The following is an 81069-nucleotide window of genomic DNA, read 5'->3' as shown; positions in this document are numbered from 1 at the left end:
TTCATTTCAAATTTCTCTCCAAAATGATGCATAGACACCTGCTATTCGTCATTTCGTTTCAAATCTTTCTTCAAAATGATACATAGAGATCCGCTATGCATCTTTTCATTTCAAATTTCTCTCCAAAATGATGCATAGACACCTGCTATTCGTCATTTCGTTTCAAATCTTTCTTCAAAATGATACATAGAGATCCGCTACGCATCTTTTCGTTTTAAGTTCCTCCCCATAATGATGCATAGAGAATCGATATTCGTTATTTCGTTTCAAATTTCTCTTCAAGATAATGCATAGAAACCTCCATTCCATTATTGGGCCACTATCTCAATAAACTTTAACCATCAGCAGCTATTCATAGATAGTCATAAAAACATCTGCAAGTCCTCTTTGGAAGTCGCCCCTATCCTACTAACAAAAAAACAGGACAAGAGATTTTTCTCTTATCCTGCTACCCAAATTATTTACGTAACTTCTCCATTTCATCAGCAACAAATTGAACATTAGTTCCAACAACAACTTGGATATTATGTTTATCTATAACATTAATTCCGGGTACACCGGTTGCTTTGATTTTCGCTTGGTCAACCTTATCCATATCTTTTACTTCTAATCGTAGGCGAGTTGTACAGTTATCTAAGGAAGTAACGTTCTCATCCCCACCTAAACCTGCGTAAATTTGCGCTGCCATTGTAGCAAAACGATCTTTTTTACTATCGCCTATAGATGTAGCTACTTCGTCCTCTTCAGATTCAATCATTTCATCGTCTTCACGACCAGGAGTCTTTAAATTGAATTTCGTAATTAAGAAACGGAATAACACATAATACACTACCGCAAATCCAAGACCTTGAAGTAATAGCATAAAAGGCTGGTTTGCTAATGGTAAGGCTGAGCTTAATGAAAAGTCGATTAATCCTGCACTAAAGGTAAATCCAGCAGTCCAATGGAATGCAGCTGCAATAAATAGTGAAAGACCTGTAAGTACAGCATGTACAACATAAAGTGCTGGAGCAAGGAACATAAAGGAGAACTCAAGTGGTTCTGTTACCCCAGTTAAGAAAGAAGCAAATCCAGCTGCCATTAATAAGGAAGCTGCTTGCTTTTTACGCTTTGATTTAGCAGTATGATACATCGCAAGTGCTGCTGCAGGTAAACCAAACATCATAATTGGGAAGAATCCAGCCTGATACATACCGGTAATACCTTTCGTACCATTTCCAGACCAGAAGTTATTAATATCCGCGATTCCAGCAACATCAAACCAGAATACTGAGTTTAAGGCATGGTGTAATCCTGTTGGAATTAATAAACGGTTAAATAATCCGTATAAACCTGCACCACCAGCACCTAAACCAACAATTGCTTCTGCAAACGCAACAAGCCATCCATATACAATTGGCCAAACAAAGAATAAAATACCAGAAACTACTAGCATTACTGCTGATGTCATAATAGGAACTAGTCGTTTTCCACTAAAGAATGCCAAGGCATCTGGTAATTGCACCTCACTAAATCGGTTGAACATATTTGCTGCAACTAATCCCGAAAGAATACCTATAAATGCGTTTTTAATATTTTCAAATGCAAGGTTAACCGCTTCGACATCAATTCCTTTTAACATAGCGACCGAATCAGGTGATAGTAATGTTGTTACAACTAGAAAACCAACCAAACCACTTAATGCAGCAGAACCATCACGGGTTTTGGCCATTCCAAGTGCTACACCTACTGCAAAAAGAATTGGAATATTATCAATGATAGAGCTACCGGCTTTTATTAAAAAGGCAGCAAAAGCACTACCAGTACCCCAATCTGGGTCAATCCAGTACCCAATCCCCATTAAAACCGCTGCTGCAGGTAATACTGCAACCGGTAACATTAATGAGCGACCAAGTCTTTGTAAATATTTCATCATGGTCTTTTTCCTCCTAATTATTAATATTTTTAATCCTTTCAATATGAAGGGCAATATAACCTAACTCCTCCTCTGGTAAATGTATACCGTGAACAGAGGATAATTCTTCACCAACCCTTTTAGCACAACGAAACGAGTCCTTGAACTTCTTTTTAATCATGATAAGCAGTTCTTCATCCATCGTATTTCTTTCTCGGCGTTCTGATCGCACTAAAGCAAAGCGAAGATGAGTAATGAGTCTTTCATAGGATAAATGGTGTTCGTTAATAGCAATACCTAAATAGTCCTGAATCGTGTCCACCATATCCTTTAAAATAGACGTTTGCCGAACCGTTGTACGTAAATCACCTCCTTGAATTTTCATGGTGTGGATGTGAAGTGCAATAAATGCCGCTTCATCAATAGCAAGCTCGACCCTAATTTTGTCCTTTATATAGTCTATCGCCCACAAACCTATGGAAAATTCCTTTGGATACAAGACTTTAATTTCATCAAACAGCTTATTCTTCACTTCAATTCCCTGTTGGTGACGGTCTATGGCATAGGAAATATGGTCACTTAATGCTAGATAAATATGGTCATTCAGCTTTCCTTTCAGCTCCTCTTCTGCATGGGAAATAATTTCCTCTGCAAGGATAAAATGCTCCTCAGGAATTCTTTCTAATAATCGCTGTAGCTTTTCATTTTCTTTCAAAATAAAAAGCTTCTCTATTTTAGTGATATTCACTAAGTCATTTTTTCCCTTGCCATAAGCAAGACCTGCACCAATAGCAATCTTTTCTTGTCCCTCATCCACGATAATAACAGCATTATTATTTAGGACTTTCTTTATCTTCACATTCCTCACCTCCTTATTAAAAAGGCATAGAAAGTCAATATCCTATTTCTTTACTTGAAAAATTACTGTTTCCCCTGCTTGACATTCGGATACATGTACCGGCTCATAAGTCTTACCAGTATCACCACTATTAGTAAATACAATTGGTGATATACTATCCTTTGCCTTCTCTTTAACCGATACTAAATCAAAATCCAATAAGGGCTGTCCAACTTGCACTTTATCACCCTGGTTGACGTGAACAGTAAATCCTTCCCCACTCATTGCAACCGTCTCTAGGCCGATATGTAATAATAATTCCGAGCCATCCTCAGCTAAAATACCAATTGCATGCTTTGTCGGCGCCACTTGAATAATTTCACCGCTAACAGGTGCAACAACTTGTCCATTAGAAGGTATAATAGCACCGCCTTCTCCCATCATTTTTTGACTGAACACAGGATCAGGCACCTCTTCAATTGAAACAAATTTACCCGTAATTGGAGCAAAAACCTCTATCCCATTTGTTGTATGTTTCTCCTTAGATTTAAAAAGGTTCTTAAACATAAATATTTCCTCCCTATTTCTGTATAATTTAGATGTTCATTAGTATTCTCATAAGCAACTCATTTAACCAAAAGAATGAGATTGTCACGGTTGATGGTATATTAATCACACAACAAAAAAAGGCATGGGGTAACAAAGATAGGAAAAACCTATCCCGACAGTTACCACCATGCCTGATCGTATCAGTAACATGTGATCCTATTTAACTTCTAAATGTAGAATAACATTTTTCTAAAAAAATATCAAAGGTCTATTGCAAGTGATGCCATTGAGCAAATAAGTTTTATAGAGTGAATGATATATACATATTTGTCTATTTTTGCTATGTTGTAGATTCAACAAATGCATTTTTAATTTATATCATTTTTGAAAAAACTTTCACTTTACATATAGATAAGATATCTTTATTACCTTCCCCTATATCGTTATAATAGTGGTAACGGGTTGGTATTCCAATCCACTTTCTACCTTATGGAGGGATTTATGTTGGTACTAAATTTTGCCCATCGAGGATCATTAACAGAGGCACCAGAAAATACTTTACCTGCTATAAAAAAGGCAATTGAACATGGAGCAAGGGCGATTGAATTAGATGTTCAACTCTCAAGGGACAACCAGTTAGTGGTTATTCATGATCATAATTTTCGGCGCTTTAATTCAACTGCTAAAGGACTGGTAAAGGATTATACTCTCAAGGAAATTAAAACTATAGATGTAGGCTTCACTTTTTCAGAAGAATTTACAGGTGTTTCTCTTGCTACACTTGATGAAATTTTAGAGATTTGTCCACTTGATACGATTCTAAATATCGAAATTAAAAATATTCCTGTGATATATGATGGAATCGAGGTATTATTATATAACTGCTTGAAGAACCATAACCGATTAAACAACCTAATCATTTCCTCGTTTGATCACGAAGCTCTACAAAAATTTCAAACACTTGCACCAGATATTCCTATTGGACTTCTGTTATATTACCGTATTTTAAAACCATGGACTTACGCAAAAAATTGTGGGCTAAATCTATATAGTATCCACCCGCTTCAAAGCTGGACTGATAAAGAGCTTATTACAGAAAGCAAAAAATTAGGGCTTAAAATTTATCCTTATACTGTAAATGATAAGGAACGGTATAAGGAGTTAATAGACCTAGGCGTTGACGGGGTATTTTCCAATAACCCAGAGATATTCACTCTACCGTAGTAGGTCCTCGTAACAAATCCAAAGAAAATTAGGCTGAGACTTAAAACAATTCATTAGCATCGAAGTAAAAGAAAAGTAGTGAGTCTCTAACAGGAAATAGCAGAAACTTTGAAGTCATCTCGAGCAGAAGTCTCCCCTTTTACAACAAGTTAAATTCATTACACCTTTCCCTTGCTGATTATTTAGCATCGAGCTAATGGTTGGGGAATGTGATTGTTAATCAACATACCTCTGTCTTTAGCCTATCACTTTATCCAAATTCAAGCTTATATTTCCTTAATTTCTTCCCAATACTAATAAAACTAAAATATTATCTAGTATTGTCGGAGGAAGTCATGTCAATAAGAAAATTCATTCGTAAAGTTATTCCCTATGATATTCGCTTCTTATTAAATCCACTTTTCAAACACTTATTTCATCGGAGCTTTCGCCTAAGGGCTATTTATACCAAAGCATGGGAAACTCTCCCCGTAAACAACAATTTGATTTTTTACGAAGCTTACCACGGAAGAAGCATAACTGGGAATCCTTATGCTATTTTTAATTACGTGATTAACGAATCTGCTTTTAATAATTACCACCATATTTGGGCAATAAGAGAAGATACCGTTATCCCCCAAAAAATGAAAAACCTGACAAATGTAACATTTGTCTTATTTCAAAGTGCAGAATATGTAAAGTATCTTGCCACTGCTAAATATCTTATCAACGATACGTCGTTTCCTACATTTTTTCATAAACGAAAAGAACAAGTTTATGCCAATACTTGGCATGGTACACCACTTAAAACACTTGGAATGGATATTAAAAATAGGGGGCTAACTGATCATAAAAATATTCAGCGTAACTTGTTGTTTGCTGACTATCTCGTTAGCCCTAATCAGTATACAACAGAAAAATTGTTACTATCACACGATATCGAAAGCATATATGGAGGAAAAGTATTAGAGGCTGGATATCCCCGTGTTGATTTGATGTTTAATGCAAACAAAGAAAGAATTCGAAACGAGGTAGGTGTTTCATTAAATAAAAAAATAATTCTCTATGCACCTACTTGGAGAGGGAAGGTTGGAAATGAGGAAAACCAAAGTCTAGAATTACTAAAAGCTGTCGAACAATTAAACCGACTAATCAGTGATGACTATGTAGTATTACTAAAATCCCACTATTTTGTTAGTAAATATTTTGCTGAAAAAGATATGGAGCATCTATGTGTTCCCAATTGGGTGGATAGTAATGAACTGTTAAGTATAGTAGATATACTGATCACTGATTACTCTAGTATCTTTTTTGAATATTTACCGACAGGAAAACCTGTTATATTTTATGCTGATGATGTTAATGAATACAAGGAAGAGCGTGGATTATATATACAAATGCATGAACTGCCTGGCCCTATATGTCAAACCCTGGAGGAAGTAATTCAACAGATTCATCATATAGATGATGTACAGAACACTTATAGAAGTATCTACGACGATTTCGTGAAAAAGTTCTGTTCTCACGATAATGGTCAGGCAACAAAACGATTTGTAGATACTGTTTTATTACAGAAGAGTATGGAAAACCTTTACAGTACCTCAACAAATAAAATGAAGATTTTAATGTATGGCGGAGGTTTTTTAAACAATGGTATTACCTCTGCTGTTGTCAGCTTATTAAATTCAATGGATTACGAGAAATATGATGTAACATTAATCGATCATGGCACGAATAAGAGTAGGGCAAAATTGACAAACATGGAGAAGGTAAACAATAACGTTCACCATATTTTTCGTGTTGGAACATGGAATTCATCTTTAAAAGACATATACCGTCATACACTCTTTCTGTTTACCGGAATCAAAAAAATAGCTCCAATACGGATGTACGAGCGTGAGTATGACCGTTTGGTTGGACTCTCTAATTTTGACATTGGGATTGATTTCGGCGGTTATAGTCCTTTTTGGGCATCTGTTTTTGCCTTTGGAAATTTCAAAAAGAGATGCATCTATCTACATTCGGATATGAAACAAGAAATGTATAAAGTTGTAAATAATAAATATCCACATAAACGAAATTTGAGGGCTATTTTTTCTTTATATAATCAATTTGACAAAGTACTGTCTGTTTCTGAGCTTACTCATAAGCAAAACTGTAAGAGTTTGAAACCATATTTGAACCAAGAATCGAAAATGGATTACGTAATAAACGCCATTGATTATAAACAGATTTTCCAATTAAAAAATAAAAATAATTATCAATTTGAATTAGGGGAAGAATTAATACCCACTAGTAATAACCAATTAACAAGAAGTGAAGATAGTTTTCCATTCCCACATCATGACAACGTCAATTTTATAACGATTGGTCGCCTAAGTCCCGAGAAGGATCACAGAAAGCTAATTGATGCTTTTTCTCTAGTGGCAACTCATAATCAGCAAGTGAGGTTGTATATCGTTGGGGATGGAGTACTTAAAGAAGAACTAACACAACAAGTTCATTCAATGAGCCTAGCAGATAAAGTCATTTTCACTGGTTTTTTAGAAAATCCTTATCCTTTATTGAACCAATGCGACTGTTTTGTACTATCCTCCAATTACGAGGGACAGGCTATCGTCCTTTTAGAGGCACTTATATTAGGTAAGCCTGTTATTGCAACCGATACACCTGGTCCAAGAAGTGTAATAGGAACTGACTATGGATTAATAGTAGAAAACTCAGTTTTTGGTCTTGCCAATGGAATGCAGGAATATCTCAGTGGAAAAAGAATGAGCAGTAGTCAGTTCGACTATCAGAACTATCACGCTACGGCAATGAACATGTTTTACGAAAAAGTTTGTAAAATGGATTAGGAATAGATTTTTGCTTCTTCATTGTCAGGGAAAATAAAACGTAACATCTTTCATAACACCGTCGTAAAAACTAGTTCTTATGAGGTAGGATATTTGCCTTTTAAAGCTAGTAAGGAGTTATTGCCCATGTTCAAAAAACTAGTACGTTCATTAAAATGGTTGTTTATATTCGGAGTACCTATACTCCTTATATTTCTCATAAGCTACGGTGCATATCTATACCATACTGTAGAAAATATTCTCACCCAATCTCACCAGGATATTGAAAGGGAAAATAAGAAGTCACGTCTTCGCAGTTATTCTGTGGATCCAATAAAAGATAATATCTCCATTTTATTTATTGGAATAGATACTGGAGAAGAAAGAGATTATCATGAGGCTAGTCGTTCAGATGCTTTACTGCTTGCTACCTTTAATAAAGAGGATAAATCCATCAAGTTACTAAGTATACCTCGAGATACCATCGTCTATGTACCAGAAATCGATCGTACAACGAAGATAAATCATGCCCACTTCTATGGTGGTCCTAGGTCTACCATAGAAACTATTGAGAATTTCTTGCATATACCAATCGATTATTATGTTCGAGTAAACTTTGAAGCATTTATAAACGTTGTAGAAGCTCTAGACGGAATCCCTTACAATGTTCCTTATGAAATCCGTGAGTTAGATTCACATGATAATAAGAATGCTGTTCATTTATTTCCTGGGTACCAAACATTATCCGGTGAAGAGGCACTAGCACTTGTCCGATCAAGAAAATATGATAATGATATTGAGCGCGGCAAAAGACAACAAGATATCATGAAACAAATCGCAAAAAAATCGACATCTCTTCCCAATCTTTTCAAAATAGATGATATTATTCGAGCAGTTGGCACCAACCTAAAAACAAATTTAACCTTCCAGGAGATAAGAACATTATTTCATTACGGTATTGAGTATCCATATACTATTGATACCATTAATTTTGAAGGAGATAGTGGGTATGGTGAGGACGGACTTTGGTATTATAATGTTAGAGAAGACAGCAAGTGGAAAATTGCTAATGAGCTTCGCCATCACTTAAATTTACCAGAAGATGGAAGGAATCCTTCCAAGTTTGCAGGAGAAGATGATTAACTCTAATTCACATTTCTATTATTAAATACTTATATTTATCAATGCACTGTAGCATGTAAGTAAATGTATTTACAAAATAAAAAAGAAGTTAGTAGAATCAAAACAAAACTAACTTCTTTTAAACCATATTCGAAACATAAATTTAAATATCTTTAATACTCTAACAAAGCGAAATGGCTGTTTTATTAATCGATAGAGCCATTCTAAATTTAACTTTATCCATGTCTCAGGTGCCCTCTTGACTTCACCAGAAAGTACATCAAAGCTTCCACCTACTCCTATAAATATCCCTTTTTCAAACGTATCAAGGTTTTGTGAAATCCATTTTTCCTGACGGGGAAAACCAGTTGCCACAAATACTAGATCTGGATTCGCCTTCCTAACCCCTTCTACAATTGTTGTATCATCAAATGGGAAGAAACCATGATGAGAACCAGCAATTTTAACAAAAGGGAACTGCTTTCTTACTTCTAATACAACTTTTTCATTCACAGCCTCAGAGGCCCCTAAAAAAAAACAACTCAATCCCTTTTCATTTGCATAGCTTAACAAATCCATCATAATATCTGTTCCAGCTATTCTTTCCTGTAAGGGCTGCTTCTTATGTCTCGCCGCCATCAAAATTCCCGCTCCGTCCGGAACAACGAAATCGGCCGATTGAATAATCCTTTTAAACTCATGGTCTTCATTTGCCTTCATAACAATTTCAGGATTTGCTGTAACGACAAAGCATTTTTCATTCCTATTTAAAATGGGAATAAGACCCTTTTCTAAAAACTCTTCTTTCGTTGTGTTAATGAAATCAATTCCCATAACCGATACTGTTTTAAAGGCACCCATACCTAATACCCTTTCTTATGTTAATTTTTTCAAGTCCTTATGTAAGATCCTATCTACAAACATATTGAAATAATAATTTTCACTAAAAACGAATCCTATCACCAATTATTTTCGTCTAATTATAAGACATCAACATATATTTTACAAAAATAAATTATGTACTATTACTTTTTCCCTATAATATGTATAAATTGTATGTAAAATATTTCAAATGTAATAGACTTATTATTAGAAGATATCAAGCACATTGCAGATTGTTTTTATCATTTACGAATAACCAGATTCATAGTACAATATACTAGTTAGTTTTTATTTATAAAAATTCAAAAATTAAAGTTGCTATTTTAATAGAGGTTTACTTTATTCAACGAAGGAGTAAATATTATGTCTAGTAAGACATCACCAAACACAAGAATAATGAAAAAAAAGCGAAAAAGAAAGCTTAGACGTAGAGTATATGTTTTGTTAATACCAATTATACTATTTATTTCGGTTATAGGTTATATGATACATTTATATGCCACTGCAGAGACCGTTTTTTCCGATTCACATGAAGAAGATGGTAGGGAGAAATCAGCACTTCGTGATGCTAGGGTCGATCCGAAGAAAGATAATGTTTCTGTTTTAATTATGGGAGTTGATGCTAGCGATATTCGTGCAAATGCAGATAACTCAAGAACAGATACATTAATGGTTGCTACATTAAATAAGAAAGATAAATCAGTTAAACTACTAAGCATTCCACGTGATTCGAAGGTTTACATTCCGGAAGTCGGCTATGAGGATCGAATAAATCATGCACATTCATTTGGTGGAACTGAAGCAACAATTGACACGATTGAAAAACTTCTCGGTATTCCAATTGACTATTGGGTGAAGGTAAATTTCGAGGCCTTTATCGATGTGGTGGATGCTGTTGATGGTATTACAGTTGACGTCCCATATGAATTTTATGAACAAAACTCTAAGGATGTTGCTAATGCCATTCATTTGTATGCAGGTGAACAGGAATTAGATGGCGAAGAAGCATTAGCACTTGCCAGAACAAGGAAGCTAGATAACGATATCGAACGCGGAAAACGACAACAAACAATTATTAAAGCAATAGTTAAAAAGACAATCTCTCTTAATTCCATTTTAAAATATGATGATATCATAAAAGCTGTTGGTAAGAACATGACAACCAATATGAAATTCGATGAAATGAAGAGCTTTATTTCTTATGGAACTTCAGGTGGATTAAATATCGACACCTATTCATTAGAGGGTTCTGATTACTGGGAATATGTACCGAAAAAGAAATACTACTGGGTACTTGATCAAGAAAAGCTAGAAGAAACAAAGAGAGTCTTACAGGAGCATCTTGAAATATCGTCTAAAGTTTCCACAAGTAGTGGAGTTGAAACACCGACAAATAACAATATTAATTAACCAAAAAACATTGACAATACAACAAAAACAAGAGCAGTCTGACCACCATAAAGTGGCCAATGGGCTACTCTTGTTTTTCTTTAGCAGTATAACTGATAAATTTGAAGGTACTACTTTTTGTTTATCAGCTGCATCAGGGCTAGAAACTATCATGATATAGTTCTTTACTCAACAGCAAAGAATTTTGATTTTTATTAATTTTATTTCACCAATTATATTTGAAAGTATTGTATATTTATAAAAAGGAGGAGTACTATGCGATTACTTAAATATTTATTGATAGTAATTATTGCTTTAGTTGGGCTTGGCTACGGCGTTTACTTCTTTGGAACGAAATTGGCATCAGAAAAACTCATGGAAGTTTTATCTTCTGAGTTACTAAATAGTGGAGAAATAGAAATAATAAAGCAAACAATTGAAAATGATCCTGAGCTTGAAGCTTTTTTAAAGGATGCTAAATCAGTAGATGAATCTGACTTGCCATTTACTAGTAAAGAAGAAGCTACTAGATTAATTATTAAAAAACTAGGGATAAAAGAACTACAAAATATTCAATCTCAATTTCAGCAAGGGGAAATTACCAAAGAGGAATTGTTACAAGAAATAGAGAGGAATTTTACGGAAGAGGAATTAACAGCTTTAAAAGTAATTGTTTACAAAGAATTAAATAATAATTAATTAGTGTTATTGATTAAATCATACAGAGGCTAGGACTAATAAAAAATAATACAATGGTAATCTTACTTTTGAAAACATAAATAAACTTCTATTTATTCCTGCCTCTTTCTTCACGATTGGTAATAAGATAAATAATAAACTAAAGCTCAACCTCCTTCTATTTTTTACATAAAAGGAATAAAGTACATACAGTTATAGTTTTTTATTTCTTCTAGCATTGAGCAAGTTCATAGCGTTCACAAAAATGAAGAAGAGTAGGTAAAATCCTCCGTTATATCTTTACCCACTCTCAAGTCTGCCTTTTTCTAATTCTACCTCCCTATCGAAGTAGCACCTTATTCACCAACTAAAATGTAGTGGAGTTATCTCGTTCGAGCGGGGATATATAACTTGTATTACACCTTGGTATGAGCTTAGTTGGATTAGCTGTGGTTCGGTTGGTTCGGGAAGTTGGATTATCCGTTCAAAGCTACCATAAAACCGTTCTTTTCTAACAGCAGTTTCTGGTGAAATGAATGGCTGCTGAACATTTCCTTTTATAATTAATTGATGCTTGGATTGTAGGGAAATTTGCAATGCCTTTGGGTCGATTCCAGGAACTTCAATCAGCATGTAAACATAAGTGTCGTCTCGATATACATCGACTTTAGGGAAGTCTGTTTCTTTCTGTAAAACTACAGGACGGTCCTTTTTTTCATTTCCTTTGAAAAACTTTTCGGGTGAATATTGCTCATTCTTATTTGGCCATAAGCTGCTTTTTTGAAAATCTTGAGTAAAGTCTACCCACTTTTTAACTTTCTCAATATCCATGACATCACCCCATTAAAACTCGACTAGACCTGCCCAACCATTGGTAGAGAAGGGTTTGCAATTTGATCTTGATCACTAACATCAGGATCAATAATAAATGTATTTAGCTGTGAGCCATTTGCAGACAAATCTCCCAAAGAAAAATTAGCCCCAAACATTTTCGTATTGGAGGTATGACTATTATGAACAGTTGGACCAATATCAAGATTTCCATTTTGTGTCATGCCGTTAACCTTAATACCTATAATGTTTATCTGATATGGCATTCGAATTCTCCTTTTATCATAATTCTTTAATGAATCTCGCATTCATTATGTCTTTTGAAGCTACTACATGCTTCTGGATCATGAGATACTGACTGAAATTACTTCTTATAACTTTGCGAGATTACATCCTCTCCGCATATTTACAGGTACGACCAAACAACTCTATACCTTTCTATTGACCTAATTCCAGTGTTGGTAACCCAATATTTGCTGAATCGGCATTTCCGATATCTGTCATATCATTTACATCTGGATCAATATAAATATTTTCCATCATTGCTTCATTGTTTGATGCATCACCATAGGATGAGTTTGCCCCCTGGGATTTAATTTTGGACGTATGACTATTATGGATTGCTTCACCAATAGTGATAGAGCCATTACCAGAAATATTATTAACCTTGAAATTGTATAAGTTGATTGTAATATGCATCATATTCATCCTCAAGAAGTCTTTGAAGTACTATATGCAAGAATCTAGGTATAAGTTCTTGTGGGATGTCGGGACTGAGTACTTCCGTCCATTTGGTAATAAATAGACCTTGACCACATGTAGCAAGGTCTTAATTATTATTTTTTCAACCGAAATCAAGTTATTTCGAGGAGTACCTCGCCGCCCTTGCTAAGCTGAAACCCATTTACCAGTTTCTGTAGTTCTTCTGCGATGACGGCAGTGTTAATGCCAATTTTGCTATTTCCACCACAGAGGATTAGCCAATCATGAAAAACGAAAAATTGATTTTTCCTTATACGAATTACCCTCCTTCACCAAATAAGTTACCTTGTGCAGTTAGCATCAAAAAAGACATTGTGAAGTGGTACCACTTCACAACGCCTCCTAGCATTTCTTCTGATTCAGACCTATTATTCCCAACTACTGTCCGTTTCTATTATCCATCCATTTTCAACCCCTACATGGAAGTTGCCGTCCGCGTGCTGGAATAAGATGCTTCCTGTTGACAAATCTTCTGATTCAGCACGATAGATTAATAAATGTTCATTTTCTGGATTGTATAAATATAAAGTAGTATCATCTTCAGTCTTGTAAAACTTTCCAGTAAATTCACCAGGTATGCCATTAGTGAATTCATCAAGACTAATATTTCCGACTATAATACTATTCATTAGACCCTCAAATATTGAGATGGTTGCAGTTGGTTTATCATACTCTAGCACCCATGGGTAAAATCCATCTTCACTTGGTCCTTCAAATGTTGGATTACCAAGCATATGCTTCACAAAAGACGGCGAATCACCTAGTGTTACTCCGTAAACGAAAAACTCACCATTTTCCTCGGTAATTAATGGTTCTTGTTCAATGGAATCTGCCTTTATATATTCCCCATCCAAATAGATCTGGGGAGTATTACAGGCTTCACTGTCTGTTGTTAGTGTGATCATATTATCATTTTTTTCCAAGGTTCCTGTACATGTACCATCTATAGTCCTTTTAAAAGCCATTTTATTATCTTCAATCGTTCCACTTCCCTCTATAGCATTACCATAAGAGCTATTATTAACAGTACTTATACTTGATCCTTTTATATATACAGAGACCTGGTTATCTGTTTCTTTTTGAATTTGAATACTACCATTTATATCATCACTTAAAAATACCCAATCACCAAACCATGATTCATCAAGAGTAGGTTCTAGTTCCTTCGCACTTTCCTCTTCTTTATTAACGGTCTTAGATATAGTTTTCTCTTCCTTTTCTATGTCTGCTTGTTTCTCACTATCATCACTTGAACAAGCAGTAAGTAAAAGAACAATGCCTACTAGAATAATAGGTAATTTAATTTTCATTTAGTTTCCTCCATTTATATTCTCTCAACCTTTTTAACATCTCTATTATTATCGGTATCTTATTCTGTCTCGTTTACTTAAATTCATTATTTCGAGTAAAATAAATCTCAGCAATCCTTCTATAAGTTAATAACTCGAAAAACATCTATATTTATAATAAAATACTCCATAAGCAAAAATTATCTCGAAAAAGGAATGTATTCGTATGCAACTAGAAGAAATCATCAATAAAATTAACCAATCAACAGAGGAACTTGACTTCGGAACTGCTAGGCGTTATGTAGAGAACAATTACGAGTTATTAAAGAATCAAAAACACCGACTCAACACAAATGCTAGAGAAATACTGTCTTTTGTTTCGGAACGGTTTGAATCGGGACTTCAGCCTTTATCTAGAATAGAGATGGCAGCAATTAATGCCATTAATATATCAGCAAAAAAGTTTAATCTTAGTGGTGTCAAATTGGCAATTAAAAATAACCCGAAGTTACTTTTACGTCACGATGTATTAGATTATTTAAATAGCGATGCAAAGATTCTATTAGAAAGCATGGGTGTTATAGAGAAAATGTAAATACTGGTTTTTGGAGGGTTTGCCAACTTCTGGAAAGTCTCGGCTTAATCGAGATCTTCAGAAGCTACAAGCCCCCTACCCAAATCTCAAAAATTTCAGTATAATGTTCCTATAGTACTAAAGCCCTATTGAAAATGAGTGGATACAGCACTGGTTATACATAGGAGTCTAGATCAAGGGGGGATCGTTGATTTTTTATAGGTTGCTTTTCTACTAAATTACTAATTTGGATTAAAAGGAGAATAGATTTGGCAACAAAGAAAAATCAAAAAAGGAAATTTAGATTAAATACAATTAATACAAAATTAAAGGTCGCAATATTATCTATTACTATCATCTCATTGTTGATAAGTGGAGTTATTGTAGCATTTAAAGTAAACTCACAAACAAAACTCGACTTCAACCGTTCCATGGAACAACAAATAAATCAGGTTGATTTGAGTCTGTCCAACTTCTTTTCAGATATTGAATCGAATGTAAATATGTTGAGTACGTTCTCGAATTTGCGTGAAGCAGATGAGCGTATTACAACTTTTATAGATAAAACCGGTGTCAATGGAAAAATTCCTATGAAGCCGCTTGAAGGAGATCCGTATGAGGCAGATATTTTTCGAACCTTCGAGTCATTTGTAACTAGTCATGAATCAGTTATTGCTGCAAGCCTTGGTGTTGAAGCCAATGGTGGTTTCACTCAATATCCAGGCAGTGACCGGGATGAAGGGTACGATTCAAGAGAACGCTCCTGGTATACGCTAGCACTGGAAAATCAGGACAAAGTTAATTTTTCCGATGCATATACAACATCTAGTGGTGACCTTGTCATCTTTGCCGCTAAAGCAGTAAAAGATACAAGTAATAACGTTCGTGGAGTACTAAGTGTGGACGTGGATTTAACCAACTTAACAGAAATGATTAAAAAGCTAAAAATCGGTGACTCAGGCTATATTATTTTAGCTGATAAAAACGGTAATATTATTGCTAATCCTAAAGATGAAAACCTGGAAAAATCCGCTAGTATATCTGAATTAGGGATTAAACAATTAGAAGACCCCACTAAATTACCAGATAAGCCATTTGACGCCAAATTAAATGGAAAGGCTTACAATATAAAGATTGTAGACTCTACTAATTCACAGGTTGGATTACGTTACATCGTTTTAGTCGATAAAAATGAACTGGCAAATAGTTCAAATGAAATTCTTGCTATGGTTATTGTCTCCATTATCATCATTACAATAATTTCTTTCCTTGTATCGTATGTTGTCTCCAACAAAATTTCGAAGCCTATTAAATTTGCTTCGGAACATATCCAATTATTGGGACAAGGTGACTTTACAAAGGAAATCCCAGAGCGTTACCTACGTTTAGGTGATGAGATAGGCGATATTATTAAAGATATGAATAATATGCAAACGAATTTAGTACATCTTATTAAAAATGTATCGAATTCTTCTAAAGAAGTTGCAGCCTTCTCACATGAATTAATGGAGACGAGTGAGCAATCAGTTGCAGCTGCACAGGAAGTAAGTCATACAATTGAAGAAATCTCCAATAGTACAGGTGTACAGGCACGTGACACAGAGCAAGGTGCGATTAATATTAATGAGTTCGGTGATTTGATAACGAAGGATCTTGAATATATCCAGGAATTGAATGTATCTGCAGGGGATGTAGATAGAATTAAGAATGACGCACTAGACATATTACAAGACCTGAATGAAAAGACAAATTCGGCTTATCAATCTACTGGAGAAATTAAAGATGTTATTGATAATACGAACCAAAGTGCTGAAAAAATTGCCACAGCAAGCCAAATGATTAAGAGTATTGCAGAGCAGACAAATTTACTTGCACTAAATGCTAGTATTGAGGCAGCGCGTGCAGGAGAAGCTGGTAAAGGCTTTGCTGTTGTTGCCGATGAAATTAGAAAACTAGCCGAGGAATCAAACAAATTTACCCAAGAGATTGAAACCATTATTCAGAGATTAACACAAGAAACAGAGCTTGCTGTTGATACGATTGAACAGGTTGGAGATATCGTTCAATCACAGGCTAATAGTGTTAAGACTACAAATGATAAGTTTGAGGAAATATCGACTTCACTAGATAGCATGAAAGCCGTTATTCAAAATATTACGAAGCTTGGTGAAGAAATGGGAGAAAAGAAAACCGAAATTATCGGGGTTATCGAGAATCTCTCAGCTAGCTCTGAGGAAAACGCTGCTGCAACAGAGGAAGCCTCTGCTTCCATGGAACAGCAATCCGCTTCCATGGAAGAAATATCAAGAGCAAGTGAACACCTAGCAACACTATCCAAAGAAATGGAAAACAGCATACAGAAATTTAAATACTAGCAAAATAAGAACAGGTCCCTTCCTTCACTGCATTGTCTGCAGGTGAAAAAGGGACCTGTTCCTGATTTACCCTTACTGAGGAATATCCATAATTCCTAATAATACAAGGATATTGGCTATGATTCCTACTGCGATTGCTCCGACAGGGCCGACTGCCATACGAACAATTGGACGTCCTGCAATTTCATTTAGTAGGTAGAAACCTGCGATGAAGAAGAAGCCGAATCCAGGTGCAATTGTATTTGCTGCATTTGCACCACCAATTAATAAGGCAACTTCTAGTAGCTTAGTCATTGCACTACGGATATTCTCACCAGAGTTACGAACGCCTGGGTACTTATCCAGGAATCTAGCAATATAGTTTAATAGCATTACTTCTAAGAAAATAACTAATGCACCAATAATTACGGCAAACCAAACATTTGGGACAAATAATCCTACAACAAAAATTAGTGTGAACCCAACAGGACTATAAACACCTGTTGCAATTGCAGTACTCGCTACTAATGGAATGAAGCCGATAGCTCTTGCTGCTGCAGCAATACCTGCATCTGTCTGCTTGCCTTCAGCAAGTAGATTTAGTGAAATCGGATCACCAGCCATTAATAGTAGATTAGTAGCACCAGCAATTAATCCACCAATAACCATAAAGAACACAACATTTTTCTTAATTCGACTTACCTTTTCACTGAATAAAGAAGCTAAGTCGATAGAAGCACCTTCTGGTTTTTCTTTCATTGCATACGCGAATAAGAAAATCATACCAACGATTAGAGCCATTCCTTCTTGGTTTAAAGAAACGGTATTTTCTCCTATTTTAAGGAAGCCCTCGGTATTTACCCATACAGCAAGCTGTCTAACAATTGCAGCTACAACAAATGTTAAAATACCTTTTTTAATACTAAATTGCAATGCAACTGCTAATGCAGGGAATGCCATAAAAGTTACAACAACTGGGGTTCCAACCTCACCAAGTGGTTCTAAGAAATTAACTGGTAAATAATCAAATAATTTCACAAATCCTTCTAGACCAGCGATTAGTCCCCAACCATAAACACCACCCACAACAGCAGCTACTGGTGTACCCCATTTATTTTTCGGTACAAGTAGACCAATAATATCAGTACCAAGTAAAATACTATGAATGAGAATGATACTTGCTGATAATGTGAATGGAATACCGAAGCCGATTACAAGGCCAAAACTCATGGCGAATGCTGTTAAAGCTAGTTCTCTACGTTTCAAACTACCTTCAATATGCTCTGAAACGACTGGACGCAGGCCATCATTAAATACAGCAATATTTCTATTTGCTAAAACAGCTGCTACTGCACCAATTAGTACGACAAATAATGTTTCCATTACCTATTCCTCCCTTACCTATGAATTGTTTTTAATTGCATTTAAAATCATTGGAACTGCAGCTTCAACATGATCACCAGTAAAACCAAAAGCTTTTTTCCCAGCCTTCACTGCCTCCAAAACATTCTCTTCATTTGGCTTTCTTCCTGGCATTGATACAGTTTCACATTGGCCTCTACCTAGCATCGCAAGTGCCATTGCAAGCGCACCTCCACCACCAGTATGGCAAGCACCTAAATAATAATCCGCTTGACCAGTTTTCATTGCCATTGCCGCTTCTAAATCAGACTTTACAGCTGTCTCGATTGAAGGATCAAACTCCTTAATCAATCGCTCAATTTCCTTTTTCTCTACCTGTCCACCAATTACAATCTTCATCGTATTTCCTCCTTCTTTTTTTAACAATTTGCATTTAAAACGGTTACATAATGCATATATAAGTACTCTTTTTCACCTTGTGGTAGTGGTTTATTCCATAAGGATTCAATAAAAGCTACTTGTTCTTTAACACAGGAAATATGACTTGATTCTTCAATCTCCTTCATGATTAATGCTGACGGCTTCTCAACTTCTTCTCCATTTTGAATACGAGTAAGGGCCATTGGTAAGTGGGTAAAAAGCATCTCAGCGTGATCTACTTCCTCTTTTCCTACCACAGCTATAAAATTCATAAAGACCTTCTCCGCGACAGTATGAGCCTCATTTGTAATGATGTTTTCCTCAAGTAGTAATTGTAAACGCTGATTATACTCTTCTAAGTTCACCTGTATATTCCCCCTATAAAATACTTTGTTTTCTCATGAATACGCTTTACTATATTTCACTAAAAAGATAACTTTGTAAATTTTTCATCATTTTCAAGAAAATATCTACTCCATACCTTTGGTAGTTTGATAGACTCCTCTAACTTCTCTGCGAAATCAAGTGCTACTTGACAATGCTTGATACCCTCTTTTGCAATAACGACAATCCCACTGGCAAGCGTTTCGGTTGGAACGGTAATAGCTGTTGTCTTTGCAATATTGGCTGCCCTAATAAGATATTTCCCATGGTTGTCAGTAATTTCCTTTCCAACTTCACCAAAATGCATTGGAATTGTTTCCCCATAACCATATACGTCAACCGGGCCTTCACAGGTTAGAATCATATCAATATCATGCTTTTTGAAACAAGTTTGAATGAGTTCTATCCCGACGTGACGATTTTGGATTCCATTCATATTTATTTCGATCAATTCATACCATGAGCAATCAATACTTGATAGATAATGTTGTATTTTGTCAAACATATCTTTACCATCTGGTGTACGAAGGGACCCCTTCTTGGGGATAGCGATGCGTGCCTTTTCTCTATTCGAGGAAAGCGTCGTCCCCAGCATTGTCTCCATCACATTCCTCAAAATGGAGATTTTCTTGGCAATAACACCAACACTACCCGTGAATTCCACGTTGTCTGTTGATACCTTTTTATTTTTTACAAATAAACCAGTCCCTGCGCCGATAATGGAAGGTAATTGACAGCTCATCGCTGGTGCTAGAACTGACCCTCCCCCATCCGTTCCAATAGCAAAATCATTTATACCTTTTAGAATATTTATTGGTCCACCACTAGATGAGCCGGTCATCACCCGATATGTAAGTGGATTGATTAAATCCGTATCCAATGCTCTTCCCTTATCTGCTGCCTTATCAATGGTTAACCAAGCATAATTTGGATTCGCACGTAAAACCTGGATCAGTTTATCAGGTATTTGGATCGTATCTTTCATTCCAAAATACAAGCGTTCACTATTTTTGCCTCTAACTTCTTCGGCTAGGTGAGGATTCACTTGAATGACAGACCTACCTAATTCACGTTGTGCAAGATTAAGCTTATTCGAGATAGACATCCCGTATCATCTCCAATCATGTTCATACAAGCGTTGGAATCCCTTTATACAGAATATTGTATATTGTAATTATAACGCTTTCATTATGATAATTCAATATCCTATTTAAAATAGAATGCCGATTCCTGTCCCCACACTGTAAATTTTAACGAACCTTATTTCCAGTAGAATCATATATTCCTAGTAGCTCTGGACTTGACTCGAGGCTACCTACAACAGCAAGATGGGCATTCGTAACGAAAATTTGCGTGCGAAATGCATAAATAACCGTATCACCAATGGATACATCTGTTGTATCTAATGTGCCATAATAGTCAATATTCGCGGGATCATTTTCAATTACATCAACACTTTTGATAGTATTTTTATCCGGGGCAACCAGTGCCCTCTCCATACGTGACCTTGGATAAAATCCACCACCAAATACATACGCCTTTTTTTCATATAGATGGGAAACCTCTGACACATACACCATTGCAGGTTTTTCTGGAAACTCACCTGACACATGTAGAGGAGTAGTTCCAGTCAATGCATGCCCAGGCTCACCTTGTGTTGCACCACTTTCCCTTAGTAGCTTCATAGTGGCAGTTGAAGTCGCACTTGGCATATTCATTTCAAGGTCCTTAAACCCTTTTTCCTCTAAAAATGCTTTGGCCTTTTGCATTGATAATACATTTGGAGTTGTCTTAGCTTGACTGTCCTCAATTAGTAAGCAAGGAAAACTTGTTAATCCTGCAATTTCGACCCCTGATAGCTTGGTCAGCTTATCGATGTCTTCATATAGCTGCTTTAGTGTAAAGCCACCTTTTTGACCATCATATAGAAAGTCACCTGACTCCGCTATACGTAGAAAAATTTTTTGCTTCTTGCCAATTTCTAATGCAATTTCACTTATGTTTTTTGCATTTTCATAGCTGAATACTGTAACATAATCAGGATTAACTTCTAGTATTGTACGGATCATATACTTCGGAATCTGCACGAGATGACCTACATGGCCAATTTTTATTCCTTGTCGATGTAATGTCAACGCTTCCCATGGGTCGACTGCTACTGCTTTCTCAATACCTGCTTCCACAATCGCTTTCGAAATGAGTTCATTACGACCGATTTGTTTGGTCATAAATAACAGTTCAATATTCTGTTTTTTGGCTTCTCTAGCTAAAGCTTCGGCATTTTTTCGAACGGTATCCACATCTAGCACATAGGTGTTTGGTGAGATTAGTCCTTCTTGGTGTAGTTCAATTGCTGCATCTATCAATTTTCTATTGTGTTTCATGGTTGCCTGTAAAAACATAGTCTCTCTCCTTTCTATTTCTTCTCAAGTAAAGGAAGAAATGACGTGCCATTTTCCGTTCTATCTAGTCCTAAATAATCCGCGCCAGTCGCAGCAATATCAGAGAGTGTATCTCTTTCTCCGATGGCTACTGACCTAGCCGTATTTTGATAAGCAAGTAAATACGTTTTTTCTCTTGTATGCTGATTATGTCCGATTGTTGGATCATTACCATGATCTGCGCTCATAATTAGTAAATCTTCATCGGTCATCTTTTCAAGCAGTGCAGGTATATACTGATCCACTAGCTCAATTCGGTTTGCATAACGTTCAGGATTTTGTGCATGGCCTGCTAGGTCTGTTTCCTGAACCGTAGCTGCTATTACACCGTGTTCCACATGGTCCATCTCACTAATGATATCTTTCATTACTTGTTCCGTATCGACACCAGGGAACTTTCGAGCTCCTTCACAAAAAATGACATCCTGCATCTTCCCGATAAGTGACACTTCCAATCCTGCTTTCTTAGCTAAGGTTGGTAATTGATAATCTGGTGTTATACCAAATCCTAAATGTCGCACTTGATATCCCCGTTTATATACATTTGACTTCGGTGAGTTTACACCAACTAGACCATCCTCGCGCCTCTCAACCGATTCCTGTAAATGCTCTGGTGTAACATTTTCTCCACCAAGGGCAATGACCCGATTGACCTTAACTGTTTCACGGACAGCCTGACCAATTTTAAGAACCTCATCAAATGGAATATAATCTAAAGGAGCGCTAACATTATAAATTTGTCCATAATCTGTTTCAATATTATCTGCGACAATGACTAGGTCATTCACTAGTAAATATGGTAAATCTTCATTTGGAATTTTAACGTTATAGCCTCTGTTCTCTAATGAATCCTTTACCTCATCAATATTGTCACTAAATGGAGCCATATAGGTTTTCTTCGGCTTGGTACCCATGATTTCATTATGTCCCTCAAAGCTATCCGCACCGTTATGCATTAAATTTAAACATCCATAGCTAGCACTCGGATTGTCGATAGTTTGTAATGTTGGATGATTAATAATCTTATTGATTCCCAGCTTTTCGAAGGTAGGAATCTTTATGGTTGGAACTTTATCTATTATATGATAGAAAGTATTGGCGCCAATGTCCTGTGGATGATAGTCCTTTGCGTCCTCCATATATCCGACACCCAAGCTATCTAATATTAATATGATTACTCTTCTACTCATCATGTCCCTCTCCTCTATGCTTCGACTATTTCTTTGCTTGATGTATGCTGTCTGCTAGAATTCGGATAATGGTATCGGGACCACTTCGTAATGGATTAATTCGGATCATTTTCTTTGCAAGGGACGGATCTGCTGCTAAAAATGTTCCCGAGACTCGGTAGAACATCGGAACAAATTCATACTTCGATTCTGCTCCAATCGGGTTTGGCGCTGCACCAAGCTCCATCGCATGCTCCAGTACACACTCGGCTATTGGCTCTTCAAGCTCGACCAATAATACCTTTGATTGTGCATTGGCTAAAAATGCTTTCTTCACCCCAGGCACTTCACCTTGATTTAGTCTGTTTACTAATTGATCATTTACCTGTGCTTGCGTTGCCAGCATGACTGGTGCATAAATCAAGCCTCGTAATGCTTCCATTGCCTCATGGCCTTGGACCTGGCTTCCTCCCGAGTAGTTAAATTTCTCGATTTTATCTACTAGAGCTGCTTTCCCTATGATTAATCCAATACCCTCAGGACCTAATAACTTAAACAATGAAAATGTAGATAAATCTGCTCCATGCTGTACTCCAACTTTTTCGACCTTCATTGCTGCATAATTGTCATCCGTAATGATTGGTAAGGAAGGGTTTAACGATTTAATGTATTCGATGGTCTTTCCCATATCATAATGATCATCTATCTTTTGACGGGTATATTGAATTAACACGCCTTTTAGTTCGGGATTTTCAAGGATTACCTTTTCAATCGCATCTTTCTTATGGAAATCAGCATAAACCGCACCAATTCCCATCGATTCTATTGTCGTTTTACTAGTTGGATAAATTGGTGCTTCATGCACTAGTATTTTTTCACCCGGTTTTAAAATGCTCATAAATCCGAATCGTAGTGCACCAGTTCCTGCACCACGAACTAATTTTGCTTTTTCCGCACCAAAAAATTCAGCAAGAACCTCCTCTACTTTCTTCGTATAGGTTGGTTTATTTAATCCTTTGACGACACCTAGGTCACCAAGTGACAAAATTTCATTGCCTTGAAAATGTCTCGTAATGACATCGACTAGTGCAAATTGTTTCGCCTGTGCCTGCTCCAAAGAAATACTTTCTAATGGTGTTGTTTCCATCCTGCCACCTACCTTTCATAAAGTGAAACCTCATTCAATAGGGTTTCCCTTCCTCCCCACTGAATGTTAGTAAACGAATCTAGCGTTTACTTGCTGCCAAAGTCCCACTTGCGATTTCTCGATTTCTTTTAAATTCTTCTCGTTAAGGGTCTTTCAGCCAGTTAACCTGCAAAAAATGTGATTGGGTTCCTCATTAATAGCTTTTCAATTGATTCATCGGTAATACCAGTTCTTTCGAGGATTGGAATAAAGGTGTCTAATAAATAGGAATAACCTAGACCACCTTTGTACTCTAGGTGTGACTTTCTCGTAATATCCATAGATAGTACTACTTTATCGATGTAGCCAAGCTCCTGAATTTGTTTCAAAATATCGGCACGAACTTGATCTGGCATGTAATTTTCTTTTCCAATCGTATCAAATTCTACATAGGCTCCTTCTCGAAGCATATGAATGATATAATCAGCATCCCCTGTTAAATCAACATGCCCAATTATTACTCGATTTAAATCAACCCCATTTTCCTTGAAAAAGGCAACTTGCTCATGTCCTAATGTACCTAAGGAAGTATGCGTTGTTATTGGCTTATTGGTTTCCTTGTGAGCAATTACTACTGCTTCGAAAACCTTACGTTCTGCCTCAGTCCATGCATTGTGGCTGGTACCAATTTCACCAATAATTTGTGCTTTTACATCTGTCCCCTTAATTCCTTCCTGTATTTCACGAATCATGCGCTCTGCTAGTTCTTCCTTCGTTTCTCTGAAAACCTGAATTGGATAAAATTTTTCCTGATAAAATCCAGTAGCATGAATAATATTAATGCCACTCTCCTCAGCAACCCTTTGAACAAATGGGATGTTTCTACCCATACCAAAATTCGTTACATCCACAATATTACGTACGCCCTTCGAATACAATTTCTTATATTCTTTGACGGTCTCTTCATAAACATCAAGCTGACAATCCTCATTGCGCTTTACTTCAGAAAGATCTATTGTCGTATGCTCATGCATATACGTTATTCCCTCTAGTAACATATCTCTCACTCTTTTCCTTTTCAGTTGAAACGTTAAGTAGCAATCTAATAGATTACTAGATTACTTGGCAAAGAATTTTTTTAATATCTAGGTATTTTCGTACCTTCTTCTACTTGATTTTGAATGGAGAGGATATCCTCATTTGCAACAGTTCCCCATTTATCTACTATTTCTTCTTTTCTAGCGCCATCAATAACAATAACTGCTTCAGATGTGTCCTTTGAGGTTTTTCTTGCTTCCTCTGATTTAAAGTCAACAAACGTAAACATTTGCTTCAACCGCTTATCATCCATACTCCATACAGCTGCATCTATTTGCTTAGTCTGTAGCATGTCAAAAAGCTGCATATAATTGATATAGACATATTCGACATCCATCCCCTTAAACTCACTGAAGGTCAATTCCTTCTGGTCAGGTGAATCCATATCGACACCAATTCTCATGCCATTGCGTATACTGTCTTCCTCCGAATCAGCTAGGAAAACTTTATGTGCTGAAACATAACTATTCGCCCCTAATCGCTTCATCACCTGTAAACCGGGATATTTCTCTAGGCTATTATTTGCTGTTAATTTCGATACAATTGCAAAGTCACTGCGCTTTGTTCTAACTGCTTCAATCCGGTTTAATCCACCACGCATATACGATAAATTTATCTTTTTACCAGCATTTTCAAAAGCCTCAACCATACCAGTTGCTAACCCTTCATATTTTCTTGAGTATGGAAGTGGCATCGTTCCAATTAATGGCGATATACCAGCAATTTCTTGTAATAGCTCAATATCCTTATCAATTAAAAACGTACCTAGATGCCCCCGCGCTTCTAATCTAATCGCCTTTAACTCTTCTAATAATCCAAGGGCTATTTGAACTGTTCCTCTACCAATCGATAATTTTTCACTATAATCGGCTACTCTTGGAATCTTTTCCCCAATCTCAACATCTAACAATTCCTTTGCAATATTTTTAGCTGTTAGCCCGTTTTTAGAATATAACTTTTCCCACATTGTCATCGATACCTCAACTCAAAATACTATTTTTTGTACACTTATTATAAGCGTTTACATAAGGGAAATCAATGGCCACCACAGGAATCCTAACCTTCTCACTAAGAACAAAATACAATATACTGTACATTTGTATTATAAACTCCTTCACATCATTTTTCAAGTAGGAACGCTGACTCTCGACAGATTTCACCCTTTACCAAATAGAGAAGAACTTGTTTCATTTTCATCTTGTTAAATTTTGTAAAACTCTGTATAATTATCTTGGTTTATAGTAATATAGACCTAGTTGGTCAGATATACGATGCCTTAGATAGAGTCCTTTCCAACTATATACATAAAAAAATTGACAAGTAGGTGCAAAATGAAGAACTTGAAAATCAATTTTAATTCTATTAAATCGAAATTGATTCTTGTTTCAGTAATGCTATTATTAACACCATTAGCAGTATTAGGTATATTTAGTTATCAAAAAAGTGAAAACAGTTTAAATGATCTTGGCGCAACAAACTTAAAAAACAGTGTTGAAATGACTATTGGAATGATAGAAGCCTTGAATGCAGAGGTGGAAATGGGTAAATTGTCATTAGATGAAGCCCAGGAACGTGTGAAGATATTAGTATTGGGAGAAAAACAGGCAGATGGGACTCGGCCAATCAATACGAATATTGATTTAGGAGAAAATGGCTATATTTTTATTCTGGATGATGAAGGCAACCAGATTGCTCATCCTAAATTAGAGGGTCAAAATAGCTGGGATTCAGAGGATCCGAATGGTATCAAGTCCACCCAGGAAATTATAAAACAAGCACAAAACGGTGGGGGATTGACCTATTTTGACTGGCCTCTACCTGGAAATGAAAATCAAATTAAACCAAAAGTCTCCTATTCCCAAAAGGATTCAAATTGGGGCTGGACTGTTGTAGCGGGAACCTACATGATGGATTTCAATAAACCTGCAAATGATTTATTAAAAGTAATTTTGATTGTGGAAGGAATTGCATTACTTGTTGGTATAATTGTTGTTTGGTTATTTGCCAATAATATTTCCAAACCTATCAAAAAGGTCTCCGAGCACATGATGGTCCTTTCAAGTGGTGACCTGACTCAAGAAGAGTTACAGATTAAAACTAAAGATGAGATCGGTCAATTAGGGAATGCTACAAATCAATTGCAATCTAGCTTGAAGAAGGTAATGGAAAATGTTTCTAAGTCTTCAGAGACCTTAACAAGTCATAGTGAAGAGTTAACCCAATCAGCTAATGAGGTAAAGGCTGGATCTGAGCAAGTAGCGGTGACAATGCAAGAGCTAGCATCGGGAACAGAAACTCAGGCAAATAGTGCAAGTGATTTAGCATCATCTATGAGTACATTTGCAATCAAAGTACAAGAAGCAAATGAGAATGGTAGTCGAGTTGAAGACAGTTCTAAAGAAGTCTTAACGATGACTAATGAAGGCTCACAACTAATGAAAGAGTCCACTTTACAAATGAATAAAATTGACCAAATTGTACAAGATGCTGTTCATAAGGTACAAGGGCTGGACAAACAGTCCCAACAAATCTCTAATCTTGTAACAGTAATTAAAGATGTTGCGGAACAAACAAATCTGCTTGCATTGAATGCTGCGATTGAAGCTGCACGGGCTGGAGAACATGGTAAAGGATTTGCCGTAGTAGCAGATGAAGTTAGGAAACTTGCAGAACAGGTATCCGTTTCAGTGACTGATATAACGGATATAGTAACGAATATACAAAATGAATCTAGTGTTGTTGCCGAGTCATTGCAGAATGGCTATCAAGAAGTTAAACAAGGAACAAGCAAAATTGACTCTACTGGTAGAACTTTTAATATGATTAGTGAATCTGTAACAGAAATGGCAAATAACATAACAAAGATAACAGAGAATTTGTCTGATATTGAAGCTAGTACGCAAGAAATGCATAGCTCCATCGAAGAAATTGCATCCATTTCCGAAGAGTCTGCTGCTGGCGTGGAACAAACTTCTGCATCATCCCAACAGACAAGCAGTATTATGATAGAGGTAGCAGAAAGTTCTGAGCAACTTTCAAAATTAGCAGAGGAATTGAATGAATTAGTGCGACACTTTAAATTGTAGGGAACCTATTCCTCTGTTCACAACCACTTTAGAGTTTAATAGATATTAATACAAATAGGCTCCACAGAGCGAACCCTCTGTAGAGCCTATTTTATTCAAAACTGCTTATCCCCTACCTATACCGTTAATATCTTCTAATGCTCTTCAAGGCATCCTTATTATACTGACGCTGCTTTTCCACGATTTCACGAAATATGACATAAAAAATAACAGACAGAATTTGTAATTTACCACAACCAACTTGAAACTAAATAAACACCAAATAATCTTGAAGAGGATTTATTAAATACTTACTATTCCATTACTGATAGAAGTGATTCAAAACCATAACTAAATAGATATTATAATACTTCGGATAAACAACTCTGCAATTCAGTTTATTTTCTAGATTATTTTGTCGTTCAAGAAATTCTCCAATATGAAATGCAATAGAAAAAAACTCATACACATGTGTAGTAATTTATTCTTTTTTCTCGGTTCTCCCCTAGGTTTATTGGAATAATTTCCCTCTCTACAGAGTAGACTCTAAATTTTTAACCTAAATCGAAGAGGTACAAACACCCCCTCCGAATATTCGGCAAGTATCTAGTTCATACTAGAGATAAATTCCAATCCAAACAAGGAGTTTTATAAAATAATGATAAGAATGATTAAGAAATATAATTTGTTGGATAATATGTTATTTATGAATTTCCGTCATCCTAAAAAAAGACCATCTTATGAAATCCATAAACGGGTACCTGACCCAAAGATGGAGTACTTGGTTACAGTAATTACCCCTGTCTATAATGGTGAAAAATTTTTAATTAAGTCGATAGAGTCTGTTATTAACCAATCAATCGGATTTCACCACATAGAGTACATACTGATAGATGACTGTTCCTCCGATCAATCGAAAGAGATTTTACTAGACTATCAAAGGAAATATCAAAATATAACTGTAGTGACATTGGACTGTAATTCTGGATCACCTGGACTCCCTCGTAATATTGGTATCGAATTAGCAAGTTCCCCTTATATCACCTTTTTAGATGCCGATGATTGGCTGGACCCAAGAGGCTTACAGGTATTATATGAAATTTTGGAGGAAACAGGAGACTCCTATGCTGTAGGCAGAACCATTAAGGTGGAAAACACTGGTACCAGAATTATCGGTGAGCACCAATGTTGTAAGGAAAGAAGAAGTGTATCTCCTATTTCCATCCCACATATTTTTAACCATCTTGGTCCCACGGCTAGAATGATCCGAACAAGTTTCATAAAAGAGAAACAAATTCAGTTTCCGGAAATGAAATTTGCAGAAGATAAACAGTTTTTCATGGATGTATTGGCAAAATGTGAAACAATCTCTACAACAACGAAACCAATTTATTACGTTAATCGCTTAAATGAAACAAAGGAGACTCGCTTAACGAATCAAACGAATATATTACAGAAGACTAATTATAACCTTCAAGTCGCTCGTTATATTTTAAATCAAAAATATCATTTAGAACTAGAAAAAATGATTATAAATCGAATTTATGAATTTGACTTATTAAGGGGACTTTTTACTACACCACATTTTCAACAAACGAAATTAAAGCTATTCTACTATATGAAGTTCAAGCAAATATTGAGGACTACTAAGACCTTCAACTATAATTTGTCTGAGAATTTTATACAGCCCATTCATAAGATTATTTTTAATCTTATTCGAGAAGGAAGGTATAGTACGGTTACGAGACTTCTGAACTGGGATCAAGCAGAAAAGGTAAAACAAGTTATCCTTAAGAATAATAAGCCATATCATGTCGTACCTTTTCTAGAAGAAAAATATAAATATATTCCCTTACCATTATATGTCACTTTTTCAGATTATTTCTGCAAAGGCAGTCATTGCCTTCTATATGTAGAGTTATATGGTGATCACATTCATAACATAAATGACGTAATAATTCGGGATTTAAAAAATGCTTATAATGAATTTGTATTACCTGTATCAATCCAAGAAAATGGTAAAGGTATAATAACGTTTCCCTTAGATCAGTTAAATGATCTAGTACCTGCAAATTATTCCATTTTCATTCGGTACAACGATTATATGAAGGTGAATGTTAGACAACTGATGAATAGAGAATTTGTTCACAAGTATGAATCTAGGAAGCTTATATTTTATTGTACGAGTTATTCTAATATTGCGGTTAAGGTGGGCTCATATTAAATTTCAATTTTAAAATCTAATTAAAATATTCCTTTACCTTTCTTTTATTTATCATGGACACCACTCATGACCGAAATAATGATCCTAGTTAAGAATATATTTGGGTTTGCCAACTGAATTTTCGTGATATAATAAAGTTGTAACAGTGTTAGATGTCATATAACAGATTGCAGATATCCTGTTTCTTCTGTTAGCAACTAATTATACCCCACCAAATGGGGTATTCTCTAGTAAGGAATAGACCTCACTCGTACCTAACCTAAGAGGTCTATTTTTTATGTTAATACTTACAATTAAAATTATAATTGATTCTTGGAGGAAACTATGACAATAAGAAAAATTATACAAAAAATTATTCCATACAATATTCGTTTTTTACTAAATCCCCTTTTAAATCATTTAAAACAAAGGAATATCCGATTAAGATCTATATACACAAAGACCTGGGAAGAGTTTCCTATTAACGACCATATTATTTTTTATGAAGCTTATCACGGAAGAAATATTACTGGTAATCCCTATGCTATATTTTCTTATTTAATAGATGATTCAAGATTTAAAAACTTTCAACATATTTGGGCAGTACGAAAAGACACAGTTATCCCAAGTCACGTTAGAAATCTACCAAATGTAACCTTTGTATTATATCAAAGTGTAGAATACGTGAAGTACCTTGCCATTGGAAAATACCTTATTAATGACACATCATTCCCTAGTTATTTTCAAAAAAGAGATGGACAAATTTATGTAAACACTTGGCATGGAACGCCACTGAAAACATTAGGGTTGGATATAAAGCAAAGAGGAGTTGTAGATCACCAAAATATTCAGCGAAACTTTTTATATTCAGATTTCCTCGTAACTCCCAACAGTTTCACTGCTGAAAAACTGCTTAATGCTTTTGATATAAATAATATTTATGGTGGTACGGTGCTTGACACTGGCTATCCCCGAGTCGATTTATTATATAAGGCAGATAAGAATAAGATTAAAAGGGAACTAAATATCCCCTCGCATAAAAAGGTTATTCTTTATGCCCCAACATGGAGAGGTAAAGTCGGAGATGAAGAAGACCAAAGTTTAACATTGAAAAAAAATATTGAAAAAGTTCACCAACATATTAGTAATGATTATATATTATTGTTGAAGTCTCATTACTTTGAAAGTAATCATTTATATGAACAGGGAAATACATTCACTTCAGTCCCTAATTCGATGGATAGTAACGAACTATTAAGTATTGTTGATATTCTCATTACAGATTACTCCAGTATATTTTTTGAATTTCTACCTACGGAGAGACCAGTAATTTTTTATACAGATGATTTGAAAGAATACGAAAGAGATCGTGGCTTATACATTCCTATGCAAAATCTTCCTGGGCCTTTGTGTCAAGACATTGAGGAAGTTATTAATTGTATTAATGATATAGAACAAGTAAAAAGTATTTACAGAAGTGAATATGATACCTTTTTAAAAAGGTATTGTTATCATGACGATGGTCAAGCCACTACTCGATTTGTGGATACTGTTTTTTTTCAAAGACCAACTGAAAATACTTATAAAGCTGAAACAAACAAGAAAAAGTTATTAATTTATGGAGGAGGATTCCTAAATAATGGAATTACTTCCTCTATTATAAGCTTATTAAATTCAATTGATTATGATAAATATGATATAACCCTAATCGACCACGGTACTAATAAAAATAAAATTAAATGGGCAAATATGGAGAAAGTGAATAAAAATGTACACCATATTTTTCGTGGAGGGACTTGGAATGCATCCTTACTTGATATATTCCGACACACATTATTTCTTTACACTGGAAATAAAAAGTATGCTCCTGTTCATATCTATGAAAGAGAATATAGTCGAATAGTAGGACTCTCAAAATTCGATATAGGGATTGACTTTGGAGGGTATAATCCATTCTGGTCTTCTTTTTTCGCATATGGAAAATTTAAAAAGAAATGTATCTACCTCCATTCCGATATGGAAAGGGAAGTGAATAAAAAAATAAATAATAAATATCCTCATAAACGAAATCTGGGAGTTATTTTCTCCTTATATAATCAATTCGATAAAGTATTGTCCGTATCTGAATTAACTCATAATAAAAATTTAAAGAATCTAGAAAAATATGTTAATCACAAATCAAAGATGGATTATGTCATTAATCCAATTGATTATAAGAGGATCTTCTCACTTCGAAATAATAATGTTCAATTTGAAAATAAGGAAAAAACGGAATCTACAAGTTATCGAGGAGATATTCAAGAAGGCTTTCCATTTCCTGATAACAAACATGTTAATTTCATTACTATTGGTAGGCTCAGTCCTGAAAAGGATCATCAAAAACTAATTAAAGCTTTTACTCAGGTATCAGCTGTCCATAATCACGTAAGATTATATATAGTAGGAGATGGATCCTTGAAAAAAGATTTAATACAGTTAGTTCAGGAATTAAACATTGAAGATAAAATCATCTTTACCGGACATTTAGAAAACCCGTATCCATTATTAGACCATTGTGACTGCTTTATACTATCGTCTAATTATGAAGGACAGGGAATTGTGCTGCTAGAAGCGTTAATTTTAGGTTTGCCAGTTATTTCAACCGACATTCCAGGACCTAGAAGTATCATTGAGGATAGTGGTTTCGGTATGACCGTAGAAAACTCAGTTTTCGGGTTAGTTGAAGGGATGAACGCGTATTTGAAAAACAATAATCAAATGAACAATCAATTTGACTATAAAGCATATCAAAACAAAGCGATGAACATGTTTTATGAGAAAGTTTGTCAATTAAATTAAATTTTCAAAGGTTTAGAAACATAATTAGTTATATAATAAACTTGAAATACTCTAAGTCTAATTTTATCTTTTTCAAAACTATTTATTTAAGAATTACAAAATATCCCTGAAAATTCTTCTTAATAATTACTTTCTATGATAAAATTACTACTTAAGATTATCATTTAATATCAGTTGGTGGAGTTGACCGTAAATTATGCTAATATCAATCTTAATACCTTGCTATAATGAAGAAGAAACATTGATTGACACGTACTCACATTTAACAAAAGTTCTTTCAAACGATTCTAAAAATAAAAATTATGAATATGAGCTAATATTTATTAATGATGGAAGTCGTGACGATACCTTAACTCTTATCGAAACAGTAGCAAATAAAGATGGTAAGGTTAAATATATATCGTTTAGTAGAAACTTCGGAAAAGAGGCAGCAATGCTAGCTGGGTTAAAATACAGCTGTGGAGATGCCGTTATTTTTATTGATGCTGATTTACAGCATCCTCCTGAATTAATTCCCGAAATGATAAATTATTACATGCAGGGATATGATCAAGTTATCGCCAAAAGAAATCGAACTGGAGAAAAGTTAATACGTAAAAATATATCAAAACTATATTATCGTTTAATTAATAAAATTGTAGATGTAGAACTAATTGATGGTATTGGTGATTTTCGCTTATTAAGTTCTAGGGCAGTAGAAGCACTATTATCTCTTCCAGAATATAATCGATTTTCAAAAGGTCTATTCTCCTGGATTGGATTTAAAGAAAAAGTTATAAGTTATGAAAATATCGAGAGATCTGCAGGAGAAAGTAAATGGAACTTTAAAAGCTTAATTAATTATGGAATAGATGGGATATTATCATTTAATAATAGGCCATTGAGAACCATTATATATTTCGGATCAATAATAACACTCTTTGGTTTACTATATATTATTTATTCTTTTACTAGTATAATGTTGTTTGGGATTGATCAGCCAGGATACTTCACCACTATTTCTGCAATATTATTAATTGGAGGAATTCAGTTAGTTTGTACCGGAGTAATTGGTGAATATATTGGAAGGATTTATTACGAAGTTAAAAACCGCCCTAAATTTATAGTACAAGAAACAAACATTAAAAAGACACATAGTAAAAATAACTCTAGAACCGAGATGAAGAGAGATGTTGAAAAAGATATATCTACTACTGAATAAATATAAAACTTTTATTCGTTTTGTCATAGTGGGCTTTATTAATACTTTTAATTATTATATTATTTATTTATTTTTTTTAGTGATTATAAATAGTCCATATATTATAAGTCACTCTTTAGGTTATTTAATTAGTATGGTAGGATCATTTTACCTTAATTGCTATTTTACTTATAAAACGAAACCTACACTTAAAAAGTTTCTACAGTTCCCTTTAACTTATATCGTGAATTATTCAGTTACTACTTTTTCTTTGTTTATATTTGTTGATCTACTTAATTGGGGTGAATTTTTTGCACCTTTATTAGCATCAATCATACCTATTCCATTTACATTTATTTTATCTAAGTGGATATTAACGAATAAAAATATTCGAAGCTCGACTAAATTGGAAAATAGTAATTGACATTCTATTTGGAACATACAGAGAGGCATGTTATAAAATATGATGAAAAATTTGATAAAACAAAATAAATATTCAATGGCTTTCATTTTCGTTGTTTTTACCTATTTTGCTTTAATAGCATACTTGACCCCTTTATCAGGAGATGATTGGACTTGGGGTAGTTCTACTGCCATTTCATGGTTAAATAATTGGTTTGATGGCTACAACGGGAGATATGCTGGTAATTTATTTGTAATGTTATTAACTAGAATCGGTTGGCTAAGAGTCTTGCTCAAAGCTCTACTGATTACACTTCTTATTCTCTTGATGGTAAAGCAGGGAGAAAATAGAACAAAAAATAGTTACTTACTAGCTTTTATTCTAATCTTATTAATACCCGTTAACATTTTTCAGCAAACTATTTCCTGGACTGCAGGATTTGCTAATTATGTACCAGCTACCATAGCTGTTATAGTTTTTTTCATATTAATTAAAGATATCTTTAAAGAAAAAAATTGTATTCCTAATTATCGAAATTGGTCAATATATTTATTTGCAATACCTTTTTTAATTATTTCCCAGCTTTTTATAGAAAATATAACTTTATATTTTGTTGCCAGTTCTATACTTGTAATGATATATACATTCATTAAGTATAAAAAAATATTTATGTTTCACTTCATAATGCTAATTTCAACTATAGCTGGCGCACTTATAATGTTTTCAAATAGTGCCTATTCTTCGATTGCAAATGGAAATGATGAGTATAGTGCCAGAACAATAACTGTTGCAAGTGAATCTACAAACATGTTTAAGTATGCTTTTGATGTTTACTCAGAGCAGATGTATAGATTACTTTTTATGAACAATACTTTCTTAAACATTTTACTATCAATAGTTTGTCTTATTATAATCAACAAAAGCAGTAAGAAAACCTTTAAAACATCTTTGCTAATTTTGTTCGTTTCTTATTCTCTGTATAAACCTATTGTAATTGACATGCTGCAAGTTAATATCTTTGGAAATTATACAAATGAATTTGAAGCCATTTACTCTATTTTATTCTTTATAGGCTTAGTATTAACAGTGTTTATTTATATTGATGTTCCTGTACTAAAAAATAAGATTCTATGGTATTTATTATCCATATTAATATTAAGTGGTCCACTATTATATGCTCAGCCTTTTGGACCCAGAAACTTTTTCACTCAATATATCTTATTCTCAATAATAGTAATAGAATTGATTTACTATATACGCTCATATTTAAAGATAAAATTAGAGCCACAAGTTATTCGTAAGACGTTAATAGTTTCTTCTATTATCGTTATGAGTGTTTATATTTTTGCTTTTGTCCAAATACGTGTTTCGGCTAATGAACGATTAGAAATCATAAAACAGAATTTAGAAAATAATGAAACACAGATTCAAATTTCAAAACTTCCATACTCTCAGTTTATTTGGAGGGGGGACCCTTCTCAACAACAAATAAGATTTAAAAACCTATATAAGATACCTCGTGATGTTGAATTGATTGAAATAAACTATAATGACTGGATAAAGAAATAAGTTGCTTCTCTTTAATGAAGAAAAATAAAACTGCAATACTACAGTTCAACCGGTAGTATTGCAGTTTTTAATTTCTTATTTTTTACATATATAGTTCTATAAGCTACTTAAATTTAGGAATTTCTAGGGTTAAGCTATATCCATTTAGTAAACTCAATAATTCATACATTCTTGAAGTTTGCTTATATGCCCATCCTATATCTGTTGCATATTGATGAGAAGCATAACCATTAGTATTAGCAAAGTCAGGATTCCAACGCATTTTATATAATGTATCCTGTCCTTTTTTAATATACAAATTTCCAATAAACTCAGCTCCTCCAATTATAGCAGCCTCTGGTGTAAACCAACCAGCTTCATAAGCATACTTAGCGCCACAATCCAAAGGACAGGAATCCTTAGCATTTATACCATACATATTATAAACAGTTTTTCCATTATAATTAACTCCTGTTGCCAACTTAGAAGTACCATTTCCTGTTTCTAAAAGGGCATGAGATATTAAATAAATTTCATTAACACCATATAATTCCGCAGCCCTCACAAACGTCTGAGCTTGTCCAGATAGTATCCCTTTATTCTTAAGGATCTTCTCATTTACTTCAGCAACATCAACATATGAACTCTGTGATAGTTTCATAAATTGCAATGAACTCTGAGTATTATTAGTGAAATTTGAACTATTTATATAATATTCAAGATCAGCTCTATCTGGTAATACCCATCCCGAAGTATAACTAACATGGTACCAAGTATAACCATCTAATCCTTTTTCACTTGAATATAAGTTTAGAACCGTACCGGGCTGTACTTTTCCACCCTCGGCATAATCAGTTCCAGGACCTCTTCTGAGTTTCCATACATACTCATTGACAGTTCCTTTACCACTACCAACGCTTTTAAAAGCATCCTCACGGATCCAAAGTTTATACCTCTTGTCAGTTTGTGGTATGGCCTTCATTTGAATATCCGCAAATTGTGAAAGCGTTAAATCATAATTCGTATAAACCATATTAATTTCTTGCTTAACTAGATAACTTTCATGTATAAAAACTGCTTTACCACTTAGTATACCTCGGTACCAAGTATTATTTCCGACTTTTTCTGTTAAAGTAACCTTAAAGGGTTGTGCTTTATACAAGGAAAGATCTTCATAGACTAAATCTTTTGAACCACCCCATGCTTTACTATAGGCGCTTCCAGTTCCCTTTATAAAAAATACCTTTTCTTCTCTACTAATTGTTGTATGGTCATACGTAGATAAATCACTTGATTTCACCCAACCAACAACACCAGAAACACTACTTGGTTCAGTACTTATCAAATAAAATAGATCATCACCAATTTTAGCCTGTCTCTTTATATAGTAAACAGCATTAGTATAAGTTGCTCCAGCACTAAATGAAGTAGAAGGAACACCAAGCTCCTTGAAGATTACTACACCTGAATTTCTTATATGCCCTAATTTACTTATTGTACTCTCTTCATTAGTAGTTAGATAGCTCTCATGTATAAACACGGCTTTACCGTTTAAAGTTCCTCGGTACCAAGTGTTGTTGCCCACTTTTTCTGTAAGATTTATTATGAATTGCTGGGACTTATAAATTGATAAATCTGAATATACTGCGTCCTTTGAACCACCCCATGCTTTACTATAGGCGCTTCCTGTCCCTTTTATATACAGTATTTTTTTTGACTTATCGATAGTTGTGTGGTCATAAGATTTCAGGTCACTTTCTTGTACCCATCCAACTAATCCAGTTATACTACTAGGTTCCTTACTAATTAAATAATAAGTAATTCCATTTATCTTAGCCTGCTTTTTAACATAGAAAACCGTGTCAGTAAATTCCGTTCCCGCCGTGAATGATGGTGAATCTGGATCTAAACTAGTATATATCTTAGCATCTGAACTACGTATTTGACTTAACTTACTAGTAGAAAACTCTACACTATTTACTAGATTACTAGATTCAATAAACACTGGGTTACCATTTAAGATACCTCTGTACCATGTCTCCATGCCAACACGTTCTGTAAGAAGCACTCTAAACTCTTGATACTGATATATTGATAAATCTGAATATACCGCGTCCTTTGATCCACCCCATGCTTTACTATAGGCTGTACCTGTACCCGTGATATATAATATTTTCTCTGATTTATCAATTGTTGTATGGTCTCGACTTTCTAAATCGGTTGATTTTACCCAGCCAATAACTCCACTCACACTACTTGGTTCTTTACTAATTAAATAATAGAGTTCATCACTTATTGTTGCTTGCTTTTTAATATAGAATACTTCATTTAAATAAGCTTCGCCTGCATTGAATGATGTTGTGGGGTCTACTAGCTCTTTATAAATTTTAACCTCAGAACTTTTTAATTGTCCTAGTTTACTAGTTGCACTTTCTTCTTTTGTTGTTAAATAGTCTTCATGAATAAATACATATTCTCCATCTAATAAGCCTCGATACCACGTCTCATTTCCAATACGTTCTGTAAGGTGAATCTTAAATTCTCGAGATTTATAGGAAGATAAGTTTCCATATACTATATTCTTTGATCCACCCCATGCTTTATCATATGCAACGCCTGTACCCTTTATATACAATATCTTGTCCGACTTATCTATCGTTACATGATCCCGACTGTCTATATCCGTAGACTTTACCCAGCCTATTACTCCGTTCACACTACTTGGCTCTCTACTAATTAAGTAGTAGCCTTCATCATTTATGGTTGCTTGCTTTTTAATATAGAACACTTCACTTAGTAAGGTTTCATCTGCTTTAAATGCTGTTGTGGGATCTACTAACTCTTTATAAATTTTAACCTCAGAACTTTTTAATTTTCCTAGTTTACTAGTTGCACTTTCTTCTTTAGTTGTTAAATAGTCTTCATGAATAAATATAGCTTCTCCATTTAAGAATCCTCGATACCATATCTCATTTCCAACGAGTTCCGTAAGGTGAATTTTAAATTGCTGCGACCTATATGGGGACAAATCTTCATATACTGTGTTCTCGGATCCACCCCATGCCTTATTATAAGCAGAACCTGTTCCTGTAAAATGTAATGTTTTATCCAACTTATCAATTGTTACATGGTCCTGGCTGTTTATATCCGTAGATTTTACCCAGCCTATTACTCCGTTCACACTACTCGGTTCCCTACTAATTAAGTAATAGAGTTCATCATATATTGCTGCTTGTTTTTTTATGTAGAAAACCTCGTTTAAATAGGTGCTACCTGCATTAAATGCAGTTGATGTATCTACTAGCTCTTTATAAATCTTCACTTCAGAACCTTTCAAATGTCCTAATTTACTAGTTGCACTTTCTTCTTTTGTTGTTAAGTAACTTTCGTGGATAAACACAGTATTTCCATCTAATATACCGCGATACCATGTATTATTTCCTACTTTTTCGGTAAGAATAACCTTAAACTCTTGTGATTTATAAATGGAAAGATTAGGATATACTGCATCCTTACTTCCTCCCCATGCTTTACTATAGGCACTACCCGTACCTTTTACATAAAAAGACTTAGATTCTTTACTAATAGTAACATGATCATAAGTTGTTAGATCCTTTGAGTTTACCCAACCCACTACTCCGTTTGTACTACTAGGTTCCTTACTAATCAAATAAAATATTTGACCGTTTACTTCAGATTGTTTTTTAATATAGTAAACTGCATTTGTATATGTTTCACCAGCCTCAATATATTCTTGTTCAGGGCCCAGACTTTGAAAAATTTTAACCATTGAATTTCGAATATGGCCAAGTTTACTAATAGTTGTTTCTTTACCAAAAGATAGAAAATCTGATTTAATAAAAACTGCCTTTCCGTCTAAGTAGCCTCGATACCATATCTCATTTCCAACGCGTTCCGTAAGATGAACCTTAAATTCTCGTAACTTATATGTAGATAAATTGCTAAATACTGTGTTCTTGGATCCACCCCATGCTTTATTGTAAGCCAATCCTGTACCAGTAATGTATAATACTTTGTCTAATCTATCTATCGTAGAATGGTCTCGACTTTCTACATCACTCGACTTTACCCAGCCTATTACTCCGTTCACACTACTGGGTTCTTTACTAATTAAATAGTAGAGTTCATCATTTATCGTTGCTTGCTTTTTAATATAAAATACTTCATTTAAATAAGTTTCTCCTGCGTTAAATGAAGTTGATGGTTCAACCAATTGCTTATAGATTTTTACTCCTGAACTCTTTAAATGCCCTAGTTTACTAGTAGCATTTTCTTCCTTCATTGATAAATTGCTTTCGGAAATAAACACTGTCTTTCCATCTAAGATACCACGATACCATGTTTCATTTCCCACACGTTCTGTAAGGTGAATCTTAAATTCACGAGATTTATATGGAAATAAGCTTCCATATACTGAGTTCTTTGATCCACCCCATGCTTTATTATAGGCTGTTCCTGTACCAGTGATATATAAAATCTTCTCAGATTTATCAATTGTTACATGGTCTCGACTTTCAATATCAGTAGATTTTACCCAGCCTATTACTCCATTCTGACTACTCGGCTCTTTACTAATTAAATAGTAGAGTTCATTATTTATTTTAGCTTGCTTTTTAATATAGAACACTTCATTTAAATAGGTTTCTCCTGTATTAAATGATGTTGAGGAGTCCGCTAGCTCTCTATAGATTTTCACCTCAGAACTTTTCATATGTCCTAGTTTACTAGTATTAGCATATTCAATAGAATCTGCATTCACTATTGAACTAGAAGCATTAAAAGCTACTAAGGTAATTAATGTTACTACAAACATCAATATTGATTCCTTTTTCATTTGAAACCTCCAATGTCTAGATTAATTAGATTTAATAAGGATTCACAAAATATATAACTTTTATCTCCACAATTTAATAGTTACTCTGACCGAGTAATAGACAATTAGTATCTACATTATTATATAATACATTAACAAAATCATAATTTGAAGGTAAAAAGAAGAAATCTGTCTATTTTAGATGGTTCCATATAATGTAAAGCAGATTTTGTCTTTTAAATATATTGATAGAGGCAGTCTGGAAACTCTCTAAATATAGATAAATAACTACTTACCTATACATCTAAAGCATAATCTCGAAAAAGAAATAAATAAAAAAATCAGCTGATAATATACTGATATCTCAACTGATAATTGTAAATAAAGTTATTTTTTACTATTTCTAAGTTTGATCACTTTATCTCTATATTCCTCTTTTTCTTTATTTGACATCTTTTTAAAATCCCTTAAAAATCCTTCATATTTCGGAATGACCTCTTCTACTGTTCCAAATTCTCTTACCGTTCCATATTCAAGCCATAATATTTTCTCGCAAAATTCTTTCATTTGTCCTAGGGAGTGGCTTACAAAAATCATAGTTTTACCTTGTTCTTTAAATTCCTTCATCTTGTTCAAGCTTTTTTCAGCAAAAGATTTATCCCCGACAGACAACGCCTCATCTATAATTAGTATGTCCGGATTAATACTCACTGAGATGGCAAAACCCAATCTTGACTTCATTCCACTTGAATAAGACTTGACAGGCTGATCAATAAACTTACCCAACTCAGAGAATTCGATTATCTTAGGTTCTAATTCACTTATTTCCTTCTTATTAAATCCAAGCATTAGACATTTTAATTCTATATTATCTCGACCAGTCAGCTCTCCCTTAAGGCCAGAAGATACTGCAATTAACGATGCTTGGCCATTAACCTTTACTTGGCCACTCGTTTCTGGAACAATTCCTGCAATAATATTGGATAAAGTGGATTTCCCAGAGCCATTTATTCCTAAAAAGCCGATTATATCCCCTTTTTCCGCTTCAAAACTTACATTGGACAGTGCGTAAAAGTCCTCACCAATGCTTTTAGGAGAAATCAAGTCTAGAATTCTCTCCTTATTATTTTTATATAATTTGTACTTTTTAGTAATGTTCCTTACAATTATAGCTTTTTCCATTCAATCACAACCATTACAAGTAGTCTATAAAATGTCTTCTAAATTTCATGTGTAGTATTGAACCAAACAAAAACAAAATAAGTGTTAGACCCCAGAAATACAAAGTATATTGCCATTCATCTACTATATACCATCCAGTACCAAACAATGCTGCTCTATATCCCTCTATTAAATAATACAATGGATTAAGTTTCAATACTATTTGAACCCAATTGTTACTAATTATTTCTGATATTGGCCACAATATTGGCGTCAAATATAACAGCATTCTTAATGTTGCATTTAAAAGCATATGGACGTCTCTTATAATAGTGGATAGTGTAGAAGTAATTAAAGATATCGAAAACACTAAAAAAAATGCTGCAAAAATAAAATAAATTAACTGTAAGTAATAAATATTGATATAAAAACCCATAAAATGCAATATTATTATTGTTGCTAAAAGCATAAATAAATGAATATATAACTGAGAAAATATTACTATATTAGGAATGACGCTCATCGGGAAATTCATCTTTGAAAGTAATCTTAAACGTGAATAAATTGATTTTGAACCTTGGATAGTAGATTGATAAAAGAATATCCATAATATAAAGCCTCCTAATAACCAGGCTATAAACGGCACACCTATTTCACCATTAACATTTATTTCCGCTCTTTGACGAATACTTCCAAAAACAAACCAATAGATAAGTATCTGTATTAATGGATTAATTATTTCCCATGACGTCCCAAGATAGTTGCTCTTATTGTTACTTTTCAATTCGTATAAAGATAGTCGCCTTGTTAAATAAAAATTATCTATCTGTTCTTTAATAACTTTCAAAGCATATTTCATAATAATTCCTTTCAATTACTTAGTAAAATGTGATCCATTTAAATTATACAAACAAACTATATAAAATACAATTAACATAAAGTTACTACAAATTGAGTGCTTTTACCACTCTCTCGGTAGCTTTACCATCTTCTAAGCTGGTAAACTGTTCATAAAATTCAACTATCTCTTTGGAAGGACTATATCCTTTTTCCTCTATTGATTTTATGGCATTAAGAAGTTGGTCAGTTGTTTGAACTAATGGTCCTGGTGCTTTTTCCTCAAAATTAAAATAAAATCCTCTCAAGTCATTTTTGTATTCTTCTATGTCATAAATATAAAACAGCATTGGTCGCTTTAAGATAGAGTAATCAAAGAATACTGAAGAGTAATCGGTTATAAGTAAGTCTGAGATTAAGTATAATTCTCTAATATCTTCATATTTAGAGAAGTCATATACAAATCCTTCGAGTTCCCTTATATCTATATTATTTGATACTAAATAATGAAATCTAAGAACTATGATATAATCCTCAACCAATACATCATACATTCTCTTTAAATCAAGATTTATTTTAAAATTATATTTCCCTTCTGAATCGTATTGATTATCCCTCCAAGTTGGGGCGTAGAGAATTACCTTTTTATCTAACGGAAGCTTCATCTTATACTTAAGTCTCTTTATTTCTTCTTCGTAATTAAAGTTTACTAAAAAGTCATTTCTTGGGTATCCACTTTCAATGATCCTCTTATTAAAGTTAAATGCTTTTTTAAAAATCCTTGTTGAGTATTGGTTTGGTGAAATGAGATAGTCCCATCTACTCGTTTCACTCAAAAAGCTCTCTTTATACTCCTTTGTATTTGTTTTGACCATATGGACTTCATCAATATCAATCCCAATTTTTTTTAGCGGTGTACCATGCCACGTCTGAACATAGATAGTTTTTCTGGGTTTTGGCAGCCAAAGTGGCAACCTACTATTACTTATCCAATATTTCGAAGTAGCCATAAAGTATATCCATTTTAAAGAAAATCTTTTTATCAAATTTAGGTGATTAGAATCTTCAATTAAATCTTTTTGTTCCACACTCCAATATAATTTGTAATCTGGAAAATTCAAAGAGATATACTCAAAAATTGCCTTAGGATTATCGCTTATTTGTTTCCCCATAAAACTCTCAAACACAATCCTTCTTTTGTTTTGAGGTAAAGCCCAGCCCAAAAGCTTAAAGATATATTTAAAAGTACCTATAATTATTTTTGACAAAAGCAAATTGTCTTTAATCTTTTTTTTAATATTAATCATTTTTCTCCTTCCTAGCCTTTGACCCATCTAAATATTAAGTAGTAGTAACGTATCTAAAATATATAATTTTTCAAATGATTAATTGCTTTACTAAAAATATCTTCAACGTCATATTTGATGTCACAAGCAATGTAATTTTTTCGATTTATATTCAATATAGACTCTTTATTATTTTATAATTATAGTATACTAATTTCGTTTTCCTTAATCACCCTTTTCCTACAAAAACATTTTGATCTATTTTAGCATCTAATACTAAATCTGATATAATATACTCTAGGTAACTTTTTATTAATAGTTCCCCGTGAAAAATGAATTTCTACCTTTTAATTCCGTTCTATATTTGGTATAACTATTTAAGACAAAAACTTTAAGACAAAATATTTAAAAATGAGGTTGAATTATGCTACGTTCTTTACTTTCTTTTATACGTTTTATTTTATCTCCACTTATTTCTATTTTTGAAAATAAAAATTATAAATTAAGGACATTTTACGCCTATTTTTTAAGTTTAGTTTCTGTTGATAAGAATTTAATCTTATACGAATCTTATCAGGGGAAAAATATTTCTGGGAACCCATATGCGTTTTATAAGGAACTGATAAAAGATCCTGATTTTAAAAAAGTCAAGCATGTTTGGGCAGTAAATGACAAAAAACAATTTGCAAAATTTCTCCCAAAAACTGCTGGTGTCAAAGTAAAAGTAATAGAACGGAATACAATATCTTATGTAAAGTACATGGCAAAAGCCAAATACTTAATTAACAATACATCTTTCCCTCAGCTATTCCAAAAGAGGAGAAATCAAGTGTACATTAACACGTGGCACGGAACTCCTTTAAAAACATTAGGAAGAGATATTAAGTCTAGTAAAATAAATTCTCATAGTAATTTGCAACATAATTTTCTTCACGTTGACTACATGGTGATGCCAAATAGATTTACATTTGAGAAACTTGCATCAAGCTTCGATATTGAAGACTTATATACAGGAAAAGTAATTGATGCCGGTTATCCAAGGGTTGATTTAACATTTCATACTAATCCAAATGAAATGAAAAAAAGATTAGATATACCTCAGGACAAGAATGTTATTTTATACGCTCCTACTTGGCGTAATGAATCAGGTACTGAAAAAGCTACTGAAGAAATATATCAAAATTTTGTTGAATTAAAAGAACATCTTCCGGAAAGTTTCGAGATAATTTTAAAGGTGCATTATCTTGTTTTTCAAAAGTTTCAAGAAAAAGGCTTAAGTAAATATTGTGTACCAGATTTTATTGATACCAATGAGCTCTTATCATGTGTTGATATTCTAATAACAGACTATTCGAGTATATTTTTTGATTTTCTTCATACTAAAAAACCAATCATATTTTTAGCATATGATATGAATGAATATGAAACTGAAAGAGGATTTTATATACCTTCTGAAGAGTTACCAGGGCCTATATGCCCGTCAGTAAAGTCTGTTATATCAGAAATACTCTCACTTCAGGAAACAAAGGAAAAATATAGAAATCAATATGATAAAATGCTTTCTCATTTATCCTATAATGACGATGGTAATGCTACCAGACGCGCCATTGACATTATTTTTCGTAATCAAAAAAATGAATACGTATATAGGCCATACACTTCTAACAAATTAAAAATTTTACTCTATGGTGGTGGATTTACCACTAATGGTATCACCACATCCTTAATTAACTTGTTAAATAATCTAGATTATTCTAAACATGTAATTGCACTAACTTTTTCAAGTAAATTAACACCTTCAATTGAAGAGAACCTGCGTCGAATCAATCCTAATGTTAAGGTAATCTATCGTGGAGGAACATTAAATTATTCTATTTTCGATGCATATAAACATAAATTAATCAATAAATTTGGGTTGGATAATAAATGGCTGAGAAAGATAATTCCCGTTAAATTATACAAAAGGGAGCTCAACCGAATAATTGGTAATACAGATTTTGATACTTGTATAGATTTTTGTGGATATGTTCCATTTTGGACTTTAGTTTTTGCATTTGGAGATTTTAATAATAAAATTATTTATCTACATTCCGATATGATTTCGGATTCTAAACGAAATAAAACATTCCAAAAAAACTTTTCTATTATTTTTAATATGTACCGATATTTTGATAAACTATTCTCAGTTTCTAGAGATGTTGGCGAAATCAACAAAAAGTCATTATCAACTTATTCTGTATCGGATAAGATATTTAATGTTACAAATGCAATTAATTATAAAGAAATATTTGATAGCATCAAGTCAGAGAATATTAATACGTTTGATGGTCAAGATTACCTTTTGACTCACTTTATTAATCAAAATGGTATTATCGAATTTAAAGGTATAATAAAGCCATCGATAGAAAATATAAATTTTATAAATGTAGGAAGACTGTCACCTGAAAAAGACCATGAAAAGTTAATAATTTCTTTTCATCAAGTTCATCAACAATTCCCAAACACAAAGCTTTACATTGTGGGTGATGGACCACTAAAAAAGCAAATCCTAAACTTAATTAAGCAGTTACATTTAGAGAATGATGTTTTCTTAGTAGGGCTTCTTAATAATCCATTTAACTTAATTAACTTATGCGATTGTTTTGTCCTATCCTCCAATTACGAAGGGCAATCATTAGTTGTTTTAGAAGCATTAATTCTAAAAAAAGCTGTCATTTCAACTGATATTCCTGGACCTAGAAGAATTTTGGAAGGTGGATACGGTGAACTGGTAGAAAATAGCTCTCACGGGCTTTCTAATGGTATGATTAAGTTTATAAAAGAAAAGCCAATCTATAATAAATTTGACTATGTAGAGTATAATAGAAAAGCTTTAGATGAATTTTATAGTGAGATTGGGCTCAAACAAAAGCCATAGGAATTTACCTATGGCTTTTTACTTTCTCAACAGGTTATTTATTCGATATCTTAATGAACTATAAAAAATAGATTAAATCCGTGTAAATTTCTTTTATAGCATTGTCTCATAGCCTCATTATAATAGTAACTTAATATAGAACAATCAGTTTAACTACCACAGTTTTTATAGTATAATACATTCAATAAGATTAAGAGAGTATTTATAAAGTAAAAATAAGAACAAAAGAGGTTATAAGATGAAAAAAATAATCACATATGGAACATTCGATCTATTGCATACCGGGCACATCAATATACTGCGTCGCGCGAAGGAGCTCGGTGATTATTTAATTGTCGCTATATCTACTGATGAATTTAATGCCATTAAAGGAAAAAAAGCATACTATTCCTATGAACAGCGTAAGGCGATTTTAGAAGCTATTCGCTATGTGGATTTGGTTATTCCAGAAAACAACTGGGAACAAAAAGTAGATGACATTAAGGAGTATAATGTAGATGTTTTTGTAATGGGAGACGATTGGAAAGGTAAATTCGACTTCCTAAAGGACTACTGTGAGGTTATTTATTTGCCAAGAACAGTAGGGATATCCACAACAAAAATTAAAGCAGATTTAAACAAAGCAAAAAATGTTTAGGGAACTTTTAATTTTTCTCTATCTAACTACTTTTCGAATACCATTTACCTTTTTTAAACTCTTCCCTCAAAAGAAGAAAACTGTTTTTGTTGCATCCTTTGGAGATAATTCGTTATTTATAGCTAAGGAAGTTGCTAAACAAACTGATGATCAGATTGTTATTCTAAAAGACTCCCAATGTAAGTTGGACTTTCGTCAAGATGATCCTAACTGGACGGTTATAGAATTTAAAGTAAGTCATTTGCTTGGATGGTTTCGTTCCATCTACCACCTCGCAACTTCTCAAAAAGTTTTTGTAGATAACTATTTTGGCTTTTTGTCTGTTGCACGGTTTAAGAAAAACGTACAGTGTATCCAATTATGGCATGCTGCGGGAGCTATTAAAAAGTTTGGCTTAGAGGATCCTTCTATTAAGGAACGCACACCAGGTACCATAAAACGATTTATAAAAGTCTATGATCGTTTTAATTATGTTGCCGTTGGTTCAGAGCGTATGGCAACAATATTCCAGCGGAGCTTTGGTCTATCCGATGACCGTATGCTCCGTGTCGGAATTCCAAGAACAGATTTCTTTTTTAATAGCCTGGAAAAACAAAAAGCAGATAAATTACTGAAGGAAGAAATTCCAGTTATCGGTAAAAAGCGAGTAATTCTATATGCTCCAACTTTTCGAAATGATCATTTAGTAAACCCAGAAATTGTGCTGGATATCCAAGCGCTTTATAAGAAATTAAGTAATCAATACATTCTATTATTGCGTCTACATCCTGCTGTCCATGCTGCTTTTGAAAATGATTTTCCTGGATTTGTATTCAATGTTTCAAAAGGATATGACATCAATCATCTACTCGTCATAACCGATATCCTTATAACAGACTACTCATCCATTCCGTTTGAATTTTCTCTATTGGAAAGACCTATGATTTTTTATGCATATGACTTGCAGGATTACCGTAAAGAAAGAGGTTTCTGGGAGGACTATGAGAAGCTAGTACCAGGACCAATAGTAGAAAATACAGATGAGATTATCGAACTTATCGAACATAGCCAGTTTGATCTGAAACGTATCCAAACATTTGCAGCAGAATGGAATCAGTATTCCACTGGGAGCTCCAGTAAAAATATGGTCAAATCACTTTACAAAACGGACAAGTCCCCAGCTAGGTGGCATTAAGAGGATTTGCCTCTTTCATTGTCTGGTAGACATGTAGAATTGAATTCGTGTAACAAAGTGATACGGACCTTGACCTTGCAGGGGATTTTCTTAGTAAATCATTTGATGACACTCACTGTTACTGAATATAACATCAGATACTATTTACTGGTTTGGCTACCGAATTTCTACGTAGGGAGCATTTTCGGGATGCAATACCATTTTTCCTACTGGGCTTCCATTAAGAAGAGAGATGCTCTAGAAGCTAATACCGTAACATCCCCGAAAGTAATTTCTGGAGAAAGTCTTGATTACCTCAAATCGGCTTATATAAATGTCAAGCTTTACAAATAATAGTACTTCTAAGACTTTAATTAGCTTTAACCTTATCACAAAAAAACCTGCGGAAACAGATGAGTTCCGCGGGTTTTCTTTACTTGTCCAGTAAAACTATATTAGAAATACTGTTCACTCTGCTATTTAAGCTTAAATCGATTGACTAGTTCATTAAGATCTTCAGCCAATTTTGCTAAACTGTCTGAGTTCTTTGCAACCTCTTCCATAATACTGCTTGTTTGTTGTGCGGATGCTGATGTTTGTTCAACACCGGCAGCAGATTCTTCTGATACAGAGGCAATCTCTTCTACCGATGTATTCATGGTTTGACTGTTTGTAGCTAATTCCGCTAGATTCTCTGTGATGGTGGTAACATTCTGCACCATTTCTGTTACAGCTTGACTAATTCTATGGAATGTTTGTCCTGTTGTTTCAATTTGGCTAGTGCCTTTTTCTACTTCTCTATAGCCTTCCTCAAGTGATTCTGCAACTATACCTGCTTCCTGTTGGATACCCTTAACAATCTGTGTAATATCCGAAACGGATGTAGAAACTTGTTCAGCTAGCTTTCTTACTTCGTCAGCCACTACTGCAAATCCCTTTCCATGTTCTCCCGCCCTTGCTGCTTCGATTGCTGCGTTTAAAGCAAGTAGATTGGTTTGATCTGCAACTTCCTTAATTACAGTAACTAGTTCTGAGATTTGTTGTGACTGTTTATTTAATCCTTGTACCTTTTCAACGGCGGTTTGGACAATCTGATCAATTTTTTTCATTTGTTTTGTTGAGCTCTCCATCAGTTTTGTGCCATCATTTGTCATGACAAGAACCTCATTGGAATTATCACTTATTTGATTACCATTATTACTTGCTATTTTTACTTTAGAAGTAAATTTATTCATGATTGAGGCAAGATCACTTGCACTGTTTGCCTGTGTCTCCGTTCCTGTTGCCAATTCCTGCATTGTGGCAGCTACTTGCTCCGATCCAGTTCTAACCTCATTGGCAGACTGGCTAAGTTCTTCACTTTGACCTGTTAATAATTCGGATGTCTCCAATACATGCTTGATGACTTCCTGCAGGTTACTTTGCATACGATTCAGCGCATCTGCAAGCTTGCCTGTCTCATCCTGAGATTGTACCCGAACTAGATTATTGGATAAATCCCCCTGTGCTAAAAGCTCCATATGTTGTGTTACCTTCTCAATAGGTGTTGATATCTTCTTAGCAAAGAGCCATATCAAGGTGATACCTATTAGCAATGCAAGCCCCGTAATTACTACGATGATGGTCAAAATATTTTTAGCAGGCTTATTGAAATCCATCATATACGTACTAGCACTTACGACCCAGCCCCAGTCTGGATCCGTCTCCGCATATACAACCTTTTGTTCCAGTTGGTCAGCGTTATCTACAAGCGGGTACTCGTAATATACAAATCCTCCACCATCCTTCGCTTTATTGATGATGGCTTGTGTATATTTATAGCCATTAGAATCCTCGTTATCCCAAATATTTTCTCCTTCAATAGAAGGATGGGCAACCTCAATCCCTTCCTTATCTAGGATGAACATATAACCGTTTTCACCTAGGTCAAGCTCTTTATTAATTGGTCGTTTTCCCTTCTCATCCTTCTCTCCTAAAATAGCCACTTTTACTTTTTCTTGTGCCTGTTGTAAAGAGATTGTTCCACTTTTCACTTCATCTTGATAGGAATGAATCATTGCAAGTGTATGTTCTACACTATTTTTCAAATTTGTTTTACCCAAATCATCTAAACTTCTAGAGCTCTTCTCATAGCTAACGTAGCCTATAATGACCATTGGAATGATTAATAACATAACAGAAATAGTAATCAGTTTCTTTTTAATGGAATTAAACCTAAACATTCTGTTGATTTTCATGTTGGCACCTTCTTAAATTTTCTTTATGGGTAAACCTTCCTTACATTATTTGGGTCGATGTAAAAGCATGGCATGACTATCTCTTTATCTTTTGCCCCTATCTGTTATTTATTAATATTGCAAAAATTCATGGTGTTTATCCGCATAGAGCAGTCTAAATCTTGAGTTAGAAGATTGGAATAGCTGAACTTACTCCATGAAAATTTGTATATTCACCAAAAAAGTAATATTAACTTTTTTCAATTATTAATATTACGCTTCTAACTAAATTGGAGCAATAGGAAATAATTGGTATTTATTTATTGTTAATTTTTAGTATAGAAACCACAAAATTTTCCATTTATAAGAGAATCCTTTTCTACTATTTCCCACAAAAAAAACGATCCCCTACCAAGATGATGACCCACAAAAGTCAGATCCTTTACTCTGATTTTTGTAGACAGTACCAACCCGATAAGGGATTATTTTCTCACTAATTAATTTGCTTTCAATAGATTCTTATACTTCCCATTCGCTTTGCCTTGAGGTCCCATTACATTTTTTGCAGAATAGTTGCCCGCAAAGTCTTCTACATATACGGTTACTACTTGACTTGGGTGGATGTTAGTAAGCTCGTACTCACTTACATCGGTTAGTATACCTGTTACATCCTTTCCATCAACTAGTACTTGCCATGCTGCAACTCCGCTTCCTTTACCATCATCAACTGATACAGTTAGCTTACGTTTTCCGCGATTTATGTCGGCATCAATTTTCGGAGCAGTTGTATCTAATAATAACGGGATTTCAATAGACTGTGCTTCGGCACCTTCATAGTCAATTATACCAACAGCTTGTAAGTAATATTGGCCATCTGCTGCCTTCTTACCATTAATCTTTCCATCCCACATCCAGTCAGAGGAAAGCTTATAGTAGCTACCATTACCGCCATCATAATAATCTTTCCGAATATAGGATTCTGTATAAATAGTATCTACTAGTCTACCATGTGCATCTAACACATTAAATGATACTTCCTTTGCATTCCTCATGAAGGATAGGATAAGCCCCGCGTCATCAAGGACTCCATCACCATTTGGCGAGAATACAAGTTCAGAAGGATTTTCTCCAATAAAACCATAATCGCCATCACCTAGTGACGTGACAACACCAGTCATACCATAGTAAGACATCGCGTCCCACATTGGTAAGTCAAAGATTGGTGCAGCATCCCACTCTCCCTTAAAGCCTGCATACGGAACGGTTAAGGTTGGGTGATTGTCTGTTGGATCTTTTAGTGTTACGAATCCATCTAACCAATAGCCATTTTCATAATAATTCTTTAAGGCTGAATCCCATCCGCTTACATCTAAGGTAACATTAAATGATACAGTGCCATTTGCTGGAACGTTGATCATGCTAACAGCTTCACCATTAACCGTAGCAACCCCCTCAAGATCTAGGGAACCATAATCATTTGGTAGATTTACATAAAAACCACCAGCATTTACTGGGATATCGGACATTGCATTTGCACTTACTTCATATGCCACTGCCTCATCAGATAGGTTTGTCGCTGTTAATGTAAAGGTAACAACATTTTCAGAAACCTCTTTTAAGGCAACCTTTGGTTCATTTGTAGTTGATTCCGTCACGATAACAGGAGTAGATAATGCGGCATGAAGCTGCATTAAGCCTGCACCTTGACGACGTGGTGACACAGGCACTCCCTCAAGCTCAACTGGAACTGATGTATTCATTAATAGTTTTTTAGCTAATGCGATACGGTCACGTCCAACTAGATTAAATGCCTCATCCACACGCTGTAGGATTAGTGCACTACCACCAGATACATGTGGTGCTGCCATAGATGTACCGCTTTTCACACCATATTCACCATTATTTAAGGTCGAATAAATTTGTCCACCAGGAGCTGTAATTTCTGGTTTGAAATCAAGATTCGGTGTTAATCCCCATGATGAGAAGGAACTCATTTTTCCAGCCTCTGCGTTTGGAACTGCTGTTTTATCGCCAGAGAATGTGATGGTAGCTGTTTGACTATTACGTAATGCAGCCACTAAAGCATCTCCATCCGCTTTTGCTAAAAATAGCTGCGGGATTACAATTGCAGGATCTGATGCCATGTTTACCATACCATCTGTATTGTTATAAACAATTGCACCTGCTGCACCAGCGCTTTGTGCGTTTAGTGCTTTCGTTACGAAGTCTATCTCTCCACGCTGGATTAACGCGAACTTTCCTTCTACATCTTTTCCTTCAAAATCTTCTGGTTTACCAAGGCCAGCATCTACTAATTCAACAGTTGCCCCTACTGTTGGCGCAACACTGCCTGCTGACATATAGCCGGCTGCAACATTCTCGCCACCATTAATTGAATACTCAAGTTTATCAATGGACATAAATGTATTCTCAAAGGATGCTACTTGAAGGGAATCGTATGCAACTCCCGGTGAACCATTTACACCATAGTCAGGGTTCGATGCATATGGATAGAAGAATCCATCCCCGAACATATTAGCGTTACCGGAAGAAATAGACATCATAATACCATTCTCAACTGCACGAGTAACTGCTTGTTGTTCTGGATCATCCTGTGATACGAATCCAGCTGATGCACCAAGACTCATATTTAATACGTCAGCACCTAGCTTCACCGCATCATCAATTGCAGCAATATAAATATCACCATACGTATATTGCATTTCTGGATCATTACCAAATACTTTTAAGTTTAAGATTTGTGCTTCTGGAGCGATACCAACAATCCCTCCATTTGCTTCATCACCATTTGCACCTACTGTTCCTGCTACGTGCATACCATGTGAGCTTGCACCTGGGTAATTGTCTGTGTACTCATGGTTTTTATCCATATAGTTGTAGCCGTAAGGAACCTTTTCTGTATAGTATAGCCCTGGTAATCCTCCATCCGTGATAAGTTGATTTACTTTATCCACAGTAAGGGCTACTTCAGTATCATCAGTAAGCACCATGTCTTGATGAGTATGGTCAACTCCAGAATCGATAACTCCTATCACCATTCCTTCGCCCTTGTATCCATAATCATTCCATGCCTGCTGTGCTTCAACTAATTCCTTACTGTATACCATGTCTGGTTGATCTATAGGTCTTTCATATTGATTGGAGATCATTACTTTTTTAACATTAGGGAGTTTTTTAATTTCCTCAATGTCTCCGTATTTCACTTCTGCACTAAAGCCGTTTACAACAATATCAAACTCATGAAGATACTTTGCATTTATCTTCTTGTCCTTCATCGCTGTCTTTGCTTTCTTTTTCTTTTCCTTGGCTTCTTTTATCAGCTTTTTCTTTTCAGCTACACTTAAATCGCCAAACTTAACGTTTTTCTTTGTAGCAATCGCTATAGGTGCGTCTCCTTCCATCTCAACCGTTACACGCACTACTTCGTTTGCATCGACTTTTTCGCCAATATCTTTTGAAAGATTACCTTTCTGAAGATCTCTATTAACAGCGATGTCTCCTGTCATTGCATGGGATACAGTACTAAATGCTAATAGAAAGATGATAGATAATATCGATATTCTTTTTAACATCTCTTTCCTCCTCTAATTAAGTTTGACTTTCCCTCTTAAGTTTCTAGCCCTACTAATCTACCAATCTAAAAACCTAGTATTTATATAATAGATAATTTTCCGAAAACGAACAAGGTTCAAAAGTCCTGGTTAAATGGAATTTGCCCTACTTTTATCTCTATAACAAGAGATTAATTAGGTAAAGAGAAGTAGAATCCGAATGTTCAGTTCACCATAAAGAACAAAATAGTGTTGACTCGTTCTTGATATAGTTCTATAATAAGTTGAATGTTCTTTAAAAAGAACAATAATAAGGAGGGGTTTACTTGAAAAAGAAAGTTCTGTTAATTACATTTGTGACTATTTTAATCGTTTTAGCAACTGGAGGAACGATTGCCTACTTTTCAAAGGAGTTTTCTAGTGACAACAATAAAATTACTGCCGCAACCTTTGATGTCGATGTGGTAAATTCGAATGGTACTACAATTGGCGACGAGGAGATATCACTTAATCAGAAGCTTTTCCCAGGGATGGAGACAATTGAGCTGTACAATTTCCGTATTAATAAAAACAACACGGAGGTTCCAGTTAAATATTTTGTGAAGGTTACTCCTAGTGGGGAACTCTTTCCTGCAGATAATAGTTCTCCTGTTGTGATAACATTGCAGCAAGAAGTTAATGGCAAATGGGAGAGTGTTGGATTACATACCGAATTTAAGCCTAAAAAAAATATAGAAAAGTTTCGCATTTTAGTAGACTGGCCGCATAGCGACAACGATATTGATTTTCAATCTTTACTAGGAAATATCAAATTAGTGGTTAATGCAACCCAGGTAGATGATGAAGATGGTGGGCAGAATCCTGATCCAGAAGGACCTCCATATTTTACTGGTGAGGTCAAATTTAAGGCAACACCGAACGGATCAACAAGAACTACGTCCAATAAAGAAGTTAATTTTTATTTAGATAAAAATGGGAATAAGATAATTGAAATCAACATGGGAGATGGCAAAGGCGAATTTGAAGATAAGGTTGGAAATCTTCGGATTGTAGAATCTGTGGAAGGCAACGTACATTGGTACCGTGTTTACTCTGATAACGAATATTATGCAAGTGATAGTCAGCTGTGGAGATCCAACACGGTCGATACTTCGGTCAATGGAGTAATCAAGTTTAACAAAACTCTTGGTCCATTCTTATCAATAGAGTCCAAGCAACTATATAATTGGTTTAATTCAAATTAATTAAAAAGCGGGGCTGATATTTTATGTCAGCCCCATTTTTATTTTCATATACTTCTTTAATGCTGCTCCTGTTTTTGTCCGATTCGCTTAAATAACTTTTTGAAAAAGTCCATTACTGGGCGTTTTCCTCCTAATACAATTCCAGCCATTTCCGCTAGGATATGCAATAGAATGAGTAATACAAAGATGACAAATAAATTAGCTGTGATCGATGCTTCTGAAAATATAATTGCAAGCGTTCCAAAAATAGCACTAATACAATATAAAATCAGAACAGACTTCCGATGACTATAACCAGCCGATAAAAGCTGATAATGGATATGCTTATTATCTGCTGTCATAATATTTTGTTTATTAATCGATCGTCTTAATATCGCAAATAAGGTATCAAATATAGGAACTGCTAGAACAATTATGGGAATGATGAAGCTAAACAAGGCGATATTTTTAAATAAGCCGAGTATGGATATAACTGCAATCATATAACCTAGAAAGTTAGATCCAGTATCTCCCATATAAATCTTAGCAGGATAAAAGTTGTGATATAAGAATCCTAAATTTGCACCGATTAGGACAATACAAAAATATGCAGCTAGTATTCGAGTGTCGATGATCGCCATAATAAATAGGCTAATCAATGCGATAGTAGAAACTCCCGTTGCTAGTCCATCCAAACCATCAATTAAATTAATTGCATTGGTAATTCCAACCACCCAAAGTACAGTTACTAACACACTAAAAAATCCTAATTCAACTTGACCAATAAATGGTAAAGTTACTCTTTCAATGATTAATCCACCAGATATTAAAAATGACGTTGCAATTAATTGACCTGTCAATTTTGGAATTGGACGAAGTGTAAAGCGGTCGTCCAAAGCACCAGTAATAACTATTACGATTGCCCCACAAATAATCTCTAGTAAATGTTCATCATGTGGCTGTAGATACAATACACCAAGCAGGGACCCTAAAAAAATAGCCAGTCCACCTAATCTTGGTGTAACCTTCTTATGTAATTTACGGTCATTCGGAAAGTCTACTGCACCAATCATATTCGCTAATTTTTTTATAGGGTACGTTAACACCAAAGAAGAAAGTAAAGCTATGGTAAATGCAATTCCTAAGTCTAAAAAATTAAGCATAGCATTTCTCCTTATAAAATTTCCATCATTTGAATTATATCGAAGTATAGAATGTCTGGCAAATATCTTTTTGCAGTTGAGCTACTTTAATAATATATGCTATGATACTCTTGGTTTGATTTAAAATTTTCTGAAACTAGGGGGAGATACGATGAACACCGCATTTCTATTTGCAGCTGCTGCTATTTTGGCAGTACTTCCAATTCTTTTTTTATTTAAGCTAAACATGGAAAAAATCAAAGAAAATCCAAGTGAAATCGGTTCTATTCAAACGAAATTTTTTATCGGCGTTGCTATCTCAGAAGTGATTCCTATCATACTAATTGTCTTCGGCATGATGAATCTTACACCAGTTGAATCATTGAATGAGTTGTTAGTTCCTGGGATAATCGTCATTTTTGCATTGATATTTGCACCATTCTTCATTTTCTTGCAGCGGTTCGTTGGCGCTCCAGAAGAATCCAAGCAAGCTATTACAACATTTTCTATGATAGGTTTGGCACTAGCAAATGCGATTCCACTGATATCATTTATTTCTCTTATTATGTTAATGCCCTGATGAACAATCTACTAGCCTAGTCATCCATGGTGCTAAGTATCTATTCTTTTCAGGAAAGAGGTGGTACTTTGCACCTTTTATTGTTCTTTATATCACCTAGTCCAAGTAGTGTAAACCTTGCCATGTGTAATGTCAATCCCCTTTTATCCATGAGAATACGACATTTTCCCTACTTATTTATCCATTGTTATCCTTATGTTTTTGTTTATTTGTCGATTTTTCTATAGATAGTCTATTTTCTGTAGCAAATTTTATCGAAAATTTCGCATTAGAAATGTACAAGTATTTTCCTAAATCTTATCCACTTTTGATTTCTAGTACAATCGTATTGTTTAGGAGTAATAGGTCTCCAAGATAATGTTAACCATTTTTCCTTTCATCTATATCCAAAGCCTATTATAATAATGAATGATGTCTTTGTTCGGAAGGTTGGATACAATTGGAGAATCATAATTTAGTTACAAAGGTTTGTATGCAGGCAGGTAAGATTATGCTTGAGTCTAGTGCAGAGACTTATCGTGTAGAGGACACGATGAATCGGATAGCACGTGCATATGGTGTCAATAACCCGCAGAGCTATGCAACACCAACGGCGATTAATTTTTCCGTTGATATAGCTGAGGCATCCAATATGATGCGGATAGAAAAACGTACAACTGACTTGAATAAAATAGCAGAAGTTAACGCTCTCTCACGGCGAATAGCTGCCGGGGAAATTGCAATTGAAGATGCTTTAACAATACTAAAAAAGCTTGATAGAGAAAAAATTCTTTATTCGAGTACAATGCTAGTTTTGGTAGCTGCGATTTCTAGTGGCTGTTTCACCATTATGTTTGGTGGTCCTTGGATTGATTTTCTCCCAGCGCTATTAGCTGGTGGTATTGGTTTCTTGGGCTTTATCCTATTCGATAAGCTAGTGGAGATTCGTTTTATCTCTGAATTTGTTGCCTCATTTATCATCGGTATTTTGGCGGTTCTTTTTGTGGTAATTGGCTTTGGAAATGAGCTTGATAAAATTATTATTGGTGCTGTTATGCCACTGGTCCCTGGATTACATATTACCAATGCTGTTCGAGATTTGCTCGCTGGACATTTAGTAGCTGGTCTATCCAAGGGTGTGGAAGCATTGTTAACTGCCTTTGCTATAGGAGCTGGTATTGCAGTTGTATTGGCTTTTACCTAATAAGATACGTTTTACACATGGAGAGACTTTAAGTCCTTTATATTAAAATAAATAAGCATGGTTCCTTTAATTAGAACCATGCTTATTTTTTAATTTTCTTTCCATTAGCTTCGCCATCTGTACAGAATTGACATCATTTTCTTCATAAAGCTTATTTACGATATTACGATAGTCCTTTTCATTACGATTTTGACTTAGTTTATCAGCCGCTTGAATTTCTCGAATCCTAATCTTAAACCCTACGACTCCCTTTGTTTGTCTTAAGACCTCAGAAGAGAGATTCTCCCATAAAACTGGGTTATCGCGATGCTCTTCATACTTTTGAAGTAGCTTTGTAAGGTCCTGCTTTAACTCCTCGTCTTTTAAAATACTAGCTTTGCCATAAATATGCACAGCTTGATAATTCCATGTTGGCACATTTTCTTCTGCATACCAGGAGGACGATATATAAGCATGTGGTCCTTGGAAAATAACCAATACATCCTCCACCGTTTCAATTGTTCTCCATTGTGGATTTGCATAAGCTATATGCCCCGTTATATAGTAACTATCCCCTTCATTCATCAGCTGTAACGGTATATGGGTGGCAATTGGTTTTCCTTTTTCAGTCGTGACAACGGTACCAAATGAGTTATTTTCAATAAAATCCCAAACTTCATCAACCTGTTTGACCTTAAAGTAACTTGGAATATACATTCCTCTCCCCCATCCTTCGCGTTTTTCAAATTGATAAAGTCATAATAAAATCTGTTTGTTCCTCATCCCCCATAAAAAATGAGTGTGAACCAGTTTGGACAAACCCCAGTTTTTTATAAAAAGCAATAGCATTTTCATTCTTTTCCCATACACCTAGCCAGACTTTCTTTTTATTCTCTTTTATTGCTATATCTATCGCCTTATTAAGCAAATACTTACCTAGGCCCCTTTTTTGATAATTACGCTTCATATAAATCCTTTCGATTTCAAGGACATCATTTCCCATTTCTTCGGACTGAGATTCGTTCATATTAACCTTTAAATAGCCAGCAACTTCTTCACCAACAAAGACAAAGTAAAATTGAGATGACGTATTGGATAGCTCCTTTTCTAATTGCCCTAAATTAAATGCTCTTTCCAAATAGGCTTCTATACTTTCCGGTGTGTTCTGATCCCTAAATGTTTCAGTAAAGGTTTGAATACTGATTTCCTGAAGCTTAGATAAATCTCTATGAGTACATTGCTTAATGATTGTTGTCATGTTACAACTGCTCCTTTTAACGTTTTCTCCCTCTATCAAAAATAGCAGAAGTAATTTCAAATTTGAATCCTTCTGCCCTAAATAAGTGATAATTTCTATGTGTTTGCACTTCAGACAACGGCTGTTCTTTCTTAATGAAGTAACCTTCTTTGTCTATCTTTTTCAACTTTTTCTGGATCTGGTTCTAAGGTACCTTTTGCTAGTAATGCCTCAAATTGCAGTACTGGTAAAGGTCTTGAGAATAAGTAGCCCTGAATAATATCACAATCACGGTTTCTAAGGAAACGATACTGCCCATATTCCTCTACCCCCTCGGCAATGATACGCATTTTCAAGCCTTTTGCCATCTGTAGGACAGAACCCACAATAATATTATCTTTTTCCACCTGCCCATCTCGACTCTGGATAAATACTTGATCAATCTTTAAGGTATCTGCATGATACTCACGCAAATAATTTAAAGAAGCAAACCCCGTTCCAAAGTCATCTATAGCAATTCGAACGCCAAGACTTTTCAACTCATATAACGTATCAATAACTACTTTTTCACTCTTTAACAAGGAGCCTTCAGTAATTTCAACACCGAGATAACCAGCTGGCACATTATTGGCTTCAAGCTGTGTTCGTACATACTCGGTTAAGCCCTTTTTCATTAAACGAATTGGAGAAATGTTGACGGATATTGGAATAGGAGTAAGCCCTTTATCACGCCAATCCTTAATTTGAGAGCATGCCTTTTTAATTACCCAATCACTAATCTCATTTATCAGTTGATTCTCCTCGGCAATTGGAATAAATTCCCCTGGTGATATTAGTCCCCAGCTTTGATGATTCCAGCGAATAAGTGCCTCAGCACCAAGTATCTGACCAGTATGTGTTTCCACTAATGGCTGATAATAAAGCTCGAATTCCTCTCTTTCAAGTGCTTCAATTATACTATTTTCAATCGCAAGCTTGCGCTGAAAAGCAACATCTTCAGAGGATGAATATATTAAATATGTATTTGGACCTCTTTTCTTCGCATGATTAAGCGCAGAGTGTGCCTTATCCATTAAGCTTTGCTTGGTTGTCCCGTCCTGTGGGTACAAGCTAATACCTAAGCTTGAGGTAATATTAATTTCATAGCCATTTATCGAAAGAGGTTGTTTAATATCATTTAAAAGGTTTTCCGTAATGCATTTGATATTTTCAAGTGATTGACAATTCTCAATTAGAATCACAAAATCATTACTTTTCAGACGAGCAATAAAGCTACTTTCTGGAAGAATTAATCGTAAACGATTTGCAATTGTTTTCAGTACTTCGTCTCCTACTTGGTAACCAAGTGCACCATTTATCACCGAAAAACGATCAAGATTGAAAAACAGCAAAGCAAATGGTGTTTTTGACTCCATAATATGTTCTACCTTTTCTTCTAAACTTCGGTGGTTAGGTAGCTCTGTAAGTAAATCATGATTAGCAATAAATGTAAGCTGCTCCTCTAATTTCACTTCATCTGTAATATCGGTTTGCAAACCAAATATGTGGGTGATTTTTCCATTTTTATCGTAATACGGTGTAGTCTTACACGTGACCCATTTCACTGTTCTATCCGGGCATTTTATTCGGTAGCGAATATTAATCGGATCACCATTGGTAAGAATATTAAGAGCATTTTTTCGGACATATCGCTTATCCTCTGGATGTACAACAGACCGAATGACCATACGTATATCAAGCTTGTCTCGGTAAAAGTCCTCTTGTGGATACTGATATAAATCAGATAATCCTTGCGAGGCATAAACAAGCTTCCCTGTTTTATATTCACTGACCCAAATCGCAATATTTAAATGGTCAAATATTAATCGATAGCTCTCGTTTTCATTTTTTAAATTGATTTCATGTATTCTATGCTCAGTGACATCTTTTGCAATTAATACAATACCAACTATCCTATTCTCTTTTCCACTGAGTGGGTAAACAGTAGTTTCGAAATATAGATTTTTCCATTTTATTTGAACGATGCATTGTTTACATTTTCCAATTAGAGCTTGCTGAAAAGCCGTTTCAATTTCTGCATAAGACTTCTTCAAGAGAATCCTTTGGAAGTCCGCAACTTTATGAATTTCAGTAAAAATTCCCTTTGGAATTTGATTCGTAGTACGCAAATCCCCATTAGGAGAGAAGACCATGATTAAATCAGGATGATTATGTCCTAATGACGTATAATAACTAAGTACCATTGATGCTAATTGAGCGTCCTGACTAATATTGCTATGTACACTGTTACTAAATAATAATCCTAATGTATCGGATTGTGTCGAATTAGTCTTAGCCATGATAGCTCCCCTTTTATAATATTTAAAAAATTCGATACTACTTAGTTAAAATTATAGTATAAAGGTCCCTTATTTTAAATAGTTTTCTGTCAAATCACGATGTATAGTGTTTAACAAAGTGTCATATTCAATAACATAATGCCACGTTTTGTAAAAAAATGTAGAGAGAATAGGCGGTAAAAATAATATGATCTTGAGGCAAAATCAAAACATTATACCTACAGACAAAGAGTGTTAAAATTTGAAAATGGATGTCTACATTACGTATATTTGCGAATCCATGGTAATTTGATTAAAATAAGAATTGCAAACGATGAACGGAACAGATTGGGGAACTGGTAACCATGGCTATTTTGGCTCAAATTATCACTAGCTTTATTGCATCAAGCGGCTTCGGCATCTTATTTAATGCACCGAAAAGAGTACTCATTCAATGTGGTATTGTCGGCACATTGGGCTGGATGGTCTATTATTTATTCGTACTATATGGAATGGATGCTGTACCTGCAACCATCATCGGGGCTATGCTCGTTGCCGTCCTTAGTCGTATTTTTTCAAAAATATATAGAACACCCATCATCATTTTTAACGTTTCTGGTATCATCCCCCTCGTCCCTGGAGGAATGGCCTACCAAGCGATGCGTAGCTTTGTACAAAATGACTACTACAATGCAGTGCAATACTCTGCAAAAGTAATGCTTCTCGCTGGTGGAATTGCTATTGGATTAATGTTCTCTGAGGTACTGAACCAAGTTATTAAGAAAAGTGCCGGAGTGAAACAGAGAGGACAATTGTAGGGGACGTTTGTTGGAATTTGGTTTCTAGATTTTAGCTGAGTTTTTACCAACTTCGGTTGATACTAATCGATATTCCATTGACGTTCAGGAATTTAGCCAATTATTACGTAAAAAATCCTAAGCATACAAAAGGAAGGGCGATTTATACTCGTCCTTCCTTTACATAAATTACTATAGTGCTGCAATGATGCTCTCTGGGTCAAAACCGATAACCCATTTATCATTAATTTCTGTTTGGGGAACACCCATTTGTCCTGTTTGCTTTACAATCTTGTACATCATTTCTGGATTCTCTTCCACATTCACTTCTTTAAATGGAATATTTTTTTGTGATAAGAACCCTTTAAGCATGGTACAGTAGGGACAATGTGTTGTTGTGTAAACAGTAATATTCTTCTCCATAGTAAACCTCCAAAATTAGTAAAATATGAATCCATATACCATTATGGGTATATTTTAAGCCAAAAATAAAGTCTGAACCGGTAGCTCATTAGCCTTCTCCATTCAGCAACTCTAACATGCAGACTGGATCAAAGCCGAAGACCCATTCACCATTTATATTCGTTTGGGGAACGGATAACTTTCTCGTAATACCAATTAATTTAATCATTGCTATTGGATTTATATCTATGTTCACTTCTTTATATGTGAGGTTCATAATGATTAAAAAATCTCTTACTATGCCACATACTGGGCACATCGTAGTTGTGTAGAGTGTTATATTTTGATTCATCCTGATTATCTCCTATTCCTCACATTATGCAGACCCATGATGCTTTCCTCAAGTGATTGTATAGCTTCCTGTATTGTAATTGTATAGAAACAAGCTTACTCTCCCTTAAGAAGTCTATTTATTCCGTTTCACCCTGCCAGTTATTCATCCCGCCAATCATGTCCTCAACCTTATAGCCTAATGCCTCCAAAATTCCAGAAGCTGCTTTACTGCGATTGCCGGTCTGGCAAGTAATTATATACCTTTTTTCCTTCTCTAGTTCATCCTGACGTAATACGAGCTGTCCAAGAGGAATATGCTTTGCACCAGGAATTTTGCCAGATGCTACTTCACTGCTTTCACGAATATCAATTACGTTTACCTCTTCACCATTCGTAAGACGTTCGACTACTTCTTCTTGTGTTACTTGTTTTGCCATTATCGTTTTCCTTTCTTATACCCATGCACTCATTCCACCCCGAACATTGTAAACCTTTTGAAAGCCTTGCTTTTTAAGGACTTTGGCAGCTTTTGCACTTCTTATTCCACTTTGGCATATGACAACTACTTCTTTTTCCTTATTTAGTGTATCTATTTTACTCAGTAGATTTGCTAGAGGGATATTTTTAAACGGTTTACGATGATCTGCTTTATATTCACTAGGTGTACGGACATCTATGAATTGAACATTGTTATCTTTAAATTTATCCTTTGCTTCTTGAACACTAATATTCGTGATCCCTTTTACTGGCATAATGCGACTAATGAAAAATGCAATGATAAATAGTAATATAATCCACTCGATAATACCCATGTTATAACTCCTCTATAATGATTTTAGAGAAAAGAAGTAATTACTCCATTTCTCCTTCCCAGGCAAGCATTCCTCCTACCATATTTGTTACATTGTATCCATTTTGGATTAAGAATTCACATGCATTACTACTTCTACCACCAGAACGACATACCATGTAGTAATGCTCATTCTTATCTAATTCTCCTAATCGTTCTGGAATCTGACCTAGGGGAATATGCTTTGCTCCAGGTATTTTACCAGTTGCTACCTCATCATCTTCTCTTACATCAATAATTGTTAGCTTTTCCCCAGCAGTTAATTTTTGTTCTAGTTCCTTTGCTGTAATTTCTTTCATGTTAAATACCTCCAAATAGTTTATCTTATACCCACAGGGGTATGGTTTTGTAGAAAAAGAAAAGCTCATCAACTCTTCCTTTTTTATGAATTGCTGAACTTATCTACTCTTAACTAATAAATCTACTGCTTCTTTAACCACTTGTTTTGTGTTTACACCCTTTTCGATGTTTTCCCGAACACATTGCTCTAAATTCATACTAACTATCAAACCAATGGTACGGTCTATTGCACTACGTGAAGCAGTTAATTGAGTAATCACATCTTTACAATCTTGGTTTTTCTCGATCATACTTAACACGCCTTTAATTTGTCCTTCTATTCGTTTAAGTCGATTGATTACCGCTTTATCATATTCCATTCTAATCACTCCTTATCTGTGCACGGACAGTCGTTTAGTTGATAACTGGCAACGTGGTATCCCTTTTTTAATAAATATCTTACTCCTAAATTTAATTCAAGACGATCATTAGCAATCACATGTATTTTTTTATTTGGGACTTCTTGAATAAATCGTCTCAAATAGGCGTATGGTATTCGCATATCACTTAGATTTTGATTGTCATCAATAGTATAGTCCCTAATGTCTAATACTACAGTGCTTGTCTTATCATGACCAGTTTTTTCACAAGGAATACCCAGCACAGGAATATATCGTCTGTAAAACATAATGCTTAGTAGTATGCAGACAACAATCATTATATAATAGGTACTCAAGTTCATCACCTGTAATTAAAAGCATTTACCCAGCAGGGTATATTAGTTAAAGTTATAAGCTGTTACAATTTTTTCTCTTCCTGTCACTAAATCATTAAAGTATTCGTACAAATTAATACCTAAATAAGAGCCAGAGATATTATAGACATTCGTATATCCTAAATTTTCAAGAGCCATTACCATGTTATAGCTTCGTTGTCCTGAGCGACAGTGAATATATACTGGTTTATCTGTTGGAATTTCAGCCAGTCTATTTCTAAATTCACTTAACGGGATATTAATCGCATTCTTTAAATGTCCTGCTTCATACTCATTCTTTTCACGGGCATCGATGATACAAGCATCATTTTCGACTAGTTCGCGAACTTGAGAGACTTTTACTTCTCTGTATTGTCCGTGTAATTGATTTAATGCAACAAGTGCTGCATGGTTCACAGCATCCTTTGCAGTTCCGAGCATAGGCGAATACGTTAATTCTAAGTCTTTCAGATCTTCTAAGGTTCCATTCAACATGATTATGGTGGCAATAACATCAATACGCTTATCAACATTGCCTTTTCCAATCGCTTGTGCCCCAAGGATTTTACCGGTCGGTGTTTCGTAAACTAATTTAAAATGCATGACATTACTATTAGGCATAAGTCCTACTTTATCTGTAGGCATAATATAGATAGAATCATAGGTAAATCCTGCCGCTTCAGCTGTTCTTGTATTTAATCCTGTTGATGCCGCATTTAGATTAAATAAGTGAATAGAGGATGATCCGATTACACCTAGATTTCGGTTAGTTTTACCATATATATGATCGGCTACAGTCCTTGCTTGTTTTTGAGCTGGCCCGGCTAATGCTAGACGTGTTGGTTTATGCAATAAACGATGATATACCTCAATGGCATCGCCAATTGCATAAATGTCTCGATCACTTGTTAAATAATTGCTGTCCACCTTTATCGCACCTGTTTCACCAATTTCAAGTTTAGCCTCTTCTGCTAGCCTTGTTTCTGGTTTAACACCAATTGCTAAGACAACTGCATTTGCAGCTATTTTTTCACCGGACATCGTTTCGATAAAACCGTCCCCAATTTTAGCTAATCCATCATTAACGACTAGATTCACATCATGGTCCACCAATTCCTTATGAAGAATTTGTACCATATCATAGTCAAATGGTGTCATAATCTGATTAGCAAATTCCACAACAGATACATTGTATTTAGCTAAGCGTAGGTTTTCAGCTACTTCAATACCTATAAATCCCCCACCAATTACTGCAACATTCTCAACGCTGTTTTCTTTCAAATAATTATTTAATTGTTCAATATCTACTACATTTCGAACGGTGAATACGTTAGGTTTATTTATACCTTCAACCTTATTCGGAAGAATAGGTGAAGCTCCAGGGGAAAGAATCAGCTTATCATACGCCTCTTCGTAGATACTATTAGCTACCAAATCCTTAACTGTAATCGTCTTATTCTTTCGATTAATTTTTATTACTTCGGTATTAACTCTTGCATCAATATTATAACGCTTCTTAAACGAATCTGGATTCATTAATACCAAGGATTTACTATTTTCTACAATTCCACTTAAATGATAAGGTAAAGAACAATTAGAAATTGAAACCTGTGGTCCCTTTTCGAACATGATTATCTCTGCATATTCATCGATTCTTCTCACTCTTGCAGCAGCAGATGCTCCACCTGCTACCCCGCCAACTACTAAAATTCGCTTTCCCACGATGTAACACTCCTTTACTTTAATTTAATACCCATACGGGTATATTTAATGCGTAAAAAAAGTTGTGCCTATAACAATGTGCTCAGAAAGCTACCATCAATTCCTCTTGAGAAATCCAATCCTATGTTTTATATTATACCCCCATGGGTAAAATGTCAACCGCACAGATTTCACATAAAATTATTCCATTTTCTCGTATTCCTGTACCATTTTGTCATAATTCATTGCACCAAATGCTTTATATTGGATTATACCAACAGAATCAATCATATAGGTGGTAGGAATTGGTTGTATCGCATATAGAGTAGCTACATCTATGTTCTGATCTAATAGGATAGGAAAAGTTAAATTGTATTCATGAGTAAAATCTTCTACATCACCTATACTAATCTCTGTATCAGTTAAGTTAATTGCTAAAATGACAATATCCTTATCTTGATAGAGTTTTTCCATTTCTGGCATCTCAGCTCGACAAGGGGGACACCATGTTGCCCAAAAATTAAGCATGACACGATGCCCACGGAAATCTGATAAATTAATTTGATCCCCTGTTAAGGTTTTTAGCTCAAATTCAGGTGCCTTGTTTCCGACATCTAGCCCAATTATTGGCGCTTTCGTTTCTTGAACAGATTTATCTACGTTCACTTCATTTACCTTTTCAAATGGTTGTGTCGAATGTCTTTTAGAATGGTTAAAATCAAAAATGGACCACCCTAGCATACCAATGATTACAATAAGAAATAGTCACTTTTTCATTGAACAAGTCCTCCTTTGTACTTCTAATAATTACCCTTTTTATAGAAGTATAGACTGCCTACAGTGATTTAATTTTCAATAATTCCTTTTCATGAATCTCCACGATGATGCCTCCTCACTATAATAAGGCATTAACCAAAAGCAACTAGATAAAGCTACAAAGGAGCATATAGGATATGTGAACAGTGAACTCTAGTAAGGATGAATAGTACTATTTCGTAACGTCTTCGGATAGAAATCCTGGCATTTGTATTGCTACTGTCTTCTCCTCACTTTCAAATTCAGTTTTTTAGTTGCATTTTATTGAGCTCTGTAGAAGCAAATAAAAAACTCTCCATAATTGGAGAGTCAGAAGGTTTTTCAGTTATTCATCATCTTCTTCGGCATTTTCCACTTCCATTTGAGTAATCATAACTTTGTCTACCCGTACATGGTCCATGTCGACTACCTCTAGCTTTAGGTTCTCTATTTCAATGAAGTCGCCCGCCTTTGGAATGTCACCCAAATAGGTAGTGATATATCCACCAAGGGTGTGGGCCTCACTTCTTAATTCTTCTAGTTCATCAATATCGAAGTAACGTCTGAATGTTTCCAATGAAATTAGGCCATCTGCAAGCCATGAGTTCTCATCTCGCTGAATGATTTTCGGGTCATCCTCAAGATCTGGCATGTCACCAACAATGTTTTCAATAAAGTCATGGAGTGTTACAAATCCTTCTATACCACCATATTCATCAATGACAACAGCTTGATGTTTACCACTGTCTTTAATTTTCTCTAAAGCTTGAAATGCCATCATCGCCTCAGGTAACACCAGTGCTTCCTCGACACATTCTTCTAAATGAATGGGTTCTTTATTTATTAAAAGTTTAAAAACGTCTTTTGTGTGCAGGACACCACGGAAATTGTCAAGGCTTCCCGCCCCAACTGGGAAAGATTCGTGGCTACTTGAGCTCATAATCTCCAAATTTTCCTCAAGTGGATCCTCAAGGTCAATCCACTCTAAATATGTTCTAGGAGTGAGTATATCACCTAGACGCTGATCTCCCATGTAGAAGATTTGCTCCACCATTTCATGCTCAATCTTATCAACAACACCACTAAAAACGCCTTGTTCAATTAGTTGGGTAATTTCTTCTTCTGTTACATCGGGTTCATTGCTCTGCTTAATACCGAAAATTTTCAATACGAGCTCAGTGGATTTACTTAAAATCCAAATAAGTGGCTTACCAATTTTCGAAAAGAAATACATCGGTTTGGCAACGGTAAGTGCTACTTTTTCTGGATTATTCATACCAATCCGTTTCGGTACGAGCTCCCCTATGATTAAAGAAAGATACGTGGTTATTGCAATCACGATAAACATACTAATCTGTGAGCTAAATCGAGCAAGTATATCGATTTTTTCTATTAGTGGGGCTAACTTACTTGCAATAGCTGCACCACCAAACGCTCCAGTTACTACCCCAATTAATGTAATCCCAATTTGAATAGTAGAAAGTAATTGGTTTGGCTCTTCCGCAAGCTTTAATGCAAAAGTTGCTCGTTTATCGCCATCTTCTTCCATTCTTTGCAGTCTTGCTTTTCTTGATGTAACAATTGCAATTTCTGTCATGGCAAAAATACCATTTGCAATAATCAAAATGAGTACAATTCCTATGGATATCAGTGGAATGTCCAAAATTCAATTCACCATACCTTTATCATTTGAATCTATTGTTAGCAAAATTTGCTAGTAATAGTACAATAAAATTAAATCACAAAATAGGTCATTCAGTCTAATTTTAGCTTCTTATGCTTTTATTATACTGAAAAATAGATGGCTGATAAGGTATGAAAATTATTCTGCTTTCTTGACGCTATGTATGATAATATAATTGTATACATATAGAGGAGGTATTTCATGGACATTGCAGCAATGTCAGTCGTAATGGCAAATAGCCAGGTTCGTTCGCAAGCAAGTTTAGCCGTTATGGTAAATGTGAAGAATCTCATGCAACAGCAAGGAATTCAATTAACAGAGATGCTTCAGAAATCCGTCGGTGAAGCACCCCACCCTTCTTTAGGAAAGAGTATTGATATTCAAGTTTAATTGGTGAAAAGAAATACCCCTTTTCTCTAACGAAAAGGGGTATTTCTAGTTCTTAGCGATTGTTATCGTTGTTGTTATTATTGTCATTTAAATTATCGTTATTATTGTCATTTAGATTGTTGTCTAAATCATTATTATCATTATTATTTAGACCGTTATCTGTACCGTTGTCCATACCGTTATTGTTGTCGTTACCATTTAGATCATCATCTAAATTATTGTCATCATTATCAAGATCATTGTTATCATTATTGTCTTGATTTAAAGGTGCCTCATCGTTATCAATTGGGTCATTATCATCATTATTCCCACAAGCTGCCACCAACGATAAGGCCAAAATAGGGGCACCTAATTTAATTAGTAATTCCTTTTTCATGAGATTTCCTCCTTGTAGTAATTAGTTTTCGCAAATAGTTTTCCCTTTTTCACAAAACTGATACAGCTTTTTTGCAAAAAATTAGTTGGATTGGCGTTTTTTGGTTGTAGTCATGGATTTTTTGAGGAATAATTTGAAATTTTTCGTGGTTAGTATACTGCGTTCTAAACCTTTCAACCAGCTTTTTGACATCGTGTAGACCGTAATCTTAAATTATCTGGATGATTGTTCAAATCATGGACCATAGCTAATTGTATCTTCCAATTTGATTCATTCAATGCACCCAAGAATTAATCGAGCCTATTCTCTAACCCTTCCCAGAACAAAAAATGCCACTAATCTCTTAGTAGCATTCCCTTTTTTATTATTTAATTGCAAATGTTATTTCAGCTTCACACGCTAATTCGCCATCAACGGTTGCAATTCCTTTTCCTTTTCCGATTGGACCTTTGACACGAATGATTTCAACTTCCAATTTAAGCTGGTCGCCTGGTTTCACCTGGCGCTTGAAGCGACATTTATCCACTCCAGCTAAAAATCCTATTTTGCCACGATTTTCTTCTTTACCTAAAACAGCTATTGCACCTACTTGTGCTAAAGCTTCAATGATTAAAACTCCAGGCATGACAGGGTAATCAGGAAAGTGCCCCTGAAAGAATGGCTCGTTCATTGTCACGTTTTTAAGTCCAACAACCCGTCGTCCCTCCTCCATTTCGAGAACCTTGTCCACTAATAGAAATGGGTAGCGATGTGGAATAATATTTTTGATTTCGTTTATATCCAATTTTATAAACCCCTTTATGTATTATTTTTATCATTATAACAGAGAATTGGAATTTGCAGACTTTATTCTGCTATATAGTTCAAGACTCCTTGTAAATAGGACTCAAGCGGAACGTTTGTTTTTACACGGTAGACTGGGAGATTTTCTGGTTTTTTACTACTTGATAATACCTGTTGAAAGGTATCCTCGGAATTTACTTCACTAATCTGGCTAATCATTTTTTTCCTTGATTTTAATCGGTGATTGATTTCATGAAAGTCATCGAGAAAACACTCTACATATTTGTACATTGCACCATACTTTTCTGCTAGTTGCGTACCTTTTTCAATCATGATTTCATAAAGGCACGGACTATCTAATATGACACTTTTACCATGAGCGAGGTTAGATTCGACTAATGCCCAATCGATTTGGTAGGATATTTTTCCAGCAAGATTTAAATCCAATTCATTATTTGCAATCCCCTCTAATAATGCTGATTTAATAACGTCGTGATCAATGACAACTGCTCCCGTTTGCAGTGCTATTTTTCTGGCTAATGTTGATTTTCCAGAACCAGGAAAGCCTGACATTTGGAGAAAAAACATCCTGAATACCCCCAATTCTCTTTCCTAATAATTGTAATTAGTAAAATTCCTTGTTTTAAACAAAGAACCTGCTCACGAAGGAACAGGTTCTAATTATTTTTCTTTATATATTAAGTCAACAATATGCTGCCAGGTTTCCCATTTTAAAGCATCTGTTGGATCCCCATCACCTAGTCCGCCATAACCAATCATTAGTCCTACACAAAGCGCTATAAAGGAAAGACCTGCAATCAAAACAATACGTAGCCAAATAGGAATAATACGTAATCGTGGTTTTTTGTTTTTACGTTTTTCTTCCTTCTGCTGCTTCCTCTGTTGTCTTCTCTCTTGTTTGAGTGAATCTGTCATTTCTTCTTCGGCACTTAAAGACTTCTGTCTTCTTCGTTCCTTAGCATCTGATACTTCTGTTTTGGAATCTTTTCTACTTGCAGCCTTTGGGATAGCTGGTTCTTTGCTTCCACTATCCGTGTTTTCACTTTCTCGTATTACTGGAACTCTTTTAGGTTCAGATTCCAACTTAATTCGCTTTCTTCTTGTTGCATTATCTTCCTTCGTTTTTTCATATTGATTTGTTGTGGACATGATTTGGTTCACCTAATTTCCTTACGTTCATTTCTCTATTACTATAAAGGTAAGCGTCCATTCTCGTCAATCAAACTTTGATATTCTGTCTGTACTATGAACGTAATTGATTGATTAAGCCCATCATTTGGTCACCCATAGAAATGGTACGAGCATTAAATTGATAGGAACGTTGTGTTGTAATTAAATCTGTTAACTCCTTCGCCATATTTACGTTAGAGGTTTCTAATGTTCCACTTTTTACGTTTGCTTGTACATCCTGAATAATGTCCGCTTCGTTATAATTAAGTGCATTCAAATCTGGTAAACGGAAATTATTGTTTCCTGTTGCTTCTAATAACCGCGGTCGAACTGCCTCAACAACAGCAAGCTGACCAACATATTCACTATAATTTCCACGATTAACCATGATTTGACCATTATCACTAATAGTAATTCCATCAAAACCATCATTAAATATAATGGGTTGGTCCCCGACCCCTAACACGGGATCTCCGTCTTTAGTAGTCAGCATAACTTGGTTATTTTCAAGGGGGCTTAGATAAAAAGCCCCATCTCTTGTATAACGGATTTCTTCCACATTATTTTCAGTTACACGTATCTTGAATAAATGATTTTGCTCAAGAAGCGCAACATCTAAGTCTCTGCCTGTTTCTTTTAAAGTTCCAAGTGACAAATCAAGATTGATTGCACCAAGCCTTGCACCAGAACCAACACGAATCCCGTCCGGAGTGAGTCTGCCTTCCGCGTTTCTTGGGTCTGTCATGTTATTGATTTGTTGAAATAATAAGGATGAAAAATCTGCTTGTCTTGCTTTATAACCAGTTGTTTGACTATTTGCTAAGTTATTTCCAATTAAATCGAGCTTTTGTTGTAGCTGATTCATCGTAACCGCTGCTTGAATCATCGTTCTAGACATGACTCCACCTCCTTGAATATGGTCATCACACTATTCGACCGATTTCATTTACTGCTTTTCCTAAGCTTTCATCATATGCTTTTAGCACTCTTTGGTTCATTTCAAATGAACGATATGCTTCCATCATTTGCGTCATGGTTTGTACAGTATCTACATTCGATTGCTCTAAAAAGCCTTGCTGTACTGTATATGTAACCCCACCAGGAACGGGAACAGCTTCACCGTTAAAAAGTCCGTTTCCTTCCTTCTCTAGCTGATTTGCATTCGCAGAATAAGCAATACCAAGTGGAATATTCTGTCCGTCAACCTGAACGATTCCCTCAGGTGTTACCGTAAATTCCATTCCGTTTGTCTGAATTGGATTTCCAGCCTGATCTAAAACATAATAACCTTGTGTTGTTACTAAGTATCCTTGTCCATCAACGGTAAAATTACCATTTCTCGTGTAGCGTGGCTCACCATTTTCATTTTGGACTGTAAAAAAGATACTACCTGTTTCATCTGGAAATACGCCATCTATAAGTGCCAAGTCTGTCGATACATCTGTTTCACGTAAAGCACCTTGTCCATAATTTGGGACATATTCCTGAACATAAACACCTGTATTTATGGAACCAATTGGATTTTGAATAGGTAAGTTTTTCGGTTGCTTCGTTGGCACCGTTTTAGAACCCATTTGATATAAAAGCATCTCAGGAAACGCACGTACTGTTGCCTGGTCGGCTTTATAGCCAGGTGTGTTGGCATTGGCAATGTTATTCGCAAGTGATTCCTGTCTTCTTTGCATGGTAAGCATTCCACTTGCAGCAGTATAAAAACCACGTAGCATTACAACACACTTCCTTTTTTATTGTAGTTCGATTTTAATCTTCTGAAATTAAATCTTCTTCTGATGAAACGAGCTAAGCCAACAGATTGTTTTCAAAAGCATGTTATACAATACTTCTGCGCTCTACTTTATCAATATTTTCCAACATAATTCCAGTACCTTTTGCAACACAATGCATTGGCTCTTCAGCTAAAAATACAGGTACCTTTAATTCCTCTGCCAATAACTGGTCAATACCGTGAACTAGCGCACCTCCACCAGTTAATATGACGCCACGATCAATTATATCAGCGGATAATTCAGGTGGTGTACGCTCAAGCACTGATTTTGCACCCTGAACTATCATATAAACAGGCTCGCGAAGCGCTTCTTCAATCTCATCTGAATTGACTGTAATTGTACGTGGTAAACCTGTCACCATATCACGACCGCGAATATCCATTTCCTCCTTACGACCATTTTTAAAAACAGTCGCAACATTAATTTTAATATCCTCGGCAGTACGCTCTCCAATAAGAAGCTTGTATTTACGCTTTATATATTGAAGAATCTCTACATCAAATTTATCCCCAGCCATCTTTATTGATTCAGAGGTAACAATATCACCCATGGAAAGAACCGCAACATCTGTTGTCCCTCCACCAATGTCCACAACCATGTTACCACTTGGCTGATAAATCTCCATTCCTGCACCAATTGCTGCAACCTTTGGCTCTTCTTCTAAGTAAACTTTCTTTCCGCCTGATTTCTCTGCAGCTTCTTTTATAGCTTTTTGCTCTACCTTTGTAATATTGGTTGGGCAACAAATTAACATTCTAGGCTTCGATAAAAAACCCTTTACATTTATTTTATTAATAAAATATTTCAACATAGCTTCTGTCACATCGAAGTCTGCAATAACACCATCTTTTAACGGGCGAATTGCCTCAATATTTCCAGGTGTACGACCAACCATACGTCGTGCAGCTTCTCCAACCTCAAGCACGCGACCTGTATTACGATCCATCGCTACCACAGATGGCTCATCTAATACTATTCCTTTCCCCTTTACGTGAATCAACACATTAGCCGTGCCAAGGTCAATCCCAATATCCCTAGAAAACATTAACATCCTCCTCACATTTCAACTCTTCCGCACCTGTCCGAGAACACAATGCTAGTTATACAATATAATACCACAATTTTCTACATAAAACTTCATTTATGGGGAAAAAGTACGATATTTTTGTTTCATGTTATTGTGAGGGTAAATGGTTCGAGCTTAGTGTAATGTGTAAGTCTATGTTTAATCATTTTTTTAATGTCGATTATAGCCCCCATCTCCTAACTCATGTTGTTTTAATTTGAGTACGTGGTTCAGGGTATTCCAAGATATTGGGGGCCTTTGGTTCATTGGTGGAATTGTAATTACCGTGAACGGTCTAACCTAAAAAGCTCATAAAACGAAAAATGCACCTCTCTTGGGTGCATTTTTCGGCTCAATGTAATTTTTTTGTTTTCTCTCAGCCTCTCTTCTTCTGACGTCCATTCATTAAGTACTCGCTTACCATTCACCTCCTTTAAGTTAGGGGATGATGATATTGGGTTACTTACTTTAGAATTGCTGTGTCTTCTGTTGTTTGCTCGGGGCTTTTATATTTTTTGCGTGTTGCTTCTCCTCCACGTAAGTGTCGGATGGATTTGTGGTATTCTAGAATTTCCTTTACCTTTTGTGCTAACTCTGGGTTTATTTCCGGTAATCGTTCGGTTAAATCTTTATGGACTGTGCTTTTAGAAACACCAAATTCCTTTGCTATCACACGGACAGTTTTTCTCGTTTCGACAACATGTTCACCTATCCTGATAGTTCTTTCTTTGATGTAATCGTGCACACCTTTCGCCTCCCTATGTTGAATATTTCTGAGGTGTTATTCATGAGACTAGGTGATTCGAAAAATGACGAAATTCCATTTTCGAGTTTCCATCCTTTCGATTAAAGATGGTTAATCAGTGGCTTATTAGATTTATGTTTATTCGATTTTGTTACATATTCGGTAACTGTTGCAATAATTCAATGTCGAACAATATGAAAAATAGGCGAGAATGTATAAAAAGATTAATCCTGTTTGTGATAACGATTCAATATGTAATCAAGCAAATATGATGCAGCAAAGAAGAGCCACGGAAGCTCTCACCTCAGACTAACTGAATGCTTGGTTTGTAACATTTTATTATTTACTAGCCAGGAATATGAATAAAAAACATTGAATCCCATATGGGACAAGAAGTTTTTTATTTTAGTGTAACTTTTATTCGTTTTTTACATGATGCCGTTCATTCGAAAAAATACTTAGTGGTCTAATTTCTTATTTCTACGTGTGATCGTAACTCCTCAAAAAAAAAAACCAAAAATCCTACAAAACATAGAATTTTTGGTTATATATGAATGGATTCAACTTTTTATGCGTAAATTTTACATAATATTTATTAATCGATGTCCCCATATTCTGGGTCCCTATGCACCATCATACCAGCTGGAGTGAATGAAAAAAGAATTATCGTAGTTAAGCATACAGAAGTTAGGAAAGGCTTAAGACTCTTCATATTATTCCTCCTTTCTTCTTAGTATAATTTCAAAGTTGAATCCCATCATACCGAAATTGCAAAATGAATCTCCGTACTAACGATTGAGGTTTTTTATCGCATTCATTGGAAGTCTACTAAAGAAGTAATCACTTCTTTCAACAAACATCTTACATGACGTGGATAATAAATTCTTATCCTGCTTTGCTAAGCCCATATAATACATTTTAAATGGACTCGATAAATCAACTTGTTCGAGTAGTTCAATTGCTTTTTCATTATTTCCTTTGGCAATTTCTAAATGGGCTTGTTCACTAACATCATCTGTCACGATATTGGCTGGTCGTTTGAAATGTGCCGATAAAAATGCAATATTGTTATTTTCAATGGAGTATATTCTTTTATTGAAATTGTATTGTTTTGCAATCTTTAGTGCTTCTTTTAAGTGATACATACCTTGATAGTACGTATCAAAGGTATAACTAAGTCCTAGGTTGACATGCAGATTTACTTTTGTCTCGGGACTATTCGTTTGATTTAATGCGCGAAAAGCGTATTTTCTTGCCATGATGAGTTCATTTCGTTTCCAATAATAGATGAATAATTTCTGATAAAGCCGAAGATTAAAGGATGAAAGCATAAAGTTGTCCTGAATTGAATCAAATAACTCATGCTGCTTATCTAATAAGTTAGCAATTTTTCCGAAATCTAGTTGGTTAAAATAGGTGTCCACAATTAGTAGTTCAATTAGGCATCTTAGCTCGGGGTCTGATGTTCTCATTTCAATTAGATGGGTGCGCATTTGGCCTGCGGAGTATCTTCTTGCACGACGGTCCATCACGATTTGATAAACCTCTGCCCATTTTCGATTCGAATCATTTGGTGATTGTAGATTTTTAATAATCAGAAGTTTAAGGTCTTCATAGAATCCATTTATGTATAAGAATTCCATCCCTTTTTTCTGTATTTCAGTTGAGGTAGACTGTAAGCAATACTTGCGGGTAAGCTCTAACACTTCTTGCTCTGTATGCTCCTGTGATAGCATTACAATAATTTGTCCAATAGTTAGTTCGGTACTATCTGAGATGGTTGTCATCAACTCTGGAAGTAGACTAGGGTTTCCGTAATTCATCTTTGAGGGTTCCATCCTTTCAAGCCTCTATTTTAATAGTGAATAGGATTGTTATAAATCACATTATAAAAATATAGAAGTTTTATTCAGTCGATGTGGGAAAAATCATCTCGATTCATAGAACTAGTTTCTACTCTAGTAATTTTTTCAATTTAATAGTAACATATAATTCCTAGTTAACAATGCCTATTCGTTCGACATATTTTTTATTAACCCGTGAATTGATGGGATATTTGACGAATCATGTACTAAAAATATGTTGAATGCCTAAGAACCTAGTAAATAAAAAAAGAAGCCCTAGTAGTAGTTTTAAAACTTACTAGGACCTCTAGTCTGTTTTTAAGCGTCTGAGTCAGTTGAATCAGTATCCTCTACCGAATCTTCTTTCGATTCCTTTTTAGAGTCATCCTTTGAATTATCCTTATTATTAGATTCTTCTTTAGACTTTTCCGTATCTGATTCTGATTCAGTTGCCTCTTCCTTATCCACATCACTAGACTTGTTCTTTGAATCTTCGTCCTCTGAGTTTACACTTGATGTATCCTGCTCCTCTGAAACATCCTCAGACTCCGAATCAAGCTTTGTTACTGGCTGGTTGAAATATTCCTCTGGGTTAAACACCTGTTCATCTTTTCTGATTTCGAAATGTAAATGTGTTCCGATATTTTGCCCAAACTTATTATCTCCAGCTTTACCAATAACGTCTCCTTGCTTTACTTCGTCACCTTGCTTTACTCCGACCTCTCCAAGACTAGCATAATAGGTTGCTACCCCATTTTCATGTGATAGAATAACAACATTACCTAGTAACGGATCCTCTTTTACTTCCATAACTTGTCCGCTTAAAGCTGCTACTACATCAAAGGACTCTCCACTTGGATAAACGATATCTACCCCTGTGCTTTGATAATAGCGGTTGTTATGAAGGATCAGTGCGCTTTCACGATCTTCCTCAGATGCGTCGTAATCAAAGAATTTCGTTACGATTTCTGCTTGCTCTGGGTCCGCTACCGGAAACTTAATTACTTCCTGCGATCCCATTACAGCCTCTGAGTCTGGATCATGTGGATTTGGTGTATAATTGTCACTTAAATTTTGGTCATCCCCAACTTTAGATAATTGATTATCCAAATTCTGATACCAAACAACAACTCCTAATAGAACAGCAGCAATTGTTAAGTAAACAGCTGGGAAAAACCATTTCTTACGGAAAATTCCTTGCCAACCTTTTTTTGGCGCTTTGTTTTCCTCTTTCATTTATTCATCACCTCACCAACCATTCTGAACAGAATTTGAAAAAACTATACATTTTTGATAACTTTTTTTGTTTTTTTATGCATTTTAAATGTTTATTTGGGGATATTAAGGATTTTGGGTATGGAGTATTGCAGATTAGCATTGAATGATTATGGATTGTAGAAAGTTTGGTAGAGTTTAAGCTGATATGAATTGATTCCTAGGGGGAACTTTTTAAATTTGAGTTTTGTGACCTAGAGTGCGTATCTTTTTACCAAATCCAATCAATTATATGCCAGATTATAACCCCTTCCACGTACGGAAAACCCCCTAAGCTTTGAGCTTAGGGGGTTTTATCTATCATAATTACTATTTATTTCATCACCAGTGCTGGTACCGCTTCGTCCATATTGTTAATTTCAACATCTTTATAGTAGTACTTGATAATTTCTTCGTATGTTTTTCCTTCTTGCGCCATACCATTGGCACCGTATTGGCTCATGCCAACGCCGTGCCCGTTTCCTTTCGTGGTAAATATTAGATAGTTGTTTTTTTGTTCGATGGTGAAATCGTTGGAACGTAGTTTTAACTTTTCTCGAACTTCTCGACCAGAGAATTTAGCTCCGGCAATATTTATTTGCTCCACCCGCTTACTCTTTGTTCTGGTTGCTTCAATGGAAAGTTTTTGGTTATTTGGCAGATTCGTTCCGAGCGCTTTTTCTACTTCTTCAATGGTGAAGGTTTCTTGGTCAAGGTAATACGGTGACACTTCATCCCAAGGACTTGGGACACTCCGCAAATATGGGATTTCATTTGTCCAATAGTCCTCCGAATTTTCAGTAAATCCATTACTAGTTGAAAAAAATTGTGGGGTAATTGGCTTGTTATTGTATGTGATGATTTGCCCCTTCGTTGCAAGTACCGCTGCAGATATTTTTTCCATATTCTTTTGATAATTTTTTCCCCACTTTTGTCTTAACTCCATATCGTCTTTATAAACTTGATCCTGAATGGTATCCGTTACATTGGATACTTCTTCTTCTTTTTGATATAGCATTTGGTTCACGATATAGGTTCTAGCGGCAAGAGCCTGTGCTTTCAGCGCTTCCGTTTCAAATTCTACTGGCATCTCCCCTGCAACCACTCGAGTAACATAGGTTTCTAGTGGAACATCTTCTACTTGGGATGTTTGTGTTCGCATGACCGACACTTCAACTGCAGAGTCATCCTCAACCAATGGCTTTGCATCTTTCTCACTCTGCTGTTTATCGATAGACTGGGACAATACCTCGCCTTTTGAAATGAAGGGAACAACTATCATAGTTGGAATCACTAGGATCATGGCTACAAGTCCGAGAATAAATAT

General features: G+C 35.0%; 69 protein-coding genes (1 of these 69 cut by a window edge). 21 read left to right on the top strand and 48 right to left on the bottom strand.

Annotated elements, in window-relative coordinates; translation table 11 throughout:
- Positions 1 to 457: 457 nt before the first annotated feature.
- Genes nagE through HNR27_RS01395 form a run of 3 tightly spaced genes read right to left on the bottom strand, consistent with a single transcriptional unit; the run spans position 458 to position 3299 of the window.
- Entirely contained in the window at positions 458 to 1915 is a 1458-nt protein-coding gene (gene nagE, locus HNR27_RS01405; protein WP_429338502.1) for an N-acetylglucosamine-specific PTS transporter subunit IIBC, read from the bottom strand.
- 13 nt (positions 1916 to 1928) lie between these two features.
- The gene (locus HNR27_RS01400) at positions 1929 to 2753 is read right to left on the bottom strand and encodes a PRD domain-containing protein (protein ID WP_429338501.1); all 825 of its coding nucleotides are present in this window, start codon (positions 2751 to 2753) and stop codon (positions 1929 to 1931) included.
- A gap of 42 nt (positions 2754 to 2795) precedes the next feature.
- Positions 2796 to 3299, bottom strand: coding sequence for a PTS sugar transporter subunit IIA (locus HNR27_RS01395; protein WP_429338500.1), 504 nt, complete (start codon positions 3297 to 3299; stop codon positions 2796 to 2798).
- Positions 3300 to 3782: 483 nt separating this feature from the next.
- On the opposite strand from HNR27_RS01395, the gene HNR27_RS01390 reads away from it, so the two are divergent.
- The 3 genes from HNR27_RS01390 to HNR27_RS01380 all read left to right on the top strand — a co-directional run bounded on the left by HNR27_RS01390 (position 3783) and on the right by HNR27_RS01380 (position 8461).
- Positions 3783 to 4505, top strand: coding sequence for a glycerophosphodiester phosphodiesterase (locus HNR27_RS01390; RefSeq protein ID WP_429338499.1), 723 nt, complete (start codon positions 3783 to 3785; stop codon positions 4503 to 4505).
- Positions 4506 to 4840: 335 nt separating this feature from the next.
- Complete coding sequence (locus HNR27_RS01385; protein ID WP_429338498.1) at positions 4841 to 7339, top strand: CDP-glycerol glycerophosphotransferase family protein; 2499 nt, start codon at positions 4841 to 4843, stop codon at positions 7337 to 7339.
- A 126-nt stretch (positions 7340 to 7465) separates the two neighbouring features.
- The gene (locus tag HNR27_RS01380) at positions 7466 to 8461 is read left to right on the top strand and encodes an LCP family protein (protein WP_429338497.1); all 996 of its coding nucleotides are present in this window, start codon (positions 7466 to 7468) and stop codon (positions 8459 to 8461) included.
- Positions 8462 to 8569: 108 nt separating this feature from the next.
- On the opposite strand, the gene HNR27_RS01375 is transcribed toward HNR27_RS01380, so the two are convergent.
- Positions 8570 to 9301, bottom strand: coding sequence for a WecB/TagA/CpsF family glycosyltransferase (locus HNR27_RS01375; RefSeq protein ID WP_429338496.1), 732 nt, complete (start codon positions 9299 to 9301; stop codon positions 8570 to 8572).
- Between the two features lie 384 nt (positions 9302 to 9685).
- Here HNR27_RS01375 and HNR27_RS01370 point away from each other — a divergent pair, with 384 nt between their 5' ends.
- Both HNR27_RS01370 and HNR27_RS01365 read left to right on the top strand, forming a co-directional pair.
- Complete coding sequence (locus HNR27_RS01370; RefSeq protein WP_429338495.1) at positions 9686 to 10732, top strand: LCP family protein; 1047 nt, start codon at positions 9686 to 9688, stop codon at positions 10730 to 10732.
- Between the two features lie 255 nt (positions 10733 to 10987).
- Positions 10988 to 11410 (top strand): hypothetical protein, encoded by a 423-nt coding sequence (locus HNR27_RS01365; RefSeq protein ID WP_429338494.1) that lies wholly within the window; start codon positions 10988 to 10990, stop codon positions 11408 to 11410.
- Between the two features lie 339 nt (positions 11411 to 11749).
- On the opposite strand, the gene HNR27_RS01360 is transcribed toward HNR27_RS01365, so the two are convergent.
- From HNR27_RS01360 to HNR27_RS01345, 4 genes are all read right to left on the bottom strand, one after another.
- Complete coding sequence (locus HNR27_RS01360; protein ID WP_429338493.1) at positions 11750 to 12220, bottom strand: Hsp20/alpha crystallin family protein; 471 nt, start codon at positions 12218 to 12220, stop codon at positions 11750 to 11752.
- Between the two features lie 23 nt (positions 12221 to 12243).
- The gene (locus tag HNR27_RS01355; protein ID WP_212920450.1) at positions 12244 to 12486 is read right to left on the bottom strand and encodes a spore germination protein; all 243 of its coding nucleotides are present in this window, start codon (positions 12484 to 12486) and stop codon (positions 12244 to 12246) included.
- A 172-nt stretch (positions 12487 to 12658) separates the two neighbouring features.
- Positions 12659 to 12922: a spore germination protein gene (locus HNR27_RS01350; protein ID WP_373306334.1), complete on the bottom strand. Its 264-nt coding sequence runs from the start codon at positions 12920 to 12922 to the stop codon at positions 12659 to 12661.
- Between the two features lie 428 nt (positions 12923 to 13350).
- Positions 13351 to 14292 carry a hypothetical protein gene (locus HNR27_RS01345; protein WP_429338492.1) on the bottom strand — a complete coding sequence of 314 codons (942 nt, stop codon included), beginning with the start codon at positions 14290 to 14292 and terminating at the stop codon, positions 13351 to 13353.
- A 205-nt stretch (positions 14293 to 14497) separates the two neighbouring features.
- Here HNR27_RS01345 and HNR27_RS01340 point away from each other — a divergent pair, with 205 nt between their 5' ends.
- Complete coding sequence (locus tag HNR27_RS01340) at positions 14498 to 14866, top strand: hypothetical protein (protein WP_212920448.1); 369 nt, start codon at positions 14498 to 14500, stop codon at positions 14864 to 14866.
- 248 nt (positions 14867 to 15114) lie between these two features.
- On the top strand, positions 15115 to 17220 hold the full coding sequence (locus HNR27_RS01335; RefSeq protein WP_429338491.1) for a methyl-accepting chemotaxis protein: 2106 nt from the start codon (positions 15115 to 15117) through the stop codon (positions 17218 to 17220).
- Between the two features lie 72 nt (positions 17221 to 17292).
- Here the strand turns inward: HNR27_RS01335 and HNR27_RS01330 are convergent, their stop codons facing one another.
- The 9 genes from HNR27_RS01330 to yhfZ form a co-directional block, all read right to left on the bottom strand.
- Complete coding sequence (locus HNR27_RS01330; protein WP_212920446.1) at positions 17293 to 18582, bottom strand: YhfT family protein; 1290 nt, start codon at positions 18580 to 18582, stop codon at positions 17293 to 17295.
- A gap of 18 nt (positions 18583 to 18600) precedes the next feature.
- Positions 18601 to 18960, bottom strand: coding sequence for a DUF2620 domain-containing protein (locus tag HNR27_RS01325; protein ID WP_429338490.1), 360 nt, complete (start codon positions 18958 to 18960; stop codon positions 18601 to 18603).
- A gap of 20 nt (positions 18961 to 18980) precedes the next feature.
- Positions 18981 to 19346 (bottom strand): PRD domain-containing protein, encoded by a 366-nt coding sequence (locus HNR27_RS01320; RefSeq protein ID WP_429338489.1) that lies wholly within the window; start codon positions 19344 to 19346, stop codon positions 18981 to 18983.
- 59 nt (positions 19347 to 19405) lie between these two features.
- The gene (locus tag HNR27_RS01315; RefSeq protein ID WP_429338488.1) at positions 19406 to 20470 is read right to left on the bottom strand and encodes a hypothetical protein; all 1065 of its coding nucleotides are present in this window, start codon (positions 20468 to 20470) and stop codon (positions 19406 to 19408) included.
- Between the two features lie 145 nt (positions 20471 to 20615).
- Entirely contained in the window at positions 20616 to 21767 is a 1152-nt protein-coding gene (locus HNR27_RS01310; RefSeq protein ID WP_429338487.1) for a YhfX family PLP-dependent enzyme, read from the bottom strand.
- 14 nt (positions 21768 to 21781) lie between these two features.
- Positions 21782 to 22996 carry a phosphopentomutase gene (locus tag HNR27_RS01305; RefSeq protein WP_429338486.1) on the bottom strand — a complete coding sequence of 405 codons (1215 nt, stop codon included), beginning with the start codon at positions 22994 to 22996 and terminating at the stop codon, positions 21782 to 21784.
- A gap of 25 nt (positions 22997 to 23021) precedes the next feature.
- Entirely contained in the window at positions 23022 to 24122 is a 1101-nt protein-coding gene (locus HNR27_RS01300; RefSeq protein ID WP_429338485.1) for an aminotransferase class V-fold PLP-dependent enzyme, read from the bottom strand.
- 161 nt (positions 24123 to 24283) lie between these two features.
- Positions 24284 to 25159, bottom strand: a complete 876-nt coding sequence (locus HNR27_RS01295; RefSeq protein ID WP_429338825.1) for a phosphotriesterase family protein — start codon at positions 25157 to 25159, stop codon at positions 24284 to 24286.
- A gap of 80 nt (positions 25160 to 25239) precedes the next feature.
- Positions 25240 to 26172: a GntR family transcriptional regulator YhfZ gene (yhfZ, locus tag HNR27_RS01290; RefSeq protein ID WP_429338484.1), complete on the bottom strand. Its 933-nt coding sequence runs from the start codon at positions 26170 to 26172 to the stop codon at positions 25240 to 25242.
- Positions 26173 to 26530: 358 nt separating this feature from the next.
- Between yhfZ and HNR27_RS01285 the strand changes: the two genes are divergently transcribed.
- The 6 genes from HNR27_RS01285 to HNR27_RS01260 all read left to right on the top strand — a co-directional run bounded on the left by HNR27_RS01285 (position 26531) and on the right by HNR27_RS01260 (position 36457).
- A complete protein-coding gene (locus HNR27_RS01285) occupies positions 26531 to 28285 on the top strand; it encodes a methyl-accepting chemotaxis protein (protein ID WP_212920440.1) in 1755 nt (584 codons plus the stop codon).
- Between the two features lie 637 nt (positions 28286 to 28922).
- Positions 28923 to 30488, top strand: coding sequence for a glycosyltransferase family 2 protein (locus tag HNR27_RS01280; RefSeq protein WP_429338483.1), 1566 nt, complete (start codon positions 28923 to 28925; stop codon positions 30486 to 30488).
- Between the two features lie 324 nt (positions 30489 to 30812).
- A complete protein-coding gene (locus tag HNR27_RS01275; RefSeq protein WP_429338482.1) occupies positions 30813 to 33305 on the top strand; it encodes a CDP-glycerol glycerophosphotransferase family protein in 2493 nt (830 codons plus the stop codon).
- A 196-nt stretch (positions 33306 to 33501) separates the two neighbouring features.
- Positions 33502 to 34506 carry a glycosyltransferase family 2 protein gene (locus HNR27_RS01270; RefSeq protein WP_429338481.1) on the top strand — a complete coding sequence of 335 codons (1005 nt, stop codon included), beginning with the start codon at positions 33502 to 33504 and terminating at the stop codon, positions 34504 to 34506.
- Positions 34475 to 34909: a GtrA family protein gene (locus HNR27_RS01265; protein ID WP_429338480.1), complete on the top strand. Its 435-nt coding sequence runs from the start codon at positions 34475 to 34477 to the stop codon at positions 34907 to 34909. Before HNR27_RS01270 ends, HNR27_RS01265 begins: the two co-directional genes overlap by 32 nt.
- A 39-nt stretch (positions 34910 to 34948) precedes the next feature.
- Positions 34949 to 36457, top strand: a complete 1509-nt coding sequence (locus tag HNR27_RS01260) for a DUF6056 family protein (protein WP_429338479.1) — start codon at positions 34949 to 34951, stop codon at positions 36455 to 36457.
- 103 nt (positions 36458 to 36560) lie between these two features.
- On the opposite strand, the gene HNR27_RS01255 is transcribed toward HNR27_RS01260, so the two are convergent.
- The 4 genes from HNR27_RS01255 to HNR27_RS01240 form a co-directional block, all read right to left on the bottom strand.
- Positions 36561 to 41291, bottom strand: a complete 4731-nt coding sequence (locus HNR27_RS01255; RefSeq protein WP_429338478.1) for a GW dipeptide domain-containing protein — start codon at positions 41289 to 41291, stop codon at positions 36561 to 36563.
- 366 nt (positions 41292 to 41657) lie between these two features.
- Positions 41658 to 42452, bottom strand: coding sequence for a teichoic acids export ABC transporter ATP-binding subunit TagH (gene tagH, locus HNR27_RS01250; RefSeq protein ID WP_429338477.1), 795 nt, complete (start codon positions 42450 to 42452; stop codon positions 41658 to 41660).
- Positions 42453 to 42465: 13 nt separating this feature from the next.
- Positions 42466 to 43290: an ABC transporter permease gene (locus tag HNR27_RS01245; RefSeq protein ID WP_429338476.1), complete on the bottom strand. Its 825-nt coding sequence runs from the start codon at positions 43288 to 43290 to the stop codon at positions 42466 to 42468.
- Positions 43291 to 43375: 85 nt separating this feature from the next.
- Positions 43376 to 44575, bottom strand: coding sequence for a CDP-glycerol glycerophosphotransferase family protein (locus HNR27_RS01240; RefSeq protein WP_429338475.1), 1200 nt, complete (start codon positions 44573 to 44575; stop codon positions 43376 to 43378).
- A 403-nt stretch (positions 44576 to 44978) separates the two neighbouring features.
- On the opposite strand from HNR27_RS01240, the gene HNR27_RS01235 reads away from it, so the two are divergent.
- The 3 genes from HNR27_RS01235 (at position 44979) to HNR27_RS01225 (ending at position 49282) form a co-directional block, all read left to right on the top strand.
- Positions 44979 to 47471 carry a CDP-glycerol glycerophosphotransferase family protein gene (locus HNR27_RS01235; protein ID WP_429338474.1) on the top strand — a complete coding sequence of 831 codons (2493 nt, stop codon included), beginning with the start codon at positions 44979 to 44981 and terminating at the stop codon, positions 47469 to 47471.
- A gap of 238 nt (positions 47472 to 47709) precedes the next feature.
- On the top strand, positions 47710 to 48108 hold the full coding sequence (gene tagD / locus HNR27_RS01230) for a glycerol-3-phosphate cytidylyltransferase (RefSeq protein ID WP_429338473.1): 399 nt from the start codon (positions 47710 to 47712) through the stop codon (positions 48106 to 48108).
- Complete coding sequence (locus tag HNR27_RS01225) at positions 48101 to 49282, top strand: CDP-glycerol glycerophosphotransferase family protein (protein ID WP_429338472.1); 1182 nt, start codon at positions 48101 to 48103, stop codon at positions 49280 to 49282. Before tagD ends, HNR27_RS01225 begins: the two co-directional genes overlap by 8 nt.
- Positions 49283 to 49737: 455 nt before the next feature.
- On the opposite strand, the gene HNR27_RS01220 is transcribed toward HNR27_RS01225, so the two are convergent.
- Together HNR27_RS01220 and HNR27_RS01215 are read right to left on the bottom strand one after the other, a co-directional pair.
- Positions 49738 to 51498, bottom strand: coding sequence for a methyl-accepting chemotaxis protein (locus tag HNR27_RS01220; protein WP_429338471.1), 1761 nt, complete (start codon positions 51496 to 51498; stop codon positions 49738 to 49740).
- A gap of 476 nt (positions 51499 to 51974) precedes the next feature.
- Positions 51975 to 55070, bottom strand: coding sequence for a S8 family serine peptidase (locus HNR27_RS01215; RefSeq protein ID WP_429338470.1), 3096 nt, complete (start codon positions 55068 to 55070; stop codon positions 51975 to 51977).
- Between the two features lie 305 nt (positions 55071 to 55375).
- Here HNR27_RS01215 and HNR27_RS01210 point away from each other — a divergent pair, with 305 nt between their 5' ends.
- Positions 55376 to 56293: a hypothetical protein gene (locus HNR27_RS01210; RefSeq protein ID WP_429338469.1), complete on the top strand. Its 918-nt coding sequence runs from the start codon at positions 55376 to 55378 to the stop codon at positions 56291 to 56293.
- Positions 56294 to 56349: 56 nt separating this feature from the next.
- Here HNR27_RS01210 and HNR27_RS01205 read toward each other — a convergent pair whose 3' ends face one another.
- Positions 56350 to 57435 carry a glycosyltransferase family 4 protein gene (locus tag HNR27_RS01205; RefSeq protein ID WP_429338468.1) on the bottom strand — a complete coding sequence of 362 codons (1086 nt, stop codon included), beginning with the start codon at positions 57433 to 57435 and terminating at the stop codon, positions 56350 to 56352.
- 151 nt (positions 57436 to 57586) lie between these two features.
- On the opposite strand from HNR27_RS01205, the gene HNR27_RS01200 reads away from it, so the two are divergent.
- Positions 57587 to 57994 carry a hypothetical protein gene (locus HNR27_RS01200; protein WP_212920405.1) on the top strand — a complete coding sequence of 136 codons (408 nt, stop codon included), beginning with the start codon at positions 57587 to 57589 and terminating at the stop codon, positions 57992 to 57994.
- Positions 57995 to 58433: 439 nt separating this feature from the next.
- Positions 58434 to 59177, top strand: a complete 744-nt coding sequence (locus HNR27_RS01195) for a threonine/serine exporter family protein (protein WP_429338467.1) — start codon at positions 58434 to 58436, stop codon at positions 59175 to 59177.
- 66 nt (positions 59178 to 59243) lie between these two features.
- Here the strand turns inward: HNR27_RS01195 and HNR27_RS01190 are convergent, their stop codons facing one another.
- The 3 genes from HNR27_RS01190 to HNR27_RS01180 form a co-directional block, all read right to left on the bottom strand.
- Entirely contained in the window at positions 59244 to 59873 is a 630-nt protein-coding gene (locus tag HNR27_RS01190) for an FMN-binding negative transcriptional regulator (RefSeq protein ID WP_212920404.1), read from the bottom strand.
- Positions 59874 to 59898: 25 nt separating this feature from the next.
- Positions 59899 to 60414, bottom strand: a complete 516-nt coding sequence (gene paiA / locus HNR27_RS01185) for a spermidine/spermine N(1)-acetyltransferase (protein ID WP_429338466.1) — start codon at positions 60412 to 60414, stop codon at positions 59899 to 59901.
- 131 nt (positions 60415 to 60545) lie between these two features.
- The gene (locus HNR27_RS01180) at positions 60546 to 62732 is read right to left on the bottom strand and encodes a sensor domain-containing protein (RefSeq protein ID WP_429338465.1); all 2187 of its coding nucleotides are present in this window, start codon (positions 62730 to 62732) and stop codon (positions 60546 to 60548) included.
- A 344-nt stretch (positions 62733 to 63076) separates the two neighbouring features.
- Between HNR27_RS01180 and HNR27_RS01175 the strand changes: the two genes are divergently transcribed.
- Entirely contained in the window at positions 63077 to 63529 is a 453-nt protein-coding gene (locus HNR27_RS01175; RefSeq protein WP_212920401.1) for a threonine/serine exporter family protein, read from the top strand.
- 171 nt (positions 63530 to 63700) lie between these two features.
- Here the strand turns inward: HNR27_RS01175 and HNR27_RS01170 are convergent, their stop codons facing one another.
- From HNR27_RS01170 to HNR27_RS01125, 10 genes are all read right to left on the bottom strand, one after another.
- Positions 63701 to 63931: a glutaredoxin family protein gene (locus HNR27_RS01170; protein ID WP_429338464.1), complete on the bottom strand. Its 231-nt coding sequence runs from the start codon at positions 63929 to 63931 to the stop codon at positions 63701 to 63703.
- Positions 63932 to 64019: 88 nt separating this feature from the next.
- The gene (locus HNR27_RS01165; protein WP_212920399.1) at positions 64020 to 64262 is read right to left on the bottom strand and encodes a glutaredoxin family protein; all 243 of its coding nucleotides are present in this window, start codon (positions 64260 to 64262) and stop codon (positions 64020 to 64022) included.
- 118 nt (positions 64263 to 64380) lie between these two features.
- A complete protein-coding gene (locus HNR27_RS01160) occupies positions 64381 to 64680 on the bottom strand; it encodes a rhodanese-like domain-containing protein (RefSeq protein WP_212920398.1) in 300 nt (99 codons plus the stop codon).
- A gap of 15 nt (positions 64681 to 64695) precedes the next feature.
- Positions 64696 to 65055: a rhodanese-like domain-containing protein gene (locus tag HNR27_RS01155; protein ID WP_429338463.1), complete on the bottom strand. Its 360-nt coding sequence runs from the start codon at positions 65053 to 65055 to the stop codon at positions 64696 to 64698.
- A gap of 40 nt (positions 65056 to 65095) precedes the next feature.
- The gene (locus HNR27_RS01150) at positions 65096 to 65392 is read right to left on the bottom strand and encodes a rhodanese-like domain-containing protein (protein ID WP_429338462.1); all 297 of its coding nucleotides are present in this window, start codon (positions 65390 to 65392) and stop codon (positions 65096 to 65098) included.
- A gap of 99 nt (positions 65393 to 65491) precedes the next feature.
- Complete coding sequence (locus HNR27_RS01145) at positions 65492 to 65752, bottom strand: metal-sensitive transcriptional regulator (RefSeq protein ID WP_429338461.1); 261 nt, start codon at positions 65750 to 65752, stop codon at positions 65492 to 65494.
- Between the two features lie 5 nt (positions 65753 to 65757).
- On the bottom strand, positions 65758 to 66108 hold the full coding sequence (locus HNR27_RS01140; protein WP_429338460.1) for a sulfurtransferase: 351 nt from the start codon (positions 66106 to 66108) through the stop codon (positions 65758 to 65760).
- A 42-nt stretch (positions 66109 to 66150) separates the two neighbouring features.
- Positions 66151 to 67848 carry an FAD-dependent oxidoreductase gene (locus HNR27_RS01135; protein WP_429338459.1) on the bottom strand — a complete coding sequence of 566 codons (1698 nt, stop codon included), beginning with the start codon at positions 67846 to 67848 and terminating at the stop codon, positions 66151 to 66153.
- Positions 67849 to 68028: 180 nt separating this feature from the next.
- A complete protein-coding gene (locus HNR27_RS01130) occupies positions 68029 to 68493 on the bottom strand; it encodes a peroxiredoxin family protein (RefSeq protein WP_429338458.1) in 465 nt (154 codons plus the stop codon).
- Positions 68494 to 68968: 475 nt separating this feature from the next.
- Positions 68969 to 70285 (bottom strand): hemolysin family protein, encoded by a 1317-nt coding sequence (locus HNR27_RS01125; protein WP_429338457.1) that lies wholly within the window; start codon positions 70283 to 70285, stop codon positions 68969 to 68971.
- A 222-nt stretch (positions 70286 to 70507) separates the two neighbouring features.
- Here HNR27_RS01125 and HNR27_RS01120 point away from each other — a divergent pair, with 222 nt between their 5' ends.
- The gene (locus tag HNR27_RS01120) at positions 70508 to 70696 is read left to right on the top strand and encodes a YjfB family protein (RefSeq protein WP_212920392.1); all 189 of its coding nucleotides are present in this window, start codon (positions 70508 to 70510) and stop codon (positions 70694 to 70696) included.
- Positions 70697 to 70748: 52 nt separating this feature from the next.
- Here the strand turns inward: HNR27_RS01120 and HNR27_RS01115 are convergent, their stop codons facing one another.
- The 11 genes from HNR27_RS01115 to spoIID all read right to left on the bottom strand — a co-directional run.
- Positions 70749 to 71072 (bottom strand): hypothetical protein, encoded by a 324-nt coding sequence (locus HNR27_RS01115; RefSeq protein ID WP_212920391.1) that lies wholly within the window; start codon positions 71070 to 71072, stop codon positions 70749 to 70751.
- Positions 71073 to 71436: 364 nt separating this feature from the next.
- The gene (gene fabZ, locus HNR27_RS01110; RefSeq protein WP_212920390.1) at positions 71437 to 71856 is read right to left on the bottom strand and encodes a 3-hydroxyacyl-ACP dehydratase FabZ; all 420 of its coding nucleotides are present in this window, start codon (positions 71854 to 71856) and stop codon (positions 71437 to 71439) included.
- Positions 71857 to 71918: 62 nt separating this feature from the next.
- Positions 71919 to 72443 (bottom strand): P-loop nucleotide/nucleoside kinase family protein, encoded by a 525-nt coding sequence (locus tag HNR27_RS01105; RefSeq protein ID WP_212920389.1) that lies wholly within the window; start codon positions 72441 to 72443, stop codon positions 71919 to 71921.
- 93 nt (positions 72444 to 72536) lie between these two features.
- Entirely contained in the window at positions 72537 to 73025 is a 489-nt protein-coding gene (locus tag HNR27_RS01100) for a DNA-directed RNA polymerase subunit beta (RefSeq protein ID WP_244853450.1), read from the bottom strand.
- 94 nt (positions 73026 to 73119) lie between these two features.
- Complete coding sequence (locus HNR27_RS01095) at positions 73120 to 73944, bottom strand: flagellar hook-basal body protein (protein ID WP_429338456.1); 825 nt, start codon at positions 73942 to 73944, stop codon at positions 73120 to 73122.
- Positions 73945 to 73969: 25 nt separating this feature from the next.
- Positions 73970 to 74773, bottom strand: coding sequence for a flagellar hook-basal body protein (locus HNR27_RS01090; protein WP_429338455.1), 804 nt, complete (start codon positions 74771 to 74773; stop codon positions 73970 to 73972).
- 103 nt (positions 74774 to 74876) lie between these two features.
- Positions 74877 to 75878 (bottom strand): rod shape-determining protein, encoded by a 1002-nt coding sequence (gene mreB, locus HNR27_RS01085; protein ID WP_212920386.1) that lies wholly within the window; start codon positions 75876 to 75878, stop codon positions 74877 to 74879.
- Positions 75879 to 76362: 484 nt separating this feature from the next.
- The gene (gene spoIIID / locus HNR27_RS01080; RefSeq protein ID WP_212920385.1) at positions 76363 to 76644 is read right to left on the bottom strand and encodes a sporulation transcriptional regulator SpoIIID; all 282 of its coding nucleotides are present in this window, start codon (positions 76642 to 76644) and stop codon (positions 76363 to 76365) included.
- 788 nt (positions 76645 to 77432) lie between these two features.
- Positions 77433 to 78467, bottom strand: coding sequence for an AimR family lysis-lysogeny pheromone receptor (locus HNR27_RS01075; RefSeq protein ID WP_212920384.1), 1035 nt, complete (start codon positions 78465 to 78467; stop codon positions 77433 to 77435).
- 339 nt (positions 78468 to 78806) lie between these two features.
- The gene (gene spoIIQ, locus HNR27_RS01070) at positions 78807 to 79724 is read right to left on the bottom strand and encodes a stage II sporulation protein SpoIIQ (protein ID WP_212920383.1); all 918 of its coding nucleotides are present in this window, start codon (positions 79722 to 79724) and stop codon (positions 78807 to 78809) included.
- Between the two features lie 352 nt (positions 79725 to 80076).
- Positions 80077 to 81069, bottom strand: partial view of a stage II sporulation protein D gene (gene spoIID, locus HNR27_RS01065; protein ID WP_429338454.1) — the 3' portion only. Its footprint extends 105 nt past the window's final position; only the last 993 of its 1098 coding nucleotides appear in the window; its start codon lies beyond the right edge, outside the window; it ends in the stop codon at positions 80077 to 80079.

The organism is Ornithinibacillus bavariensis (assembly GCF_050433565.1).
Lineage (GTDB): Bacteria > Bacillota > Bacilli > Bacillales > Amphibacillaceae > Ornithinibacillus > Ornithinibacillus bavariensis.
The sequence above is the reverse complement of the archived record's forward strand: the minus strand, read 5'-3'. Positions and strand labels throughout refer to the sequence as shown.

Excerpts from the sequence above, each read along its gene's own strand:
- nagE (WP_429338502.1), bottom strand. The coding sequence starts at position 1,915 with ATGATGAAATATTTACAAAGACTTGGTCGCTCATTAATGTTACCGGTT.
- HNR27_RS01395 (WP_429338500.1), bottom strand. The coding sequence starts at position 3,299 with ATGTTTAAGAACCTTTTTAAATCTAAGGAGAAACATACAACAAATGGG.
- HNR27_RS01390 (WP_429338499.1), top strand. The coding sequence starts at position 3,783 with ATGTTGGTACTAAATTTTGCCCATCGAGGATCATTAACAGAGGCACCA.
- HNR27_RS01385 (WP_429338498.1), top strand. The coding sequence starts at position 4,841 with ATGTCAATAAGAAAATTCATTCGTAAAGTTATTCCCTATGATATTCGC.
- HNR27_RS01380 (WP_429338497.1), top strand. The coding sequence starts at position 7,466 with ATGTTCAAAAAACTAGTACGTTCATTAAAATGGTTGTTTATATTCGGA.
- HNR27_RS01375 (WP_429338496.1), bottom strand. The coding sequence starts at position 9,301 with ATGGGTGCCTTTAAAACAGTATCGGTTATGGGAATTGATTTCATTAAC.
- HNR27_RS01370 (WP_429338495.1), top strand. The coding sequence starts at position 9,686 with ATGTCTAGTAAGACATCACCAAACACAAGAATAATGAAAAAAAAGCGA.
- HNR27_RS01365 (WP_429338494.1), top strand. The coding sequence starts at position 10,988 with ATGCGATTACTTAAATATTTATTGATAGTAATTATTGCTTTAGTTGGG.
- HNR27_RS01360 (WP_429338493.1), bottom strand. The coding sequence starts at position 12,220 with ATGGATATTGAGAAAGTTAAAAAGTGGGTAGACTTTACTCAAGATTTT.
- HNR27_RS01355 (WP_212920450.1), bottom strand. The coding sequence starts at position 12,486 with ATGCCATATCAGATAAACATTATAGGTATTAAGGTTAACGGCATGACA.
- HNR27_RS01350 (WP_373306334.1), bottom strand. The coding sequence starts at position 12,922 with ATGATGCATATTACAATCAACTTATACAATTTCAAGGTTAATAATATT.
- HNR27_RS01345 (WP_429338492.1), bottom strand. The coding sequence starts at position 14,292 with ATGAAAATTAAATTACCTATTATTCTAGTAGGCATTGTTCTTTTACTT.
- HNR27_RS01340 (WP_212920448.1), top strand. The coding sequence starts at position 14,498 with ATGCAACTAGAAGAAATCATCAATAAAATTAACCAATCAACAGAGGAA.
- HNR27_RS01330 (WP_212920446.1), bottom strand. The coding sequence starts at position 18,582 with ATGGAAACATTATTTGTCGTACTAATTGGTGCAGTAGCAGCTGTTTTA.
- HNR27_RS01325 (WP_429338490.1), bottom strand. The coding sequence starts at position 18,960 with ATGAAGATTGTAATTGGTGGACAGGTAGAGAAAAAGGAAATTGAGCGA.
- HNR27_RS01315 (WP_429338488.1), bottom strand. The coding sequence starts at position 20,470 with ATGTCTATCTCGAATAAGCTTAATCTTGCACAACGTGAATTAGGTAGG.
- HNR27_RS01310 (WP_429338487.1), bottom strand. The coding sequence starts at position 21,767 with ATGTTTTTACAGGCAACCATGAAACACAATAGAAAATTGATAGATGCA.
- HNR27_RS01305 (WP_429338486.1), bottom strand. The coding sequence starts at position 22,996 with ATGAGTAGAAGAGTAATCATATTAATATTAGATAGCTTGGGTGTCGGA.
- HNR27_RS01300 (WP_429338485.1), bottom strand. The coding sequence starts at position 24,122 with ATGGAAACAACACCATTAGAAAGTATTTCTTTGGAGCAGGCACAGGCG.
- HNR27_RS01295 (WP_429338825.1), bottom strand. The coding sequence starts at position 25,159 with ATGTTACTAGAGGGAATAACGTATATGCATGAGCATACGACAATAGAT.
- yhfZ (WP_429338484.1), bottom strand. The coding sequence starts at position 26,172 with ATGACAATGTGGGAAAAGTTATATTCTAAAAACGGGCTAACAGCTAAA.
- HNR27_RS01285 (WP_212920440.1), top strand. The coding sequence starts at position 26,531 with ATGAAGAACTTGAAAATCAATTTTAATTCTATTAAATCGAAATTGATT.
- HNR27_RS01280 (WP_429338483.1), top strand. The coding sequence starts at position 28,923 with ATGATAAGAATGATTAAGAAATATAATTTGTTGGATAATATGTTATTT.
- HNR27_RS01275 (WP_429338482.1), top strand. The coding sequence starts at position 30,813 with ATGACAATAAGAAAAATTATACAAAAAATTATTCCATACAATATTCGT.
- HNR27_RS01270 (WP_429338481.1), top strand. The coding sequence starts at position 33,502 with ATGCTAATATCAATCTTAATACCTTGCTATAATGAAGAAGAAACATTG.
- HNR27_RS01265 (WP_429338480.1), top strand. The coding sequence starts at position 34,475 with ATGTTGAAAAAGATATATCTACTACTGAATAAATATAAAACTTTTATT.
- HNR27_RS01260 (WP_429338479.1), top strand. The coding sequence starts at position 34,949 with ATGATGAAAAATTTGATAAAACAAAATAAATATTCAATGGCTTTCATT.
- HNR27_RS01255 (WP_429338478.1), bottom strand. The coding sequence starts at position 41,291 with ATGAAAAAGGAATCAATATTGATGTTTGTAGTAACATTAATTACCTTA.
- tagH (WP_429338477.1), bottom strand. The coding sequence starts at position 42,452 with ATGGAAAAAGCTATAATTGTAAGGAACATTACTAAAAAGTACAAATTA.
- HNR27_RS01245 (WP_429338476.1), bottom strand. The coding sequence starts at position 43,290 with ATGAAATATGCTTTGAAAGTTATTAAAGAACAGATAGATAATTTTTAT.
- HNR27_RS01240 (WP_429338475.1), bottom strand. The coding sequence starts at position 44,575 with ATGATTAATATTAAAAAAAAGATTAAAGACAATTTGCTTTTGTCAAAA.
- HNR27_RS01235 (WP_429338474.1), top strand. The coding sequence starts at position 44,979 with ATGCTACGTTCTTTACTTTCTTTTATACGTTTTATTTTATCTCCACTT.
- tagD (WP_429338473.1), top strand. The coding sequence starts at position 47,710 with ATGAAAAAAATAATCACATATGGAACATTCGATCTATTGCATACCGGG.
- HNR27_RS01225 (WP_429338472.1), top strand. The coding sequence starts at position 48,101 with ATGTTTAGGGAACTTTTAATTTTTCTCTATCTAACTACTTTTCGAATA.
- HNR27_RS01220 (WP_429338471.1), bottom strand. The coding sequence starts at position 51,498 with ATGAAAATCAACAGAATGTTTAGGTTTAATTCCATTAAAAAGAAACTG.
- HNR27_RS01215 (WP_429338470.1), bottom strand. The coding sequence starts at position 55,070 with ATGTTAAAAAGAATATCGATATTATCTATCATCTTTCTATTAGCATTT.
- HNR27_RS01205 (WP_429338468.1), bottom strand. The coding sequence starts at position 57,435 with ATGCTTAATTTTTTAGACTTAGGAATTGCATTTACCATAGCTTTACTT.
- HNR27_RS01200 (WP_212920405.1), top strand. The coding sequence starts at position 57,587 with ATGAACACCGCATTTCTATTTGCAGCTGCTGCTATTTTGGCAGTACTT.
- HNR27_RS01190 (WP_212920404.1), bottom strand. The coding sequence starts at position 59,873 with ATGTATATTCCAAGTTACTTTAAGGTCAAACAGGTTGATGAAGTTTGG.
- paiA (WP_429338466.1), bottom strand. The coding sequence starts at position 60,414 with ATGACAACAATCATTAAGCAATGTACTCATAGAGATTTATCTAAGCTT.
- HNR27_RS01180 (WP_429338465.1), bottom strand. The coding sequence starts at position 62,732 with ATGGCTAAGACTAATTCGACACAATCCGATACATTAGGATTATTATTT.
- HNR27_RS01175 (WP_212920401.1), top strand. The coding sequence starts at position 63,077 with ATGGCTATTTTGGCTCAAATTATCACTAGCTTTATTGCATCAAGCGGC.
- HNR27_RS01170 (WP_429338464.1), bottom strand. The coding sequence starts at position 63,931 with ATGGAGAAGAATATTACTGTTTACACAACAACACATTGTCCCTACTGT.
- HNR27_RS01165 (WP_212920399.1), bottom strand. The coding sequence starts at position 64,262 with ATGAATCAAAATATAACACTCTACACAACTACGATGTGCCCAGTATGT.
- HNR27_RS01160 (WP_212920398.1), bottom strand. The coding sequence starts at position 64,680 with ATGGCAAAACAAGTAACACAAGAAGAAGTAGTCGAACGTCTTACGAAT.
- HNR27_RS01155 (WP_429338463.1), bottom strand. The coding sequence starts at position 65,055 with ATGGGTATTATCGAGTGGATTATATTACTATTTATCATTGCATTTTTC.
- HNR27_RS01150 (WP_429338462.1), bottom strand. The coding sequence starts at position 65,392 with ATGAAAGAAATTACAGCAAAGGAACTAGAACAAAAATTAACTGCTGGG.
- HNR27_RS01145 (WP_429338461.1), bottom strand. The coding sequence starts at position 65,752 with ATGGAATATGATAAAGCGGTAATCAATCGACTTAAACGAATAGAAGGA.
- HNR27_RS01120 (WP_212920392.1), top strand. The coding sequence starts at position 70,508 with ATGGACATTGCAGCAATGTCAGTCGTAATGGCAAATAGCCAGGTTCGT.
- HNR27_RS01115 (WP_212920391.1), bottom strand. The coding sequence starts at position 71,072 with ATGAAAAAGGAATTACTAATTAAATTAGGTGCCCCTATTTTGGCCTTA.
- HNR27_RS01105 (WP_212920389.1), bottom strand. The coding sequence starts at position 72,443 with ATGTTTTTTCTCCAAATGTCAGGCTTTCCTGGTTCTGGAAAATCAACA.
- HNR27_RS01100 (WP_244853450.1), bottom strand. The coding sequence starts at position 73,025 with ATGTCCACAACAAATCAATATGAAAAAACGAAGGAAGATAATGCAACA.
- HNR27_RS01095 (WP_429338456.1), bottom strand. The coding sequence starts at position 73,944 with ATGTCTAGAACGATGATTCAAGCAGCGGTTACGATGAATCAGCTACAA.
- HNR27_RS01090 (WP_429338455.1), bottom strand. The coding sequence starts at position 74,773 with ATGCTACGTGGTTTTTATACTGCTGCAAGTGGAATGCTTACCATGCAA.
- mreB (WP_212920386.1), bottom strand. The coding sequence starts at position 75,878 with ATGTTTTCTAGGGATATTGGGATTGACCTTGGCACGGCTAATGTGTTG.
- HNR27_RS01075 (WP_212920384.1), bottom strand. The coding sequence starts at position 78,467 with ATGAATTACGGAAACCCTAGTCTACTTCCAGAGTTGATGACAACCATC.
- spoIIQ (WP_212920383.1), bottom strand. The coding sequence starts at position 79,724 with ATGAAAGAGGAAAACAAAGCGCCAAAAAAAGGTTGGCAAGGAATTTTC.